Raw genomic sequence first — 115,343 nt, forward strand, 5'->3', positions numbered from 1 at the left:
TGGAGAAATCCATCAACCGACAACCACAAACCAACAACTAAAAACCTTAAGGTGGTTATTGCGGCGGGGCTCACCTCTTCCCATCCCGAACAGAGTAGTTAAGCCCGCCTGCGCAGATGGTACTGCAGTATTGTGGGAGAGTATGTCGTCGCCTTTCTTTGAAGAATCCTCATCATTCATTTGATGAGGATTTTTTGTTTTACAGATGTTTTGGATCCAGAACCAAAATATTTTCTGGAAATCTTTAGTATCTTAAATTCTCCTTGAATTCTCTAATCATAATATATGTATAACGTTCATGCAGAACGATCCTGCGGTTGAAACCGCAGGCAATATTTTACAGGATGTTATGATTTGTTTTTTACTATATTTTTTTATTGTCAATATCATTAATAAATTGAATTACACCATTCATAAAGACTTTCTGATCATCCCACATTGCTAAATGACTGCCGTTTGGGCAATATAAATAACGTCCTTTTTTGACTAATTTACTTTGTTCTTCCATTGCTTTTGGGTCCATTGTGTCATATTTTGCACCAATCATCAGAGTTGGAATTGTGATTTCATGTAAACGATTTTTAATATCCCATTTGGCTAATCTTCCGCTAATGCCAAATTCACTTGGTCCTTGCATCATAGTATAAATTTCTCCATTTAGATGTTTGCTGGCACGGTTTAATCCGTCTGGCCATTCTTGTAATCGGCATAGATGTTCTTTGTAAAAATTTGGGAGTAATAATTCCATATATCTTGGATTGCTAAAATCTTTTTTAGCTTCTAAAGCTCTTATTTTTGCTAAAATTTCGGGTTTCATTTGTTTTGCTAAAACTTCGTCAGCATATTTTCCGTACTCTGGAGCACTGGCCATCATGTTCGATACTAATAACCCTTTCATATTTTGCTGATATTTCAAGGCATACTCCATTGCAAGTATTCCTCCCCAGGAATTTCCCAGAACATAAAAATTTTCTTTGTCGGCATTAATTGCTTTACGTACTTGTTCCACTTCGTCTACAAATCTGTCAATTGTCCATAAACTGCTGTCTTTTGGCTGGTCACTGTAATAAGACCCTAATTGATCGTATTCGTAAAATTCGAAACCTTCCCGTTGAAAAAATGTTTCAAAGCATTCCATGTATTCATGTGTCATTGCCGGACCTCCATGCAATAGCAGAATTTTTATTTTTGGGTTATTGCCAAAGCGTTTTGTCCAAACTTTAAATTCTCCTGCAGGTGTTTTTATCGGTATCATTTTCACTCCTGCAGATTCAACATTACTTTGATCGTAAGTAAAATAATTGGAAAGATTAGTGTTGTTTTCTTTTTTACAAGATGCAATAAGGAGAATAATTGTTAATGCTAGAATATAACGCATGCGCTTATAATTTAATGGTTTAGACTAAGTTACAAATTATAGTGTATATGTTTTAAAAACTTTAAAAATTTCTTAAATAGATTTGAAGCCAAATTTTCTTGCAGTAAATTAGTGAGACTATACTTAAATAAACGAATTATGAAAAATCAAATATTTTTGGCCATAGCATTGTTCACCATAACAATCTCGGCTAGTGCACAGAAGAAAATAGAAGTCACAGAACTGCCAAAACCAGCACAGGAATTTTTAAAAAAACATTTTAGCCATACCACAGTTGTAAGTGCCAAAAAAGATGCAGAATATGGTGAAAAAGGTTTTGAAGTAAAATTAAAAGACGGAACAGAAGTAGAATTTTGGAAAGACGGATCTTATCGAGAAGTGGATGGTGGAGACAAACCAATTCCAACTGCTTTTATTCCGGATAATATCAAAGCTTATGCTGCCAAAAATCATCCAAACGAAAAAATAACGCATATAGACTATGGACACAAAGATTTGGATGTTGATTTAACAAACAAAATCGATTTAGAGTTTACAAAAGACGGTAAAATTCTAAAAGATAAAAAGAATGGTATAAAAGAAAAATAAATACTTTTATTTAACACCAGTTTTTACGAAAGAACATCTTGAGAGAAAATAGTTTATATTTACATTTCTATTTTTTATTTCATGGAAGAGAATAAACATGTAACAATTTATGATATTGCCGAGCGTTTAAATCTGGCAACATCAACTATTTCGCGCGCTTTAAAAGACCATCACACTATTAGTGATAAAACGATAAAGAAAGTGAAAAAAACTGCCGAAGAAATGGGTTTTGTTCCCAACACTTTAGCTGCGGGTTTACGCGGTAATAAAACCAGAACTATTGGTGTTTTAATTCCAACCGTTACACAGCCATTTTTATCGTCCTTAATCAGCGGAATTGAAATTACGGCTCAAAAATCGGATTATACCGTAATTATTATGCAGTCACATGACTCTTATGAAGAAGAAGTAAATATGGCTAAATCCTTATATAGCAATCGTGTAAGCGGTGTAATTTGTTCTTTGGCAATGGAAACCAGAGATACGGCACATTTTCATCAGTTTTCAAACAATAATATTCCGCTAGTATTTGTTGACAGGGTTCCTAAAGATTACAATACTTTTAGAGTTGTTATCGATAATTATACAGCAGGTTACAAAGCAACAAAACATCTTATTGAGCAAGGCTGCATTCGTATTGCACATTTAACTGCCGGTTCAGAATTAGGTAATCTGTACAATGAAAGGAAAAGAGGATATATAGAAGCTTTAAAAGATCATAATATTCCCGTAGAAGAAGAATTGATTATTAATTTGAATTCTGTAACCTACGAAGAAGGAGTAAAGGCCAGCAACGCTTTATTTGATCTAAAACCAATGCCGGACGGATTATTTGCTCCCGGAGATATTTTGGCCGTAAGTGCTGTGCAGACAGCTAAAAAAAGGGGTATTAAAGTCCCGGAAGAATTCAAAGTAATCGGTTTCAATAACGACCCCATTTCGCAAATTATAGATCCTAATTTGTCGACTATAACCCATCCTGCCGAAAAAATGGGAAAAGCAGCAGCAGAAATTATTATCAAAAATTTGAAATCATCTAAAAACGATGATGCAAAAGAAATTACATTCTTAAATACAGAAGTGCTGGCAAGAGAATCTTCTCAGAAATAAATTTAACGCAATTCTAATTATGGCATATCAATTCGTTTGTAATTTGGTAAGCTATTATATTCTTATTTTTTAGAATACAAATTATGAAAACAATTACAATTCCTGATGAAATGAATTTAGAAAAAGCACAGTTGGTGCATGTTGTGGATTACAATAGTTCTAAAGATGTTTCTAAACAACAGATTATACTAAATCAGAATATCATTAGTTTTCTTATTGAAGGAACGAAAGAAGTTATTTTCGATAATGCAGCATCATCTATAGATTCTTCTAAATTTATAATAATGAGATCCGGAAATTGTTTGATGACTGAAAAAAAGATTTCGGGAAATTCAAATTACAAAAGCATACTTTTATTTTTCTCTAATGATACAGTAAATAACTTCATTAGAAAAATGAAATTAGAGAGATATGAATCAATAGTGTCAAAATCTGTTTATGCTTTTGATTATGATGAGTTTATAAAACGTTTTGTAGACAGTTTAGTTGATATTTCCCAACTTTCGGTAACAGTTCAGGGAAAATTGCTTGAAGTGAAGTTTGAAGAAATAATGCTTTATCTAACTGATAAATATGGAACTGATTTTCTTTATTCTCTTGCGACAAACGGCGACCATACTGCACAAAAATTCATTCGTACTATAGAAAACAGCCATCTCAGCAAACTAACTGTAAAAGAATTAGCATTTTTGTGTAATATGAGTGTTTCAACTTTTAAAAGAGAATTTGAAAAATATTATTCAGAATCTCCTATGAAATGGTTTCAGAATAAACGACTCGAGCATGCGCATTATTTACTGAGTCAGGAAAAAAGCCCTTCCGAAGTTTATTTTGAAGCCGGTTACGAAAACTTTTCAAGCTTTAGCCAGGCTTATAAGTTAAAATACGGTGTTACGCCCAGAGATCACAAAAAAGTCTGAACTTTTAGCAACAGTTTTTGATCCTTTCTCTAAAATTTCTTTGGCATCGCCGAACTTAAATTTGCTTAAAATTTTAAAAAGTAGTAAAATGAAAAAGCTAAATTTAATTTTGGTGTTGTCACTAATTTTTACAACAACAATTTTTGCCCAAAAAACATTTACCTTAACCAGTAAGGATTTAGGTGGAGAAATCACTAAGATTCAGGAATTCAATGGATTTGGATGTTCGGGAGAAAATCAATCTCCAGAGTTGTCATGGAAAAATGCTCCAGAAGGAACAAAAAGTTTTGCCATCACGATGTACGATCCGGATGCGCCAACAGGAAGCGGATTCTGGCATTGGATAGTTGTTGATATCCCGGAAAATGTAAATGAATTGGTTACTAATGCTGGAACAAAAAGCAATTTAATTCCAAAAGGAGCTATTCAAAGCATTACAGATTACGGTATTAAAGGATTTGGAGGTCCTTGCCCGCCAGAAGGTCACGGATTTCATCAATATATAATTACTGTTTATGCATTAAAAACCGATAAATTGGGAACTAACGAAAATACAAATCCGGCTGTAGTTGGTTTTAATCTTTGGAATCAAACCTTGGCAAAGGCGAGTATTGTTGCCTATTACAAACGATAAAATCAAATTTATAATATCTAATTTCAGGATTTAGAGTCTGAATTCAACCCCGTTAAAGCAGGATAGTTTTTATAATTATCCTGCTTTTATTTGTTATAGAAATATATTTTAAGAAAAAAAGAGTGCTAAAATTTTTTTCTTAAACAACAATCCTATATTTTTACGCAACCGATTGCAATTGTTGTTTTATTTATAATAATGTATTTTTTAGATTAAAATTTTATCAAATAATATTATTAATCTGTAAAATGCTGATGCTGTAAAATGAAATTTTTAAGAATAAACTAATTAGTAAATGACTTCAGTAAAATTTGTATTCCTGTTTCTTTCGATTTCTTTTTCGGCTTTAGCGCAAAAGGATTATAAATTATGGCTTCAATATAACAGAATAACAAATTCAACAATTGCTTCAGAATATAAAAACAATATTCAGGGAATTGTTTCTTTGGGAAATTCCGAAACTTCAGGAATTGCTGTAAAAGAATTAGAAAACGGAATTGCTGGTATGCTGGGAAATAAGTTGGAAATTAAAGCAGAAATAAAAAGAGAAAATAATCTGATTATTGGTTCTCAACTTTCTTTAAACCCTGATTTACAAAAAGCGCTGCAAGCAGATTTTGATAAAATAAGCAACGAAGGTTTTATCATTAAATCAATTAGTTTTAAAAATAAAAAGCAGCTTGTCATTTCAGGAAAAAATGATGTGGCAGTTTTATACGGTGTTTTTAATTTTTTAAGATTGATGCAGACCAATAAATCAATCAAAAACTTAAGTATTGCCGATTCACCAAAAACAAATATCCGTATCTTAAATCATTGGGATAATCTGGATAGAACTGTCGAACGCGGTTACGCAGGTTTCTCTTTATGGAATTGGCAGAAATTGCCTGATTTTATCGATCAGCGCTATATTGATTACGCGAGAGCAAATGCATCAATTGGCATTAACGGAGCGGTTTTGACAAATGTAAATGCAAACGCATTAATCCTGACACCACAATATTTAGAAAAAGTAGAAGCTTTAACAAATGTTTTTAGACCTTACGGAATAAAAGTCTATTTAACGGCAAGATTTTCAGCACCAATCGAAATAGGAAATCTAAAAACTGCCGATCCAATAGATCCCGAAGTAATTAATTGGTGGAAAAATAAAGCTGCTGAAATTTACAAACGAATTCCTGATTTTGGAGGTTTTTTAGTGAAAGCCAATTCAGAAGGTCAGCCCGGCCCTCAAAATTACGGAAGAGATCACGTTGACGGCGCAAATATGCTGGCAGATGCAGTTGCTCCGTTTGGAGGCGTAATTATGTGGAGAGCATTTGTATATTCAGAACACGATGCAAACGATAGGGCAAAACAAGCTTATGCTGAGTTTCAGCCGTATGATGGAAAATTTAAAGAAAATGTAATCGTTCAGGTAAAAAACGGAGCCATCGATTTTCAGCCCAGAGAACCGTTTCATCCGTTATTTGGAGCGATGCCTAAAACGCCCTTAATGATGGAATTTCAAATCACGCAGGAATATTTAGGATTTAGCACCCATTTGGTTTTTCTTCCAAAATTATTTCAGGAAGTTTTAGAATCAGATACTTATCAAAAAGGAAAAGGTTCGACCGTAGCCAAAGTTATTGACGGCACTTTATATCAAAACAAACTAACCGGAATTGCCGGAGTATCAAACATTGGGAACGATTTAAACTGGACGGGACATCCTTTTGCACAGGCCAATTGGTATGGTTTCGGAAGATTGGCCTGGAATCCCTATTTAGATTCTGAAACAATTGCCGATGAATGGTTAAGATGTACATTTTCGAACGATGAAAATTTCATAAAACCAGTTAAAAATATGATGATAAATTCGCGTGAAGCGGTTGTCAATTATATGACACCGCTGGGTCTGCATCATATTATGGATACAGGACATCATTATGGACCTGGACCGTGGGTTTCTAATTTATCACGCCCTGAATGGAACCCGGTTTATTATCATAAAGCAGATAAAAATGGAATTGGTTTTGACAGATCAAAGTTAGGAACCAATGCTACTTCGCAATATGCGCCCAAAATAGAGAAACTTTTTGATACTGCAGAAACCTGCCCAGAGAAAGATTTATTATGGTTTCATCACGTTTCATGGGATTATAAACTAAAAAACGGACAAACACTTTGGAATGGTTTAGCATTGAAATATCAAGAAGGTGTAAATCAAGTCAAAGAAATGCAGAATGTTTGGAATCAAGCAGAAAAATATGTGGACAGCGAACGTTTCAACGAAGTTAAAATGTTACTAGAAATTCAGCAGAAAGAAGCAAAATGGTGGAGTGATGCCTGTTTATTGTATTTTCAGCAGTTTTCAGGAAAAGAACTTCCTGCAGGAGTAGAAAAACCAACACAAACTTTAGAGTATTTTAAATCATTAAAATTTCCATTTGCACCGGGAAATGGATAATAAATTGAGTATATGTAATGCGGATGACACGGATTTGCTATCGCGAAGACACGGAAAAAAACGGATTTTTTGAAGTAAAAAAATAAAAAAAATAAAAAAAATCCGTGTAAATCAGCGTTTTAGCGATAGCGAATCCGTGCCATCCGCGTACCAAAACAAAAATATATTAAAAAAATTATGAGTAAAAAAACAGCAATAGTAACCGGAGGAAATTCAGGTTTAGGATTTGCAACCGCAAAGAAATTATGTGACAACGGAATCAAAACCTACATCATAGGAAGAACAAAAGAAAAAACAGAAGAAGCCTGTAACCAAATTGGCGAAAATGCAATTCCGGTTTTATTTGACTTAAATGACATTGCCGGAATTCCCGCTATGATCGAAAGTATCACCAAAAATGGCTTAATTGATATTTTGGTCAACAATGCAGGAATCAATCTCAAAAAAGAATTTTCAGATGTAACCGATGAAGATTTTCTATCGGTAATTCATACCAATCTTTTAAGTGTTTTTGCCGTGAGCCGGGAAGTGGTAAAAAACATGAAAGAAAATGGAGGAGGAAGCATTATCAACATCAGTTCTATGGCTTCGCAGTACGGAATCCCAAAAGTAATTGCGTATTCGGCAAGTAAAGGTGCGATCGAATCTATGACGCGAGCAATGGCGGTAGAATTGGCTCCGTCTGGCATTCGTGTAAACTGTATTGCACCGGGATTTATTAAAACTAAAATGTCATCAACAGCTTTAGACAATGATCCTGAAAGAAAAAATAAAGTACTGGGAAGAACCCCAATGGGCTTTTTGGGAGAACCTTCGGACATTGCAGATGCCGTTTATTATTTCGCTTTAAGCGAATCAAAATATACAACAGGAACCGTTTTGCCAGTTGATGGCGGAAACAGTATTGGGTTTTAATTGTGAAAATGCCACAAAGTCGCTAAGTCACAAAGTTCTATTTTAAAAAACTTTGTGACTTAGCGACTTCGTGGCACAAAAAATAGTCAGTATGATAAAAATGCAGCAAACCATGCGATGGTTCGGGCCAAACGACAACGTAAGTTTAATCGATATTAAACAAGCCGGAGCAACAGGAATTGTAACCGCTTTGCACCAAATTCCCGTTGGCGATGTCTGGACAATTGCAGATATAAAAGAAAGACAGGAAATCATTCGAAATAACGGACTAAAATGGACTGTGGTGGAGAGTCTTCCGGTTCATGAAGAAATCAAAAGAGCTTCAGGAAATTATCTGCAATACATCGAAAATTATAAAATCAGTTTACAAAATCTGGCAGAATGCGGTATCAAAATCATCACCTACAATTTTATGCCAATTCTGGATTGGGTGCGAACGAATCATAATTTTATTAACGAAGATGGAAGTAAAGCCTTGCTATATAATCAGGATGCTTTTACCTATTTTGATGTTTTTCTTTTAAAAAGACAAGACGCGGAAAATGATTATTCTGAAGTTCAAAAACAAAATGCACTGCATTTTGGGAACAAACTTTCGGAACCTGAAAAAGCATTGTTATTTAAAAATGTTCTATTAGGATTGCCGGGAAGTACGATCAATTTTACGGCTGAACAGATTTTATCTTTATTAGATAATTATGCCAATATTGATAACGAAAAACTAAGAGAAAACCTGATTTATTTTTTATCAGAAGTTGTTCCAGTTGCAGAAGAAACAGGTTCAAAACTAGCCATTCATCCAGATGATCCGCCATTTTCGGTTTTAGGACTTCCGAGGATTGTTTCGACAGAAGCTGATTTAAAAGTCATTTTCAGTGCCGTTCCATCAACAGCAAATGGTTTATGTTATTGCACAGGCTCATTAGGAGCAAACCCAGATAATAATCTCGAGAAAATTATAGACGATTTTGGAGACCGAATTCACTTTTTACATCTTCGAAATACCATCCGCGAAAGCGAAACTATTTTCAGGGAATCAGAACATTTAAATGGTGATGCCAATATGGAAGTTATCGTAGAAAAATTATTATTGTTAATGAACAAAACAAAAATCAGCCTGCCAATGCGTCCCGATCATGGGTTTCTACATTCGGTTGACGAAACGAAAGAAACATACCCTGGATATTCTTTGACAGGAAGATTAAAAGGGCTTGCTGAATTGCGAGGTTTAGAAATAGGAATTGCTTATAAATTGAATTTGTAAAACGTTTCGTTTGTCATTCCGAGGAACGAGGAATCGCACCAGGAACTCCGCACAAAATATCGCCAATCTTTGTCGAATCCCGGGTGCGATTTCTCCTTACGTTGAAATGACAAAACTGGGGGTACTGTCGAGAATTTTGACCTGACAGGTTTTAAAAACCTGTCAGGTCTCTGTTGAGAGAAAATCATGTTTGTTTAAACAAGTGAAACGTCTTTTTACAAACAAAGAAAATCTATGATTCTATGTGTTTAAAATTTAAGCTGTTAAATATGTTTTTGTCGCTTTTCCTTCTCGGATTAAGCACAAAATCGTATGCCATAAATCCAGAGAAATACATAGTAAATCAGGCTTCCGCCGAAAATTTCCCTTTGGTTTCAAAAGGAAAAACGGCTTCAATTTTAATAAGCAAAACTGATTTTTCAGGCGTTTTAAAAGTAGCAGGACATCTAGAAAACGACATTTTTCAGGTTTCAGATTTACATCCAAAACGAATTAGTGCAATTTCAGAGGCTCGGGATTTTGTGGTCATTATTGGAACACTCGGAAAAAGCAAAATTATAGATCAATTAGCCAAAGAAGGAAAAATTAATGCAAACGAACTTCGCGGAAAATGGGAAAAATTTACCACACAAATTGTCGAGAATCCTTTTAAAGGAATTAAAAAAGCATTGGTAATTGCAGGCTCGGATAAAAGAGGAACGATTTACGGAATCTACGATTTATCCAATCAAATTGGCGTTTCGCCATGGTATTATTGGGCAGATGTTCCGATTAAAAAACAATCAGAATTACATGTTGTACCTGGAATTCATTCGCAGGGAGAACCAAAAGTAAAATACAGAGGGATTTTTATAAACGACGAAGCTCCCGCTTTATCCGGCTGGGCATTTGAAAAATATGGCGGATTCAATTCGAAATTCTATGATAAAGTTTTTGAATTGATTTTGCGAATGAAAGGCAATTATTTGTGGCCAGCAATGTGGGGCAGAATGTTTTATGTCGAAGATCCGCAGAATGCTGTTTTGGCCAACGAATACGGAATTGTTATGGGAACTTCGCATCACGAACCGTTAACAAGGGCACATGCAGAATGGGGTAAGTCAAACGGAAAATGGGATTTTAATACCAATTCAGAAGCTTTGATTAATTTCTGGAAAGACGGAATTAAAAGAATGGGAAACAACGAAACAATTGTGACTGTTGGAATGCGCGGTGACGGCGACGAACCTATGACCGAAGGAACTGCAATTGGGTTATTAGAAAATATCGTAAAAACCCAAAGAAATATCATTGCAGAAATTACTAATAAACCAGCCGAAGAAACGCCTCAAATGTGGGCGCTTTATAAAGAAGTTCAGGATTATTACGATAAGGGAATGACGGTTCCTGATGATATTACGCTTTTGTTGTGTGATGACAATTGGGGAAATATCAGAAAACTGCCGGAGCTCGATTCAAAACCAAGAAAAGGCGGTTACGGAATTTACTATCATTTTGATTACGTAGGCGGGCCGCGAAATTACAAATGGATCAACACGAACCAAATTGAACGTATCTGGGAACAAATGAATTTGGCTTATCAATACGGCGTTGATAAAATCTGGATTGTAAATGTTGGCGACATTAAACCCATGGAATTTCCAATAGAATTTTTCTTAGATATGGCGTGGAATCCAGAAAAGTTCAATGCCGGAAATTTAGATCAATATTATGTAAATTGGGCAAAAGAAAATTTTGGAGACCAAAATACAAATGATATTGCCGAAATTTTAAAATTATACACCAAATACAATTCCAGAAGAAAACCCGAATTGTTAGATTCAAAAACGTACAGCATCACGAATTATAATGAAGCGGAAAAAGTTGTCGAAGATTATAAAAAACTAGTTCAGAAAGCCAATTCAATAAACAAAAAATTACATCCAGAATATAAAGATGCTTTTTATCAATTGGTTTTGTTTCCTGTTTTAGCGAGTTCCAATTTAATTGAAATGTATGTCGCTGTGGCTAAAAATCAGTTGTATGCAAGTCAGGGAAGAGCTTCTGCCAATTTATATGCTGAAAAAGTAAAAGAATTATTTGGAAGAGATAGTCTGCTCACGAATTATTATCATACAAAATTGGCCAACGGAAAATGGAATCATATAATGTCGCAGACACACATTGGTTATGATAATTGGCAGCAGCCGGATAAAAATATAATTCCACAAACAAAAACAATCGAGCTTGCAATAAAAGAGGTGACAAAGATTGCTGCTGAGGATTTTCCAAAGTCTGAAACATCGATTAATAAAAATAGAGATTTATATCATGTTCGTGGTTTTGTTGAGGACAACGGTTACATTTCAATAGAAAGTAAAAATTATTCAAGAGCAATAAATTCAGATGCAGTAAAATGGACCACAATTCCAAATCTTGGAAGAACAGAATCCGGAGTAACTTTAAAGCCTTCGAATATTAAACCTATTGAAATTTCAGAACAATCGCCAAGATTAGAATACGATGTTCATTTTTTCAGCAAAGGGAATGTAAAAGTTCATGCGTATTTTTCGCCAACGATTAATTTTACGACTCGTGACGGTTTGAAATATGGAATTGCTTTTGATGAAGAAAAACCTCAAATAATCAATTTTAATGCAGATAATTCAGAGAAAAACTGGGCGGAATCTGTTGCAAATAATATCAAAATTATCACATCAGTGCATACAATTGAAAAGGCTGGAAATCATGTTTTAAAATTTTACGGAATTGATCCGGCTTTAGTGCTTCAGAAGATTGTAATTGAGACTGAAGAAGGTAAAATTTTGAAGTCGTATTTAGGGCCGCCGGAGAGTTTTAGAAAAGAGTAATTATTATAAGTTCTGTTTGTCATTTCTCAGGAACGAGAAATCTTCGCAAGTAACTCCGCAACGAGAATTCAATCTTTGTCGAGTTTCCTGCGGAAGATTTCTCCTTCGTCGAAATTGACAAAACTATAAACGCAGATTAGACCTGACGGGTTTTTAAAACCTATCAGGTCCCTGTTGACAAAATAACTATTAAACCCAAAATATATGAAATTTATTAACCCATGTTTACTGGCAGTCACAGCGGTTTTGTTTGTAAACTGTTCTGCTAAAAAAGGAGTCACTTCATTAAAAGATGTTTATAAAAAGGACTTTTACATTGGTACAGCTTTAAGTGCGGATCAAATTGAAGAAAAAGATGCAAAAGTTGATTCATTGATTAAGAAAGAGTTTAATGCTATAACAGCAGAAAACATCATGAAATCGATGTACACGCATCCGCAAAAAGACAAATATGATTTTGCTTTATCAGACAAATTTGTGGCGTACGGCGAGAAAAACAAAATGTTCATTCATGGACATACTTTGATATGGCACAGTCAATTAGCCCCTTGGATGGAAAAAATAGAAGATAGTACCGATATGAAAGCTTTTATGAGAGATCATATCACGACAATCGTTTCAAAATACAAAGGCAGAATCAATTCGTGGGATGTTGTAAATGAAGCTTTGAACGATGATGGAACTTTGCGACAATCTATTTTTTTTAAAACACTTGGTGAAAAATATCTTGTAGATGCTTTTAAACTGGCAGAAAAAGCCGATCCAAAAGTGGATTTGTACTACAACGATTATAATATTGAAGAACCGGCAAAACGAGCTGGAGCAATTGCTTTAATCAAAAAAATAAAAGCAGCAGGAGGAAAAGTTGACGGTGTTGGTATTCAGGGACATTGGAGACTGCAAAGCCCATCGATAGAAGAAATTGAAAAAAGTATTTTAGAATATTCAGCATTGGGAATTAAAGTTGCTTTTACAGAACTGGATATTACCGTTTTACCAAATCCGTGGGATTTAAAAGGCGCGGATGTAAATCAGAAATTTGAAGGAAGTGCCAAAATGAATCCGTATCCTGAAAAACTGCCTGATTCTGTTCAAACACAGCTGGTAGAACGTTATGCATCAATTTTTAAACTATTTTTAAAGCATAAAGACAAGATTAGTCGAGTAACTTTTTGGGGAGTTTATGATGGACAATCGTGGTTAAACGACTGGCCGATAAAAGGAAGAACCAATTATCCGCTTCCATTTGATAAAGATTTGAAACATAAACAAGCTTACGATAGTATTTTAAAGTTGAAGAAAACGAAAGAATAACGAGTTAAATCAGGTTTGGAATTAAAATATTATTAACAATCGGTTGTTTTTAAAAATATTCTTTAAATAAAGTAAAGTAAATTTGCATGATATGTTTTTTTGTATAATTTTACACAACCGATTGTTTTAAATAAAATTCAACACAATCTTGTCAATTTCGAGGAACGAGAAATCTTCGCAAGTAACTCCACAAGCTGGGTCAGCAAACGAAGATTTCTCGTTCCTCCTTGACAAAAAAGAACTAAGTTTAAAACAAAAAATTAACTAACCACAAACCACAAAATGAATAACACTTCACAAAAATTATCCATCAAAGAAAAAATTGGATACAGCTTAGGAGACTTGGCGGCCAATTTAGTTTTTCAAACTTTGATGACATATCTGGCTTATTTCTATACCGATATTTACGGATTATCGCCAACAGATTCTTCTATCATCATGTTGATTGTGGGTTTAGTTGCAGCTTTTATTTTCAATCCTATTATTGGCGTTTTAGCAGATAGAACCAGTACTAAATGGGGAAAATTCAGACCGTGGATTTTGGCAACCGCAATTCCGCTTGGAATAGTGGCATTATTAGCATTTTCAACTCCTGATTTTTCGTATAAAGGAAAAGTAATTTATGCTGTTGCAACTTATACTTTGTTGCTGCTTTTTTATGCAGGAAATAACCTGCCGTATTCCGCTTTAAGTGGTGTAATTACAGGCGATATGTCAGAGAGAAACAGTATGTCATCCTATCGTTTTGTGGCCGTTATGTTTGCACAGTTTTTTGTTCAGGTATTTATGCTCGGAATTATTAAAAGTGCCGGAAACGGAGATAAAGCAATTGGTATCGAAAAAGTAATGACCGTTTTAGCAATCATTGGAACGATTATGCTTTTAATCACCTTTTTGACTACAAAAGAAAGAATTATTCCGAAACCGGAACAAAAATCAAGTATAAAAGAAGATTTAAGCGATTTAGTAAAAAACAGACCGTGGGTAATTATGCTTTCGCTTACAACTTTGGTTTTTATTACACTGGCAATGAAAGGCGGTTCGTATGTGTATTATTTTGAAAACTATGTAGATAAAGGTCAATTAGCCGTTTTTATTCAGCCTATTTTAGATGCTTTATCGAATATTGGTTTGAATCATTTTGGTAAAGACTCTGTTTCGGCCGGATTCGGATTGTTTAATGCCGGCGGAATTATTTTTATGATTGTTGGAATTACATTTTCTAAAAACCTTGCAGATAAATATGGAAAGCGAAATATATTTGGTTTGTTTTTATTTATTTCAACGCTGTTTATTATCGCTTTTTATTTCTTTCCGCCAACATCAATTAGTCTGATATTTTTCTCTCAAATCTTGCACGGATTTTTCTACGGAATAACAATTCCAATTCTTTGGGCGATGATTGCTGATGTTGCCGATTATTCAGAATGGCTGAACAATCGCCGCGCCACAGCTATTATTTTCTCAGCAATGATGGTAGGCTTAAAAGCCGGATTGAGTATTGGCGGCGCATTGACAACATTATTTTTAGGATATTTTCACTATGCCCCAAATTCTGCAGTACAGACCGAAACTGCAATTAACGGAATCAAATTATTAGTCAGCATATTTCCTGCAATTCCATTTTTAATTGGAGCCGGATTATTGTTTTTCTATAAAATCAATAAACAAATGGAAGTGCAGATTGAAACCGAGTTAAAAGAAAGAAGAATTTAATTATTTAAAACCAAGATATTACTATGTCCGAAGATAGCATTGAACAAATTAATTTTGAGGAAATTAATGAATTGGCGATTTCAAAGCCTTTAGTTTCTCACATTTATACAGCCGATCCGTCGGCGCATGTATTTAATGGTAAAATTTATATTTATCCGTCGCATGATATCGATGCGGGAATTCCGTTTAATGATAATGGAGATCATTTTGGGATGGAAGATTATCACGTTTTTTCGATGGACAGCATTTCATCAAAAGCCGTAGATAATGGTATTGCATTGCATGTTGATGACGTTGCCTGGGCAGAAAAACAAATGTGGGCGCCAGATGCAGCACATAAAAACGGAAAGTATTATTTGTATTTTCCCGCAAAACGTGCCAGCGGAATTTTTCAAATAGGAGTAGCGATCAGCGATTCTCCTTCAGGGCCTTTTATACCTCAGCCAGATGCCATAAAAGGAAGTTACAGCATTGATCCTGCAGTTTTTGAAGACGAAGACGGCAAACATTATATTTATTTTGGCGGAATTTGGGGCGGGCAGCTTCAAAAATACAGAAACAATAAATACGATCAGGAAAATGAAGAACCAGATGGAAATGAACCTGCTTTAGGTCCAATTGTAGCTTTGCTTCGTGATGATATGCTGGAGTTTGCAGAAGACCCAAAAGAAATTAAAATTCTGGATGAAAACGGAGAAATTCTGTTGGCCGGAGATAATAGCCGTCGTTTTTTTGAAGCTTCGTGGGTTCATAAATATAACGGAAAATATTATTTTTCATACTCAACAGGAGATACGCATTTTATTTGTTATGCAGTTGGCGATAATCCGTATGGTCCGTTTACTTATCAGGGAAGAATTTTAAATCCGGTTGTGGGCTGGACTTCACATCATTCTATTTGCGAGGTTGAAAACGAATGGTATTTGTTTTATCACGATTCGAGTTTATCAAAAGGTGTGACGCATTTAAGAAGCATGAAAGTAACTAAAATTGATTATCTTGAAGATGGTTCGATTGTTACAATTGATCCTTATGGAATAAGAAGATTAATTGATTAAATTCTGATTAAAAAAATTTCACAAAAATTACAATCGGTTGTGTAATTTATGCTGGCTTTTGATATGTATTATTTGCGTGAGAGATAGCAGTGGAAAGCCCGGAGCCTGACGAAGGAAGTGCGAGGACCTGAAACGATCCCGAAGCTTGGGGACGACCAGAAGAGGCAAGCCCAAAGTATATAATTTGAATAAAATAAAAAGATAACAATTTAAATGTAAAAAGTATTTTTTTATAAAAGACAATTAACTATTTTAGCAAGCCATAACAGAACGGAACAGAACGGTATGCTGAATGAAGAACAAGAAAAATTTGTATTTGAAATAAATCATGAAAGTGATATTCCTAAATACCAGCAATTGGTAGATGGAATAACAAATGCCATTGCTGAAAATATATTGAAGAAAGGAGATTTGCTGCCTTCGGTAAATAGTATTTGTAAAACGAATCAGTTGTCGAGAGATACGGTTTTTAAAGCATATACGATTTTAAAAGACCAGAATACAATTGATTCTGTACCAAATAAAGGATATTACGTTTCGGGTAAAACTAGAAAAGTGCTTTTGGTTTTAGACACTTTTAAGGCATATAAAGAAGTTTTATATCATTCGTTTGTGAATAATCTGCCGGATAATGTGATTACTGATGTGCAGTTTCATCATTATAATATTGATGTTTTTAAAACGATCATCAATAACGGAATTGGGAAGTATTATAAATATGTGGTTATGAATTTTGATCACAAAGAAATTGCTTCGGCTTTGTCGTCAATTTCAAAAGATAAATTGCTTTTGATAGACTGGAATATTCAGGCAGATAAAAGTAATAATTATGTCTTTCAGGATTTTGGGAAAGCGTTTTATGAGTCTTTGACAGAAGCAGCTGATTTGTTTAAAAAGTACAAAAAGATACAATTTGTGTATCCTGATTTTACAAATCACCCGAAGGAAACGGTTGATTTTTTTAAGAAATTCTGTGCTGATTTTAATTTTGAATATGAGATTGTTACAGATTCTAAAAAGTTCAATATCGAAAAAGGAATTGCTTATATCAGTGTAAGCGACAGGATTTTGGGACACTTTTTAGAGCAGTGTAAAGAGAAAGATTTTGAACCAGGAAAAGACGTTGGGTTTTTGTCGTATAACGAAACGCCAATGAAGAAATTTATATACAAAGGAATTTCAGTTGTGTCAACTGATTTTATGGAATTAGGAACCAAAGCAGCGGCATTTATTACGCATGAAGAAGAAACTCAGTGTTATGTGCCGACAAAATTAATAATAAGAGAATCATTGTAAATTATGTATTATATCGGATATGATATTGGAAGTTCTTCGGTCAAGGCAGCCTTGGTAGAAGCAGAAACGGGTAAAAAAGTAATCGTTTTGAATGAACCGCAGAACGAAATGGAAATCTTGTCGATTCACCCAGATTGGGCAGAGCAAGATCCTGAAATTTGGTGGCAGTACATTTGTACGGCAACCAAAAGAGCAATTCGCGAAGCTAATATAGATGCATCTAAAATTCAGGGAATTGGTATTTCATACCAAATGCACGGATTGGTAATTGTGGATAAAGCCGGAAATGCGCTGCGAAACTCAATTATTTGGTGTGACAGTCGTGCGGTTGAAATTGGCAGCAAGGCTTTCGCCGAGATTGGAGAGCAAAAATGTATGGAACATTTACTGAATTCTCCGGGAAATTTTACGGCTTCGAAACTAAAATGGGTAAAAGAAAACGAGTCTGAAGTTTACAATAAAATTGATAAATACATGCTTCCGGGAGATTACATCGCTTTGAAATTGACAGGCGAAGTAACGACTACCAAAAATGGTTTGTCTGAAGGAATGCTTTGGGATTATAAAGAAAATAAAGTAGCTGACTGGCTTTTAGATTATTACGGAATTGACCAATCGCTGACACCAAAAATTGTAGAGAATTTTACGAACCAGGGAATTGTTACAGAGAAAGCTTCAAAAGAATCGGGGCTTCCTGCAGGAATTCCAATCGTTTACAGAGCAGGAGATCAGCCTAATAATGCTTTGTCATTAAATGTGCTTCGTCCAGGAGAAGTTGCAGCAACAGGTGGTACATCAGGCGTTTTTTATGCCGTTACAGAAACAAATTCAGGAAAAAGTACTCGTGTAAACAACTTCGTTCATGTAAATTATGCTGAATCAAATCCGAGAGTTGGAAAATTGCTGAACATAAACGGAGCAGGAATCCAATACAGATGGATGCGAAACAATATCGGAAATGAGTCTTATGAAGAAATGAATGAAAAAGCATCTCAGATAAATGTAGGTTCGCAAGGATTGGTTGTCATTCCGTTTGGAAATGGCGCTGAAAGAATGTTCAATAATAAAAACATTGGATCACATATTTTAAATCTGAATTTTAATATTCATACCAACGCGCATTTATTCAGAGCATCTTTGGAAGCAATTGCATTTTCTTTTGTTTACGGAATGGAATGCCTGAAAGATGATAATGCAACGATTAATGTAATTAGAGCCGGAAATGATAACCTTTTCCGTTCCGAAATTTTCTCTAATACAGTTGCCACATTAATTGGACATGAAATAGAAATTTACAATACGACCGGAGCAGTAGGAGCGGCAAGAGCAGTAGGCTTGACAGATGGTGACTTTGAAAAATTTGGTTCAGGAATTACAACAAACGATCACGTAATGACCTTTTTACCTTTAAAAAATAAAGAGGAATATGAAGCGGCTTACCAAAAATGGAAAAAAGAATTAGAATTAATATTAACAACTAAATAAAAAATCAAATGATAGTTTTAGGAGATAAAGAATACTACAAAGGTATTGGCCAAATTAAATTTGAAGGAAAAGAATCTGATAATCCGTTGGCATTTAAATATTACAATCCAGACCAGATTGTAGCTGGAAAAACAATGCGTGAGCATTTTAAATTTGCAATTGCATATTGGCATACATTCTGCGGGCAAGGAAGTGATCCATTCGGGCCAGGAACACAGCAATTTGCATGGGATCAGTCTTCAGATCCGTATCAGGCTGCAAAAGATAAAGCAGATGCTGCTTTTGAATTTATCAGTAAAATGGGATTCGATTATTTCTGTTTTCACGATTACGATTTGATTGCTGAAGGTGCAACTTTTGCAGAATCAGAAAAACGTTTAGCATTCATTACAGATTACTTAAAACAGAAAAAAGCAGAGTCTGGAATTAAATTGCTTTGGGGAACTTCAAACTGTTTCTCAAACCCAAGATTTATGAACGGTGCAGCTACAAATCCTGATTTTAATGTAGTGGCAAGAGCTGGAGGACAAGTAAAATTAGCTCTAGACGCAACAATTGCTTTAGGCGGTGAAAACTATGTATTCTGGGGTGGTAGAGAAGGTTATATGTCTTTACTAAACACAGATATGGGAAGAGAATTAGACCACATGGCGCAATTTTTAGCAATGTCCAGAGACTACGCAAGAGCGCAAGGTTTTAAAGGAACTTTCTTTATCGAGCCAAAACCAATGGAGCCATCAAAACACCAATACGATTTTGACTCAGCTACTGCAATTGGATTCTTAAAAAATTACGGTTTAGACAAAGATTTCAAAATCAACATTGAGGTAAACCACGCTACATTGGCACAGCACACTTTCCAACACGAATTAGAAGTTGCTGCAAAAGCTGGAATGTTAGGAAGTATCGATGCAAACAGAGGTGATTACCAAAACGGCTGGGATACGGACCAGTTCCCAAATAACATTCAGGAAACTACTGAGGCAATGTTAGTTTTCTTAAAAGCCGGAGGACTGCAAGGCGGAGGAGTTAATTTTGATGCTAAAATCAGAAGAAATTCAACAGATCTTGAAGATGTTTTCTTAGCTCATATTGGCGGTGCTGATACTTTTGCAAGAGCTTTATTGACTGCAGATAAAATTATCACTTCTTCTCCTTACGAAAAATTAAGAACAGAAAGATACAGCTCTTTTGATTCTGGAAAAGGAAAAGATTTCGAAAACGGAAAATTAAACCTTAAAGATTTATACGATATAGCAAACCAAAACGGAGAGTTAACGCTTCAAAGCGGTAAACAGGAATTGTTTGAAAATATCATTAACCAATATATTTAATATTTTATTTAAACACATAGAAACATAGATTTAAATTTTATCATAAGGTTGTTTAAATAAAATCTGGATTTTATCATATAGTCCCGATAGTTATTGGGATTTGTTTAAACAAGTGAAACGCCTTTATCGATAAAGAAAACTATGTATCTATGTGTTTAAAATTTATTAGTGAGAAACTATCTAAGAAATAAAATTAAATTTTAATGTGACAGCTTTAGAAAGTGGCAATTATTCAACAGCTGCCTCATCGATTTTTTTGATTATTTTTTGTGATATAAAATGAGAAATGTGTATTAAGATTATGACTTGTTTTTGAATGAAAATTGAAGAAAAATAGATTAGAAGGTTTAGTTACTATTTTTTGAAAATTGAAGTTTAAAAATAAAGTCAGTTTGATAAAATTATTAAGTGAGTTATTTTTTTATTGAAGGTTTTTTGAAGAGCAGAATCGGTCGAGATGCACATTTTCACTCACTAAAAGTTAGACGCACTGCTGTGCGTTTCTACACACAATCTTGTCATTTCGAGAAACGAGAAATCGCATAAGAAACTCTACAAAGATTGGTGATTTTACATGTCGAATTACTTGTGCGATTTCTCCTTTCAGTCGAAATGACAAACCTCACATACTCCATTAAAACAATTGCAGACCACACAATAACGACCAACTTTAAACACAAAAACTTATGAAATTTTTTATTGATACCGCTAATCTGGAAGACATTCGGGAAGCACAATCACTTGGTGTTCTCGATGGTGTAACCACTAATCCGTCTTTAATGGCAAAAGAAGGGATTACCGGAAAAGAAAATATCCTGAAACATTATTTAGACATTTGTAATATAGTCGATGGCGATGTTTCTGCTGAGGTAATCTCTACTGATTTTGAAGGAATGATAAGAGAAGGAGAAGAGCTGGCCGCTTTACATCCGCAGATTGTGGTGAAACTACCTATGATTGGCGATGGAGTAAAAGCTTGTAAATATTTTTCTTCTAAAGGGATAAAAACTAATGTAACGCTGGTGTTTTCTGCAGGTCAGGCTTTATTGGCCGCAAAATCCGGAGCAACATATGTTTCTCCATTTTTAGGAAGATTAGATGATGTTTCGACAGACGGAATGCACCTAATTGCTGAAATCAGAGAGATCTACGATAATTATGATTATCAAACACAAATATTATCAGCTTCGGTAAGACATACAATGCATATCGTAAATTGTGCCAAAGTTGGATCAGATGTAATGACCGGACCGCTTTCGGCAATTAAGGGATTATTAAAACATCCGCTTACTGACATTGGTTTAAAACAGTTTGTTGAAGATGCTAAAAAAAATGAATCTCTAAACTAGAAAAAACATACAACTGTTTAAAGCCCTTTTCGCTCTGAAAAGGGCTTTTTTTATGACTTTTCAACAACCGATTGCCTTTCTGAACTGTTTTTAAGTAAATAATTTTAGAGATGCGCTCGTATTCTGCTTTTCTTTAGAATATTAAGTTAAAATTTCAATTATCCTGTAATTTTAGTATTACTAAAACGATGTAGGGATATTAAAAATATCTTAAATTCTATATTTTATACATTTTTTAATATTTTGAATAAAACATCTTTTAATTCATAATCTTTTAAACTAACAAGTTTTAAAATATGAAGATAATACAATGTTTTAGGTGTATAAATAAACTATATGTTTTTTTAATCTAATATTTTTTTATAATTCTTAAAAAATATTAACGCAACCGATTGTGTGTTGTTGTTTTTTATATATATTTGTTTCAATAATGATTATAAGTTGTTTTATTCTAAAAATCAGCTTTTACATCAAACCAAAAAAATCAACTAACTAAACCATACTATTAACTAATTAAACTAATTATTTATGACTAACCTTTTAATTACTAAAAGCAAATCAAAATACTTTAAAAATTTAGGGTGCCTAATCCTGATGTTAGTATTTTCTGCTGCGGTAAATGCACAAACCACTGTGTCAGGAACTATTACTGATAGTAACGGACCAATACCGGGAGTAAATATTTTTGTAAAAGGAACTAAAATCAGTTCGGTTTCTAATTTTGACGGAACTTATACCATTAGCCCGGTTCCCGCAAATGCAATTTTATCTTTCAGCTTTATTGGTTATAAAGCAAAAGATGTAGCAGTAGCGAACAAAAGCAAAATAGATGTAATACTAGAAGAAGATGTAAACAGCTTAAAAGAAGTTGTAGTTGTAGGTTACGGTACCATGAAAAGATCAGACTTAACAGGTTCAATTTCATCTGTAACCAGTCAGGCTGTTGCACAATCTGTAACAACTTCGATTGAGCAGGTTTTGCAAGGACGTACGGCGGGTGTAAACGTACAGGCAAACAACGGTGCACCGGGAGCAAGTTCTTCTATTCGTATTCGTGGTATCAGTTCGTTAACCGGATCAAATGAGCCAATTTTTGTAATCGATGGCGTTATTATCGACAATACAACAAGTTCAGTAAACACTAATCCGCTTTCTATGATTAATCCGTCAGATATTGTTTCGATGGATGTTTTAAAAGATGCTTCTGCAACTGCAATTTACGGTTCAAGAGCAGCAAACGGAGTTATTATCGTAACCACAAAACGCGGTAAAAAAGGTGATCTTACTTTAAACTTTGACAGTTATGTAGGATGGCAGGAAATTCCGAAACACTTAGATTTATTAAACCTTAGAGAATACGGAACATTAAAAAATACACGTTCAGATTTAGGAATTGTACAGCGCGACAATACCTTTATTCGTCCTGATTTATTAGGCGAAGGAACAGACTGGCAGAAAGAATTGTTCAACACCGCTTTAATGCAGAGTTACAATTTATCAGCTTCAGGAGGATCAGAAAGTACAACTTACTCTTTAGGAATTGGTTATTTAGACCAGGAAGGTATCGCAATTGGTTCTTCGTTTGATCGTTTTAATTTAAGAGGAGTTGTCGATTCGCAGGTAAAAAGCTTTTTAAAAGTGGGAGTAAACTTTGCCCTGAGTCAATACAACCAAACAACAACTGTTACAGACGATGCTTTAATTATAACAGCTTTAAAACAAACACCAAACGTTGCGGTTCGTAATGCTGATGGAACATTTGATGGGCCTGATACTACAGAATTCGTTCAAAACAACCCAATAGGTTTAGCTTCTATAAAAGACAATCACAATAAAAATTACGCCATTAGAGCTAATACATATGCTGAAATTGGTTTTACAAAAGACCTTAAATTCAAAACACAATATTCATTAGATTATGGCTTTGCAAACAACTATACTTTTAATCCATCTTATACTTTTGGAGCATTGGTAAACGATGTGCGCGAAGGAACAAGAACAAAATCAAACAGTGCATTTTGGAGCTGGAACAATTTATTGACTTACAATAAAACTTTTGGCGTACATACAATTAATGCCATGTTAGGGCAGGAAATGCAGGAATCAAGCTGGGAAAACCTTTACGGATATCGTTCTGGTTACATCACAAACGGTGCTACAGATTTAAATGCCGGAGATGCTACAACAGCCAGAAACTCTAATGCAAGCAGTGTAAGTTCTATCAGCTCTTACTTCGGAAGATTGTTTTATTCTTTCAATGATAAATATTTACTGACTGCGACTTTAAGACGAGATGGATCTTCAAAATTTGCAGAAGAAAACCGCTGGGGATGGTTTCCGTCAGCCGCTTTGGCATGGAAAATTTCAAATGAAAATTTCTTAAAAGAAAATAAAACTATCAACAATTTAAAATTACGTTTAGGATGGGGAGCAGTTGGTAATCAAAGCGCGCCAAACTACGCTTATACTTCAATTTATGGATCTTCAGCAACAAACTGGGGAACAGGACAATTGGCAGGAAATACCGCAAACCCAGACATTAAATGGGAAACTACTTATTCAAGCAACTTAGGTTTAGACCTTGGTCTTTTTAATAACAGGGTAGAATTAGCTGCCGATGTGTATTACAAAAAAACAAACGACTTACTTCTTGAACTTCCATTGCCGGCTTATGTAGGAACAACTGGTCAGGGATCTACAAGACCGCCGACAGTAAATATTGGATCTCTTGAAAATAAAGGATTTGAGTTCAGTTTGAATACCATCAATATGGAGAGAAAAGATTTTATATGGAAATCAAATGTTGTTTTCTCTATGAACAGAAGCAAAGTTCTGGCACTTAATACAGAATCTGGCGTATTAAACAAAACAATTCAACAAGGTTCTGATGTTACAACAGTTACAAGAACGGCAGTTGGAGAAGCAATTGGACAATTTTACGGATATAAAGTGATTGGCCGATTTGAAAAAGCAACAGATTTCTATTATAAAGATAAAGACGGAGTGGTAAAACCAACTGCTTTACCAGAAGGAATGGCGATTGGGGAAAACGGTGTTTGGATTGGAGATTATATTTTTGAAGATGTAAATAAAGACGGAATCATCAATGAAAAAGACCGTGATTACATCGGAAATCCGGCCCCTGATTTCACTTTCGGAATCGGAAACATATTCTCATTCCAGGGATTTGATATCAACATTTTACTGACAGGTTCTTACGGAAATGATGTTGTAAACTACCAAAGACGCTGGCTGGAAAATCCTCGTGAAAACACTAATTTATTGAAATCAGCTTTAGGATATGCACAATTAGAATTAATTGATCCAAATGGCCCAAACGATTATCGTAATGTGCAGATTGTGGGCGGAGATCCTTATATGACCAGAATTGCGGCGTCGTCTGCATCATCAGCTTCAAACTACCGTTTTAGCAACCGCTTTGTAGAAGATGGTTCTTATGTGAGAATTAAAAATATTTCGATTGGGTATAATCTTCCTAAAAAATTATTTGCCAAATACGGAATCTCAAATGTAAAAATATACTCAAACGCCCAAAACGTTTTAACATTTACAAAATACAAAGGTTATGATCCCGAAGTTGGATCAATTAATCAGGATGCGCTTTTAAGCGGTATCGATAATGGCCGTTACCCTTCGCCAATTATTACTACGCTTGGATTAAACGTTAATTTCTAAAATTTGCAGACTATGAAAACAAAAAAAATATTTTACACGGTTCTTATGATCGCATTGCCATTTGTCTGGACTAGTTGCAGTGATCTTTTAGATGTTGAACCGGAAGATCAAATCACCAAAGAAAACTTTTATAAGTCAGAAGCAGATTTTCAATCGGCAACAGGCCCGCTTTACAACAGGGTTTGGTTTGACTTTAATGATAAATTCTACTACGGTTTAGGAGACGGACGTTCTAATAACTTATACGCTCCATTTTCTGATTATGTTTACCCGTTTACTGATTTATCTGAAACAGGATTAACAGGGCCATTGGTTTCGGCCTGGGGATCTTTATACAATGTTGTACAGCAGTCAAATAATGTTATTATCGGTATTTCCGGAAGTAAAGTAGATGAAAGCGTTAAAAACAAATATATTGCCGAAGCACGTTTTATGAGAGGAACCGCATATTGGTATTTAGCTTCTTTATGGGGAGATGTAATTATTTCTACAGATCCGAGAGAATTGGTTAAAAATCCAATTGTAAACAAAAATCCATTAAAAGATGTTTACGAATTTGCGATTCGCGATTTAGAATTTGCAGCAAAATATCTGCCTGAAACTGCAGGACAAGCCGGACGCTTAACAAAATACAGCGCCTTTGGAATGTTGTCTCGTGTTTACTTATCATTTTCGGGAGTAAGCGACAACCCAAACAGCGGATCAAGAAATCAGCAATATTTAGATTTAGCAAAAAAAGCAGCCGAAAAAGTAATCAATTCAGGCCCTTATAGTTTAATGACAAACTATGCAGATTTGTTTATGATCGATAACAACAACAATACAGAATCGATGTTTGCACTGCAATGGGTTCCAAACGGAGATTACGGAGTTAACAATACACAACAGGCTTATTTTGCTTTAGGTTCTGATATTACAGGAGATGATGCAGCCTGGGGTTACTGGACAAGAGCTTCTTACGATGTTTTAAAAGAATACGAATCTAAAGACCTTCGACGTAAATCGACCTGGATGGGCGATGATGATTTTTATCCTGAAATCAATAAATCAAACGGAGGTTATACAGTCGATCACGCAAAAGAATTCTTAACAGTAAAAAAAGGAGTTGTAGGCTCTACAAAAGATAATTCAAAAATTACCCGTATGAACTCAGCTTTAAATACTTATATGCTGCGTTTAGGAGAAGTGTATTTAAATTATGCCGAAGCAGCTTTAGGAAACAACGCTTCAACATCAGATGCTGTAGCTTTAGATGGCGTAAACAAACTTCGTGTTCGTGCAGGTCTTGACCTAAAAACAACTTTAACGTATGCAGATATCATTCATGAAAGAAGAGTTGAACTGGCAATGGAAGGGCAGTATTGGTACGATTTAGTTAGAAGAGCATATTACAAGCAGCAAGAAGTGGTAAATTATGTAACAGCACAAAACCGTGGTACAATTCAGCCAATTCTTTACGATACAGCAACAAATACAGTTTCTATAGATCCGTCAAGAAGCAGCAGTCCGCGTTCTATTGGCGTAATCGATGCAACAATTTTCCTTCTGCCTTATCCGGAATCAGAACTGGTACAAAATCCATTGTTGAGAGAAAATCCGGTTCCGTATCAATTTACAGAAGAAAAAATAACAGACTTGTTCTAGTATTTTGAAAAACAACAATCTAAAAAATATTAATATGAAATATATTTTAAATAAAAAGTATTGGGCTCCCATTGCACTGCTGGGAATAATGTTCTTTAGTACGCTATTTACTTCTTGTGATAATAACGATTCAGAGGGCGGAAAAATAACCATAACAAAAGTTTTTCTGGAAGATGTAAACTCAACTGTACCGGATAGAGAAGTTACTTTTGCCCGTTTAGGACAGGCTTTACGTATACAAGGCTCTGGTTTTACAGGTTTAAGAAAAGTCTATATAAATGGCTATTCGACTTATTTTAATGTCGTTTTTGTATCAGATAATTCGATGCTGGTAAATGTTTCTGCCGATACGCCAATTTTAGATGCCGATCCGTCAGTTAGAAATACAATTAGATTTGTAAACGATAATAACGAGACGACATTTTCATTTGAAATCCGCGCAGGAAAACCAGCCATTACAAACATTTCAAACACAATGCCTAATGCAGGAGAAACTATTACTGTTTATGGAACGGGTTTAACAGAAGTAAGCAAAGTTGTTTTTCCGGGCAATATCGAAGTAACATCAGGAATAACTTCTGATGAAGATGGCGAATTTTTTACCGTTGTTGTACCAAATGGGGTTTCAGAAAATGGAGGTTCATTATTTGTTCAGAGTTCAAACGGAGGCGTTTATTCTCCGGCCTATTTCAACTTCAAAAAAGGCATTTTACTAAATTTTGACGGAAAAGGACAGCATGGCTATTGGGGAACTTCAACGAGCATGATCCAGCCGGGAGATTTAGAATCATTAGCTTTAGGAACAGGAAATCTTTCACAAGGAAAATATGTACCGCACCGCCCGGCAAGAATTGCTTCTTTTGAAGCTGCCAAAAACCGCTGCTCAGAAGTTTGGACAGCAGGAAACGGCGTCGATAACTGGAGAACACAATTAACACCATATATTCCGGCAAGCACACCGCTTGACAAAGTAGCATTACAATTTGATGTATATGTTCCGGATGCCTGGAAAGATTCAGGTTTCTTAAAAATATGCATGGCCAATAATTTTAATGGAGGAGAATGGACAGGAGCTGTCTATAATTATGTTCCGTGGATTGTTGACGGAAAATCGGTTGCTTTTCAAACCACAGGATGGACAACAGTTACAATTCCGCTAAATAAATTTTATGCATGGTCTAAAGAAGCATTTACTTTCGAAACAGTTTTAGCATATCGTGAAGCTGCAACGTACCAAAATTTCGGTTTTTACTTTGAAAATTCTGATATAAAACTTTCAAATGTTACAGGAACTGCAAGTGAAGTAGAATTTGCTTCAAAACCAACTTCAGTAAAAGTGTACACAGACAACTGGAGAATTGTATCGTTAGATACTCCGGTTTACAATGATTTTGCTAACTAAAAAAACACCAAAATGAAATATAAATATATATTAACGGTAATTGCTTCATCCTTAATGCTTCTGGCATCTTGTGATGATAATTTAATGGAATGGGAAAAAGACCCTGAGCATGGAGAGGTAACAGGAGCAGAACTTCCGCTGGCATTAGTCGAAAAAATAAGCCGATATGAACCGCTTAAAACCTACACTGATTTTGTTTTAGGAAACGGAATTGGTACCGATTTATACATGAGCGACGAAACTTACCGTAAAATTGTAAACGAAAACTTTGATGAGGTTACGCCGGGCTATGCTATGAAACACGGTGCAATGGTAAACTCAAAAGGAGAAATAAACTTTACTACGATCGACGCTTTTATTGCAGAAACCAAAAAAGCAGGATTAAAAGTTTTCGGACATACTCTGGTTTGGCATTCGAACCAAAATGCAAGTTATTTAAACAGTATTATTGCACCAACCGTAATTCCGGGGTCAAGCGGAACTAATACATTAGATGTAGCCGGTTTAAAAAACGGAACATTTACAAACTGGGCGAGAAATAATCCCGGAAAAGGAATTTCTATTGTGGCAAATGAAGGTTTAACAAGTACTTCACAAGCCATAAAATTAGAGTCGAGCGCAACATCTTCTGCAGCCTATAATCTGCAGTTGACATCTCCAAATGTATCCATTGTAAGCGGTCATAATTATGAAATTTCTTTCTACATTAAATCAGATGTAACTGGAAAAGGACGTATTTCTTTCAATAACTCATTAACAAACCAATATCCATACAAAGACTGGTTCAGTACAGGCGGATCGTGGACAGAAGCTTTTGCAACGACATCAACATGGCAGCAAGTTAAAATTAAATTAGCTCCAGGGGATTTCGTTGGCGGAAGTACTAATTTTAAGTTCAATATCGATTTGGGATATCTGCCAAATGTGACGTATTTAATTGATGTAAATACATTAGCGGTTGTAGACCTTGACGCGGCACAAACAGTTACAAATCTGGTAACAAATGGTGATTTTAATGCAGGTATCAGCGGATGGTCAAAATACAATGGCGCAGCAGATGCTTTAAGTGCAGCAGGTGCAGCAGATGCGTATGAAGGAAACGGAGCGATGAAAGTCGTAAACGCAGTATCTGATGCAGCAAATCAATGGAAAACACAGATTCATGCTAATTTTACCTCAACCTTAACATCTGGAAAAGCATATACAATTTCATTTATGATTCGTTCTGAAGCAGCTGGCTCTGTAAGATGTTCAACAACAGGAACAACGGCACATTATCAGGGAGATCAGGCAACATCACCAACATGGAAATTAATAGAATGGAAATTTACCGGAAACGGAACTGAAACAGGTTTAAACTTTGATTTAGGAGGAACTGCCGGAACTTATTACATAGACAATGTTTCAGTAACGGATGGATCATCAGGCGGAGGACCAACAGCACCAATTACGATCGATAAAACCGATGCCGAGAAAACAAAAATCATTGGCGATGCAATGGCCGACTGGATTTCTAAAATGATGACACACTACAAAACAAGCGTTTTTGCCTGGGATGTGGTAAATGAACCAATGAAAGAAGACGGAACATTAAGAAATGGAACAGAAGGTGATACCGCAGCCGATTATTTCTCATGGATAAAATACTTAGGAAAAGACTATGCCGTAACAGCCTTTAAACTGGCACGTCAATACGGAAATGCAACAGATAAGCTTTTCATTAATGATTATAATTTAGAATCAAGATTAGACAAATGTGACGGATTGATTGATTATGTTGAATATATCGAAAGTCAGGGCGGAAAAGTCGACGGAATTGGAACGCAGATGCACATTGGTCTAACTACAGATAAAGATAAAATTGCTCAGATGTTCCAAAAACTTGCAGCTACAGGAAAATTGATTAAAATTTCTGAGTTAGATGTTCGATTAGGAACAAATGCTCCAACCGTTGCACAGCAGGCATCGCAGGCCGAAATGTATCAATATGTAGTGGATATGTATAAAAAATACATTCCTGCAGCGCAGCAATACGGTATTACAATTTGGGGAGTTTCTGATAACTCCAAAGAGCATGAATTCTGGCTTCCGGACGAATCACCAAATCTTTGGGATGCAAATTACGTTCGTAAACACGCCTATAAAGGAACTGCTGATGGTCTTGCAGGAAAAGATGTAAGTAAAGATTTTTCAGGAGAGTTGGTTAAGTAAGTTTAGTGTAGTCTTAATCCATAATATGAATCTGTAAAAGGATTTGTATTATGGATTATTTGTTTTTTAATTTAAAAGAATCAGAATGTTTACGTTTCCAAAAAATACAATTGTTATTCTGTTTTTGGCTTTTTTACAATTCGGATATTCTCAGGAAAAAATACCGCATCTTCAAAAAAAAGGAAATAAAACACAGTTCATCGTTAACAACAAACCTTTCATTATTCGGGGTGGAGAATTAGGTAATTCTTCGGCAACCAGTATGGAAAGCATGGAGCCAATTTGGCAAAAATTGACAGATATGAACCTCAACACAGTTTTAACGCCAATTTATTGGGAACTGATAGAAAAGGAAGAAGGCAAATTTGATTTTTCGTTAGTTGATGAATTGATTTTAAGAGCCCGAAAAGAAAATCTAAAACTCGTTTTTCTTTGGTTTGGATCGTGGAAAAACAGTATGTCAAGCCACGCGCCGGAATGGGTAAAACTGAATCAGAAGAAATATCCAAGAATAAAAGACGACAAAAATAAAAGCCATGAAATTCTAACGCCTTTTAGCGAAGAAAACCTTCAGGCAGATTTAAAAGCTTTCCAGAAACTAATGTCTCATATTAAAGATTTTGACCAAAAAGAGCAAACCGTAATTATGGTTCAGGTCGAAAACGAAATCGGAATGCTGCCAACTGCCAGAGATTATCATCCATTAGCAAATGAAGCTTTCAAAAAAGAAGTTCCAAAAGAATTCATCCAATATCTGCAGAAAAATAAAGAAAAATTAGTTCCTGAATTCTCAGCAATCTGGAAGAAAAACGGATTTAAAGCAACAGGAAACTGGGAAGAAATATTCGGAAAAAGTCTTCAGACAGATGAAATTTTTATGGCCTGGTATTTTTCAAAATTCACCAATACCATTGCCAAAGCCGGAAAAGATGCATACCCAATTCCGATGTTTGTAAACGCAGCCTTAAACGCGCCAGAAAAAAAACCGGGAGAATATCCAAGCGCAGGACCGTTGCCGCACGTAATGGATGTTTGGAAAGCAGCCGGAAACGCCATAGATTTTCTTTCACCAGACTTTTATAATCCGTTATTCAAACAATGGAATGATTTGTTTACACGACAAGGCAATCCGTTATTTATTCCCGAACATCGTTTTGATGAAACTGCTCCGTTTAAAGGTTTATACGCAATTGGACATTATGAAGCCATTGGTTTTTCACCTTTTTCGATAGAATCTGTTACCGATGCCAAAAAAGAACCGCTAGGAAAAATTTATGATTTAGTACAGCAGTTAACACCAGTTATTGAAGCCAATAAAGGACAAGGAAAAATTGACGGCGTTCTATTAGACAAAATAAATAATTCACAGATTATTACTTTAGGGAACTACGAATTTACCTTTAAACACGATTACACCCTAAATTGGTCAGACGGCGCAAAAGCAGATATCTGGCCGACATCAAGCGCGATAATTATAGAAATCGCACCCGATGAATTTTACATCGCAGGTTCAGGAATTGTGGTAACTTTTAAACCTTTAAAAAATAAAACTGCAAACGCCGGAATACTAAAAACAGACCAGGGAAAATTTGAAAACGAAAAATGGAGAACCATCAGACATTTCAACGGAGACCAAACCCATCAGGGAAGACACCTGAGAATTTCAGCAGGAGATTATGAAATTCAAAAAATAAAACTATACATTTATGAGTAGTTTTTTGTCACGAATTTCACGAATTTCACGAATTAACACGAATTATTTTTAAACAAATAAAAAAATCTGCCTAATCTGCGTGAAAATTTTTAGCCACAGATTAACACAGATTAAAATGATTTTTTAAAATTAATCCGTGTTAATCCTTATAATCTGTGGCAAAAAAACAACCAGTGTAAATCTGTACAATCGGTGTCATCCGTGGTCAATTAACATAAACAAGATCAATGAAAAAAATAATACTAGCAATACTTATAGTTTTCAATGCCAATGCTCAAATAAAACTTCCAAGACTTATAAGCGACAGAATGATTTTGCAGCGCGATACAAAAGTCAATATCTGGGGCTGGGCGTCACCAAAAGAAAAAATCGAACTCAATTTCAACCACAAAACATACAAAACCATTACATCCGAAGACGGAAAATGGCTGATTCAGCTTCCATCACAAAATGCGGGCGGTCCTTACGAAATGACCTTAAAAGCATCCAACATAATCACCCTGAAAAATATACTTTTTGGTGACGTTTGGGTTTGTTCCGGTCAATCAAATATGCAGCTTTCAATGGAACGGCTTAAATATAAATATCAGGATTATATCGCTAAAGCGGAGAATCCAAATATCAGACAATTTTTAGTTCCCAATCAATATTTTTTTGAAAGAGAAAATACCGATTTTTCCTCAGGAGAATGGATCGCAGCAAACCCAAACAGCGTTTTGAAATTCTCCGGAGTTGCTTATTTTTTTGCTTTAGAAATCTATGAAAAATACAAAATCCCAATTGGAATAATCAATTCCTCTTTAGGCGGTTCTCCTGCAGAAGCCTGGATCAGTGAAGAAAACATTAAAAAATTTCCCGATTATTATCAGGAGTATTTAAGATTTAAAGATGGAAGCCTCGAAAAAAAAATCGACGAAAATGACGATAAAGTAAGTTCAGAATGGGACAAATTATTAGACGAAACAGATCCCGGACTAAAAAACAAATGGACAGCTGAAATCGATAATTCCGATTGGAAAACTATGAATATTCCCGGTTATTGGGCAGACGGTGAACTCGGAAATATAAACGGTTCCGTTTGGTTTAAAAAAGAATTTACGCTGGAAAAAATAAAAGAAAATCAGGCGAAAATTATTTTAGGAAGAATTGTCGATGCCGATTCAGTTTTTGTAAACGGACATTTTGTTGGCACAACTTCCTATCAATATCCGCCAAGAATTTATTCTTTTGATGCCAATATTTTAAAAGAAGGAAAAAACGAAATTACCGTTCGCGTAATCAGTAATTCGGGCAAAGGCGGTTTTGTACCCGATAAGCCTTATGAGTTAATCATTGGCAGCCAAACCATTGATTTAAAAGGAATTTGGAAATACAAATTAGGATCAAAAATGTTACCGCTTCCGGAGCAGACTTTCGTCAGATTAAAACCAGTCGGACTTTATAATGCCATGATTGCGCCTCTAAAAAATTACGCCATAAAAGGCGTACTTTGGTATCAGGGAGAATCGAGTACCCAAAAGCCATCAGAATATCTGGCTTTAATGGAAACTTTAATTGCCAATTGGCGTGCGCAATGGAAACAGGAAAAACTGCCTTTTTTACTCGTTCAGCTTACCAATTATATGGAAACAAAATCAGAACCGGTCGAAAGTAACTGGGCTGCTTTAAGGCAGCAGCAATTAAATACTCTAAAAATTCCAAATACCGGAATGGCTGTAACTATCGATTTAGGCGAATGGAACGATATTCATCCTTTAAACAAATACGATGTTGGGAAAAGATTATCGCTTCAGGCAAGAAAACTGGTTTATGGCGAGAAAAATTTAGTTGCTTCCGGGCCGCTTTTTAAATCAATAAAAAAAGAAGGAAACAAGTTAATTCTAAGTTTTTCAGATGTTGGAAACGGATTGCAAATAAAACACGGGAATGAATTAAAAGAATTTGCAATCGCCGGAAATGATGGAAAATTTATTTGGGCAAAAGCTGTTATCGATGGTGATAAAGTTATTGTTAGTAGTGATTTAGTCGCGAATCCCGTAAAAGTAAGATATGCCTGGGCAGATAATCCAGTAAAAGCGAATTTATACAATAAAGAAAATTTGCCAGCGTCGCCTTTTGAAGCAGATATTAAATAATTTTATATCCCGAATGAATAATACTTTGCGTATAAGAGACGCACTGCAGTACGTCTCTACGGATGCTTTGTATTGATAGTATTGTTATTTTACATCCATTCTTCACTGTAGAGACGCACTGCAGTGCGTCTACACAACGTATATCGCGAACAAATATCAACAACTGAAAATGTAATTTTCGTTTAAAAGTAATTCAGCATGTTTTACGAACAATATTAATCAACTCATTCTGGTTCAGATTTTGAAGTATTTGAATTAATAATTTTCTATTATAAAACCAGACAATCCTTATCTTAATTCAAATTAATTAGCTTAGGTCCAAATTCTTCGTAGAAAATATTTTCCTGATTTACGTTTAAATTAATAAGTGCTTCATATTGGACTTTTATAAACATTTCTGGTCCGCAGATATAATATCGGGCTTCTTCTAATAAAATAGAATCTTTGCATTTATGAAGGTCAACGCGACCGTGAATTATTTCATTTGAAATCGTGTTTTCAGGTGTAACAGCATCATAAAAAGTAAAGGTTTCTAAGTTATTTGCCTCATTTTTTAAAGCAGAAATCTGATCTTTGAAAGCATGAACAGATTCGTTTCTGCAGCCGTGAATCCAGATTGTTTTTTTATTTTGAAACGAATTTAAATTTGTTTCCAGCATACTTAACATCGGCGTAAGCCCAACTCCTCCGCTTATTAATACTAAAGGATTTTCAGAATCTTTTTCTAAATGAAATAATCCTGCGGGAGAAGAAATCGAAATAATATCGCCCTCAGATTTAGAATGCATCGTATTAGAAACCAGTCCATTTGGATTTGATGAAATTCCGGTTTCTTTTTTTACCGAAATTCTGTAATATTCGGGATTGAAATTACTTGATAAACTATATTGTCTTGGCTGTAAAAGATTCAATTCAGGCACAAAAACCTGAACGCTGATAAACTGTCCAGGATGGAAATTGGTAATTTCTTTTCCGTCTTCGGGATAAAGATAAAACGATTTAATTTCAGTCGATTCTTCGACAATTTTTTTAATTACGAATTTTCTCCAGCCATTCCAGCTTCCGGGTTTCGCGATATTTTCTTTATATAAATCTTTTTCAAGATCAATCATAATTTCTGCAAGTTCATGAAAAGCAGCCGTCCATGCTTCAAGAATTTCTGTTGTAGCGGCTTCTCCGGCAACTTCTCCAATAGAAGCAATGAGGTGTGTTCCTACTATTTTATATTGTTCCGGCTGAATATTAAGGCTTCGGTGTTTGGTCCCAATTCCCTTCAATACGCCAATTAAAACTGACGGATCTTCTATATTTTCGGCGTAAGCCAGAACTGCATTTGCCAAAGCAGATCTTTGTTTTCCGTTTGCCTGATTTCCCATATTAAACATATTTCGTAATTCAGGATGATGTTTAAACATTCTGGAATAAAAATAATTGGTCAGGTCTTCGCCGCTTGCACGTAAAATAGGAATCGTAGCTTTAATAAGCTCTTTTTGAAGTGGATTCATTTTAAATAATTTGATTAGGATTTAAAATTGAAATTCTAAGAAATAAAGGATCTTAGAATTGATATCCGCAAATTTAATCCTGCAGGATTGCTTCATTTTATGATTCAAATCATAAAGGGGAAGTTTTTTGTTTCAAGTTTCAGGTTTCAAGTTGAGACTAAATTATTTTTTTGACAGAATATATATTCTCATTTTATTCCGTAGAGACGCACAGCAGTGCGTCTCTACGATGTACTTTGTGTTGATTTTTATTTTTTTAATCACCTCCAGCTTTAGCTGGAGGAAAAAAAGTTATTAAAAAATGGCTTTAGCCAAAAGTTTAAAATTGGACTAAAGTCTTTCATGTTTTCATATCCTAAACCTCCAGCTAAAGCTGGAGGCAATTCATTTTTTAGAGAATTAAATATTCTCATTTTATTCCGTAGAGATGCACAGCAGTACGTCTAGGCAACGTATATAACTTTGTGCATAAGACGCACAGCAGTGCGTCTCTACGATGTACTTTGTGTTGATTTTTATTTTTTTAATCACCTCCAGCTTTAGCTGGAGGAAAAAAAGTTATTAAAAAATGGCTTTAGCCAAAAGTTTAAAATTGGACTAAAGTCTTTCATGTTTTCATATCAAACCTCCAGCTAAAGCAGGAGGCAATTCATTTTTTAGAGAATTAAATATTCTCATTTTATTCCGCAGAGATGCACTGCTGTGCGTCTACGCAACGAATATTACTTTGCGCATAAGACGCACAGCAGTGCATCTCTACGATGTACTTTGTGTTGAATTTTATTTTTTTTAATTGCCTCCAGCTTTAGCTGGAGGAAAAAAAGTTATTAAAAAATGGCTTTAGCCAAAAGTTTAAAATTGGACTAAAGTCTTTCATGTTTTCATATCAAACCTCCAGCTAAAGCAGGAGACAATTCATTTTTTAGAGAATTAAATATTCTCATTTTATTACGTAGAGACGTACAGGAGTTGCGTCTACGCAACGTATATAACTTTGCACATAAGACGCACTGCTGTGCGTCTCTACGATATACTTTGTTTTTGTTTTACAATTAATAATCAACAATTAACAATTCAAATCCGTTGTTGGTCGAAATTCTGCATCGCCAAATTTCAATTTATTGTACATTTATGTTTTATAGACTATTTTAAAGTAAATCAGCAATGAAAAATATTTTTCTTTCCTTATGTCTTTTGGGCGTGATTTCTAACAGTATAAGTCAGGAATTGGCGAATGTCCCAAAACCTTTTGGACCGCTTCCTACGCAAAAACAAATTGACTGGCAGGAAATGGAATTTTATGCTTTCGTGCATTTTTCATTAAATACATTTACCAATAAAGAATGGGGTTACGGCGATGAGTCTCCGGAATTGTTTAACCCGACAAATCTTGATGTTCGTCAATGGGCACGTATCGTGAAAGCGGCCGGGATGAAAGGAATTATTCTGGTTGCGAAACATCACGACGGATTTTGTTTGTGGCCATCGGCGTATACAGAACGTTCTGTGAAAAATTCTCCGTGGAAAAACGGAAAAGGCGATTTGGTTAAAGAACTGGCAGCAGCCTGTAAAGAATACGATTTAAAATTAGGACTATATCTTTCGCCTTGGGACAGAAACCGTGCAGATTATGGCAAACCGGAATATATTACCTATTTTAGAAATCAGCTGAAAGAATTACTGACAAATTACGGGGATGTTTTCGAAATGTGGTTTGATGGTGCCAATGGAGGTGATGGATATTATGGAGGTGCAAATGAAACCCGAAAAATCAATACGCTTGAATATTATAATTGGGATGAAACTTATAAATTAATTTATAAAATCGCACCTAAAACTTTGGTTTGGGGAGTTGGCCCTTCTGAAGCCAGATGGATTGGAAATGAAGAAGGCCGGGCCGGAAAAACAAATTGGTCTCTTCTTCGTCAAAAAGATGAATTGGCTGGAAAGGTTCATTATACTGAATTTATGTCGGGGCATGAAGATGGAGAAAAATGGGTTCCGGGCGAAGCTGATGTTTCGATTAGACCAGGATGGTTTTATCATTCGGTTGAAGATGATAAAGTACGTTCGCTGGATGAAATGGTCGATATTTATTATGAATCAATTGGACGAAATGCGACTTTATTATTGAATCTTCCGGTTGATAAAAGAGGTTTGGTTCACGAAAATGACGAAGCGAGATTAAAGGAATTAGTTGCAACCATTAAAGCCGATTTTAAAACGGAATTATTATCCAAAACAAAAATTTCTGCGGATAATGTTAGAGGGAATAGTTTAGAATTTGCAGCAAAAAACGTTTCTGATGGAAATAAAAATTCGTATTGGGCAACCGACGATAATGTAAAAACAGCTTCCATTACTTTTGAATTTGACAAGCCTACGGCTATAAACCGGATTTTGCTTCAGGAATATATTTCACTTGGACAGCGTGTAAAAGCGTTTAATGTTGAAGTTAAAGTTGATGGAAACTGGAAAACCGCTGCAAATGAAACCACTATTGGTTACAAAAGAATTTTAAGAATCGACCGAGTTAAAGCATCGGCATTAAGAATCAATATTACCGATTCAAAAGCAAACATTGTAATTTCGAATATTCAGGCTTACAATGCGCCCACTTTTGTGCGTATGCCGGAAATTCAGCGTGATAAAAATGGCGATGTAACCATAAAATCTGAAGATGGAAATCCTGTTTATTATTCGCTTGACGGAAAAAATCCAACGAAAAAAAGCACTTTATATAAAGGGGTGTTTAAATACAACAAAGCGGTTACTATAAAAGCGGCTGCTATTGATGCTGCAGAAAATATCAGCAGTGCTGTAAAAACGGCAAAATACGGTGCATCTAAAGAAAACTGGAAAATTGTAACGGCTTCAAGCGGCGATTTAAGTTCTGCAAACCGAATTATCGACGGAAATCCAAATACGGATTGGAGTTTTGGAAATGAAACCAATAAACTACCGCAGGAAATAACCATCGATATGGGAAGCCTTTTATACTTAAACGGTTTTACGTATATACCGCAGCAAGTGGGTAATAATCTTAATTTAATTTCAAATTATGAGTTCTATACAAGTATTGATAATGTGAACTGGACATTGCAGTCTGAAGGTGAATTTTCGAATATTAAACACAACCCAATCGAGCAGGTTAAGACTTTCAAAAAGACCAAAGCCAGATACATTCGTTTCGTTGCCAAGTCAGCGGTGGCGAAGGGATCAACTGTTTCTATTGCAGAAATAAACGTGATCGAAACATTATAATTGCCTTTTGAATTGTAATCTTTTTGCTTAAAGTTTCAAATTTTGTCCTATAGCGAAGCTTATAGGTTATTAGTCGAATTTTTGATTATTTACATTATGTAATATTTAATTTTATACTAAATAATTACAACTACAGGCAAATGATTAAAGAAAGTATAAATTTCAAAGAAGCAGGAAAGTTTGAAGAAACGCGTTTTGAAAAGATACATAATGTAATTTTCGATTCGTCTAAAGAAGCATCTATTTTAGTAGCTCAGGAAATAGCCAATATAATTCAGAGAAAAGAAGAATTAAACGAACCTTGTATTTTAGGTTTGGCAACAGGATCTTCACCCATAAAAGTATATGAAGAATTAGTTCGTCTTCATAAAGAAGAAGGTTTAAGTTTTGAAAACGTAGTAACTTTCAACTTAGACGAATATTATCCAATGGATAAAAAAGATATTCAGAGTTACTGGTATTTCATGCATGAACATCTTTTTAACCATGTTAATATTCTGCCTCAAAACATCAATATTCCCGACGGAAACATCAGCAATGAAGACCTTCAGCAATATTGTATTGATTATGAAATGAAAATTAAAGCTTACGGCGGATTAGATTTTCAGCTTTTAGGAATTGGAAGAACGGGACATATCGGGTTTAATGAGCCGGGTTCTCACGTAAATTCAGGAACCAGAAGCATTACCTTAGATCACTTAACGCGTGTTGATGCGGCATCATCATTTTTAGGAATTGATAATGTGCCTAGAAAAGCAATTACAATGGGAATTGGTACAGTAAAACATGCTAAAAGAATTGTACTTCTTGGATGGGGGATCAGCAAAGCAGAAATTATAAAGAAAACAATCGAAGGTGAAATTTCATCCCGGGTTCCGGCAACATATTTACAGCAGCACAACAACACAACTTTTGTTTTAGATACCGAAGCTTCGTCAGAATTAACGCGAGTAAAAACGCCTTGGTTAGTAAAATCTGTAATCTGGACAGACGAATTAAAGCTGAAAGCAGTGGCTTGGTTAAGCGAATTGACTAAAAAACCTTTCTTGAAACTGACTGACAAAGATTATAACGATAACGGAATGTCTAGTGTTTTAAGCGAAGAAGGAACTGCATACAATTTGAATATTAAAATGTTCAATAAAATGCAGCAGACTATTACGGGCTGGCCAGGCGGGAAACCAAATGCCGATGATACATACAGACCGGAACGTGCTGCTCCGGAAAGAAAAAGAATTATCATTTTTAGTCCGCACCCTGATGATGATGTTATCTCAATGGGAGGAACTTTTGATCGATTGGTGGAGCAGGGACATGATGTTCATATTGCATATCAGACTTCTGGAAATATTGCGGTTTCAAATCAGGAAGCTTTAAAATTTGCTGAAATTACAAAAGCATTAAATGCTGATTCTGCTGAAGCTGAAAAGATTATTGACTTTTTGAAAAACAAAAAAAGTAATGATATCGATTCGCTGGAAGTTAGAAAATTAAAAGGCTTGATTAGAAGAAGCGAATCTCTTGCAGCAACACGTTATTTAGGCCTTCCGGATTCTAATGTAAATTTCCTTGATCTTCCTTTTTATGAAACAGGAACAGTAAAGAAAAATAATCTTGGCGAAGCTGATATTGAAATTATGTGTAATATCATCGAAAGAATAAAACCTCATCAAATATATGCAGCCGGAGATTTAGCAGATCCGCACGGAACACACAAAGTCTGCCTCGATAGTTTATTTGAAGCTTTGAAACGATTGAAACACAAAAGTTTTATGGATGACTGCTGGGTTTGGCTGTACAGAGGTGCTTGGCATGAGTGGGAAACGTACCAAATTGAAATGGCGGTTCCAATGAGTCCGGATCAGGTGCTGAAAAAACGTCACGCGATTTTCTATCACCAGTCTCAAAAAGATGGTGTAATGTTTCAGGGAGATGACAGCAGAGAATTCTGGATTAGAGCAGAAGACAGAAACAGATTAACTGCAGAAAAATATCACGCTTTAGGTTTGGCAGATTACTCTGCAATTGAGGCCTTTAAGAGGTATTTTTTCTAAGAAAATCTTTAAAATATAATAGACTATTTCATGTGGTTTATTTGGTTAGTTACCAAGTTTTGAAATGCAGCCGTGGTTGGCTGCATTTTTTTTATGCTTGTTTTTGAGATTTAACCACAAAGTTTTTTTTTACCGCAAAGAGCGCTAAGGTTTACGCAATCCCGATAGCTATCGGGAGCAAAGTTTTTTTTTCTCATTTTTTGTCACCCTGAGCGAAGTCGAAGGGCGCAAAGAAGCTCCGCATTTTATGTCATTTCTGAAATGACAAACCTCAACTAAAACGAAAAAACCTTTGTCAAAATTTCAAATTTTGATAAAGGTCTCGTTATATAAAAAAGGTCTTCGACTACGCTCAGACTGACAATCGATTAAATTGAAGAATTTAAAATTCTCTGTTTTACATGATCGATATACGATCTTCCAATAACGTATCTAAGTCCTTCAATTTCAATGCTGTTTCCTTCAACAGCGTCAATTTTGTCAATTGCGATGGTGTATGAACGGTGAATTCTCAGGAAGTTTTTTTCCGGCAGTAAATCCGTGAAGTCAGATAATGTGCTGTGTATGATGTATTTCCCTGTTAAGGTGTTTATTTTTAGATAGTCTTTCAGGCTTTCGATAACCAAAATTTCGTTGAAGAAAATCTTCTTCATTCTCTTTTTATCGATTTTAACAAAAATAAAAGGACTGTCTGCGTTATTCTCTTGTGGAGAATTGGTTTTATTTTCCAATCTTTTGCTGACTTTGTTCAGCGTTTTCATTAGTCTCGGAAACTCGATTGGTTTTACAAGATAGTCTAAAACGTCCAGCTCATAAGTCTCAATTGCAAACTGGCTGTAAGCACTTGTAATTACCAGTAAAGGCGGATTTTCAAGACTTTTTATAAAATTAATTCCGTCTAAAACCGGCATGTTAATATCCAGAAAAATAACATCAACCCTATTATTTTTCAAAAAGTTTAGGCCCTCAATCGGATTACTGAAAGTATCTATTACCTCAAAATTTTCAAGTGGCTCTAAATAGTTTTTTATAACATTGATTGCCAATGGTTCATCGTCGATAATCAAACATTTTATTTTCATTTCTATAATCTTATGTTATTTGAGCGAAATAATTTAGCAGGTAAACTTTATATTATATACGAGGAAAAGCTGTATTAGGTTACTTTAATAACAAGCTTTACAACAAAAATATTCTTTTTATTTTTAAATGAAAGCTTATAGTCACTTTTATTATAACCTAATTCCAGTCTTTTTTTAACATTTTCAATCCCTATGCCACTTGACTTGTTAAAATTATCCTGATGTTGTGTAATTTCTGGCGTTGGATTTGAAATTGTAAAATGCAGAAAATCTTCTTTTACTTTAAAGTCAATGTTGATTCTAACCTTTCCTGTATTTTTGTTCACGCCATGTTTAAAGGCATTTTCAACAAAAGTCAATAAAATTACCGGAGAAATCTCCTTATCGTGAATATCCCCGGAAACTTCCATGTTAACTTCCAGGCGTTCGTCGTTTCTAATTCGTTCCAGATCAAGATAATTCTGAATACAGAGAATCTCGTTTTCTAAACTTTGTTTTTTTCCCTGCGTATCATAAAGCATATAACGCATTAATTCTGAAAGTTTTAAAACAATCTTTGGTGTTTTGTTTGATTTTTCTACAGATAAAGAATAGATATTATTTAAAGTATTGAAGAAAAAATGCGGTGAGATTTGCGATTTGAGAAAAAGCAGTTCTGTTTCTAATTGTGATTTTTCAAGATCGGTAACTCTTTTTTGTTCTTTTAAAAAGTCTAAAGTGATTTTAATCGCCGTCACAAAAGTCATTACATAAAGCTCTCCCATCATCATATCTATCGTGTAATTGAGCGTTAGTTTATCAATTGTCTGCGGACCTTCCGGCCATACATTATGCGTGATTAGCATATAAGTAAGATTGAACTTTATAAGTACCATGATAAAGATGGCTGATAAAACGGCAAGTATATAAAGTACATACTTTTTTCGGTACACCAGATAAGGCATAAAAATCAGGATATTCAAATAACACAGCGTCATGTGAATTGGGAAACCCAGTAAATTGGTTTTTATCGAATACCAATAATCATTAAAATAGCTTCCCCATCTAAAAGTATTAAATAAGAAATAAGTCAGCCAAAAAACCACATGATAATACAATGGGATACGATATAATTTGTTAGAATTGAAATTCATAATATGATATGTTTTTTGTCTTTTTTTGATGTTTATCTAAGTTTATGTGTTATCCGTCTAAATAAGTTTTAATAAAAAAACAGTTTATTTAAATTTAAAGTTAAATTAAGGTTGTTTTATATGAAGAAATTTCTCGTGCCTGCTTTATTTGTAATTCTGGTTACAAGTTGTAAAATAAAATCATACAAAAATAATAATCAAGAAAATATTTTTGTAAATCACGTTGATCCTTTTATTGGGACTGGCGGACACGGTCATACATATCCGGGAGCAACGGTTCCTTTTGGGATGTTACAAGTAAGCCCGGATAACGGAATCTCAAGCTGGGACTGGTGTTCAGGCTATCATTATTCAGATTCTATTGTGTCTGGTTTTAGTCATTTGCACTTAAGCGGAACGGGAATTGGCGATTTGGCAGACATCTTATTTATGCCGACAAACAAAAAAGTCGATTTAACATTAAAAACAACTTCAAGAGATCAATCACCTTATAAATCATTTTACAGTCATGTTAACGAAAAAGCAGCACCGGGTTCTTACCAGGTTTTTCTTAAGGATCCTAAAATCAATGTAGAATTAACTTCTTCACAAAGAACAGCTTATCATAAGTATACATTTGCCAAAAATGACAAACAATCAGTAGTTGTCGATTTAGGATTTGCCATAAATTGGGACAAAACCTTAAAAACCGGAATTACAATTGAAGACCAATACACTATAAGCGGTTACCGATACAGTACAGGCTGGGCAAAAAACCAAAAAGTATTTTTTGTGGCTAAGTTTTCAAAACCTATTTCAGAATCAGTTTTAACGGCTGATAAAGAAATAGTTAATTCTAAAAAAGCAGAAGCAGCAAATACATCAGCACAATTATTTTTTGATCCGAAGAACTCAGATGAATTATTTATAAAAGTAGCGTTATCATCTGTAAGTACGGCCAATGCCAAAGAAAATTTAGATGGAGAAAATGCAGCTTTTGACAATATAAAATCAGAAGCCTCTTCGATTTGGAATAACGAATTAAGTAAAATTAAAGTTGAAACACCGGTAGATTCATTAAAAACAATGTTTTATACTGCGATGTATCACACACAAGTTGCCCCTGTAACCTATAGTGATAAAAATGGACAGTTTAGAAAAGAGGACGATCAAATTGTTACGGCAAAAGATTATACTGCTTATTCAACTTTATCACTATGGGATACTTTTAGAGCCGAAAACCCTTTATTGACTTTATTGGCTCCAGATAAAACTTCAGACATTATAAACTCAATGTTAACTTATTACGATACGAAAAAAATATTACCAGTTTGGACTTTATATGCGAACGAAACGAACACAATGACAGGTTATCACTCCATTCCTGTAATTGTTGATGCTTATTTGAAAGGTATAAAAGGTTTTGATGCCGAAAAAGCATTCGAAGCCATGAAAACTACCATGAAGCAGGACGAACGTGGTTTAAATTTCTATAAAAAATACGGATATATACCTTATAATTTATTAGACGAATCGGTTACGATTACTTTGGAATATGCTTACGACGATTGGTGTGTCGCACAAATGGCGAAAGCTTTGGGTAAAAATGACGATTATCAATTTTTCTTAAAACGTTCTCAGGCCTATCAATATTTATTTGACCCGAAAACAGGGTTTATGAGAGGAAAATCTGAAGACGGAAAATCATGGAACGAACCTTTTGATCCAAAACATTCCAATCATAGGGAACACACAGATTATACCGAAGGAAATGCCTGGCAGCATAGTTGGTTTGTACCACAAAATGTTGATAATTTAATTTCGCTGCACGGCGGCAATGAAATTTTTACCAAACGTTTAGAGCAGTTGTTTACCGAAAGTTCAGAAATTACAGGAAACAATGTTTCGGCAGATATTTCGGGATTAATTGGGCAGTATGCACACGGAAACGAGCCAAGCCATCATATTGCATATATGTTCAACCACGCAGGTCAGCCCTGGAGAACACAATATTGGGTGCGCCATATTTTAGATACACAATACAATACAACACCAAATGGTTTAAGCGGAAACGAAGACTGCGGGCAAATGTCCGCTTGGTATGTTTTCAGCTCAATGGGATTATACCCAATGAACCCGGCTTCTGGAGAATACGAAATTGGAAGCCCGATTTTCGAAAAAGCAACCATTAATCTTGAAAAAGGAAAAACGTTTGTAATTGAAGCAGAAAATGTTTCAGACAAAAATTTTTATATACAGTCAGCTGTTTTAAACGGAGTTGAATTCAATCAAACAGCAATCACACATCAGCAGATTTTAAAAGGAGGGGTTTTACATTTTGTAATGGGGGCACAGCCAAATAAAAACTGGGGAGTAAAAAAATAAACAGAGACAAAAGACGAAACTAACCTAACTAATAAATAATTTAATGGATATTATTGACGTATCGATAATCGTAGCTTATATTTTACTCTCGGTAAGTATAGGGATTTGGATTTCAAGAAAAGCAAAAAAAGGATTAGATGATTATTTTCTTGGCGGAAAAACAATCAAATGGTATTTCTTAGGTCTAAGTAATGGATCTGGAATGTTTGATGTTTCCGGAACTTCCTGGATGATTGGGGTACTTTTTCTATACGGCGTAAAAAGTTTTATGTTCATGTGGCTTTGGCCAATCTGGAATCAGATTTTTGTTATGATGTTCCTTGCAGTCTGGATCAGGAGATCAAAAGTAATGACAGGTTCTGAATGGATTTTAACCCGTTTTGGTAGTGACAGAGCCGGAAAAGCATCGCATATTATTGTGGCTATTTTTGCCATTATTTCTACAATTGGTTTCATCGCTTATTTCTTCGAAGGAATCGGAAAATTTGTAACCATTATTCTTCCGTGGGATTTAACGCTTCATTATGGCGACTTGATTTTATTAACATCAGAGCGTTCTTATGCATTAATCATCATCTTTTTAACTACGATTTATACCGTTAAGGGAGGAATGTTTTCTGTAGTGGCTACAGAGGTTGTACAATATTTAATTATGATTATAGCCGGCGTTTTAATTGCCGGATATGCTTTTATCAATTATACTGATATTCAGATTAATTCGGTTATTACCGAAGAATGGAAAAATGTTTTCTTCGGTTGGCAGTTTGAAACCCAATGGAGCGATAAATTCCAAACCTTCAATAACTTAATTGACTCTGAAGGTTATAAAATGTTTGGTGCCTTTATTGGAATGACCTTGTTCAAAGGTTTCTTTGCAAGTGTTGCCGGACCAACGCCGAGTTATGATTTACAAAGAGTTCTTTCGACTAAATCAGTAAAAGAAGCGGCGTATATGAGCGGTTTCACCAATTTAATTTTGTTCATCCCAAGATATTTATTAATCACAGGAATTGTGGTAATTGCTTTGGTAAACTTAGCACCGGAATTAAATGCAAATGCAGGATTAACAGGAGCCGATCTGGAATTATTAATGCCAAAAGTCGTAAATTTATATATCCCGGTTGGAATTAAAGGAATTTTACTGGCAGGTTTATTAGCCGCTTTCATGTCTGGATTTTCAGCGTTTGTAAATGCTGGACCGGCCTATATTGTAAACGATATTTATAAAAAATACTTTAAGCCGGTTGCGACAAACGAACATTATATTAAAGTAAGTCAGATTTCATCTTTTTTAGTGGTTGGTTTAGGAGTTTTTATGGGATTCTTTGCAGATTCAATCAATTCCTTAACGCTTTGGATTACAAGTGCTTTATACGGAGGTTATGTAGCAGCGAATTTCCTAAAATGGATTTGGTGGCGTTTTAACGGCTGGGGTTATTTCTGGGGAATGTTCGCCGGATTAATCATAGCTTCTCTGCAATTTGTTTTAGGTCAAAGCAAAGGAAGTTTAACCGAGGGATCATTTTTATATGATTTAGCACAAGTGCAGGCTATTTACCTTTTCCCGCTGATATTTGGTTTCTCTATTTTAGGATGTATTTTAGGAACGTTCTTAAGCAAACCAACAGATATGGAAGTTTTAAAATCGTTTTATACTAACGTAAGACCTTGGGGATTCTGGAACCCGGTTTATAAAGTATTAAAAGCAGAAGATCTGGCTTTCGAAAAAAATAATGATTTCTGGAGAGATATGCTGAATTGCGCCATAGGAATTGTGTGGCAGTCAAGCATGATTTTACTTCCGATATTCTTCATCATCAGAGATTATCCAAAAGCAATTACGGCTTTGATTGTGTTTTTAGTAACGACTACGATATTAAAATTCACATGGTTGGATAAGGTTAGAAAAATTGAAGATTAAGAAAAAAGATTAAAGATAGAGTTTGTCATCCTTGACGAAGGAAGGATCACACACATAACTCGACAAAGATTATCGATTTAGATTGCGGAGTTTCTAGTGTGATCCTTCCTTCGTCAGGATGACAAACAAAAAAATAAAAACAATAAAAAACAAAAAAATGAGCAGTATTCCTTGGCAAGACAGACCCGAAAACAGTAACGATGTAATGTGGAGATATTCTGAAAATCCAATTATCGACAGATATGCAATACCATCATCAAACAGTATTTTTAATAGTGCTGTAGTTCCTTTTGGAGATGGTTATGCGGGAGTTTTCAGATGTGATAATAAAGCGGTTCAAATGAATATTTTTGCCGGCTTTAGTAAAAATGGAATCGATTGGGACATTAACCACGAACCAATCGTAATGCAGTCAGGTAATACTGACATGATTGAATCTGCTTATAAATACGATCCGCGTGTGGTTTTCATCGAAGACCGTTACTGGATTACCTGGTGTAATGGTTACAATGGACCAACAATTGGTATTGGATATACTTTTGATTTTAAAGAGTTTTTTCAATGCGAAAATGCCTTTTTACCATTCAACAGAAACGGAGTATTATTTCCGCAAAAAATAAACGGAAAATACGCGATGTTAAGCCGTCCAAGTGATAATGGACATACGCCTTTTGGAGATATCTGGATCAGCTACAGCCCGGATATGAAATACTGGGGAGAACACCGTTTGGTAATGAAACCAAGTCCTTTTGAGCAAAGCGCATGGCAGTGTACAAAAGTAGGAGCTGGACCAATTCCTATTTTAACAAACGAAGGCTGGCTGATGATCTATCACGGAGTTATCAATACCTGCAATGGTTTCCGTTATGCAATGGGATCAGCGCTTTTAGATGTAGATTCACCAGACAAAGTAAAATACAGAACACAGCCTTATTTATTAGGGCCAGCAGAGATTTATGAAATGGTAGGAGATGTGCCTAACGTTGTTTTTCCATGTGCCGCTTTACACGATACTGAGGAAGATAAACTGGCTGTTTATTATGGTGCAGCAGATACAGCCGTAGCCATTGCATTTGGTAAATTAAGTGAAGTGATTCAGTTTACAAAAGATAATAGTTTATAGAAAAAAACATGCGTTTAAAATTTCAATGGTTAACAGTTGTTCTAGTTTCTTTTTCGGCTGTGGGTTTTGCACAGTCAAAAAAAAATACGATTATTCCTAAAACATACACAGCGGCAAAAACGACAAGTCCAATCACAATCGATGGAGACGAATCTGACGTTTCATGGAGCAAAGCAGACTGGACAGATCTTTTTGAAGATATAGAAAATGATGTAAAGCCTAAATATGCAACAAAAGTTAAAATGCTGTGGGACGAAACCAATTTTTATATATTAGCAAAGATTGATGAGCCGCACGTTTGGGCAAATTTAAAGCAACGTGACACTATTATTTTTTACAACAATGACTTTGAAGTTTTTATAGATCCCGACAGCGACACTTTTAACTATTACGAATTAGAAATAAACGCCTTGAACACTGCTTGGGATCTATTCTTATCAAAACCTTACAGAGAAAACGATAATGTTGTTTTAAACGACTGGAACATTCCGGGTTTAAAATCAGCAGTTAAAATTCACGGAACACTTAATAATCCAACCGATATTGATCAGGGCTGGGTTTTAGAAATGGCGATTCCGTGGGCATCTTACAAAACATCTTATTTCGATCAAAACGTGCCTGCAGATAAATTCTGGAGAGTCAATTTCTCAAGGGTAAACTGGCAGCATTCAATTGTTGACGGTAAATACGAACGCAAAAAAGATGCTGAAGGAAAATTTCTGCCAGAGTACAACTGGGTTTGGTCGCCAATGGGTGTAATTAATATGCATGAACCTGAAAAATGGGGTTATGTTTATTTTTCTACTAAAGAAACAAAAGATAACTTTACAATTCCGCAGGACGAAAAAGTAAAATGGGAACTTTACAATTTATACAGAGCTCAAAAAGAGTATTTTCAAAAGAATAAAGTTTGGGCAAAATCGCTGTCGAATCTAACAAAAGAAACTATCAGTGTTGATAATAAAATTTTAAAGCCTATCTTAGAAAACCATTCTGCAGGATATAATATTTCAGTAAAAAGTCCTTTTTCAAATCAAACATTTGTTATAAAGCAGGACGGGAAAATAATAACAAAGTAAACCACTATGAAACTACCAAAACTATTACTTTTTTTACTGGCATTCAGCATTTTTTCTTGTGCCAAAAAAGAAGAAACCACATTTAAATTTGGGGTCTGGACAACCGCAGACGCCAAAAAATCAGATGCAGACTACACAAAAGAATTCAAAAAATATAAAGACGGCGGTATTGACGAAGTATTAATTAATACCACAACAGATCCTAAACTTTTAAAAAGATTAGTACCCCTTGCCACTAAAGAAGGCCTAAAAGTTCACGCCTGGATTATGGCCATGAACAGACCCGGAGATTCTGTTGCATTACAGCATCCGGAATGGTATCAGGTAAGCAAAGAAGGTAAATCCTGCTTCGATAACCGCCCTTATGTTGATTATTATCAATGGTTATGCCCAACCAGAAAAGAATCAAGAGAACATGTTTTACATTTAGTTGAAGAACTGGCAAAAGTTGATGGAATCGAAAGTGTTCATTTAGATTATATTCGTTTCCCGGACATCTTTTTACCAATTAGTTTATTACCAAAATACAACTTAGTTCAGGATGTAGAATTACCTCAATTTGATTTTTGTTATTGTGACGAATGTGTAAAAGCATTTGAAAAAATCCACCATAAAAATCCAAAAGAAAGCCACAACACTTCTATCGATATGGAGTGGAAAAACTTCAGATTAAATGCAATACAAGCCGTTGTAAACGATGCTTACGCAATTGCGCACAAACACAACAAACAATTAACCGCAGCTGTATTTCCTTATCCGGAAATGGCAGACCATATGGTGCGCCAGCGCTGGGACAAATGGAATATTGACGAAGTATATCCAATGATTTACCACAGTTTTTACAATGAAGAAATTGACTGGGTAGGTTATGCCACAAAACAAGGTGCTGCAGATTTAGAAGGTAAGAAAACGAAAATCAATACAGGAATTTATATTCCGGGATTGAAAAACGATAAAGAACTAAAAGAAGCTATTTTGTTAGCAAAAGAAAATGGAGCAGCCGGTGTTTCATTTTTTGACGGAAATGCATTGTCAGAAAGCAATTTAAAGACAATCAAAGAAACAAAAGCAAGTTTAAAGTAATATTTTTTAAATACATAGAAACATAATATAGATAATTCAACTTTGTCAAAGTTTTAAACTTTGACAAAGTTCATCCGGTATAATTATGTTTGTTAATGCAAGTGAAACGCTTTTTATTCGGTTTCAAAAACTATGTCCCTATGTGTTTAAATAAAACTAAAAGTAAACAGCATGTCAAATAGAAGAGACTTTATCAAAAAAGCAGCTTTAGGCGCAGCAGCCGTAAGTTCTGTCGGTTTTAGCGGATTTGCGAAAGAGAAAGAAAATGAAAAAGAAGGCGTATTAGAATTTCCTTCAAAAAAAGTAAAAAAGCCGGTTGTTATTTCGACATGGAATCACGGCTTGCCTGCAAATCAGGAAACCTGGAAAGAATTAAAAGCCGGAAAATCAGCCTTAGATGCAATTGAAGCCGGAATGAAAATTCCCGAAGCAGATCCAAATGTTCGCAGCGTTGGTTATGGAGGATATCCGGACCGCGAAGGAAAAGTAACTCTTGATGCCTGTATTATGGATCACAACAGTAATTGTGGTTCGGTTTGTTTTTTACAAAATATTATGCATCCAATTTCTGTAGCAAAAAGAGTATTACAAAATACACCGCACGTAATGCTTGCCGGACAAGGCGCATTGCAGTTTGCTCTATCAGAAGGATTTAAAGAAGAAAATTTACTAACTCCGGAATCAGAAAGAGACTGGAAAAAGTGGCTGGAAGATTCTAAATACAAACCAGTAATTAATATAGAAAATCACGATACCATAAGTATGTTAATGTTAGATCAGGATGGTAATCTTGCGGGTGGCTGCACAACAAGCGGCGCTGCCTGGAAAATGCATGGCCGCGTCGGTGACTCCCCAATCATTGGCGCTGGTCTTTTTCTGGATAACGAAGTAGGAGCTGCGGCAGCAACCGGTTTGGGCGAAGCTGTAATAAGAACAGCTGGAAGTGCAATGGTTGTCGAATTAATGCGTCAGGGAAAATCACCTTTTGATGCCTGTAAAGAAATTACAGAACGTATTTACAACAAACACAAAAACCACAAAGACATGGAATACCTGCAGGTTGGTTTTATCGCCTTAAATAAAAATGGCGAACATGCAGGTTACAGCCTTAGATCTGGCTTTAATTATGCTGTTTCTGATGACGAAAAAGGCCACAGAATGGAAGATGCTAAATTTAAAATGTCCTGGGATAAATAATTATCACGTTTAGAACTTTGACAAAGTTTAACGACACAGTTTTGTCATCCTGAGGAACGAAGGATCACACAAGTAGATCGACAAAGATTGGCGAGTTGCTTTGAGGAATTCCTAGTGTGATCCTTCGTTCCTCAGGATGACAAACAAAAACCAAAAAACAAAGAATGAAAAAATTACTAGTCCTATTAACCCTAATCATTTCAATTTTCTCGGCTCGTGCGCAGAAAGTTTACACAGAAAGTGATATCCATATCATTCCAAAACCAAGTCAGACTCTTATTAAAACAGGTGTTTTTGAATTTACAAAAGATACAAAGTTTGTAGTAAACGGTGATTTCCAAAAAGATGCTGCAAATGCTTTGGCTTCTAAATTTGAAGTTGCTGCAGGATGGAAACCAGAAACGATAACAAAAGCTCCAATAAGCAATTTTGTTCAGTTTAAAGTAGATCCGAACTTAAAAAATGAAGCTTACGTTTTAGATGTTAATCCGACAAGTATTGTTATTTCTGCAAAAGGAAATGTTGGTTTTTTATATGGTTTAGAAAGTGTTAGACAATTACTTCCTGAAGCTATTGAAAGTAAATATGCAATCACTTCTGCAAAATGGCAGATTCCAAGTTTAACGATTAATGATGAACCGCGTTTTAAGTGGAGAGGTTTAATGCTGGATTTATCACGTCATTTCTTTGATAAGAATTATATTCTGGCTACAATTGATCGTTTGGCAATGCACAAAATGAACGTTTTGCATTTGCATTTAGTTGATGATCAAGGCTGGAGAATTGAAATAAAAAAATATCCAAAACTAACAGAAGTCGGCGCTTGGAGAGTAGATCAGGAAAATACAAGCTGGAACGCCAGATTGACTACAAATCCTGACGAAAAAGGAACTTACGGTGGATTTTTTACACAAGAAGAATTAAAAGAAATTGTAAAATACGCAGCTACAAAAGGAATCGAAATTATTCCAGAAATCGAAATGCCGGCTCACGTAAGTTCTGCAATTGCAGCTTATCCAGAATTGGCTTGTTTCAATCAGAGAATTGGAGTTCCTTCTGGTGGATTATGGCCAATTACAGATATTTATTGTGCTGGAAAAGAATCTACATTTGAGTTTTTACAAAATGTAATTGATGAAGTAATCACAATTTTTCCTTCAAAATACATTCATATTGGCGGCGACGAAGCTACGAAAACCAATTGGGCAAAATGTCCGAATTGCCAGAAAAGAATTAAAGATGAACATTTAAAAAGCGTAGAAGAATTACAAAGTTATTTTGTAAAACGCATGGAAAAATACATCAACTCAAAAGGTAAAAAAGTTATCGGTTGGGATGAAATTTTAGAAGGTGGTTTAGCTCCAGATGCAACTGTGATGAGCTGGAGAGGAATGAAAGGCGGAATTGAAGCAGCAGATCAAGGTCATGACGTAATTATGACACCTGAAACTCCTTGTTATTTCAATTTTTACCAAGGTCCTCAAAACGAAGAACCTTTAGCTTTTGATGCTTATAATCCGTTAAGCGAAGTGTACAAATTTGATCCTGTAGTTTCAACAATGACGCCTCAGGAAGCTGCACACGTATTGGGCGGACAGGCTAATTTATGGGCAGAACATTTAGCATTGCCAAAAGATTCTGAGTATATGATTTTTCCAAGATTGGCAGCTTTATCAGAAACATTATGGAGTCCGAAAGAAAAACGCAATTGGAATGATTTTACATCAAGATTATTCTCAATGTTCAAACGTTACGATTATCAGGGTTTAAATTATGCGAAGAGTGCTTATTTGGTTACCGCTTCTTCAACGGCTGATTTGGCTAATAAACAAATTAAAGTCGAGTTGAAAAATGAATTCCCTAATCCAGATATCCGCTATGTTTTTGGAAACCAAAGCATTGATTATCATGCTATAAAATATACTACTCCAATTGAAATTAAAGAAACTACAGTTTTAAAAGCTTCTTTGTTTCAAGACGAAAAACCAGTTGGAAAAACATTTACAGATACTATAGTTTTCCATAAGGGATTTGCGAAAAAAGTGAAATACTTAACGCCTTTTAATGATAATTATAAAGGGGATGCCAATACTATGGTAAACAGTATTAGAGGAAGCAAAAATTTCCATGACGGGCAATGGCAGGCTTGGCTGGTTAATGATATGGAATTGGTAATTGATCTTGAAAAAACAGAAAGCATTGAACAAGTTACAGTTGGAGCTTTAGAAAGTCAAGGTGCTGGAGTTAATTTCCCGATTCAATTGAAAGTATTGATTTCTACTGATGGAATTAAATATACGCAAGTTGGGAAAATAACACGTGCGTATGCAGTAAATCCAGTTCCGGAATTGAAAGATTTCAAAATCAATTTCCAAAAGCAAAATGCACGTTTTGTAAAAGTAATTGGCGGTAACCTGAAGAAAAGCCCGAAAGGAGAAAGCTCTTGGTTGTTTGTGGATGAAATTTTGGTGAATTAAATATTTTTAAACACATAGATACATAGATTTTTTTTTAAACTTGGTAAAAAAGTTTAGAAAGAAACTAGTTTCCAACACATAGCTTAATGCGAAATGCTTGTGACAGCTTTGTCAAAGTTTGTCACTTCGATAAAGTAAAATTATTAAAGAATAACTCTCTGTAGTATTTGATTATCAAGGTTGTTTACTACTTTAAGATTGCAGTTTTTTAAGTTTATAAATGTATAATCTGAAAAAAAATGAATAAGATATTATTTAAGCTCGGGATATTATTGATTTGCTTGATGCCGTTTTTTAATACGGCGCAAACCAAAGGATTTTCTATATCTAATGGAGAATTTCAAAAAGATGGGAAAATTATAAAAATACATTCGGGAGAAATGCACTATGAACGTATTCCTAAAGAGTATTGGAGACATAGGCTGCAAATGCTTAAAGCTATGGGATTGAACACCGTAGCAACTTATGTGTTTTGGAATTATCATGAAATTGAGCCAGGTGTATGGGATTTTAAAACGGAAAATAGAGATTTGGCAGAGTTTTTACGTATTGCTAAAAGTGAAGGATTATATGTAATTCTTAGACCAGGCCCGTATGCTTGTGGTGAATGGGAATTTGGAGGATATCCTTGGTGGCTGCAAAACAATCCAGATTTAGTAATTCGTACCAATAACAAAGCATTTTTAGAAGCTTGCAAAAAGTATCTGGAAAATTTGTATGCAGTAGTAAAAGGAAATTTTGCTAATCAAGGAGGGCCAATTATTATGGTTCAGGCAGAAAATGAATTTGGTTCTTATGTTTCTCAAAGAACCGATATTAGTGCTGAGGATCATAAAGCATACAAAACTGCAATTTACAATATGCTTAAAGAAACTGGGTTTCCAGAGCCTTTTTTTACTTCTGACGGTACTTGGCTGTTTGAAGGCGGTGCTGTTGAAGGCGTGTTGCCAACTGCAAATGGGGAAACAAATATAGATAATTTAAAAAAACAGGTTGATAAATACCACAAAGGGCAAGGGCCTTACATGGTTGCAGAGTTTTATTCTGGATGGCTGGATCATTGGGCAGAACCATTTATTAAAATTGGATCTGAAGAGATTGCAAGTCAAACTAAAAAGTATCTTGATGCAGGTGTTTCTTTTAATTATTATATGGTGCACGGCGGTACTAATTTCGGATTTACTTCTGGAGCAAATTATAATGAAGAAAGTGATATTCAGCCGGATATTACAAGTTATGATTATGATGCGCCTATTAGCGAAGCAGGTTGGGCAACACCAAAATTCATGGCTATACGTGAAGTAATGCAAAAGTATTCTAAAACAAAATTAGCACCGATTCCAGAGAAAATACCAGTTACAAAATATCCTAATCAGCTTATCAAATCCAGTATGGATGTTTTAAGTTGGATCAAAAAAGAAAAAGCTGTTGTAAATGACCAGCCCTTAACATTTGAAAAGTTAGGTCAGGGAAATGGATATGTTTTATATCGTAAACGATTTACGCAGCCAATTTCAGGCAAATTAAAAATAGAGGGATTGAGAGACTTTGCTGCAGTTTATGTAAATGGAGTTAAGGTGGGTGAATTGAATAGAGTTTTCAAAAATTACGAGTTGACCGTTTCTATTCCGTTTAACGGTATTTTAGAAATTCTAGTTGAAAATATGGGGCGTATTAATTACGGAGCCGAAATAGTACATAATACTAAAGGAATTATTTCTCCAGTTTACATTAATGAATATGAAATTAGCGGTGGATGGGAAATGTATAAAATGCCAATGAATGAAGTGCCAGTTCTTAAAAATGAAACGGTAAAAGCTGGAAGACCAGTTTTATATGAATCTACAGTAAAAATAGATAAACCAGCCGATACTTTTCTTGATATGTCTGCTTGGGGAAAGGGAATTGTATTTGTTAATGGCCACAATCTTGGACGCTACTGGAAAGTAGGACCGCAACAAACGCTTTATGTACCGGGCTGTTGGTTGAAAGCGGGCGAGAATAAGTTTGTTGTACTAGAGCAACTTAATGAAAGTAACAAAACAGAATTAATTTTTGCAGATCAACCGATACTTGAAAAATTAAATTGAGATTACCTATTAAACAAGAAAACAAAAAATAATAAACCTAATAAACAGATTAAAGATGAAAAGAGGAATATTCATAATCGCCCTTTTATTTTCAGCTCAAATATTCGCTCAGGCGATTTATGAAGATGAAAGATACGTACCGGAAACAGATCCTGCAGTATTGAAAAATTTAGAAGTTTGGCAGGGCAAAAAATTTGGATTATTAATGCACTGGGGAACGTACAGCCAATGGGGAATTGTTGAATCATGGTCAATATGCCCGGAAGATTATGGATGGTGCGAACGTAAAAAAGGAAGTAATCCGGCCAATTATAACCAATATGTACAAGATTATGAAGGCTTGAAAAAGACTTTTAATCCAACGAAATTTGATCCGGCAAAATGGGCAAAAGCAGCAAAAGCAGCGGGAATGAAATACATGGTTTTTACCACCAAACACCATGACGGATTTAATATGTATGACACTAAATATTCTGATTATAAAGTAACAGATGCAGCTTGTCCTTTCAGTACTAATCCAAAAGCAGATATTTTAAAAGAAGTTTTTACTGCTTTTAGAAACGAAAATATTTCAACCGGAGCGTATTTCTCTAAACCAGACTGGCATAACGAAAATTACTGGGATCCGTATTTTCCTCCTTTCGACAGAAACGTAAACTACGATCCGTCGTTATATCCTGAAAAATGGCAGAAATATGTTGATTTTACACACAACCAAATTTTAGAAATTCTTTCAAATTATGGTAAAGTAGATATTTTATGGCTTGATGGGGGATGGGTTAGAAAAAGAGATCAGCAAAACTTAAAAGAAAACTACGACGAGAAATTTGCTGAAAACGAATCTAAAAACGGTTTCATTAAACACAGAGTTGTAGATCAGGATCCTAAAATGGATGAATTGGTGGTAAAAGCACGCCAAAAACAGCCAGGATTAATTGTAGTTGACAGAGCGGTTCACGGAAAAAACCAAAATTACTTAACTCCAGAAGGTCGTGTTCCTGCAAAAACACTGCCTTATCCTTGGGAATCTTGTATTACTTCTGGAGGTGGATGGTCTTATACTCCAGATGCAAAATACATGACTGGAAGACAAGGAATTCATATGCTGGTTGATATTGTAGCAAAAGGCGGAAACTTATTATTAAACGTTGCGCCAAGCCCGGAAGGAGAATGGCAGCAAGGTGCTTATGATTTATTGCAGGCTTATGCAGACTGGATGAAAGTAAACAGTTCAGCGATTTATGATACTAAACCAATTGAGCCTTTTAAAGAAGATAATATTTGTTTTACACAAAACAAAGACGGAAATGTATTCGCATTTTATTTAGCAAAAGACGGAGAAGATAAAATTCCTGCTGTAGTTACTGTAAAATCTATCAGCCCTAAAAAAGGAACAAAAATTACAATGTTAGGTTCTAAAACTTCTCTAAAATGGACAAAAGAAGGACAAGGATTTAAAGTTGTAATTCCGGAAAGTTTAAGAAATAATTTACCTGCAAAAGAAGCCTGGACTTTAAAAATTGAAGCTATTAACAGATAAAAATATGTTTTCAATATCAAAAATAATATCGAAAACAGCATGTAGTTTTTACATGCTGTTTTTTAGCATCACAAATTTTGCACAACAACCGGCAGATTATGTGAATCCGTTTATTGGAACTTCCAACTTTGGAGCCGCTTTTCCGGGGCCGATTGCGCCGCGCGGTATGGCAAGTATAAGTCCGTTTAATGTTGCCGGGGCTAAAAATACTCCAATGGAAAAAGACAGTCAGTGGCTTTCGAATCCATATGTAAATGAAAACACCTTTTTAACCGGATTTAGTCAGGTTAATTTAAGTGGTGTGGGTTGTCCGGAGTTGGGCGTTATTTTATTGATGCCAACAACTGGAAATGTAGAAATCGATCATTTAAAATATGGATCGACGTATTCTAATGAAGTGGCAAAAGCCGGATATTACAGCGTTGACCTCAAGAAATATAAAGTTAAAGGAGAATTTACAGCTTCAAAACGAGTAGGAGTAAGCAGATTTTCTTTCCCGAAAGGGCAGTCCAACATTTTAATAAATCTTGGTTTAGGATTAACAAATGAAGAAGGCTCGATGATCAAAGTCGTTTCTTCGACAGAAATTGAAGGAATGCGTTCTGTTGGTTCGTTTTGTTATAATAGCCCTGAGGATGCATATCCGGTTTATTTTGTGGCTAAGTTTTCGAAACCTGCTGAAAAATTCGGCGTTTGGAAAAAACCTTCCAAATACAACGGTGTTGAAGCACAATGGATGGGATATAACGGTAAGGCGAGAATAATGAAAAATACGATCAAAACAGTAGTTGGCGATAGTATTGGAAGTTATTTTACCTATAAATTCGACAAACAAGAAACCGTTGAAGTTAAAATTGGAATTTCATATGTAAGTATCGAAAATGCCAGAGAAAATTTAGAAAAAGAAACCGAAAATAAATCGTTTGATGCTGTTTATAAAGATACTTATAACGAATGGAACGAAGAACTTTCGAAGATTTTAGTTGAAGGCGGTTCAGAAGATGATAAAACGATTTTTTACACGGCTTTGTATCATACGTTAATTCATCCAAATACTCTAAATGATTTCAACGGAGAGTATCCGCAGATAAAAAGAAGCAAAATTGGTAAAACCGATGGTACCCGTTATACCGTATTTTCATTATGGGACACGTACCGAAATATGCATCCTTTAACATCTTTAGTTTATCCTAAGCAGCAGTCTGATATGATAAAAAGCATGTTGAAAATGTATGATGAAAACGGCTGGCTGCCAAAATGGGAATTAAATTCTACAGAAACATTTACAATGGTAGGAGATCCGGCAAGTATAGTTATTGTAGATGCCTGCTTAAAGGGGATTCAGGATTTTGATGTCTACAAAGCATACTACGCCATGCTAAAAGGTGCAGACCAGATTGAAAATAATCCGCTGCGTCCGGGGCTTAAAGAATATATAGAAAAAGGGTATTTATCAACTAATTATCCAGGACCTGTTTCGACAACGCAGGAATATAATACTTCAGATTATGCGATTTCTCTTTTAGCGAAAGCTTTGGGTGAAAAAGAAGATTATAAGCGTTTTGCTAAACGTTCATTATCCTATCGAAAATTATTTGACAAAGATTTAAAATTACTGCGGCCAAGAACTGCTAACGGAAAATGGTATGAACCTTTTGATCCTGAAGCAGGGGCTAATTTTCAGACAAATGCAGGGTTTATTGAAGGCAATGCCTGGCAGTATGCTTTTATGGTGCCGCATGATATCAGGGGATTGATAAAATTAATGGGCGGTGATAAGCCTTTTTCAGATCAATTGCAAAAAGTATTTGATACCAAACAATTTGATATGGCAAACGAGCCGGATATTGCTTATCCCTATTTATTCAATTATATAAAAGGAGAGGAATGGAAGAGTCAGGAAATGGTCAAAAAACTGGTACAGGAATATTTTCAAAACAAACCAAAAGGACTGCCGGGAAATGATGATACCGGAACAATGTCGGCTTGGTTAGTATATTCAATGATGGGGTTTTATCCAATATCTCCCGGCGACCCAATTTATACGATCACAACACCAATGTTCGATAAAGTAACGATCAAATTAGATTCAAGATATTATAAAAAAGAAAATATTGTCATTGAAAAAGAAGTCAATACTGACGGAAAAATCAAAGCAATGGAATTAAACGGAAAGCCACTGAACAGTTATTTTATTTCACACGATGATTTTGTGAATGGAGGAACACTGAAAGTGATTCAAAATTAAAACCGCACAACTATGTTACAGCTAAAAATCAAAAAAACAGCCATTATTTTTGTAATGGCTGTAGGTTTTTTTAACCAAACCTATGCACAGAAAAAATACCCGTATCAAGACGCAAAACTACCAGTAGAAGATAGGGTAAAAGACTTGTTAAGCCGTATGTCGCTTGAAGAAAAAGTACGCCAGATGGATATGTACAAAGGTGAATTTTTTAAAGAAAAGGAAGATTTCTCTAAATCAAAATCAGATGCTAAAATTGGAAATTTGGGAATTGGAGCGATTCATGACATTTATCCGCGTTCGGCAAAAATGATTAATGACCTTCAAAGCGAAGTAATTAAAAAGAATAAATGGGGAATTCCTGCGCTGATTATGTGCGAGATGCTTCATGGTTATTTAGATGACGGAAGTACTGCTTTCCCAATGAATATTGGTCTTGGAGCAACCTGGGATGTTAACGTAATGGACAAAGTGGGAAAAGTAATTGCTATGGAAGCAAGAGCACACGGAGTTCATTTTGGTCTTGGCCCAAACTTAGACCTTGGTCGTGAACCACGCTGGGGACGTGTTGCTGAAACTTTTGGTGAAGATGCTTATTTAAACAGCGAAATTGGTCTGGCGATGATCAAAGGAATGCAGGGTGATGATTTAAAATCAGATCGTTCGATTATTGCAGAACCTAAGCATTTTGCTGTTCACGGTATTCCGCAGGCAGGAGGAAATTCTTCTCCAATCTTGGTAGGAGAACGTTCGGCCAGAGAAGACCATCTTCCTTCGTTTGAAAAAGCATTTAGAAAAGGCGGAGCATTGGGAACTATGTGCGCGTATTCTGAATTAGACGGAATTCCTTGTGCCGAAAATCATTGGCTGTTAACAGATGTTTTGAGAAACGAATGGGGTTTTAAAGGAATTGTAGTTTCAGATTTAGGAGCTATTAAATATTTGCAGACGACACATTATGTAACAAGTTCTCCAAAAGAAAGTATAAAAGAAGCGATTGCGGCGGGAGTTGATATGCAGTTTTATGACTTTACAAATGAATTTTGGCAAAACACCATTATAGAATTGGTAAACGAAAAGAAATTGACAATGGCACAGATTGACCGCGCTGCCGGAGGAGTTTTAAGATTGAAATTCTTATTAGGATTATTTGAAAATCCATATACAGATAAAAACCTCATTAAAGAACGTTTTCATACTAAAGAAAATCAGGATGTGGCCTTAGAAGCTGCACATAAATCTATCATTTTGTTAAAAAATGAGAATAATTTATTACCTTTAAATAAAGACATTAAAACAGTTGCTGTTATCGGGCCAAATGCAAATGCTTCAAGACTAGGAGGATATGCGGTTAAGAACAAAGTTGGAACAACTGTTTTAGAAGGAGTACAGCAAATTGTGGGAAAAAACGCAAATGTACTTTATGAAGAAGGTGTGCCTTTGATTGTAAAAGGACAGATTATTCCGTCGAAATATTTATTTACTCCAGATGAATCTCAAAACGGATTAAAAGGGGAATATTTCAATAACAGAAATGTTGAAGGAACTCCGGCATTGACACGTATTGACAGCCAATTAGAGTTTGACTGGCCCTGGTCTCCTGGTGATGGTGTTACAGATGATGATTTCTCAATTAGATGGACGGGTTACATAAAATCAGATAAAGCATTTGACGGCTGGTTAGGTTTAAGTTCTGATGACGGAATCAGAATGTGGATTGACGATCAATTGGTAATCGACAACTGGACAAAAGGTGCGACAAGCATGGTTACAACTCCAAAAAATATAGAAGCAGGAAAAAAATACAAAGTCCGCATTGAAATGTGGGAAGGAGGCTGGGGAGCCAGAGCCCACTTACGCTGGAATTTAGAAAAAGTAAACTTACAGCCTGCAATTGATGCTGCTAAAAAAGCAGATGTTGTAATTGTAGTTTTAGGAGAATCAAACGAATTGGTTGAAGAAAACAGAGATGTTGCTTCTTTAGACTTATATGGAATGCAGCAGGAATTGATTGAAGAAATTCAAAAAACAGGAACTCCTGTGGTTTGCGTATTGTTAAACGGTCGTCCGCTTTCGACAAACTGGATTGCTGAAAATATTCCGGCAGTGGTTGAAGGCTGGTTTCCGGGAGAATTAGGAGGAAGAGCGGTTGCTGATGTTTTATTTGGAGATTACAATCCAGGAGGAAGACTTCCTATAACAGTTCCCAAATCTGTTGGGCAGTTACCTATATATTACAACCAAAAACGATCTGCGATTCACAGATACGTGGCAGAGAGTGAACATCCATTATACACTTTTGGCTATGGATTAAGTTATACGAAATTTGAATACTCAAATCTTAAAATCAATACTACTGAAATTAAAACTGACGGAGAATTGAAAGTTTCAGTTGACGTTAAAAACGTTGGAAGCAGGGACGGAGATGAAGTTGTACAATTATATATTAAAGATGTTTACAGCAGTACTACAACTCCAGAAAAAACCTTAAAAGGATTCAAAAGACTAAATGTTAAAAAAGGTGAAACGAAAAACGTTGAATTTATACTTACACCTGATGAATTATCTCTTTGGAACAGAGAAATGAAGCGAGTTGTTGAACCAGGAGATTTTGAAGTAATGGTTGGAGGAAATTCTACAGATTTATTAAAAACGAATTTCAAAGTTTTGAACTAAAATCTGTAAAATGAATAATATGTTTAACGTTTAAGATAATTAAAAAAGAATGCTGTTAAAAAAACTATAAATTGATTCGATTAATTCGATTAGAGATCAGTAAAATAAGGAGGATTAAGATTACAATTTAAAACGTTTTCGCACCCTAAAATGATAAATGTATTCCCAACACCTTTTCAAACTTGTCATTTGTCGAAATTATATCCTGTTAACAAAATGTATTCTTAAGTTTAACATGTTATTAACTCAAAAAACAACTAAATATGATCAAGAACGTACTAAAATTACTGTTTGTGATATGCTTATTTGGATTTCAAAATCTAGAGGCACAAACAACAGTAAAAGGAACGATAACAGATGCTCAAAGCGGAATTCCGATCCCTGGAGCAAATGTTGTGGTTAAGGGAACAAAAACAAGTACATCATCAGATTTTGATGGTAAGTACTCTATTACTGTTCCAAATCAATCTGCAGTTTTGGTTTTCTCTTATGTTGGTTCAGCTTCAAAAGAAGTAGCCGTAGGAAACCAAACTACTATTAATGCCACTTTAGGTGCTGCTACACAACAATTAGGTGAGGTAGTAGTAACTGCTCTTGGTATTAAAAGAGAGAAAAAAGCAATTACTTACTCAGCTCAAAATGTTTCTGTAGATGAACTTTCAGAGGCAAGATCATTAAACGTTGCTAATTCACTTTCTGGTAAGGTGGCAGGTCTTAACTACTCTACGACTTCAAATGGTGTTGGTTCTTCTTCAAGAATTACATTAAGAGGTAACAGATCTCTTAACGGAAATAACCAGCCATTATATGTAGTAGATGGTGTGCCTATTAGTAACGGTACAACGACAACTAACCCTGATATTGATACAGGAGGAACTACACAGCCAGATGGTATTTCAAACATCAACCCGGAGGATATTGCTTCGATGACAGTTTTGAAAGGACCTTCGGCAGCAGCTCTTTACGGATCAAGAGCGAGTAATGGTGTTATCGTAATTACTACAAAATCTGGAAAAGCAGGAAAAACATCTGTTTCGGTATCGTCTAACTTCATGGCTTCATCTGCTTATAATTTGATGAACCTGCAAAATGAGTATGGTCAGGGAACAAATGGAGTTTACAATCCAACTTCTACATCAAGCTGGGGAGGAAGATTAGACGGAAGCCAGGTTTCAAACTGGCAGTTAGTTCGTAACCCAAATTATACAGGGCCGGCTACACAAAGTTATTCTCCACAGCCTAACAACGTTATTGATTTTTACAAAACGGGTTACAATTTAGCTAATACTTTAACTGTTGTAACAGGTAACGAAAAAGCTCAGGGGTATTTCTCTTATACTAACACCCGTGCTGAAGGTATCGTTGGCGGAAACAAATTAGACAGACACAATCTTAACTTAAGATTGACCAGCAAAATCTCTGATAAATTATCATTGGATGTAAAAACTAACTACATCTTTCAGGATATTGATAATTTATTGAGAACAGGTGAAGAATCTATCGGAACATCTGCTTATTTATTACCTCGTAGTATCGCTTATAACGATTATAAAAATTTCGAATATTTTGATGGTGCAGGACAAAGACAATTAAATTATTTTGTTGACGAAACTGGATCTCCAGGAGGAAACCCATTCTGGTCTGCATTACGTGATGACGCTCGTACAGATAAAAGAAACAGATTTATTGGTTTAGCATCTCTTAAATACGAATTTACAAAAACGTTAAGTTTACAGGGTAGAGCTGGTTTAGACCAAATGACAAACAAAAACGAAAGAAACAGATATGCAACTGTTGCATTCAATAATAACTTAGGTTCATACAGCGAATCTTATGAAACTGTAAGTGAATTGAATATTGATGCTTTACTTTCTTACAATGAAAAATTTGGAGATTTTTCTGTTGGACTTAATGCTGGTGCCAGTTCATTGCAGCAAAACAGTTCAGCTTTAACTTCTGGAGGAGTTTTAAGTAAAAGAAACTATTTTGCTCTAGGTAATGTTTCAACAGTTACATCTACTTCTACAGCTTCAGAAAAAAGAATTAACTCAGTTTACGGGTTTGGTCAAATTGGTTTCAGAAACTATTTATTCCTGGATTTAACAGCAAGAAATGACTGGTCTTCTACTTTACCAAATGATTATTTTTACCCTTCTGCAGGTCTTTCAGCTGTTATCTCTGACATGGTCAAATTACCTGAAGTAATTAGTTTTGCAAAAGTAAGAGCTTCATACGCAAAAGTAGGTAATGATACTGATCCTTACCAAACACAGCAAAGATTCTCTTATATTGGAGGAAATGGCGGTATGTTATACGGACAAAGTACAAAAGCTAATCCAAACTTAAAACCAGAGTTATCTTCTTCTACAGAGTTTGGTGCTGATGTTAGATTCTTCAATAATCGTTTAGGTTTAGATTTTACTTATTTCAATTCATTAACGAATAATCAAATTTTCTACATCAATACTCCTGAGTCTTCTGGGTATTCAAGAGCAATCGTAAATGGTGGGGATATTGGTAATAAAGGTATCGAGCTTACCCTTACTGCAACTCCTATCCAAACAGAGAACTTTACTTGGGATGTTACTGCAAACTATGCTTCTTATAAATCAAAAATTAAATCTATTGCAGATGGAAGAGAAGAGTTAGTTCTGGGAGAAGGGCGTTTAGTAAGAAGTAAAGTTGTTGTAGGCGGCGAATACGGAGATTTATATATTAAAGGTTTTCAAAGAGATCCAAACGGAAATATTATTGTAAATAGTGCAGGTATTCCATTAGCAACAAACGGTTTTGATGTTCGCGCCGGTAACTTTAACCCGGACTGGACAGGAGGTATTAAAAATAACTTTAAATACAAAGATTTCTCTTTAAGCTTCTTAGTTGATTTTAGAATTGGCGGCGAGGTTATTTCATACACTCAGGCCAGACAAGCTGGTTTAGGGGTTAGCGATATTACTTTAGCAGGAAGAAGCGGTGGAATTGTTGTTGATGGTGTTGTTTCTAACGGAAACGGAACTTATTCTCCAAATACTACAAGTATTACTGCAGAGCAATACTGGACAGCTATTGGACAAAGAACTCCTATTGCAGAGCCATTTATTTATGATGCAACAAACATTAGATTAAGAGAGCTTGTTTTGGGTTATGCTTTACCAAAACGTTTATTAGGTGATTCAGGATTTACAAGTATTGATTTTTCATTGGTAGGAAGAAATTTATTCTTCTTCGTGAACAAAGCTAAATATTTTGATCCAGAGGCAGGAGCAGGAACAGGAAACCTGCAAGGTATAGAATCTTTCAACATTCCTTCAACGAGAGATTATGGAGTTAATGTTAAATTTGGATTTTAATTAAATAAAGAGATATCATGAAATATAGTTTTAAAATAAAAACGTTAGGAGTTGCATTAATGGCAGTTTCGATTTTATCAAGCTGTACCGGCGACTTTGATGAAATAAACAAAGATCCTAATTCATTAACTGAAGATCAGTTAGATGCTACGTTAGCGGGGCCTTCATTTGCATCGGCGCTTTATGCGGGTATTCATAACGGTTCTTACTCATCGCCTGGTGTTGATGATCAGGGAACATGGGGTATTGCTACAGGTATTTTATCTTCTACTTTTGTTCAATACTTAGATTGTAGATATGGTACAGAGAGAAATGCATTCGTAAACGGTTACGAAGGCCGTGGATGGTTAAGATTTTACACCGTTGCAGTTCCGGCTTTAAACAATGCTATTAAAGCATCTGAAGGAAACGCTGAAGCTTTGGCAGTTCTTAAAATCTGGAAAGTTTTCATGTACAATCAAATGGTTGATGCTTACGGGCCAATTCCTTATACTGAAGCAGGAAACGGAAAAGAGAAAGTAGCTTATGACAGTGTAGAATTTATCTACACAGACTTTTTCAAATTATTGAACGAAGCAAATGCGACATTATCTTCTACTTCTGCAACAACTGTGGCTTCACTTCAGTCAAGCGACAGAGTGTATGCAGGAAGTGTAGCCAATTGGAGAGTTTTTGGTAACAGTTTAAGACTTCGTTTAGCTTTGAGAATTTCTGATAAAGAACCTGCAAAAGCAAAAACAGAAGCAGAAGCAGCTGTAGCTGCAGGTGTAATGCAGACAAACGCTCAAAGTGCTTATTTCAAAGCGAGCAACATTACTCCAAACAATTTAAATATGATTGTAAACAGCTGGGGTTATGTGATGACCGCTTCTATGGAAAGTATTTTGGTTGGATATAATGACCCGCGTTTATCAAAATGGTTTGCTCCAATCGATACAGGAGTTTACAGAGGTCAGCCTATTGGAGGTTTGCAAGATCAATTTGGAACAACTAAATTTTCAGCTTTCAATAATGATGTTTTGGGTAACGGATCTGCAGGAAATCTTAGTGAATCTAAAAATATTGAAATCTTCATGGCTTCTGAAAATTATTTGAGCAGAGCTGAAGGAGCTTTAAATGGATGGAATATGGGCGGAACAGCACAAAGTTTATACGAAACTGGTATTAGATTGTCTTTACAGCAATGGGGAATTGTTGACAATACAGCAATTAACGCTTACATTGCAGGGTCGACTTTACCAACTTTACCAAACGTTCTTACAGTTTATCCAAATTTAGATTTATTAGATATCCCGGTTAAATTACCTGTGGCTTGGTCTTCAACAGAAGCGAATCAGCGTACACAAATTGCAGTTCAGAAATATTTAGCAATTTTCCCTGAATCTTGGGAATCTTGGGCTGATTTACGCAGAAGTGATGCAAAAGTTATTTATCCGCCGCTTAATACCGACAATAATGACCCTGGAGTTGGAAAAAGCTTAATGAAACGTATCATTTATGTTACAAACGAATACTCTTCAAACAGAGAAGCTGTTGAAGATGGAATTTCGAAACTTGGTGGTCCTGATTCTGGAGGAACTAAACTTTGGTGGGATACAAAATAATTATTTGGTTGAGTAAAGAGACACACAATCTTTACTTAAAATGACAAAAGGAGAGGAAACTCTCCTTTTGTTTTATATAAAAGTTAGATTATGAATTTAAAAAAATATGGGTCAATAGTTTTATTAGTTTCTGTTTTTTTTGCTTGTAAATCAATTAAAAACGAACCCAAAGCAGTTAACATTATTCAAAATTATATAGCAGCAAATCCGGTTACAACAGCTAGTCACGCTTCAACATTAGTTGAATTAGAGCCTAACACACTTTTAGCAGCCTGGTTTGGTGGAAAATACGAAGGCGCAAAAGATGTCAGTATTTATATTTCATCTTACAAAGAACAAAAATGGTCGGCACCTAAAAAACTTATCGAACCATTAATTAAAGATGGCGACACGCTGCCTTGCTGGAATCCGGTTTTGTTTAAAAGTAAAAGTCAAAATTTATACTTATTTTATAAAATAGGGAAAAATCCGAGAGAATGGTTTGGTGCCATGATTGTTTCAAAAGATGACGGAAAAACGTGGAGTAATCCAAAATATCTTCCAAAAGGAATTTTAGGACCAATTCGGAATAAACCAATTGAAACAACTCCCGGAATTATTTTATGCGGAAGCAGCACCGAAAGTATTGACGATAATAAATGGCGTGTTTTTATTGAAACTTATGCAGAAGCGACAGACAGCTGGACGATTACGAATATTAATGACAAGAAAAACTTTGATATTATACAGCCGACTTTTTTAGTTCACTCTGATAAAGAAATTCAAATTTTATCCCGAAGCCGACATAATAAATTAATTTCATCATGGTCTGAAGATAACGGAAAAACATGGCAGAAAACAGACAGCATTAATGTTGTAAACTCAAATTCCGGAGTTGATGCCGTAACTTTGTCTAATAAATCTTTTTTATTGGTGAATAATCCACTAAAGATGGGAAAAGACTGGTTTAACGGTAGAAATGTTTTAGATGTAGAATATTCTAAAGATGGCATAAACTGGAACAAATTATTTGATTTAGAAAACCAGCCGGAAGGGGAATTCAGTTATCCGGCCATTATTCAGACTTCAGATAAAAAGATTCATATTTTGTATACTTATAATCGAAAGTTTATCAAGCATACAACATTTGATTTGAAATAAAATTTAAAAACAGAACTATGCAAAAACACTGTCTCGCTTTAGACTTAAATAACCACCCAGATTTAATTGCGGAATATATCGATTACCATAAAAATGTTTGGCCTGAAATTCAGAAAAGTATCAAAGATTCTGGAATTATCAATTTAGAGATTTACAATGTTGGCGATCGTTTGTTTATGATTATAGAGGCCAATGATGATTTCTCATTCGAAGAAAAAGCAAAATTAGACGCCGAAAATCCGAAAGTACAGGAATGGGAAACGCTAATGTGGAAATTCCAAAAAGCCTTACCACAAGCCAAATCTGGAGAAAAATGGGTTTTAATGGATAAAATTTTTGAACTTAAATAAAATTTATGGCACACGGATGACACGGATTCGCTTCGCGAAAAGGCTGATTAAAACGGATTTTTATTTATAGATTTTAAAAATAAATCTGTGTCCATCCGTGTCTTCGCGAAGCGAATCCGTCTCATCCGTGTGCCAATTTTTAGACAATTATAATTATGAAATTTTTGCAAAAGGTCAACTTTGTTTACGGTTTGTTACTTTTTAGTTGTATTGTAAATGCTCAAAAAAGCTACTTAGCACAGACATTTTATAAACATGATAAATATCTTTCTTCAGATAAATTAGAAGGTCGTTTCGTTGGAACAAAAGGAAATAACGACGCAGCTTTATACATTAAAAAATATTTTAAAAAGTATGGTTTAAAGGAATTTAATAACAACTATTATCAGCCTTTTAAAGTATTTGTAAAAGAAGGAATCAACAAAGCAAAATCAGACAGTGTTTCGACCCAAAATGTTTTAGGATATATTGAAGGATCTGACGAAAAACTCAAAAATGAATTTATCGTTATTGGCGCGCATTATGATCATTGGGGCTGGGGCGGAAGCGGTTCCGGAAGCAAAAAGAAAGATACCATTGCCATTCATAACGGAGCAGATGATAATGCATCTGGAGTTTCGGCTTTGTTATGTATTTTGGAAGAAGTTTCGAAGTTGAAAATCAAACCTAAAAGGAGTATTATTTTCATTTCTTTCAGCGGAGAAGAGGAAGGTTTATTGGGTTCAAAATATTTCATAAATCATTTACCGATCAAAAAAGAAGCCGTAAAAGTAATGCTGAATATGGATATGGTAGGAAGATTAAATACCGAAAGACAAATCTATATGGGCGGAGCAGGAACTTTTCCAAACGGAGTCGACCTAATGAAAAAACTAGGCCAAAACAGCGGACTAAACCCAGTTGTATTCGCCGGCGATGTTGGCGGATCTGATCATGTTTCTTTTTACAAAGCTTCGATTTCTGCAGTAGGTTTCCACACAGGCGGACATCCGCAATATCATACTCCTGAAGATGATATTGATTTAATTAATTTTGAAGGTGGTGCTTTGGTGAGTAAGTATATTTATAATGCTTTGGTAAGTATTGCGAATTATGATGAGGAATTGGATTTTATAAAACAGGATTAATATAAATTAAAAAGCAGCTTTTGTTATGAAGCGGCTTTTTGTTTATTGACTTTGATTACGTTCATGAGTGGGAAGCTTGCGTCAGCAGGGTATTTAACTTACTGAAACTAAAAAGAGCAAAATCTAATGACTTTGCTCTTTGCTTTTATAATGGTTGAAATAAAAGAATTTTTTATGTCGAAAAAGTCAACCCCTTAGCTTTAAAACTAGTAAACAAAACTTGTTTAGCTGTACTTATAGTCTCTTCAGTGCGATAAATACTGCACCAAAATTTAATTTGTATTTTAAATTTTCCATCAGAAATAGAATTGTAATAAATCTGAGATGGTTTGGTGTTATTTACTAAAGGAAGACTTTCAAGCGAACTTAAAATAGTTGCATTTATATTTTCGGGAGTTGCATCGCCGCTAATTTCGATAGCAATATCAACCAATTTAAAGTTATCGGTATACGTCCAGTTGGTGATGTTTTGAGACAATAAATTACCATTCGGAATAATAATTTCGGCACCATTTGGGGCATTGATTTTGGTTGTTCTTAATCCCATTGATTTTACTCTTCCAGATTCAGAACTGATATCGATAACGTCTCCAATTTGAATAGGTTTATCGAAAATTAAAATAATACCCGAAACGAAATTGTTTACTACATTTTGAAGTCCAAGACCAACACCAACCCCTAATGCTCCTAAAAGAATACTCAATTTATCTAGAGGCATTCCAGAAGCTGCAACGGCCAAAAGATAACCCACAATCAAAACAATGAGTCTTGTAATTAATAATTTAGAATGCTGTCTTTTGTTAATGTTTTCCTCGTTTTCATCTTCAATTTCTCCAAAAAAATAAGCAACATAATTCTGTAGTAAATGTGCAGCCCAGATAATAATGAAAAATAAAACAATATTTCCTAAAGTAAAAGTTATGCTTCCAATGGTATTTGGACGACTAAGTAAAGTGCCAACAGAAGAACGTAATGACTCCCAAATGTTTAAATTGGAAGCAATTACCACCAGCCACATATAACTGATTACGATAATAAATGGTTTTTTAAGTGTATCCGATAAATTTTCGTAATCAAAAATCTTTTCAATTCCGCGTTTTATTCTTGTTGTATAAATCTGTAAAAGGATTATTTCCAGAATTATTTTTAAAAGAACACTTAAGGCAACAATCTGCGTAAGCGAAATAAATGCTGTTAGGCTCAACATATTTGATAGCGAAACTCTTCCGAAAATATTATAAAGTATTGATAACCCATTTAATCCGATAAAAATAATGCTGGCCCATTTAAAAAATCCTTTGATATACAATTGATCTTTTAAACTCTTAATTTGAACTAAACCATATCGAATTCCCAAGATATTTATGATGATAAAAAAGCAACGCTGAAACATTCCAACTTCAATGAAAAGATCCAGGAAACAGAGAGCAAAAAACAATCCGAAAAGCAATAGCCAGTTTCGCATCGATTTTCCAGACCAATCATTCTTAAATAAAATTGTAAGTACCCCTAGTGAACCTAACTGAAGTAGTTCTAAAAATAGGGCAGGAGCGTATAAGTTTGTAACTATAGCAATGTTTAAGCCTATAACAATTACAGGTAAAATAATGCCTCTGTTTAAATATTTAAAATTAAAAAGAGAAAGATTTTCGGCATGACCGTTAGATTTTAAATATTTCAAATTACGAGAAATATACCATGCTAAAAGTCCCATGAAGAAACATAATGTAAGTAACCCGCCGGCTTTATAGCTTAAATAATAAGCAGCAACATTTTCTTCAATTATAACTTTTGCTTTAATGTTGTGAGACACCACTTTTTTTGCTGTAGAATTGGTACTCCATAACGATGGATATTCTTTTTTAAGAATGCTTATTCCAGATTTTTCGAGTTTTGTCTCTACAGTTGTTAATGCATTAGAAACTGCTATTTTGTGTTCTACTGTCAGCCTTTTTTTGATATTTAAAATTTCCTGATTTTTCGTCATCAGGCTGTCTGTTTTTAGATAACTTTTTTTAAGACTGGCTAATTCTGTTTTAAATTGTTTTCTGCGAATGGTATCTTTTATAAGTGTAAATAAAGTTTTGTCTTTACGTAGATCAAGAATTTTATTTTTAATTTTTTCAAGATTTGCATTGCGGTGATCTATCGCTTTATTTTGTTCATTTAATTCCTGTTCGATTTCTTTTAAAACAATGCGGTACATTTGCTGATTTCGCACATTTGGATTAGCACCTTTAAGGCTTGCCAATATTAAATCGAGTTTACTTTCTGTTCTTTTAATTTCCCCAAACAAATGAAAAGTGTTTCCTTCAAATTCGGCATCATTTGCAGCCGATTGCAAAACATCTCCGGCTTTTTCAATTGACATTAAGTAGTCACTATCTGTTGCGGTTTCTTCAAATAATTTAGACTTGTTTTCTGTTTTTGAAACTGCATTCTGTGAGTAAGAAAATGATACAGAAAATAGTATCATTAGTAAGGCGGATAAATAAGAATTTCTTTTTGAAATCATAATTAATTTGGTGATTTAAGGTCTCCAAATTTAATTGTTTTTTGGATAGGAATGGTTTTGTAAATGGGAAATATCAGAAAAGAAAGATCTGTCAGCTATAAAGAAAAATGTCCTTGAATGTTAAAAAATATTCAAGGACATTTTCTTAAGAATGAAAAGGGATTTACTGTATTTTATTTTTTAAAAAGCAAAAGATATCCCATTTTCTGAATTATACAGTTTACTAATATCATCTTGATTTAATACTCTATTCTTCCAAATAACAAGTTCCTCAACATATCAACATGTCTTAAAGTTGGAGATAAAACCCAGATACTAGTACCGATTTTTGTTATGCTTGATCCTGCTGGAAATTTGGTTAATGTCGCAGCACCAAAAGGCGTTAAATGTATTTGCCATTCAACATCTGTAGAATTATTTCTTTTATTAATAATCCAGTTCCCCGTCGATGAAAAATTAACTGCATAAAACCAAAAGGAAATAGAAAAAGGAATATCTGCTCCATTTCCTGATGTGAAACTAAAGTTTACATTATTTGGTATATCAACATATGCTATATTTGATGAAGGAAAATTTATTGCACTTCCTATTTTTTCCGGTTACATATATTTGTATTTGTAGCAATTCCATTTGGGGATAGGCCAGTTGATTTTGTAACGTCTCCATTAAATTTATAATACGCTGCCAAATTATTTGCTAACTTCTATTTTTATCAAATACGGTATTTTGTAATAAGCTTCCCATAATTATACCCCTAATAATAATACACTGTTTGTATTACCTCTTTTTGTGAAAGTAAAAATTTGTTTTTCAGTTGTTACAGAAGGCGTTCCAAATAACCATGTATGAGGTGCTGTAATTGCCCATGTTACATTTACCCCGGGTAATGTAATACCGTTAAAAATAAAACTGTCAATTAACGAAGATGGAACTGTAATTGTGCAGCTTGTTGTGAAAAGTATTGTTTTTCCATGCCAAGAAGCGGGAATATCTTGACTTGTACTTATTTCTAATTGACTGTATATATCATCTATTGTAGCTAAAGTATACGAACCATTAGATTTTGAAGGCAGTTTCAACTCAATATTAGTTGTAGATGAATTATCAGAAGTTAGTACCGTGGAATAAATTGATCCTTTTGCAAAAACAATTTGATTAGGAGTAATTCTAGTCGCTATCGTGTTTGAACTAATTGATTCATCCGTAACAGAAATAGCAGAAGGCTGTATGTATGTTTTCATCTGTGTAGAAGGAACTAAAACGTTAATACCTTGATAGTCCATATTAACTACAGAACTGAATGGCGAGCCAATAAACTGCATACTTGTATTGGTGGCAGAATTTCCATTCTCTAATACAGATTGTAGGTTTTGTGTTTCTTGAGCAGCATCGCTAAATTGCAATTCACCGCTTTCATTAGTTACTAAAATTTTATTTGGTTGATTTTTTTCTAAATCGGCTACTTTTATTCTGTTATATTTTGTGCTCATTTTTGTTTTTATTTATTGTGATTAGATAGATTTCTTAAAATTTGCATGGAGGATATGATGCTTAAAGAAATTTAACATAGTTTATATTCCTCCATCTGTTATTGCCCAATTGTTTGGTACTCCTGTTAAAATTGCTTTTCCTGCAGAAGCTGCTGTAGTATATTTTGCTGTTCCGAAAGTAATTGTTAAAGAAGGTTTTACAGATTGGGAACTCCAGCCATTATAAATCGCATCTAAATTTGATACTGAAAAATTAGCAGGAGTCTTTCCTGTCATAAACCCTGTAAAATTTGTTACATTTGAAACGTTCCACATTCCGATATCTTGATTAAAAGGAATACTGTTTTGAAACATTGCAGACATGTTTGTAACAGCACTTACATTCCAATTTGAGATTGGCTGGTTGAAAGGACAGTTTCCAAACATATTCTGCATGTTCAAAGTTCCTGTCGTTTTCAATGACCAATTATTTATTGTATTTGATCCTCCATTATTAAATTGTGAATAATAAAACATATATCCAAAATCACTTACGTTTTGGACATTGAATCCACCGATATCTTGATTGAATGCTGTTCCACTAAACATTTGATTCATGGTTGTTGCTTTTGAAGTATCCCAATTAAATGGCATACCCCCATTATTAAATGAAGTTGCATTTTGGAAGACACCTTGCATATTACTAACATTTGATACATTCCAACTGCCAATATTTTGATTAAAATTAACAGCAAGAGCAAACATAAATTGCATAGTTGTTACATTTCCGGTATTCCATGAGTTTATGCTTGAACTTCCACCATTGTTAAATGCGCTGGCTGTTACAGTATTAAACATGGATAAACAATTTTGGACATTACTCATGTTCCAGTTTCCAATATCTTGATTAAATACTAATGCATTTTGAAACATTTGCTGACAAGTTGTATTTGCAATAGTATTCCAATTTCCAATAGGCTGATTAAAAGATGATGCATTTTGAAACATGCTGTTCATTGTTATTGTTCCAGTAGTTTTTAATAACCAGTTATTTATTGTGTTTGACTCTCCATTATTGAATTTTGTTGCTGATGAAAACATACTCGAAAATGAGGTATTATTTGATACATTCCAATTTCCAATATTTTGATTAAACACACTTGCACCACTAAACATTGATGACATATTTGTAACTAAAGAAGTATTCCAGTTTCCTATTGGCTGATTGAATTTAGGACATGCAGAAAACATACTATTCATTACAATTGTGTTTGTAGTATTTAAAACCCAATTATTTATAGTTGGACTTCCACCATTATTGAATGCCATACATGAAACAAATGTGTTGGAAAATATAGTAACTTTTGTAACATTCCATGTGCCGATATCTTGATTAAAATTAATAGCAGACTGAAACATTAAGTTCATATTAGTGACATTTGAGGTATTCCATGACCCAATTGGTTGATTAAATGCAGTAGCATTTTGAAACATTTGGGACATTGAAGTCACATTCTCTGTATTCCAATTGTCTATAGGCTGATTAAAAGTAGCACATCCCTGAAATGTAGCACTCATGTTTGTAACGTTGGAAGTATTCCAATTGTTTAAATTTTGGTTGAAATTTATACAACTTGAAAAAGCAGCCGATAAATTGTTAAATGAAAATGTATTCCATTCATTTATCCTTCCCACTGTTGTCAGTGATGTACATCCTGTAAAAGCATTTTGAAAACTAGTTGTTCCAGTTAAGTCTAGTATGTCTGAAACTTCTGATAAGACTAAATTGGCGCATCCTTGGAAATATACTCCCTGATTTGTTCCTAGTTTTAATTTACCCCAACGAGAAACAGATAATATTTTTAATCTGTCTCCTGTATTATTAAACTGCCAGCCTGTGCAAATTCCGGTTATTTTAATTGTATAATCTCCTGCAATAGTATATGTATGAGTAGTTTGTGCTTGATTCCAAGAAGTTATATTATTGCTTGTTCCATCACCCCAGTCTACTATAAAATTATAAGTCCCGGATGATAATAAAGGTAGTTTTACCTGTGTAGAACTACTTGAACCTGTAGAAGTGTTTGAAGTTCTCCAGGTAGAGACGAAAGAATTTTTAGTTCTTCCAAAAATAGTATTTTGTATTAGTGAACCCATTTTATTTTATTTTAAAAACATTTTTAATCCTTAAATTTGATTGATAATAGTTTAATTCCAAATCCGGCATTATAAATCCTATTTTAAATTTAAAAATCTGTTTAGGTTAAATTTATCTATGCCGAATTTGAAAATCTTAAAGATTTAAAAGAAGAAAAATGTTTTAGTTTTTACTTAAATCCAATTTTAATTTAAGGATTTGGATTTTCTCCTTCTTTATAATTATGAGTTAAAATTCCATTTGCGAAATAGGTATGAAATGGATTTAATGTCAAAGGAAAGATTCTTCTCTTCTCTAAATTAATAGTAACTGCTGTAACCGGAATAATTTCATTATTAATGCCATAAAGGTTATCACCAGCCTGAATATCTCCTAAAGGAATAAATCTCCAAGAGCCATTACGTTGAATGAGCTGTAAGTGAGTTGGAGTAGCTTCCAATAATCCGTCGTTGACAATTATTGTTTTATAAGCATCTTTTTGCGTTAATTTAGTGATTGGTGATGTGATTCTTTTTTCTGATAAAGAATTAGAAGACCATTTGTATAATTCATTAGCATTATTGGTATCAATGAGTGTTTCAATCTCAGCAGAAAGAAGCAGTTGATCGAGATGCAATTCTTCAATAGCTTTTTTAGAACCATCTGGAAGTGTAATCAACGTGCCTTCGACAAAACAGCCGCCTCCTGATCCTCCAGTTGAATTATCACCAGTTGTCTGATAAGTTTCATTACTAGGGACAGAAAGATCTCCGGCTGTATTTCTTGTTGAAACTTTATAATAATAAGTAGTATTAGGACTTAATGCATTATCTGAATACGTTGTTATATCTGCAGTATTTATTGACATGTGCGGTGACCACGTACCACCAGAATCTACTTTTCGATATAGCTGATATCCGGTAATTCCGATATTATTATGCGGTACAGACCATGATAAATCTATCGTCATTCCATCAGATGAAAGACTACTTGTAATAGCAGGAATATTAATTACACAAGTCCCTAAATTATTTGCATAAATTTGAACATTTTCTTCCAGCCAGGCAATGGCTTGGTTATTTGCATCAATAACACTGATATTAGATACAAACTGGTTTGCATAAGCAGTAAGAGTAATTTCTGTACCAGCTTCTCCGGCAGAGCAGTTATTTTTTGTTACAGTTTTAGTTTGTTCTGTATTATAATATCTTGTATCAGGAGGACAGCTTATTGTATCTAAAATGGGTGCGATGTAATCTGGATCGGTTGTCACATTTGGTTTTATATCTCCAGTCGAAGTACCATCGTCTTTATAGTATCTTTCTAATAAAGTAAAAGATTTATATCCTGTATTTGCCATATTTTAATAAGTTATTATAACCTTTGCGGTTGAGAGATTATTAGAATAATTAATGTAACCAATATGAGCAACATCGTTTATTGGCAGATTTTTTCCTTGTATAGAAATATTTTTTGAAAAGTTTAATTGCTGGATTTGCTCGCCATTATTATTTATAATGTCTTTCCCTACTTTTTCCATTGTACCACCATGGAAAGTGGTAATTTCTACATCAATATTCCCTGTGGCTTTAGAACTCCACCAAACGGCAGCCATTCTTACCTGAATATTATTTAAATTGGAATAAACTTCTTTTACTTTTTTGAAATTTATTAAGCATGTTTCTGTGCCCGTTAAATCTGTAATATCACCGCCCCACATGATATAAGAATCCTGTGCAGCTGCATTTAAAGGAAGTTCGTTTTTTAGTCCGTAGCCTACCCACTGATTGTCTAAAGTATCAATACCAGTATTTACAAAACCAGTAAAAGTATCTAAATCACTTCCGGCTCCTAATGCCCATCTGTACTTAATCACCATATAATCGAAAGGTTGTAAAGTAGTTGGCGGTTCAATTACACAAGATGGATTTGCTCCACGCCATGCCGTTTCTCTAATACTACAGATACCAGTATTATTAGCATAAGCCTGAGCATTTGCATTAAGCCATGATTCAGCCTGTTCATTTGCATCAGTTATACTTACAGTTGACACAAATTTATTTGCACTAGCGGTTAAAGTAACCAGATTTCCTGTTGTTCCTTTAGAACAATCATTTTTTTTAACTGCTAATGTTTTTTCTGTATTATAATAAACCTCTGTACCCTCTATAGGAGTATAATTTTCTAAATAATTAAAAGGTTTATATGTTGTATTTTCTTCCATACATTATGTTTTAGTTAATAATAATGTTGTCTTTTGTTTTCTAAAAACCATTAGAAAGTCATTGAATAATTGTTTTTATTATGATGGCTGTGCAGGCCAGACAATAGATGTTAAGTCATCGAGACCAGTTAAATCCCTTAATGCCTGTCTGTAATTTCTCCATTCTGTTTTTTTCTCTTCTGAAAGAGGCGAATCATCTAATTGTGTCCAGTCACTACTAATCAGCAGTGCATTTCTGGCTGTTCTTAGATTTTCTAAAATACTATCCTCACTCTGTACGAAAGCAGAATAAGTATGTTTACCATTAATTACCTTATAATTTTTAGATAATGCCTGCTGCCATTCTTCTGCAGTTAATTCAATATTTGGCTGTGGGATATTCTCATGGATTCCTTCAACATAAAAGCCTGTGTATTCTCCATCTTTGTTGTATGTTCCTTTATACATGATTTTTTTATTTTAAATTTTTAGATTAACGCCCAATTGCAAACATGTAACCATAGTTACCGTCAATAATAGCCTGATATGATGTTTTTGAAAGATTAGCGACATGGTTAAAACCTTTATTTCCAGAGGAGTCTCTTATAGTAGATAATACCACGCTAAAAGCCCCTACCGGCCATGCAAGAGGAAAACTGTAGCTTACACTTCCAGATGTTAGATATGCCCATTGTAATATTAACCCATTACTAAGTTTTTGGTAGCCGCTGGTTGTTAACATATCAAAACCAGAATGTCCTGCATCATAATCAGATGCTGTAGAAGTAGAAACAGAGCCATCTGCCATAAGATATTGATTAGAGGTTCCGCCAGTCTTTACGAAGCTTTGGCTCTCAGTCACTTCTGTAAAAGTTTTATTTCCTGCAATGGTTTGATCTGTCGTTAAATCAACATATTTTGAATTTAATTGCTGATCAGTTATCGATATTGAGCTTGCAAACCAATAATCTACTTCAATATTACGATCGCTTATTGTTTCAGAAAACGTAATAACATTGGTGCCATCAACTATTGCATAATCTTTATCTTCTCCTTCTCTAAGTAGCTGTCCGTTTTTATAAATTTTCACGCTGTATCTTAGAGGTTTGTTTTGCAGTATAATAGTATCACTGTTAAAAACATCGGCACTAAAATTTTCTTTATACGGAATGGACGATTTTCCAAACATTGAATCAGAATCTCCTAATTCTGGATTCATATTCTGATACCAATAATTTATTTCGATATTTCTGTTTGTAATTTCTCCAGAGAAACTAATTTCGGCAGTATTATAGTTTAATGCATAATCTTCATTTTCTTCTAAAAGCTGTCCGTTTTTAAATATTTTAACGCTGTTTTCAACAGGAGGATTTTCTAACTGGATTAATGTGCCGGTAAAATCATCTCGATATTCTTTATAAGGAAAATAACAGTTTCCTGAAATAATTCCTGAATTTTGAAAAACAGATCTTAAAAGTGCGGGAGTAATATAATGTTCGTTAGATGTACCAGTTTCAACCATTTGAAAATCGGCTTTGTCATCTTGTTTATGAACGAAATTGTCAAAAATTTCGACGAAGTCAGCATGTGACGGAATATCTCCATTATTGAATTTGCTGTGAAAGTCATTTCTGCTTGTTGCCATGTTATTTAATTTTATTTCTTGCTTTAAATGTTTGTTTAATAAAACCTGAGTCAAATACCAATGAGGTTAGTCATTGGTATTTATGGGTTTAAAGAGTTAGAATTTTTTCTTCGCTGCTGAACATTCCTGAAGAGTTTTCAGAAATTACTTTAAAGTGATGATAGATTCTTTCTCCATCTTCATTTTTAATAACTAATTCATCTGTTGCCAGTTTAGTTTCCTGCAGAGGCAAATTCACATTAATCTCATTAGATGCTATTTCATGAATTTTCTCCCAGTTGCCTTGATTATTCATTTTATATAAATGATATTTACCATTGTGAACTGTTTTTTTCCAGCTAAAAATTACTGGCTTTAAGATTTCTCCGTTTGTTCCGGTTTCAACTCCCGAAGCTTCTAATACTGGAGATTCTGGCGAAACATTATCCGCAATAATAGTTGCCGTAATTTTTGATGGCTGCGAAGGCGCATAATCAATATTAACGATTGGGTTTAATAAAGTTGAACTCGGATCTGCATATTCAATTTCTTTTGAAACGGTAACTCGGTAAAAAAGACCATCTCCAAAAGGAACAGATTCAAGATCTTCAAATTCATCATACACAGTCCAGACATTATCAAATTCATTAGACAAAGTTTCTTCATCAATTAAAACTTCTTTAACCGGAGTCATGGTTCTTATCGATTGTGCTTCCTGCATCGATTTAGCACGATAGATATTAATTTTCTTAACGTTGAATTCCGGCTGATAAGCATTTAATTCGAATTGAATAGCAGGCTTAATTCCTAAAACCTGATTTTCAAGAATTGGCATAATTCTCTTAATTTCCGGCATTTTAGGCGGAGTTGAAGAAACTAATTTTACAGGTCCTAAAAGATCACTAAATTCACTGAAATTCATCTTAATATCCATTTCACGAACCGCATAGAAATAAATACTCTGCGAATTTCCATCAAGATTAAAATCGGTAAACTGTGTTATATTGTCAGTTTTACTTACGATTTTCATCATTGGGGCAATGTCGAAATTAGTGTCAGTTGGTTTTAAGGTATGACCATTTTTATCTTTAATAGTTTGCTTTTTATTGGTTGGAGTATATTCCTGACCTTTAATATGCTCATAAATAATAGGTACTTCAGTTAAAGGAACAAAAGCGGACTGAATGGCTTGTTCGATAAAATAAACAGCCAGCATATCTGATTCAAGCTCATCACCTTTAGGAATTAAAATTTGATTTAATGAAGTTAAACTCTCAATTTCTAAAGCTTCGATTACAGGTTTTTGTGTCTCATTATGCCATTTGATAAAGTCATTAATTAGGTTTATTAATTCGTCATTATCAGGTAAAGGAAAACCAAAGCCTTCAGGATTGTTTTCCGGAAAAATTTTATAAAGACCGTCTGTTTCAAGTTGATTAAAGTTTAAAAAGTTTTTCCATCTTTCTTTAAAATTAACTTCATCGTTTCCGCCAAGTTTTTTTAGTTCTTCCCGAATCGTATTTATAGTTTCTCTTTTGTACAAAACATTAAAGAAATTCTCTTCATTGGCTCTGTAATGCAATGCACCATAAGGTTTGCGGTCTTTTTTATATTTTGTTGTAAAAGTGAAAGTCGAACGATTATAAAAATCTGGCCTTGTAGCATAATAACTATCACATTTTATTTCTTCAGGCTTTATCGGTTTTTCAATTTTAACCGCATACATCGGACTAGGAATACTAATCTTTGATCTGTATTCAAAAGCTGGTCTTACAGCACGCGTACTGATTCCGAAAATAGAGTAGTGCGTACTTTCATTTTCTCTTGGCTGAATGTTTTCCTGAGTAATTCCTGATGCCGAATCTGCGTATAGATATACTTTGTAACTAGGATAATAGTTTACGTCTTGCTGTCCGATAATGATTTCATTATAGTTATCAGCCATTGTTTGATTTACATAATCTCCTAATTTAAAATCGGTATCATTAATATATAAAACCAAATCTCCTGTTTCGCCAATATTTTCTGTTCTAAAAACTTTAAATTCTTTTCGTGATTCTACGTGAATTGTACTTCCTTCTTTTACAGCACTTTTTCTAAACAAACGGACAATACCATTAGACCATTCTACAGAATTTTCGTTTTCTGAATTGAACTGAGGATGTTGAGGTAAATGAAAACCTGTGAAAGTTATTTTATATAATCCTAAGTGTTTATCTGTACTTAACGGAATGAGATCTTCATTTTCATCTAATTTATATGTTCCATCTGCATTCATTTCATAAGTTTTTTCTAAAACTCTTTCAATTACAGCAGGTTTCCAGATTCCTCTTGTTTTTTCCAGTTGTAAATCGTTTGTGTTTTCACTTTTTGGCTGAATAACTTCACGATGGATTTCATTAAAATAAGCAGGATATTCAACTTTAAAATCAATTTCTGGATTATGCCAATTTGAAGCCGTCTGCATATTTTGTACAAGAGTACACAATTTGTTTTCTGGTATCTGAATTGATTTAATCTGATCAGAATCTATTGTCGCATCTCCATCTGAATGAACACTGTCGCTGACTTCTTTTTTCAGGACTTCGATTAATGCATAATCAAATACTACATCAGCACCTACTGTTTTAGTGAAAACTTCAATATTTTTAACAACATAATTTTGATCCCCAATAGTCAGGATTCCTCCATCATATTTTGTCTGATTATCATTGGTTAATGATATTTTGATTTCCTGACCACTGCTAAGAACTTTGTATTCTTTAATTGTAATAATTGAAGTAAGATTATCAGATGTATTATTTTCAATATCTGTAATTGTTGCATATTCTACATCTGGAAGCCCATCTTTGTAATACAGTTTAAAATGATCTGAAAATATTTCTTCACTATCAGGATAAATACTGTTTATGTCTTCTTCAGCTGTTTGTGCAGACATATCTGAGGGAACAGTATAATTTACCAATTCCTGAGCAGAGTAATAATCGAACAGGATTCTAACTAATGTTTTATCCGTTCCTGTAATTTTGCCCAGACGTTCTTGTTCAGACGCCGAAGTAAACATTAACGGGCTTTCTTCTGTAATTAAAAGCGAGTTGATATTACCTGGCGGCATTAAATTGTTTGCCGGTTTAATATCTGATTCAATACTTATTTGTCTTCCTGTTGTTGCTCTGGAGAAAATATTAATACCATATCCCTGATAGATATAAGTTTTTTTCCCTATTTCTTCCTGACGGATATTTATAATTGATTTTCCAGATTCGGGAATGATAATTGGAACAGATTCATAATTCGATTCCCCAAGATTTTTATTGACATTTTTGTATTCTAAATCATGCGATAATTCAGGTTTTACCCAATTTTCATGCAGCTCTTTAACTTTGTAATCAACTCCTGCATAAAGTGGAAAAGTAAAAGTACTTCCGTCATACTCTAAAGTAGATTTAAAGAAATCTCTATAGTCTTTACTAATGTCATAATCCATGACATCATCCATAAATAAACTTACATATCTTTTCTTTCCATCAAAACTGTAACCTTCGGGACCTGTAATTTTTGTAGTCTGACTTTCATCAGAATTCATATTTAAACCTGGAACAATTTTATTCAATTGTACAGGAAGTGACTGACGTTCTGTATTTAAAGATGTTGGAATACTCATAGAAAGATGCTGTCTTTCATTTGCTCCCGTGCCATCTAAATCGCCCAAAGTGGTATATTCTGTTAGATAAACAAATTCTCCTGATAAAACTTCGTTATCAATATCAATGCATCCCAAACCTAACATACGCGCAATATGATAGTCATTTGCAGCAATGTTTAAGAGATCCAGATAAGATATTTGTGTGAATCTTTCATCCTCCAATTGTTCCTCTGTTGGAGTTTTTCCGGCGTCAAGATCTCCAAAATTGATTATCTCTGATGCAGTTGGATTATCAGCTTCTTTACTTAAATCAAGATATTGGCTTACAATTTGTTTAATGTTTTTGTCACTGTTATCTGTTCCAGCGGCTGGTCTGTTCCATTTATCTTTATAATTAGCAATATTTGCATAATCATCATCATTATATTTTAGCCATTTTCCATGAACTGCATTTAGTTTTGGTTCTAATTGTTCAAAAACTTTAGTGTCATTATCACTTAATGCATATTTTCCTTTTAAAGTCCAGTCTCCGTTTGTATTAGCTTGTGTGATAAAATCTGAATAAAACTCAAAACTTATTGAATTTAAAAGACAGTTATTAGCTTTAAATCGGATGCTTCTTCCATTCTCAGCAACTAAACGAATATTGTCTGCTTGAGATGAAGAATATGTTTTACGATTCGAAACTCTTTTTGCAGCTGTAAAACTGTTTTCAGCAACTGATAATGTTTCTAATCTTACATTACGGGAATCATTTGCAGATGAAAAATTTAATTCAGCAGCAAAAAACAACTCAGATTTATTTTCAATTTCGATCAGATTATTTCCATAAGCCTCAATAAAATCAGCAGGATTAACCAATGGATCTATCGCAAGTTTAACCGATCTGTATTTTGTCTTATTATGAAAAGTAACATAAATTGATCGTGTTGAATTGGAAGTTTTATAAATCCATAATCCTTTTTGATTATCAACAACATTTGGTTCCTGACTTAAATCCAGAACATGGTTTTTCTTTACGTAAGGAGCTCTGTAAACTTTTACGAAGTCATCTGGTTTATTAAAATTAGATATCGGACCAGTATATAAATCTCCTTTTGGAAGATGTTTTTCGCCTAATTTGCCGGTAAGCATCCAGCGAAGGTGAATACCTTTTGTACTGTCAACTCCTCTCGAACCTGCAGCTGCGATTTGTAAATAAGTTGACTGCAGATTTGTTTTTGTCGGATCAATATCAATTACAGCAGATTCTTTACCAACATTAAAGTTAATGCTGAAGCCAAAAGGGTTTTTAATGCTGCTTAAAAAGATTGGAGCTGAAGAATTTCCAAGAGCTAATGGTTTTCCTTCAATTCGAATTGCAGCTTCAATTTGTGCCGATCCGGGAATTGTAACTGCACTTTGAAGTTTAAAAATTAAACCATTTAAACTGCTTTCATCATGAATTCTCGTTCCGGCGCTTAAAGTAAGAGGGACACGGCTTTTGTTTCGAAGTACTAAACTTCCGGCTTCCAGCTTTACTTTTACACCTTTCTTTAAAACCGGATAAACAATTTTATTTTCAATAATACTTACATTCGGAATACAGCCTGTTTGTGCAGTAGATAAATCAGTAATCAGTTTGTTTAATTCTACTCCTAAAGTGCTGAAATCAGAAACTCTAAGATAATCAGATTCTAGAGCCGAAGTTCTGCTGTCTTTTAATTTTGGCGTTCTGCCCAAAAAGGTATTTAATGGAGTTGTTAACTCGTTTGCGTTGCCGATTCCGCTTGTAACACCATAAACAAAAACCTGAGATTTAAGATTTAAATCAGAAAACAAACCTTTTAATAATTCAGAGTTGTTTACCTGAAGACCATCAGTTACAACAAAAACAATATCAGGAGTAACAGCCAGATTCTTAGCCGCATTTAAACCAGAAGCCCAATAATCAGATTGAATGTAGGCTCTTCCGTTACCAAACAAATTAATCCAGTTTAAAAAATCCTGTGGGTTATCTGCAATTCTTTTCTGGATAACATTATCGGATCTAACAGCAGTATCGCTGTTAGACATTCCGATTAATGAAAGTGTGATGTTGCTTTGAGCCTGAGAATTGATAAATGAAGTCAGCCCGTCTCTAATTTGCTGCGCTTCATTGGTGTTAATCGAACCAGATTCGTCAACAACGATTGCTATATATTTTTCGCAGCCAGAGAGCTGGCTTTCCTGAAGATTTATAGAACTCATTTTTTTCTTGTTTTTAAAGATTTGTATTTTCTAATTCTGATAATTGAACTTCTATGTTTTGCTTGTCAATAGATTCGGTTAATGCTGTTCCTCCATTTTTCCACATTCTGTAATCAAACTGAATGTTTAAATTTTCCTTTGGAATTATTTTGCCACTATGCATAACCAAAACCTGTGAATAATCTTTTGAATGCAATACTTTATATCCAGCTTTAGGACTTCCTAATTCATCAACTACTGCAATTGAATCTTTGATTTCTTCTAAAGGCATTTTTGGTATATTAAATGGCTCTGGATTACGCACTAAAAGAGCAATTGTATTACCAGTATTGATATCAATAATTTTATTAACCTCCGTATTTTGTGCCGGATCAAGAGGAGATATTTTTAAGATTCCTTCAATTGCACGGTCAAATGAATGTTGATATTTTGATGCCATTGAATCACTTAAGTCGTTTTGTTCGTTAGTAATTACATCATGTAAAGCATCAATTTGATCCTGAATCAGATTAAGTTTAATATCATATAAAGCTCTGTGTGATTGGTCTTCACTTAAATAATAACTTTGAATTTGCTCTTCAAAATCTTTATAGCGCGAAGTCTGGAAACCGAATTGGTGTACCAATACGTTTTTGCTTGTGCTGGTAGTTCCATGCTGCGCATCATCAAAAAAGTTATTTACTAAAACGGTATAAAGTTTTGAAGGTTTTAAATCAATTAATTCTACCTCGTATCTATATGATTTTGGTTTTATAGGTTCGCCCCATTCTAAACTACATCTCATCGCTGATTTATCAGTAAGAATATTGTTTATCAATTGAATACCCAATGGAATCCTAGGATCGTTATCGTCTTTCCACTCGAGAATTTCCTCATTTGGTTTTGGATATGCGATCGCTTCATTTTTAAACGGATATTCGATAAGCAAATCAGTCAGCGGATCTTTAATAAAAAGATTTAACTTTCCTTTTATTTCAGGTACGGTTTCAGTATATGGTCCCCAATTTTTAAACATGTGATACGCATAAGGATTTGTAAAAAACAAGGATACTTTACATTGTTGATTTCCATAAAAAGCAGGTTTCGATTGCAATAAACTTCCATCAGCATTTGGGTAAGAACGGTTATAATCTAAGTATTGTCTTAATGAAGTTAATGGCGATTTCGACAATTCTGTTAGTTCATTTTTAACTGGCGGCTGTTCACCTTCAGGAGTTACCGGATCTGGAACTGGATAATGTCCTACTGGTCCTAAAGTTTTAAATCCGTAATAGTATTTAAATTCAGTTGTATCTTTGTCATCCACTTTATCAGTTAAAGTAAAGTCTAAACAATAGGTTGTATTAGGTCTCCAGATAGGCTGAACAGTATTTTCAACTGCAGATTTCATTGCTTCTCTATCTTCTTCAACAGCTTCTATCTGCGGAATAGTTGTGTTATGGAAATAACTTTCTTTACTCAGCCATTCAATACTTTGAATTGAAGTTGTATAATCCAATTCAGGATCTTCTTCAGCATTTCCGTTAGCACAAATTGTCTCATTAACCGAAATTAATTTTGAGTTTTTTGGAGCTCTCATATAATTTACTTTTTCAACCAATGCAGTTGTTATCAAACTTGTCATTTCAGTTGTTAAAGCTGATGCAGAGGTAGTTATGGTAACTGTTTGTTCAGGATATAAAGAACAATTATCAAACTGATCAGTAAACAATGAAAAATAAACACCTTTTTCTTTTGGTTTAGAGGAAAGCATCAGAATTTCATTTTCAGAAGGTTCATTTTGAAGATGGATAATCGATGCATTTTCTACATTGCTTCCTCTTTTAATTAATCTTGTAAGTGCTAATGCCGAACTGAATACAAATAAATGCTGTTTGTTATAAGCTATAATCGAATTATCTGCAAGAGTACTGTTTGATAAATAAATTGGAGAATTAAAAACCGTATCTTGTTTTACAATATCTAATGAATTTCCTGTAATTTGAGCTAAACCAAATTTTTCATCTGAGAACTTAACGGTAACTAAAACTTTTCCGTTTGCAATAACAGCATCAATAATTTCAGAAACTGAAGGATCAGAAAGCACTTTTGTATCCATTACAGAAATTGCATTTGTACTGGTGTTAAGATTAAAATGAATAATCTTTTTGTCTTTAGTAACTAAACTAAATTCAGCAGCATTATGCTGTAGAACTTTAATTGCAGTTCCATTGATTGTCGCACGCTGAACAAGAGCACGATCAGTTCCGTTAACCCAGTTAATTTGTGTTTCAGTTTCTAATGCATTAACCCAAAGCAATTCGTTATTTGCAAGAGGCAGTACTTTGTTAAATCCTAAAGAATAACTGTTTAAATATTGTACTCCCGAACTTAAATTCAATTCATCATCAAGTTCAGTAACAGCCATCGCATCAATAGGAGATTCACAGCCAATAATAAGATCAAAATCAATAATAGCATCTCCAATTCCTTTGCATTGTTTAGCATTCAGTGCCTGTGTTACCAGTAAAGTATCATTTACAATCTGCATCGAAGTCACAACGCCATTCAATAAGCGTTCCCTTAAAATATCTCCTTTTGAGTCAACTTGCAAAAGAACTGTTGTATCGACTTTTGGATGGAAAGTGATAATGTAAGTATCGTTGAATTTAATTATTTTATCAAATGCATAAATGTTTTTTCCTTTATATCCGTAATAATTTGTAAAGGTTAGTTTGCCAGGTGTTTCTGCAGATGGATTATCATTTCCTGCATTGATTTTTAATGCAGCTAATTCAGCTAATAATGAATTATATTTATCAATATCAGTTGGTAATGTAATCGTAGTTTCATCAGTTTGATTGACATAAGTTGTCTCAAATAATGAAGCAATTTCATTTCTGATTTCTTTTATACGCTTTGCATTTGCTGCAACAGGAGTAATAACAATTTTATTTATTTTAGTTTTTTTAATAGCATCACTTTCAACATCAAATAATGTTATATCATTTAGTAATTCGGCTTTAGTGTAAGTCAGTTCTTCAAAAGCTGCTGATTCTTTTGTTTTTCTTATTTCAACAGGTGCATAGGTAGTTAGTTTATCACCTTCTTTTTCAATAATTGAGGTATAGGCTTTTATGGTAACTTCTTTGGCTTGTGTCGTAAGTTTTAAAACGGGTTCTATTGCAGATTCCGGGAAAATAATTTCTAAATCATTATAATTTTGAAATGATAATGATTTACTATAATTATGCGGGTTTCTTTCGCCTGAAATAGCCATAAAATCACCAGCTTCAATTTTATTGTTTTCTAAAATTTCAGGAAGCTCTCCAATCAATTTAAAAAACAAGCCGTTAATCTTATCTGCTTCATATTGGGATGGTACATAATAGCGCTGTCCAATTTGTTTATTAAGGAAATCGGTATGTTCAGGTTCAAGTTCTTGAGAAACACAGAATAATTTAGATGAGGTGATTCCAAATTGCTCCGGAACGTGCCATCCAGGTTCAGCTGCACTTAAGAATGAAAACGGGTTCGTTCCTAATACACGAATACTATCATATTGATCAATTGCTTTCTGCCATTGTGCCCAAGGTAAATTGCTTAAATCTTCAGTTGCATCTATATTTTTTACAGCTTCAAATGGGTGATAATCTTCCCATGCTGAACCATTCCATGATTTTATATCAATAGATTTAATTGCATATTGATGTTTAACCTGACGTGGCTTCTTAGCTGTTTTAGGATTATCGTCTTTTGGGGGCATAAAATCGGTATAGTTTTTTGCATCTCCGGTATAACCTCCAATTTTTTGAGACAATTCAGGATTTGGTAATACTCCTTTAGCCATTTTAATATCGATGTACGTATCTAAAGGGATTATTTGTGTAATAAGATCTGCTTTAGGCATTCCATTAGAAAACTTACTAGGATCATAGTCATTATCATCTGTTGATTTGAAATAATCAAGTGCAAAAGCTTGATTGGTAAGCATGTGAACTCCTTTTACATTTTCTAAAGTTCTGTTGTCAACTCCATCACCAAATGTTCCTTTTGGCAGCGGGCTGTAAGGTGTACGATCAACAACTCTGTTAATATCCCATTGAATTTCGACTACAAAGTTTTTACGGACTCTTATAAAACCAATTTTTACACGAACACTCAACTCCAGTTTAGCATAAATTAAGAATGGTTTAAATGATTCTACAGAGAAAATAGTATCTAAAACAATCTCGACATTAATGATCCAAAGTTTAATTTGAATACCTCCGCCGGCTGTAATATATCCACCCATTTGCGGACGCTTGAACGAAATTTTCCCTCCCAATTCTAAGTAAGCCCATAATCTTACTCTAGCAGGACCAAAGCTTTTATCTAAATTGAAATCTAATCTGGCACCGGCTTCAATTCCCTGAGCCGAAAGCATAATAAAGGCTTTAGCACTAAATAAGGTTAATATATCGGCTTGGATAGGATTCTCTTTAGTTCCAATGTTTACATACCAAGGCTTTTGATTTTTAAAGAAGAATCCGGCTTCTAATAAAGCATGAAGTCTAAAAATTTCACCGCTGTCTTTTGGAATACTAAAATCTGCTCCGGCTGCCAGTTCTAATGAATCATCACCAAATGCTACCATCGCAAAGAATGGAGGATTACTAGGATCATCTTCAATAAGTCCTAATCGCCCGGCAACAACATTTAATCCTGCTTCGATATAAAACAGAGTAGGCAGAGACAATAAAAGCATAGCTCTTAAAGACAATACATGTCCGCCGTCTGCAACAGTTCCAAAAGTAGCTCCGGCTCCAATAGAGAACGGAGAATTGTATTGCATAGAATCTGGCGGTCCGCTGAATTTTCTAATATTAATACCTGGTTTTGGAGCTTTGTAAAACTCATACCAAGAATTATCTTTTTTCAATCCTGCGGCTTCTTTTGTTGCAACATATCTAAAACCTAGCAAACCTCTAAAAGCAGAAATAGCAAGAAATCCGAGAGGAATAGGAGTAGGCAGTTCGATATGAGCATCAATTAAGAAAGCTGGATATTTTGGCATAAAACGCATTCCAACACCACCAGAGATTTTTGCTTTTGGCAGTTTTAAACCAACTTCACCAATAAATTCCGGTGATTTTCCAGGCTCAGGAAGCGAAATCATACCATTAATGATTGCCATTGCAGAAGCTTCAGTAGCTGTTCCCGGAATAATTAAATCGACTTCAATAGTCTGGATTCTTAGGAAAGATTTTGCTTTACGATCGTCTTCATCATTGCCATCCGTAGGATAATAAAATTTCACACCTTCTCCACGAGCGTCAACTCCAAGCGGATTTATACTGATGGCTCCGTCAAAGCCCCAGAAATTATATTTACGGCCGTTAATTTGGGTTGAGCCAAAACTAATATTGGTAACCGCCATTTGTACAGGCCCAAGATTTACAGAAAGACTGATAGGAATAGGAATTGATCCTCCTTCAACTTCAATATTTCCATCGCTGTAAATACGAAGCTTTTCAACATCAAAGCCCTGACCTTTCATAAGATTTCCAATTAAAGAACCTTGAGGAAAAGAAACATGACATGAAGTTCCTATATAAAAGTCATCATCTTGTTTTCCTAGTTCGAAACTGTTGAAATCAAATTGTACGAGATCAAATAAGTTTGCTGTCGGTTTATTTTCTTTAGGGAAAGAAGCGGTAAGATTGAAGTCGCCATCATCTTGTAAGTGACCTTCAAGATCTATTTTAAAAGCATCGTTGCCCTTTTTGAATTTTTCAATTTCTAAGGCACCCTTGATATTAGAGCCAATTACTTTGTTTTGTTTAAATGAAATATCAAACTTATTGAAACCAATTTTGAAGCCTTTGTTTGACGAGCCAATTGTTTTCCAAAGTGTATTATCATACAACTCCAATAAAAAGTTCTGATAATCTTTAGCCTCTGTAAAAATATATGTTGTAGAAGGTTCAATAGAGGAAACTACTGAAGAAAGTGTTGTTAATGATAAAGGATAATCAAAAGCATAAGGAGTTTTTTTAGTATTTAATTCTTGTAAAAAAACAAGTAAAGAAGCATAATCAGCAATTTCTTTTTTATTTGCCACACCACTTTGATCTTTTTCGAACATCGTGATTGGGTAATTAAAATTGAATTTGTCATTGAAATAATTGAAAGCACCATTTGCGCTTGGAACTGTCTCCAAATAAATATTTCCCGAAAGACCTCCAGAACCTACTAATAAATCTGAGGCACCAATTTTTAATGTTGGAGTTGTATCTAGTGGATTTTCTTCAATGTTGTTAAACCATGTTGAAGGTAGAGTAACTGAAACGGCACGCGCATAAACTCCGACGAAATCATTTGGACGTCCGTCTGCATCAGCTTCCGGAATGTTGGTTTTCTTGCTTAAGTCGACTTTTAAAGTATCTAATTGAAGAATTAAACCCGTATTGCCAATCATGGCATATTCAGGTTTTAATGATCCTCCTAATTCTAGTTGATAGCCAATTCCTTCTTCAGTATCAGCATACAATTGTGCCTGACCAAATACAAACATTGATTTTGTTGTTGGATCCGGAAGAGCCTCACCTTTATCTGTAACAGGTTTTAAAATATTTTGAGGAAACTCAATACCGGCACTTAAAGCTAAAGTTGCTTTTGCCTTTGGTGTAATAATTCTTTTAATATGAGCTTCGATACCATCTGGAACAATAATGTTGTAGAATTCCTGTAGTTTTTGTTTTGTTGCGCTTAAATCTGATTTTAAGATATAAGTTGCAAATAATAATAGCGAAACAGATTCTGTAATTGCCGGATTGTTTTTAATAAGCGTGATTACAGCATTAATGGATTGTTCAGTTCCTTCTGGAAATTCTAATTTTTGTTCTTCGGTAAGCCCTTTAAGGATATTAATATCTTCTAAAAGCGTTTCATATTTTGTTTTTCCTTCTTCAGCTTCAACAAAAATGTTCAGGATGTGAGCAATGACTTGTTCTTCGCTGATGCGGAAAACTTGTAATCCTACCGAATAAAAATCTTTTATTGAAAAAGAAAAATTGCTTGAACTGAATGTTTTAAGGAAAGCTAAAATTTCCCACTGATATTCTAATGTAATTGGGAATGACGAAATAGACGAATCGCCGTCAAGGTCTGGATTAAGTACAAGACCTAAACCAAACGGTAACGGAATAGCAAGTTTTTCGCTTGTTACAATATCAAGACTGTAAAAAGCCGAGTCGCCGCGATATCCTTTTGAATATTGTAAGTTTTTGTAATGAATTTTATTGAAAATGTCATTTAAGCCATTTTCTACAAAGGATAAAAACTCCGGTAAGTCATCTACGGTAATTACCTCAGATAGTCTAGGATAATACCTTGCCGTAGGAATTGGAGTTGCTGGAATTGGATTAGTTGGCATATTCTAATTTGTTTTTGACTTTAATTTTCGTTCGTGTTTTTGCATGATTAAATTCTTGTTTTGACAAACCAAATTGAGCATTCAAATAATGAATCGATTATTTGATGATCAGGTTTATTGTATTTTTTGATTTAGATAATGCCTCGAAAAAAGCAGCTGAAAAATTGTTTTTTTTTGCAGTATTTTCCTTTTGATAGTGTAAAGATCAGCCTAAAAAAGAGGTTTAAAAAACAGCTGCTTAGTGGTTGAACATTGATGTTCTGGGGCTTTACAGAGTTGTAAAGAGAGTGGATATAGATAGGTTAAGTTTTGTAGAAAGAGGGCGGTAAACTTACATTCTTATTCTCTCTATTAAAGTTGAGGTTATTGCTGTATAAACTCTTATTGCTTGATTTTTTCCATTTGCATTTGTAGCATCGGCAAACTCGGTGCGTCTTCTACAAAAAATTTGCGCAGATACGCCATTTAAGTTTTTTGGACTTGCCGGATTTGCACTATCCCATGCATATAAACCGTTGAACAAACCAACATTTGAATCCCATGCGGCATAAGTACCAGTAAGCATTGCAGTAGTTCCTGTTACATTAAGATTATCTATCAAAACTAATTCGCTTATTGTGCCCGGACCCCAATATGAAGAAGACAGAAGAGCATTAGTGAATTTTATAACAATTTGAAATTTGCTTACTGTTGGTGCTATAGTTCCGCCGCCTGCAACTACATCACCAGCGCTTCCCATCATTGATAATTTTGCCAAAATAGTATTAGACAAACTACCAGCATTGAATGTACCCAATAGTGTGTCAGTTACTGTGTTTGTTGTAATATAAGGTGATGGAGTGTCTAAAGTCTTTTGTCCACCATTCAATATGATTTTAATGTAACTTCCGTCATCTTCTGTAAGCATATATCTTACGCCACTTCTTGTTGTCCAGAGTTTACCAGAACTGTCACGTTCAATAGCCCCATTTTGTGCTGTATTTGTAAAAGTACCAGTAGGTAAAATTAAAGGAGGGTAATTTATAGTACCAGATGCCAATGTAACTTTATTGGTAAAATTCCAAGCTCCGGAAATAGTTTGAGCCTGAGACTTAACCCATGTCCACCAGTTGAATAATTTCAATCGGCTTATTACTTTTATATCTTCTGTTATAGTTGATGCTATTTGCGTTTCTACATCTGTTGCTAGTGATGCTGTAAGCTTTGTGTTTTCTAAAGTTTTTCCCATTTCAGCAGTCAAAGCTTTCGTTGTTCCTCCTGTTGTAAGATCATTCACTAAAGAAGGCGGAGACACATTGATATTATCAATCATATCTTTTAATACTTTTCCTTGTCTGGCATCTAATGCTTTACCTTCGGTTGTGCAATCAAGTGCGTTGTATTTTTCGGTTTGAAGATCCTTTACATCATTAAACTCCAATTCACCTTTTTCGTTGGTTATTAAAATTTTGTTAGACTTATTTGTTTCTAAATCTGCCACTTTGATTCTGTTGTGATTTGTACTCATTTTTAATTAATTATTACGGGGTTTTAAAATTTATAGGCGTTTATTAAGGCTTATGGGGGTTACCGTAATTTATTCTGGTTGATTTGTGCTTTTAGAGAGGATGTTTTTTGACCTCTTTTAGCATGTTTTCAGCCAAAATGGATTGTTTTAAAATTGTGTTAGTGGCGTCACAATAGTTTTATTTTACATAGTTTGTAAAATATTTGGGTAATGATTGGTTTTTAGAAAAGCCAATAAAAGGTTAGGAAACTTAATTTTTAAGTTCCGGATTGGGTTTTAAAATATGTTTTTTGGGTTTGTTAGATTATCATTTTCTTTGAAGGAAGAATGATGTTTTTAAGAGAGCTCAAAGACTTTTTTGTCTTTGAGCTTTTTAGACTTTGTGTTCACGAGTGGGGTGCTCGTGCTAGCGATAGGCAGGGTTTTTTATCAGATCATTTTTTCAAAAAATCTCTCCATGCTTCGACAATTACCTTAAAATCAGTTGTAGGAAGAACAAAATCTGGGGTAATATTATTGTTTTGTTCCCATGCTTCTAAATCTTGATATATTTTAGTTTCGTTTCTGTATATTTCAGCAAAATATAAACTCTGAGTTTGTCCTCCTCCTTTATATGCTTCACCAGAAAGGACTTTGTTTATGTTACCTATTAACAGCCTCTCCGCTTCTTCAACGTAATAATGATCATTAATATACGCTGATAACCATGTATTAATTGTAAATATTTGTTTACCGAACCCAGGTCTATTTGTAAGTTGTACTTTGTAGGGCTTTAATGCACTCATATGTTTATATTTATTAATAAAATTATCTTTTTGGCCATAAGGTCTTAATACTTGTTGTTTGATCTATCAAATTTGAATTACCATTTATACAAATAATTACTGTTTTTCCATCACTCATAAGACCTCGATATTGATTTCCAATACCATTATGAACTTTATTTGTATAAGCAACGGAAATATTTTCAATTAGCTCTTGTTTTGACCAGTGTCTCGGAAACATATCATTATCAATTAAATTTCCTAGACCATCTCTTTTAGGAATCCAAACTCCACTTGTATTTTTAATTGATACGTTCGCTGTAAAATAACCTCTGGAATCTGAGGCATCTACAATATTATCAATTCTTCCGAAATTATTAGAGCTAACATTTCCTTCAATGTGATGCCATCCCCCAGCTGGCGCGAGCGTCCCGCTCGTGAACACACAGCATATCAATTAATATCAATTTCTAAAACTGTCTGATCATTATCACCATAATTTCTTGCTGAACTGTATTTCCAGTCCACAGGATTAGTAACAAAGCCTGTTTGAACTGGATTAAAATGAATATAGTTTAGTTTTTGCTCAAAAACTGTTAGAGACCAAATTTCAATAGGTTTATTGTTTTGCTGCCAAAATTGCCTGAATTTTACATTGCTGTTTTTCTTTCCTGCTCTTTCAAACATCCAAAGCATCCATTCTTTTCTGCTTTCTTGCGGATTTTCTTCAATTGTTTTGAGCATTTTTCTAGAGGTAAAACCTTTAAAATCTCTTATAAGACCAGAAGGGTCTCCATTTTCAGATCTAAAAATTAAATGAATATGACTTGGCATAATACAATAGCCATAAATTTCCATTCCTTTATTTTTTCTGCAGTAATCTAATGATTCTACGATATTCCCAAAATACTCTTCTCTTGTAAAAACATCTATCCAGTAAACTGTAGCAAAACTTATAAAGTATGCTCCAGTTTTGTCTCCAAATTTGTACTTTCTGCTCATTTATTGTTTTTTGAGCTAATGTAAGAAATACTTTGTGTTCACGAGCGGGACGCTCGCGCCAGCAGGGGACATTCGTACCAGCGGAGCTAAAATCATTTTTTAATCTAAATTATATTTAGATACCATTTTTTGATAATACTTATCATCGGTTAACTTTCCACCTCCAATTTGATTACCATTAAGGTCATATTCATAAAAAGCTAAACTAGTTTCTCCAACAGTTAAAGTTGCCCTAATAAGTTGTCCATTTTGATTGTATTCATTATCCCAGCCCAAATGGCTTCCGTTTTTATACTCTTTTTCAAATGCTACAGTCCCATCGAGGTTTCTATCTAATACCAAATATCCAGTATAGAAACCCCCATTATGTAATATCATACGATAACCGTCATCGTCCCATCCACCATATTGTACCTGAGTATCATCTAATCTTAATTTTTCGGATTGTTTTAAGCTCATATTTTTTTATTATTAATTTGACATTATCATTTTAAAATCTTTAGTGATAAAGAAGCAGTCAGCACATCTTGGCATTATTGCTATTGTGCTGTAATTTTTGTTATACCCAAGAATATCATTAATAATATCATTCGTTATAATTAATCCTTTTTCATTTTGTAATCGCCATAATAATTCATTTAGAGCCCTTACTTCTGCATGGGTTCCAGGAATATGCCCCCCAGCTGGCGCGAGCGCCCCGCTCGTGAACACACAGCATATCAATTAATATCAATTTCTAAAACTGTCTGATCATTATCACCATAATTTCTTGCTAAACTGTATTTCCAGTCCACAGGATTAGTAACAAAGCCTGTTTGAACAGGATTGTTATGAATATAGTTTAGTTTCTGCTCAAAAACTGTTAGAGACCAAATTTCAATAGGCTTATTATTTTGCTGCCAAAATTGCCTTAATTTTACATTGCTGTTTTTCTTTCCTGCTCTTTCAAACATCCAAAGCATCCATTCTTTTCTACTTTCTTGAGAATTTTCTTCAATTGTTTTGAGCATTTTTCTAGAAGTAAAACCCTTAAAATCTCTTATTAGACCAGAAGGATCTCCCTTTTCAGATCTAAAAATTAAATGAATATGACTTGGCATAATACAATATCCATAGATCTCCATTCCTTTGTTCTTTCTGCAGTAATCTAATGATTCTACGATACTCCCAAAATACTCTTCTCTTGTAAAAACATCTATCCAGTAAACTGTAGCAAAACTTATAAAGTAAGCTCCAGTTTTATCCCCAAATTTGTATTTTCTGCTCATTTATTTTTTTGAGCTAATGTAAGAAATACTTTGCGTTCACGAGCGGGACGCTCGCGCCAGCGGGGGGGGGACACTCGAACAAGAGCGCGTGATGATCTTGTTACAGACAGAAGGATTAATTTACATACACTATTAAGGGTTGGTTTACTGTCAAAGAATATTGTAAAGCAATTTTCAGACGATTCATATAATGTGCTAAATTTTCTCCATTCCCATCAAAATATTCATTTTCATCTATTCCATTAAATTTTAGAAAATCAACACTGCTGTAATACATGTTAATAAAACTAGATTTGCCTCCATATTGTTTTAATAAATCTTGTGTCTCATTGTTTAATGCAGGAATTAAATCATTTTCTAAGAAAATGATCGAATCTTGTACTTCTGAAGGGATAAAATGTACTTCTCTATTCTTTGATTCTAAGTTTTCCAATGGCAATTCATATTCAACTCTATATTTCCATTCAGATATAGTAGCTTCAAATAGTTTTTTTGCTTTGCTAGGATTAAGTTTAGCAGCATAATACATACATAATGAAAATGTGCCAAAATCGAAATGTTCATCTTCTTCATTGTATTCAAAAAAGATTGATCTTATTTTCCCCATAATTAAAATTTATTTTTTATTGATTGATATGAACTTTCTATTAATATATCTTTTGTTGTATTGAAGGTTTCAGGATGTATTTTTTGAAAATCACTTACCGGATCATAAGACGCTTTAATTTTTGATCTGAAAACAGTCGGTGATTCTATAATTTCTTTCCCGCTTCTTAAATCAATATATAATATTTTTGCTTCAACCGCATCATTTTTTATTGTATTACTTAATTTTTTTAAGTGATCATTATTTATTATATAATTTTTTAATTCTAAACCATCATCTGGTAAATCTCTTATTATTTGAGTTAATTTAATATTGTCCTTTTTAAAACGATGATAATCAACATCTAATTTCATACTAATTATTTTGTCAATTTCATTGTTATTTTTAATTAAAAGACCGTCAATTTCTTGAACCATACCGCTAATTCTCTTCCCATTTTTGTTATAAAGTACAATATCAACACTTAAATATACATTTTCCCCCAGCTGGCGCGAGCGTCCCGCTCGTGAACACACAGCATATCAATTAATATCGATTTCTAAAACTGTCTGATCATTATCACCATAATTTCTTGCTGAACTGTATTTCCAGTCCACAGGATTAGTAACAAAGCCTGTTTGAACTGGATTGTTATGAATATAGTTTAGTTTTTGCTCAAAAACTGTTAGAGACCAAATTTCAATAGGCTTATTATTTTGCTGCCAAAATTGCCTTAATTTTACATTGCTGTTTTTCTTTCCTGCTCTTTCAAACATCCAAAGCATCCATTCTTTCCACTTTCTTGAGGATTTTCTTCAATTGTTTTGAGCATTTTTCTAGAGGTAAAACCCTTAAAATCTCTTATTATACCAGAAGGATCTCCATTTTCAGATCTAAAAATTAAATGAATATGACTTGGCATAATACAATATCCATAGATCTCCATTCCTTTGTTTTTTCTGCAGTAATCTAATGATTCTACGATATTCCCAAAATACTCTTCTCTTGTAAAAACATCTATCCAGTAAACTGTAGCAAAACTTATAAAGTATGCTCCAGTTTTGTCTCCAAATTTGTATTTTCTGCTCATTTATTATTTTTGAGATAATGTAAGAAATATTTTATATTCAAGAGCGGTACGCCCACGCCAGCGGAGGATTTTTTTGGAATGTATTTTTCTCTTTTGAGAAATTTTAGTTTTAAAAACAACCCAAAGATTTTTTGCCTTTGAGTTGTTTTATGCTTTTAGTGTAAATTTATTTCAGGCTAGGGTACCAGACAATTTTGCTTTCACGAGTAGTACACTCGTAAAAGCGGGAACTGAGTTATATGCAAAAAATTAATAACCTTTTTTCTGTTTGAACTCTTCCCACAATTGATTTGTTTTTTCTTGATTAGGAATTCCTCCACTACCACTTCTTTGACATTGTTCGTCTATATAGTCTAAAAAATCATAATCTAATGATGGTAATCTAAAATCTGTTTGCCTCCTAACGTCAAATTTAGAGTCTATTGTAATTTTAGTTGGTTCTGATTTATCTACATAATGTCCTGTAATGTATAATATTTTTATAGCATCATAAGGATTGGGTAAATTTTTAAATTTATCAAATACAGAATTGTTTTTGAAAATGTCCCAACAGAACAATGCATGAATTAAACCGGCATCAAGACTTCGGGCACTTGACAAATTAAATGTATCGCCATTTTGAGGAGTATTACTTCTAAAATCATTTAAAGAAATTACATTTTTCAACAAATCTGGAGCCACTATTCCAACAATATTTAATAAATCATGTTGTCTACTAATTTTATTTACCCAATCATCGGTAAAACCAATAGAATGATTCCATTCAGTCATTTTTGATAAAAAATCTTTAAACAATAATATTCCAGCAGTATCTGATTCTGTTTTTCTTCCTTTAATTTGCCTTTTAAATTCTTTAAGTTTATCTTGAAAATTTTCCATTTTTTTATTCTAGTTTATAAAAAGTTATTAGCTGATTTAAAATGTCATCCAAATTATCTAAATTTTGAGTTGGTAAAGGAGGTATATTTACTTGCAATCTTCCTAAAGTAGTATAAGGTGCAAAATCGTACATTAGTCCTGTTTTATTAACACTAAGATAATGAGCTCCCACATCATAACTTAAAGCATTGTCCCCATTAATAAAGCTTCTCAGGGGCATGTGTTTTTGCATAAGACCCGCTTCTATATATTCATGGGCAATTAACCATCTAAATTCTCCTTTTCTTACATCACTTATTTCAGCATAAGGAGTATTAACAAAATGATTCCAAAGATCACTATCACCAAATGTGTCACCAATAGTTTCAAATCGTTGTAATCTACCTAAACTTAAAGTTCCATCGTCTTTAAGTATGAGATATTCGTTTTTAAATAAATGATTTTTAGCTTTTTGAATGATATGTTCTGGATATCCACAGTTGTTGGCTATAATTGCTACATCATCGGTTCTATTTGCAATGATATTTGCTTTATTTAACTCTGCAAGCGTTTCTGATGTTGCATCGGTAGCTGTCATTGCATATCTTATTCCGTTGTGTAAATACCCTTCTGTAATTTCCTTATTATAAAGAATAGAAATTAGTTCATAGCGCCCCTCTTTTAAATATTTTTCTAATTTAATATTTTTTATCCATATCTCTGAATTTTGTATAATTTCTTGTTTTGTCGCAAATGTTGAGCCAATCCAACGTGATTGTAAGGCATTTATTTCCCTTTCACTTAAGTTAAGAAATTTCGACCTAAATGCTAATCGTTCAAAATCAGATAATTCACTAAGAGCGTTTTTTAAACCTGGAAATTTAAAAAATAGCACGTCAGCTTTTGTATTTATAATAATATCAACAACTTCAGGTGTTTTCCTTATAGAATACAATTCCTTTTTAATTCTTTTGATAGCTTCATTTAATGCTTCTATTTCTTTTGGTAACATTTTTGATAAAGCTGTAGAATCTTTTAGTATGGCCTCGCCTGTACCGACTAATCTTAATGCTTTCTCTCTGGAATATGTTTTTAATATTCCCGAGCCAGCAATCCCATTAGCACCCAACGAAGCTATTGATGATAAAATTGTCATATCGTCAATTATTTTTCGGGCCATTACTATTCCATAAGTTTCTACTAAGTAATTATGGAATTCAGTATCTTGGGACAAGTACACAGCAGTGTCACTAGTTATCATTGCTACGCCTAATAACGTGCGTGCAAAATTTAGACTTCTTAAAGCTGCTGCTAATTCACCAATTCCAAATATTAACGAAATAACAAATAGAGTTGCATTAAATACATCTTCTGCTTTTTTTGTTCTTTCTTTTTCTAATACATATTCAACTAAACCTGCGTAAGTATAAAAATGTTCACCAACATAACTTGGGTCCAAACTTAAATCTATGAATGAGGGATTATTAAAAAAATGAATCGAAACTAAGTCAAAATGATTTAAGTTAAAGGTTTGTTCTTGTAAATCAACAGGTACTTCTTTATATCCTGTAATTACATCAACTCCAGAAGAAGATGTTGTAGTATATTGTTCAATTAATTCAGTTTTAAGCCAAACACTTTCTTTAATCTTAATTTGCTTTTCAGTTGAGCTTACAATTTTATATTTAATTCTTTCTTGAACAGGGCCTTTTTCTGGTTGTTTTTCTCTCCAAAAAAATTGAGCTCTAGTCGTTTTTTTTAATTCTTCTATAGAAACTGAGGAAGGAATATTTTGGTCAACAATATTATTTTTCAATAACACTATTCGCTCTAGTTGTTTTGCAAATTTTGTAAAATTATCTGTACCGCCATAGTCATCCATTCTGTAGAATAACATCTTGTAAAGGGGTATTTTTTTTGTGTCTAATAATACTCCTTGATGATCTTTGTATTCTGATTCTATAACGCTTTCAGAAACAAGTTTTTCTAGGAAAGAATTAGCATCCGACGCATTGGTAAATGATTCAAGTATATGAATTGCTAAATCTTCTTTATGAACAAATCCAATAGAAAAATTGACCCAATACCAATTCATCAACAATCTTTTTTCAACTAAAATCTTTAGAATACTAATTCTTTGATCAACAGTTAATAATGTTAACATGTTATGTCGATACATTACATCTATAGCTATAAACAGCTTTTCTTCATGACCCAATTTACTAATCTCGGTTTGATATTTTTTTAGCATTTTGAGCCATAATTCAAGACCTTTTTTATACTCTAAAAGTTCTGCTCTTGAGAGTTGATTTTCTGTGGTATGAAACGTAAATTTTGTAGTGTCAACCCCTGTTAGGTTAAAATTTAAAAATGCCTCTGTTGTTTTTTCATCTGCATTTTTTAGTAATGACGCAATTTCTCCAATAAGCCTAATATCGCTTTGGTCGGTGTCGAGAAATTTTTCGTTTTTATAAGTATCAAAAAAGTCTTTTGCATGAGTACCATTTGTAAATACATCACATAATTGACCACTTGGCAATGCATTGGGAGCTAATTGAGGACTAGTAGGCACTGTATATGGATTTGTATAATTCCATGTATGATAGTTATAACATAATCCAGATGAATCTCTTAATAATCCAAAAATAGTATCATTATATTGGGCACGTGTAAGTTTTTCATACTTTTTAAAAACAAAATTCTCCCATAATTTTTTGTCTACACCATTATATTTATCTCCTTCTTTTTGAACCTCTTTTACTTTAATTTTTTCAAAATAAGATTCATCAACATAGTCCAAGAATTCATTTGATTTAAATTCAAAAAGAGCTATATTTTTTTGGCCTTCATATATAAATGAAGTCACTTTGCCTTGTCTATTAAATTTAATATTTGCTATACCACCAAAATTTGAAGCCTTTACTATCAAATTATTGGCTAATACTACTGCATAATCTTCCATAATCATATAGTAATTTGTTCATTAATTAAGTTATCTCCTTCAATACCTGTTGAAATAATTGGCATATATTCGCTATAATCTTTGCTGAAGTAATATTTCCGATCAAGTGAATAAACAAAAACAGGATTTTCAAGTTCAGACAATACTGTTTCACCATCAGCATTTTCAGCTACAATCGCGACTTTGTATTTTTGGTATTTTATATGCTCTGAAGAAATCAACTCATTTCCATCTTCAAATAAATCAATCAAAAGCAAACGAGGATTTTTTGTGTCATCCATTATTAATGCTTTAATAGCATCATTTTCAGTTTTAGTTAATCCCAAAATAATTTTATTAGGGGTAGATCTATCCAGCGTTTTTAATTCCAGTCCTGTAATAGTTTGAGTGCTGTCTGTAAACAGTTTTAAATTATAGTAATAAGGATCTGGTAATTGATACGTTTTACTTTTTGTAACTGCACTGCTTGCAGAAGCTGTTGTTTTTGTATCTGGCGTTGTGCTTCCAGTTGCAGATACGGCATTGTTCATGACATCTACTGCTTCTGTAAGATAGGTAACGCGTTCAATAAAAGGGTTTTCTTCAATTCCGGTTTCAATAACATCGTTTACCGTAAGAGTTTGTACTATTGAAATTCCTTGCTGTTTTTTGTCGTAAAACTCATTGATAAGATTTAGTTTTTCAGAAGTCATTCTCGAATAATTATCATCGCCGTTTAATTTTAATAATGGTTCAGCCTTAATTAAACTAAACACATCATCAAAAAAGTTAGCCTGTCCAATTACAACAACTGGATCTCCATTTTCATCAAGTACTTCATCTGCTTTATAAGTGTTAACTTTCCCCTGATATAGCAAAATATTAAGTGTTGCAATATTTTTCCCTTGATAAGCAGGAGTTGTAAGTTGAATTGCTGTCGTTAAATCTGCATAGTTTCCTTCTTCATCTGGCGGTAATAGCAAACCATCTGCATTAATGAAATTATCTTTTTGTGCATTGGCAACTTTTGCAATCTGTCCGTAAAAAGCAGTATTGTTATTGTTATCGGTTGTAAATTGCAGATAAAGGTTATTTGTGGTAACAGTATTAGCTTGTTCTTGTTTATCAATTAAAACCGGCCAGCCATCAGTTCCATAAGTTATAGTTGTCATTGGGACAATTCCTTCTGAATTCGCTAATAAACCTGTTTTAAGATTTTCAGGACCATCGCCAATTTTGTAGTTTCCGTAAAAATCATAACTGCGTGTACGATCGCTCTGAATATAGATATACCAATAGTTTTTAGTGAAAAAATTATTGATAACACTATTGAAAATTTCTACACCTTTTTTAGTTGTTTGAGTTCCTGCGCTTACAATATCTACAGAATATTGAGGAACAAACAAACCATAAAAAGAAGCAATATCAATAAATTGAATACTTTGCTCGCGCAATAATTTTTGTTGATACGTAGTACCTTCTGTAATTGAAATAGAAGCAAAAGCTTTACGAGCATATTCTAAATCAAACTTAAATTCGGCATTGTCAAAATTATGTTTGTAATCACCGTAATTTAAAACAACGTCAATTCCGCATTCTCCCTGTGTAAATTTCCCCAACGATTTTCCCATATCAATCATAGGAAGTTCGAAGTCGTCTGTTTCGTCGAAAGTATTATCGGCGTTAACAAATTCAGATTCTTTAAAAAAGAAACTAGAAAGTGGAATTGCTAATTCTGTTGCTTCCTCTTCCTCAGTTGGATTGTCTTTATAACCAATGTATTTAGCAGTAAAATCTGGTTTTTGAATAGGATTGTTTTGAGCATCTTTACGATTATCGTGAAAAGCATCAAAATCATCATTTATTTTATTGATAAAATCAGACGTTTGATCTGTTTTCTGAATTATTTTAGGATTAGAACCTATTGTAAAAAAATCACTTCTTTGCAGTCCTCTGTAAATGAAATATTTGATATTTAATCCAGGAAATGGCTGTTTGTAAGGACGAAGAATAAGATTTACTTTATCAGGACTGCCAGTTTGAGGCTGCGCTAAAACAACTCCTTTGCAGATTGCATAAGCCTTTTTGGGAGAAACTAATGAAAATTTGGACGTCAGGTTAAACTCGGTACTCGATTGAGGACCAAAAGCTTGCTCGCGGCTTTGCGTAAAGCCTCCTGACTCCACGAAAAAATGAGACTGTGAAGACATATTTAAATGAATTATTTAAAAGTTAATTTTAAACCATCAAAGGCTTATAGATTTTGTAGACGAATCTTAGAAGTAAAAAGACCAGAGCAATAAGAAGAACTCTGCCCATCCAAATCTGCACTTTCTGCCAAAAAGTTAAGTAATTGACAAACTTGGTAATCGTAATTGTTTTTTCCTGAACATCTTTTACCTGTTTTGATTTCCAGAAAGCGTAGAGTTCCTGTTCTTTTAAGTCACAGTCAACGCTGAGTTTATTGTTATCAAGTCGAACCCTTGGGCTTTTTAATGTACGCCCTGGTTCGGCCTGAATAACATTTTTAAGGACTACTTTTCCGTTAATACAGTCAAGTAATGCGTTAAAAGAGCTGCTGTCTCTGGCAATTTTAAAAACTGTATCGTGCAGCGTTTCTGTAATAGTAATAGTTTGAACTTTGTTTTCGTTTTCAATAGGTTTCGGACTTCGGCATGAAATCACGATCAGAATAATGAAAAGAGAAAAAACAAAGCATTTTAGTTTTTTAGTCATAATTAAGGTTGGTTTATAAATTTAGTTTTGCAGACGTAAAAAGCCTTTTACGCTTTTTATATCACGTTTTCTTCTGGCTACTTTATAGCCTTCACGGCCGCCGGCATCATTGGTATTTCCTTCAATAGTGTAAATAGTGGTTCCAGTTACTTTTTCGACGAAACCTGTATGGCCTGCGCCGTTGTTAAAATCCATAATGAAAACATCTCCGGGCTGAGGTGTTTTTTTTACCAACAGTGGTCTCGAATTATATTGATCCAGAACTCCGGCCGTTTTCTTTAAAGGGTTTTTTGTATTAATCTGCAGCGCTGCTTTTTGTGTACACCAGTAAACAAAAGCCATACACCAGGCATATCCTTTTGAAAGGCCGACGCTTCGTAAATAAATTTCGACTTCGGGGCCGGAGTTGCTGTTTCTGGGAATTTCTTCGACACCAATTTGTGCCGTGGCGATTTCTAAGGTTTTTTGGGTTAGTGTCATGAATTTTTTCCGTTTAACTGTTTAAATTTTTGTAACTCATCAACCAGCTGCTGGTTAATAAGCATAAGTTCTTTGTGTTGTACTTCCATTTTTTTTATGGTATCTGTGGCGGCGGTCAGGCGAGCGGTAATGTCATCAAGAAGATCACGGTAATATTTTACGGCACTTACAGCGTTGTCAAGTTCGGCGGCGCGGTCTTCGGCCAATGATTTTCGCATAGAGAAAAACCAGGTTATAAAAGCGGCAAAAAATGCCGTAAGAGATGGGTATAGAAACTGTTCCATTGAATGTATTAATGTTGAAATATTTAATAAATGTGATTTGGGAAAAACAACATCAGAATGTTGTTTTTTTGGAGAAGGTGCAATCTTAATTTTTGCAGTTAGATTTCTGCCGTCCTTTCCTTTTGTGATTGCAAAGATTGGGTAAAAAAAGCCCTAAAAAAAACGAATGCAAGGTGTGTGAACATTAGTATTCTAGGGCTTTACATAGTTGTACAGAAAGCGAACATAGCTCATTTTTACGAGAGTAAATGGCTCATCTTTGCACCATAAAAACAATGTTTTTTAGGAGCTCAAAAGATTTCGCTTTTCTTTTATAATAGTTAAGAAGATTTTTCCTGATTGCTCATAAGTTCTTCGATTTTTTTTAATTCTGAAGTAATAGGCGTACAAAGAATTTCATACAAAGTAGTTCGTGAAATTGGGTAAACAGGATAAACATATTTACGCCATACTACCGTAGTAGGAATATCTTCTGTCTTGTGTTTTTGATACAATTCTTTAACAAGTTTGTAGCGCAATAATTTATTTTTTTGAATTCCGAGGCTTCTGTTTGAGGATATAGGCATGATAATGATGTTTATTGAGTGATAGAAAATGAAGAAAGATTTTTTGAAAAGAGAAGAATTATTAAAATGAAGATGTAATCATGATTAAGAATTATTTGAATACGATATAACGACATAAAGATTTACAGCAGCCAAACCATTTAATCTTTTTAAGTAATGGTTTTTCTACTTCAAATGCCATTTTTTTTGAACCTCGTTCTGAGGTGCTATTTGTTAAAGATTATTTTTTAACAATTGAGGTCTGTACTCTTCCTATCATGATCTCGTTCCGCAGCTCTAAAGACTGGGAACTTTACAGAAAGAATGGTTTTTGGCTGCTTTTTTGGGTAAAAACCGCCCATCTTCGGTTCCTGTTTTCCTTCAGAAAGAAGCGAAAAACAGGAACCATTTTTTTATGTTTACTTAAGTTTTTATAATGTAGATTTTGAGGGATTTATTCAGCCTTTGTAGGTGGCTGTTGTGTGTTTTTTAAATCTCGGATTTTTAATTACGATGCTTTCATATTGATTAAAAGCCTGACGTTCTTTATTGGATAAATCATTTTTGCAATTCCAGTTTCCAAGTCCGTCTTTAAAAATGGTATGTTCATTAACCTTGTAACTTTCGTGGTCAGTAATTGGCTTTATTTTTACGCTCATTTAAGTATTGTTTAAAAATTATTTTGATTCTGAAATAAAACCATTCACGGAATAAAAGAATTGGTTTTAAATTGGTTGCAATAAGCAGAAGAGCTAAAAGTGCCGACGCGTAAATATCATTATTAGGCTGCATGACTTTGTTCGTTTTGCTGGTTAAAGAAATTAAAAGCATATCCCTGTAAAAAATCTACAGATGACATAGACAACGGAATATTGGTTTTTACACCATTTTCATCAATTCTGTTCGCCTCAATAAACCAGCTTGAGCGAATTGGTTTAAATGAAGAAGCAATAATTTCAACACCATCTGTAAATTCTTCATTATTAAATTCTTTCGTTAATTTTTGAAGTTCCAAAACGCGCGAACCTTTTAAATTTCCTTTAGCATCTTTTTTTAATAAATTGAAAACAATTTTTACTAACGATGCTGTTTCTTTACTCGTAGAAAGTGAAGAAATGTAATTCTGTACTTTTTCAATACCAATTGTTACCGTATCGTCCCAGCCTTCATTAATGCGATATCCAATCGTGATTTCTTCTTTATCATTAGAAAAAGTATGCGACATTTGTTTCTCTTTAAAACCATAAACCTGATTCTTTAAATCCAGAATAGTTTCAAACAATTGAAAAGTTTCTGTTTTTGCATTTCGCATCATTTCAGAAGTTTCGTGTAATCTCGAAAGCGCTTTCGGAATAGTTTCGGCTACCAGCTTTTTATAAGCATCTCGTTCTTCATTCTTTTTATTTTCAATTCGGTTTAGGGCCTCTTTTAATTGCTGTGCAGAAAATTGAGATAAATCCATAGATGGGTTGATTGTGTTTGTTAATGCAGTGTTCATAATAATTGGCTTTTAGTTTTTATAATAATTTTAGTTATGCAATAAGAATTTCTTCTTTAAACGGATCACCGTAATACGGTTTAAAATTATAGTGATCGGCAAGTCTTAATACTTCTTTTAATTTGTTTTCTATTGCTTGTGAAACGGGACGGGGAGAAGCGGTTTCATCGTCCAGAATATGCATCCATTGAAAACGTTCCTGATTAATGCAGATTCTTTCTCCGGGCGTAAAAGATTTTGATCTTTCAGAACAATATTGAAGTGCCAGATACAATTGTGCAATTCTTATTTCGATTTGATTTCTACTCATGATTTTTATTTAATAAGGTTCGTAATTTTTTGATGTCAGATTCTATTAAGTTTCTCTCGGGACTATTTGGATTTTCAATCAGCCAATTTTCCAGTTCCTGAATTTTTTCCTTGATTTGATTTGTTTCCATTTTTATGATTTAAGTAATGATGAATAAGGTTTTTTAAATTTTAATGATTAATATTACTAGTCATTCGTAGTTTTATTCTGATTTAGTGTAGTGTTTTTGTTTTTCCTTTTCAATGTTTTGAATATGATATAATTATATGATAATCAATTATTTATTTGTTTTTTTTATTTCGAGTGTAGTTTCTATGCCGCATAAATTTGTATGTGTTTGTCTTGTTTTTAAAATTTATTTTTCTTTACTTTGCAAATATAATGTAAAATAATACATCAAAACAAATTTTTAACGTAAAAAAATACATCTTTTTATGGGGTCGACTGAAAGAATAAGAGAATATCTTGATTATAAAGGGATTACTAAATATAAGTTCTGTAATGATTTAGGCTTTTCTAATAAGTTTTTAGATAATAGCAGCAATATGGGAACGGATAAAGCGTGTAAAATTTTACACCACTACCCAGAGATAAATTCAGAATGGCTTTTAACAGGAAACGGAGCCATGATAAAAGAGGATAACACTAATATTGTAATTATGAATAATGACCGAAAAACAATCGATTCACTGCATGTGAGCCAGGAAATACCATTATATGATTTAGAGGCTGTAGCAGGTTTAAGGGAATTATTTAGCAGTGGAAAGCCGCAAAGAGTTTTGGATACTATAAAAATTCCAAATCTGCCGAAATGCGATGGAGCCATTTCTGTAACCGGAGATAGTATGTATCCGTTATTAAAATCCGGAGATATAATTTTATATAAGGAAACAGAATTTGATAATATTTTTTTTGGAGAAATGTATCTTTTAAGCGTCAAATTAAATGACTGGGAAGAATATATTACGGTAAAATATGTTCAGAAATCAGAGCAGGGATCAGAGTTTGTAAAATTGGTAAGCCAGAATTCGCATCATCAGCCAAAAGATATACATATTTCAAAAATATCAGCATTGGCACTTATAAAAGCCAGTATTCGTATTAATACGATGATGTAATAAGGTTGTGAAATTTATTCTTTAGAAGTTTGATTTTTTAGTTTAGATGTGAAATCTAAACTTTAGGGTATAAAAAAAATTAGTCTTTGAATATTCTAATATTTAAAGGCTTTTTTTGTTTTATTATCACTGGGTAAATGTTTAAAGAAGATTGAATATAAAGCAAAAAAACTCAATAAAAATTGAGGTTTTAAATTCTTGCAGAGAAAGAGGGAATAGGATTTTTTTTAATCACTATATATCAATGTTTTAAATTGGGGTAACCGATTTTACTCCCTTTTAATCGTAAATAATTCATTATTTTTTTTGTGGCAGGATTGTCGTTTTTCCTGTCAGCGATTGAAGCCTTAAATAGTTCATCTTGGGTTGTGATGATGTTCTCTATTGCCGAACTCGCTTGTGCTTCCTGCAAGTTGATTGTATATATAAATAATGTTGGATTGGGCAAATTTGTGATTGCTCCTTTTAATTCTGATAAAGCTCTACTTGCTGCAATTGTTTTTTTAGAATAACTGTGTTTTCTATTTCTGCTTGTGGTGGCAATAAGGGTAAATCATTATATGGAATTGCTGAATTGTATTTATTATTACTCATTTTTCAAAGATTTTGAACGAGGGCAATTTTTACCTTTGTTTTGTTTTCAAGGTCAAATATGATAAAAAATCTTCCTTATTTTATTTTCAAGGGCAAATTCTGCCTTCGTTTATTTTTCTCAGAATTAAATTTATATTTTTAATTACAGAACTATCTGCAAGTAGTCAGACATATTGTGTTGTTAAAACTGGCTCCAATATTTTTTGCTTTAACATTACCGTATTCCTGAAGTGATTTTTTTAGCTTTTTAGCATTCATTTTTTTGCTTTGGATTTCACTTTTGATGCTGCTTCTTTTGGGTTTTTGGCTAATTGGTCGAGATTGTTTAACAGGTCTGCCAATAAAAATTCGGGTGTTGCTTTTGGAAGGAAATGAGGTTTTACCCTAAATGAAAACATCATACACCCAGATTGAAATCCTCATGATGTTTATGGTTGTAAACCGTTTTGCTGTTGTTCTTTTTCCATTTTTCTCGTTTATGATTTGTTTTAGAAATAATTTTTTCCATGCTGCGAATTTCAAATCCTGAAGTTAATAAGTTAGACTTTTTATCAAAAAAGGGATCAATTACTGGGATTAAATTTTCTTTAAGAAATGTTCAGGGAAGCATCTAATTCAAAATCTGATTCAATAATTTTTAATTTACATTTATCTAAATTTTGAATTATTTTGTTCCAATTTTGATGAAATTTATCGAATTCTAATGGATTTGTTATTAGTATAAAATGATTCCTAATTTTAACTAAATCATCTGTTTCTGGAAAGCAGACTAAGCCAATTGGTGTGTAATCATTATTTATTTCAGTTTGGTTTTCTTCTAATTGATTACTATAAACAGCTTTTTCAAAGTGGGAAGCATGAACAATAGTTTGACCTGATAGTTTTAATTTATTTAATATCTTATAAGAACCATGGTAAGGTGTTATAAAGACTCTTAAAGTATGAAAATGTTAGCTAAAGTATCATTGCAATTCGATTACATTTAATCTCATATATCATGGTATCGATTATTTTGCCCTATTTGAAAATTTCAGTTTTATGTCGTCATATGCCAACCCAATCAATAAAATAGTTCCAACAATTCCCAATACATATAGTTTAACTATGGAATAGAAGATTCCTCCAAAAATTCCGCCCAAAAAAAAGAAGCTAATAATTGTCAAGCGTAATTTTATTGATGAATAAAGTTTTTGTTTTTGATCTTTTAATTTGTAAAAAAAAAGTTGTGAAAGTTCAATTCCTAAATCTGTAAATAACCCGGTTAAGTGAGTGGTGCGAACAGTTGCATTAGAAATTTTCGTTACGAGTGAATTTTGTAACCCCATTGCAAATAACAATAAGAACGCCAAAATATTAGGAGATTCGGAAATTAATTGCTGCCCAAATATTGCTACAGTAAATAGAATGATACTTTCAATAATTACAGGAACTGAATAGATTTGCCTATTATTTCTTTTAGACATAATTTCAACTAAGACACTTGATGTAAATGAGCCTAAGAAAAAAAAGAAAATGTATAAAAAGTAGATAAATCCTTGCCACATATTAAATTTAAAAACTTCATCCACAAAAAAAGCAAAATGCCCAGTTACGTTTGTTGTTAAACGCTGAACAGCTATAAAACTTGCAACATTAACAACACCAGCAACAAATGATAACAATGAAGCAATCCCTAAGTCATGCTTTAAAGTTCTTTTTTCGCCGATGTGCCTAAACATATTATAACTGTTTTTGTTTGAATTTCTGTTTAAAGATACTTATTTCTCTGCTAAATTAATTAATTCAAGTTGTTAGTTTAATAAATAAATTGGCTCTAAAAAAGTTTAATCCCTATGGGCAATGTCATTAAGTTAAGCTTTTAGAAAATAAAATTATTGCAAATCAAATCCGTGTTTATCAGCGTTTTTACGAAGTAAATCTGTTTTATCCGCGTCACAATTAGACGCTGATTTTACTGATTCGCTAAAGCGAAAACGCTGATAAAAACTGATTTTTCTAATTACTTTCTTAATTAAACTGTTAAGTAATTTTATAGATTTCTTCTTAACTTAATGACATTGCCCGTAGGGACTACACTTTATTAACTAGCGGCTTGAATTAATTATTTCTTATCAAATAGGCTTTACCCATAATTTTAATTAACTGCTATAATCTACAGAATATCCTTTTGGCAATCCGTAGGTTTCTACGAATTCCATAAATTCTATTTGGTAATATTTTTTAGTATTCGATTTCCGCCGTTAAGTTTTTTTATTTCAACCTTATATATTATAATAAATAAGTTTTGAAGTGAATTGTGGTTTTATTTCTTTGAAAAAATGGATTTCGTCTAAGTCTGACCTGAACTTGTTTTTAGTAACAATTCGTTTGACTGTATTTATTGACTTTAAAATAATGTCAATTGCATTTTCACATTTTTTTATTTGATTGTCAATCTCTAAATCAATAAAATTGAGTTGCTCATTTAGCTTTGCCAGCTGTGATATAAACTTAATGTTATTATTCAAAATTGAGAATTATAAAAAAAATGATGATAAATCTCTTCATCATCATTTTTTAATTAGTAGGTTATATGGTTAGAAATAGTTTCTGATATTATGTATGAAAGCATTATCCATTTATCAATTGATCATCAAGGGGCACTTCTCACTGATTAACCACAATCAATAACAATAGTTAGTAGTAGATCGAAAAATATTATTTTCCGGCACTTTCATAAACTTCTTTTACCACTAATGATGCTGAGACTATTTTTGGCCAGCCGGCATAAAATGCAAGTTGTGTTAAAACTTCGTCCATTTCTTCTCTGGTTATACCGTGCTGCACGGCTCTACCCATGTACAGCCCAAGAAATTGTATATCGCCAGCTGCAATCATAGCACATACGGTTGCCAGGCTTCTGCTTCTTGATGATAAACCTGAACGAAGCCAAACTTCGCCATACAACAATTCATTGGTATATTTAGCAAAGCCTTTTGATATTGGTGCAATATTCTGTTGGATAAATCCAAGTCTGTTTTCATCACCAGGTAATGCTTCATCTTTATTTAGCCTCAATGGGTCTGTAGATGGCAGTTCAGCTTGCCAAATATTATTGTTCTCAAATAATTCTTTTGCAACACCTACTGCTGAAATTGCATTTGGCCAACCTGAATAAAAAGCAAGATGAGTGATTATTTCTGAAAGTTCACCCGGCGTAACTCCATTGTCTAAAGCTTTTGCAAAGTAATGAGGCATACCAACAGTATGATTACGGGCTATTAAGCTGGATACAGTAACTATACAGCGGTCGTGTTTAGATAAACCCGGTCTTTCCCATACTTCAGCAGTTAAGGTATCAACAGAATATTTGCTTAGTGATGGCGATACGCTGCCAACAAAGTCGGCAGTTAGACCTGGCTTAGGAGCTGTATTTTCATCGTTATTAATTTTTAGGGCTTTTGCAATTGCTAAACCTACACTTGCAGCTGATTGTGGGTTTTGACCTGTAATTAATCTGCCATGAACAGCAATGTTATTATTCCAGTTAGGAGAATGTTTATAATCTGCTCCATGCTTTATTAAAACATCTTCTAATAAGAATGGAACCACATTCGTTGATTGTACTTCTTCTTCTTCACCATTTGTAAATGCCGCTACGCTTTTACCAGCGATTAAATAAGAACCATCGCTCAATTT

76 protein-coding genes, 1 rRNA gene and 1 pseudogene (1 of these 78 running past the window's edge) are annotated in these 115,343 nt (G+C 34.1%); 41 read left to right on the top strand and 37 right to left on the bottom strand.

Features of this window, described 5'->3' with window-relative positions:
• Positions 1 to 47: 47 nt before the first annotated feature.
• Positions 48 to 157: ribosomal RNA gene (gene rrf / locus LUU93_RS10530) — 5S ribosomal RNA — on the top strand.
• A 207-nt stretch (positions 158 to 364) separates the two neighbouring features.
• Here rrf and LUU93_RS10535 read toward each other — a convergent pair.
• Entirely contained in the window at positions 365 to 1,378 is a 1,014-nt protein-coding gene (locus tag LUU93_RS10535) for a proline-specific peptidase family protein (RefSeq protein WP_232680981.1), read from the bottom strand.
• A 138-nt stretch (positions 1,379 to 1,516) separates the two neighbouring features.
• Between LUU93_RS10535 and LUU93_RS10540 the strand changes: the two genes are divergently transcribed.
• The 21 genes from LUU93_RS10540 to LUU93_RS10640 all read left to right on the top strand — a co-directional run bounded on the left by LUU93_RS10540 (position 1,517) and on the right by LUU93_RS10640 (position 34,461).
• Positions 1,517 to 1,966, top strand: a complete 450-nt coding sequence (locus tag LUU93_RS10540) for a PepSY-like domain-containing protein (RefSeq protein ID WP_232680982.1) — start codon at positions 1,517 to 1,519, stop codon at positions 1,964 to 1,966.
• An 81-nt stretch (positions 1,967 to 2,047) separates the two neighbouring features.
• Entirely contained in the window at positions 2,048 to 3,076 is a 1,029-nt protein-coding gene (locus LUU93_RS10545) for a LacI family DNA-binding transcriptional regulator (protein WP_232680984.1), read from the top strand.
• 83 nt (positions 3,077 to 3,159) lie between these two features.
• On the top strand, positions 3,160 to 3,996 hold the full coding sequence (locus LUU93_RS10550; protein WP_232680985.1) for a helix-turn-helix domain-containing protein: 837 nt from the start codon (positions 3,160 to 3,162) through the stop codon (positions 3,994 to 3,996).
• Between the two features lie 88 nt (positions 3,997 to 4,084).
• Positions 4,085 to 4,630, top strand: a complete 546-nt coding sequence (locus LUU93_RS10555) for a YbhB/YbcL family Raf kinase inhibitor-like protein (protein ID WP_232680987.1) — start codon at positions 4,085 to 4,087, stop codon at positions 4,628 to 4,630.
• A 295-nt stretch (positions 4,631 to 4,925) separates the two neighbouring features.
• A complete protein-coding gene (locus tag LUU93_RS10560; protein ID WP_232680988.1) occupies positions 4,926 to 7,079 on the top strand; it encodes an alpha-glucuronidase family glycosyl hydrolase in 2,154 nt (717 codons plus the stop codon).
• Positions 7,080 to 7,256: 177 nt separating this feature from the next.
• Complete coding sequence (locus tag LUU93_RS10565; RefSeq protein WP_232680989.1) at positions 7,257 to 7,994, top strand: SDR family NAD(P)-dependent oxidoreductase; 738 nt, start codon at positions 7,257 to 7,259, stop codon at positions 7,992 to 7,994.
• A 100-nt stretch (positions 7,995 to 8,094) separates the two neighbouring features.
• Positions 8,095 to 9,258: a mannonate dehydratase gene (gene uxuA, locus LUU93_RS10570; protein ID WP_232681259.1), complete on the top strand. Its 1,164-nt coding sequence runs from the start codon at positions 8,095 to 8,097 to the stop codon at positions 9,256 to 9,258.
• Between the two features lie 269 nt (positions 9,259 to 9,527).
• Positions 9,528 to 12,107 carry a glycosyl hydrolase 115 family protein gene (locus LUU93_RS10575; protein ID WP_232680991.1) on the top strand — a complete coding sequence of 860 codons (2,580 nt, stop codon included), beginning with the start codon at positions 9,528 to 9,530 and terminating at the stop codon, positions 12,105 to 12,107.
• A 204-nt stretch (positions 12,108 to 12,311) separates the two neighbouring features.
• Entirely contained in the window at positions 12,312 to 13,421 is a 1,110-nt protein-coding gene (locus LUU93_RS10580) for an endo-1,4-beta-xylanase (RefSeq protein ID WP_232680992.1), read from the top strand.
• Positions 13,422 to 13,703: 282 nt separating this feature from the next.
• Positions 13,704 to 15,137: an MFS transporter gene (locus tag LUU93_RS10585; protein ID WP_232680994.1), complete on the top strand. Its 1,434-nt coding sequence runs from the start codon at positions 13,704 to 13,706 to the stop codon at positions 15,135 to 15,137.
• 23 nt (positions 15,138 to 15,160) lie between these two features.
• Positions 15,161 to 16,195, top strand: coding sequence for a glycoside hydrolase family 43 protein (locus tag LUU93_RS10590; protein ID WP_232680996.1), 1,035 nt, complete (start codon positions 15,161 to 15,163; stop codon positions 16,193 to 16,195).
• A gap of 285 nt (positions 16,196 to 16,480) precedes the next feature.
• A complete protein-coding gene (locus LUU93_RS10595; RefSeq protein ID WP_232680998.1) occupies positions 16,481 to 17,491 on the top strand; it encodes a GntR family transcriptional regulator in 1,011 nt (336 codons plus the stop codon).
• A gap of 3 nt (positions 17,492 to 17,494) precedes the next feature.
• Entirely contained in the window at positions 17,495 to 18,976 is a 1,482-nt protein-coding gene (locus tag LUU93_RS10600; protein ID WP_232681000.1) for a xylulokinase, read from the top strand.
• Positions 18,977 to 18,984: 8 nt separating this feature from the next.
• Complete coding sequence (gene xylA / locus LUU93_RS10605) at positions 18,985 to 20,310, top strand: xylose isomerase (RefSeq protein ID WP_232681002.1); 1,326 nt, start codon at positions 18,985 to 18,987, stop codon at positions 20,308 to 20,310.
• Between the two features lie 686 nt (positions 20,311 to 20,996).
• Positions 20,997 to 21,659, top strand: coding sequence for a fructose-6-phosphate aldolase (fsa, locus tag LUU93_RS10610; protein ID WP_232681003.1), 663 nt, complete (start codon positions 20,997 to 20,999; stop codon positions 21,657 to 21,659).
• 528 nt (positions 21,660 to 22,187) lie between these two features.
• Positions 22,188 to 25,355, top strand: coding sequence for a SusC/RagA family TonB-linked outer membrane protein (locus LUU93_RS10615; protein ID WP_232681006.1), 3,168 nt, complete (start codon positions 22,188 to 22,190; stop codon positions 25,353 to 25,355).
• 12 nt (positions 25,356 to 25,367) lie between these two features.
• Positions 25,368 to 26,999 carry a RagB/SusD family nutrient uptake outer membrane protein gene (locus LUU93_RS10620; RefSeq protein WP_232681008.1) on the top strand — a complete coding sequence of 544 codons (1,632 nt, stop codon included), beginning with the start codon at positions 25,368 to 25,370 and terminating at the stop codon, positions 26,997 to 26,999.
• A gap of 34 nt (positions 27,000 to 27,033) precedes the next feature.
• The gene (locus tag LUU93_RS10625) at positions 27,034 to 28,401 is read left to right on the top strand and encodes a glycan-binding surface protein (protein ID WP_232681010.1); all 1,368 of its coding nucleotides are present in this window, start codon (positions 27,034 to 27,036) and stop codon (positions 28,399 to 28,401) included.
• A gap of 12 nt (positions 28,402 to 28,413) precedes the next feature.
• Positions 28,414 to 30,612: an endo-1,4-beta-xylanase gene (locus tag LUU93_RS10630; RefSeq protein WP_232681013.1), complete on the top strand. Its 2,199-nt coding sequence runs from the start codon at positions 28,414 to 28,416 to the stop codon at positions 30,610 to 30,612.
• A gap of 85 nt (positions 30,613 to 30,697) precedes the next feature.
• Entirely contained in the window at positions 30,698 to 32,326 is a 1,629-nt protein-coding gene (locus LUU93_RS10635) for a GH35 family beta-galactosidase (RefSeq protein WP_232681015.1), read from the top strand.
• Between the two features lie 227 nt (positions 32,327 to 32,553).
• On the top strand, positions 32,554 to 34,461 hold the full coding sequence (locus tag LUU93_RS10640; RefSeq protein WP_232681016.1) for a sialate O-acetylesterase: 1,908 nt from the start codon (positions 32,554 to 32,556) through the stop codon (positions 34,459 to 34,461).
• Positions 34,462 to 34,754: 293 nt separating this feature from the next.
• Here LUU93_RS10640 and hmpA read toward each other — a convergent pair whose 3' ends face one another.
• Positions 34,755 to 35,966 carry an NO-inducible flavohemoprotein gene (gene hmpA / locus LUU93_RS10645; RefSeq protein WP_232681018.1) on the bottom strand — a complete coding sequence of 404 codons (1,212 nt, stop codon included), beginning with the start codon at positions 35,964 to 35,966 and terminating at the stop codon, positions 34,755 to 34,757.
• Positions 35,967 to 37,130: 1,164 nt separating this feature from the next.
• On the opposite strand from hmpA, the gene LUU93_RS10650 reads away from it, so the two are divergent.
• Positions 37,131 to 39,230, top strand: a complete 2,100-nt coding sequence (locus LUU93_RS10650) for an alpha-L-fucosidase (protein ID WP_232681021.1) — start codon at positions 37,131 to 37,133, stop codon at positions 39,228 to 39,230.
• 140 nt (positions 39,231 to 39,370) lie between these two features.
• Complete coding sequence (gene nagB / locus LUU93_RS10655) at positions 39,371 to 41,284, top strand: glucosamine-6-phosphate deaminase (RefSeq protein ID WP_232681022.1); 1,914 nt, start codon at positions 39,371 to 39,373, stop codon at positions 41,282 to 41,284.
• Between the two features lie 368 nt (positions 41,285 to 41,652).
• On the opposite strand, the gene LUU93_RS10660 is transcribed toward nagB, so the two are convergent.
• Both LUU93_RS10660 and LUU93_RS10665 read right to left on the bottom strand, forming a co-directional pair.
• Positions 41,653 to 42,366, bottom strand: coding sequence for a LytR/AlgR family response regulator transcription factor (locus LUU93_RS10660; RefSeq protein ID WP_232681025.1), 714 nt, complete (start codon positions 42,364 to 42,366; stop codon positions 41,653 to 41,655).
• 74 nt (positions 42,367 to 42,440) lie between these two features.
• On the bottom strand, positions 42,441 to 43,499 hold the full coding sequence (locus LUU93_RS10665; protein WP_232681026.1) for a sensor histidine kinase: 1,059 nt from the start codon (positions 43,497 to 43,499) through the stop codon (positions 42,441 to 42,443).
• A gap of 120 nt (positions 43,500 to 43,619) precedes the next feature.
• Here LUU93_RS10665 and LUU93_RS10670 point away from each other — a divergent pair, with 120 nt between their 5' ends.
• From LUU93_RS10670 to LUU93_RS10745, 16 genes are all read left to right on the top strand, one after another.
• On the top strand, positions 43,620 to 45,863 hold the full coding sequence (locus LUU93_RS10670) for a GH92 family glycosyl hydrolase (RefSeq protein ID WP_232681027.1): 2,244 nt from the start codon (positions 43,620 to 43,622) through the stop codon (positions 45,861 to 45,863).
• Positions 45,864 to 45,906: 43 nt separating this feature from the next.
• Entirely contained in the window at positions 45,907 to 47,784 is a 1,878-nt protein-coding gene (locus LUU93_RS10675; RefSeq protein WP_232681029.1) for a sodium:solute symporter family protein, read from the top strand.
• A gap of 157 nt (positions 47,785 to 47,941) precedes the next feature.
• The gene (locus tag LUU93_RS10680) at positions 47,942 to 48,907 is read left to right on the top strand and encodes a glycoside hydrolase family 130 protein (RefSeq protein ID WP_056203439.1); all 966 of its coding nucleotides are present in this window, start codon (positions 47,942 to 47,944) and stop codon (positions 48,905 to 48,907) included.
• A gap of 8 nt (positions 48,908 to 48,915) precedes the next feature.
• Entirely contained in the window at positions 48,916 to 49,986 is a 1,071-nt protein-coding gene (locus LUU93_RS10685) for a carbohydrate-binding family 9-like protein (RefSeq protein WP_232681032.1), read from the top strand.
• A gap of 6 nt (positions 49,987 to 49,992) precedes the next feature.
• Positions 49,993 to 51,069 carry a putative glycoside hydrolase gene (locus tag LUU93_RS10690; protein ID WP_232681033.1) on the top strand — a complete coding sequence of 359 codons (1,077 nt, stop codon included), beginning with the start codon at positions 49,993 to 49,995 and terminating at the stop codon, positions 51,067 to 51,069.
• Positions 51,070 to 51,240: 171 nt separating this feature from the next.
• On the top strand, positions 51,241 to 52,266 hold the full coding sequence (locus LUU93_RS10695; RefSeq protein ID WP_232681035.1) for an isoaspartyl peptidase/L-asparaginase family protein: 1,026 nt from the start codon (positions 51,241 to 51,243) through the stop codon (positions 52,264 to 52,266).
• Positions 52,267 to 52,430: 164 nt separating this feature from the next.
• The gene (locus LUU93_RS10700; RefSeq protein WP_232681037.1) at positions 52,431 to 54,743 is read left to right on the top strand and encodes a beta-N-acetylhexosaminidase; all 2,313 of its coding nucleotides are present in this window, start codon (positions 52,431 to 52,433) and stop codon (positions 54,741 to 54,743) included.
• Positions 54,744 to 54,982: 239 nt separating this feature from the next.
• Positions 54,983 to 56,833, top strand: coding sequence for a beta-galactosidase (locus LUU93_RS10705; RefSeq protein WP_232681039.1), 1,851 nt, complete (start codon positions 54,983 to 54,985; stop codon positions 56,831 to 56,833).
• Between the two features lie 55 nt (positions 56,834 to 56,888).
• Positions 56,889 to 58,373 carry an alpha-L-fucosidase gene (locus tag LUU93_RS10710; RefSeq protein WP_232681041.1) on the top strand — a complete coding sequence of 495 codons (1,485 nt, stop codon included), beginning with the start codon at positions 56,889 to 56,891 and terminating at the stop codon, positions 58,371 to 58,373.
• A 4-nt stretch (positions 58,374 to 58,377) separates the two neighbouring features.
• Positions 58,378 to 60,621, top strand: a complete 2,244-nt coding sequence (locus LUU93_RS10715) for a GH92 family glycosyl hydrolase (protein WP_232681042.1) — start codon at positions 58,378 to 58,380, stop codon at positions 60,619 to 60,621.
• A 12-nt stretch (positions 60,622 to 60,633) separates the two neighbouring features.
• On the top strand, positions 60,634 to 63,294 hold the full coding sequence (locus tag LUU93_RS10720) for a glycoside hydrolase family 3 protein (RefSeq protein WP_232681044.1): 2,661 nt from the start codon (positions 60,634 to 60,636) through the stop codon (positions 63,292 to 63,294).
• 263 nt (positions 63,295 to 63,557) lie between these two features.
• On the top strand, positions 63,558 to 66,644 hold the full coding sequence (locus LUU93_RS10725; RefSeq protein ID WP_232681047.1) for a SusC/RagA family TonB-linked outer membrane protein: 3,087 nt from the start codon (positions 63,558 to 63,560) through the stop codon (positions 66,642 to 66,644).
• Between the two features lie 17 nt (positions 66,645 to 66,661).
• Positions 66,662 to 68,248, top strand: coding sequence for a SusD/RagB family nutrient-binding outer membrane lipoprotein (locus LUU93_RS10730; protein ID WP_232681049.1), 1,587 nt, complete (start codon positions 66,662 to 66,664; stop codon positions 68,246 to 68,248).
• Between the two features lie 90 nt (positions 68,249 to 68,338).
• Positions 68,339 to 69,388, top strand: coding sequence for a sialidase family protein (locus LUU93_RS10735; protein ID WP_232681050.1), 1,050 nt, complete (start codon positions 68,339 to 68,341; stop codon positions 69,386 to 69,388).
• 17 nt (positions 69,389 to 69,405) lie between these two features.
• Positions 69,406 to 69,738 carry an L-rhamnose mutarotase gene (locus LUU93_RS10740; RefSeq protein WP_232681052.1) on the top strand — a complete coding sequence of 111 codons (333 nt, stop codon included), beginning with the start codon at positions 69,406 to 69,408 and terminating at the stop codon, positions 69,736 to 69,738.
• Positions 69,739 to 69,893: 155 nt separating this feature from the next.
• Positions 69,894 to 70,865: a M20/M25/M40 family metallo-hydrolase gene (locus LUU93_RS10745; protein WP_232681055.1), complete on the top strand. Its 972-nt coding sequence runs from the start codon at positions 69,894 to 69,896 to the stop codon at positions 70,863 to 70,865.
• Between the two features lie 172 nt (positions 70,866 to 71,037).
• On the opposite strand, the gene LUU93_RS10750 is transcribed toward LUU93_RS10745, so the two are convergent.
• The 29 genes and pseudogenes from LUU93_RS10750 to LUU93_RS10890 form a co-directional block, all read right to left on the bottom strand.
• Positions 71,038 to 73,341, bottom strand: coding sequence for a mechanosensitive ion channel family protein (locus LUU93_RS10750; RefSeq protein WP_232681056.1), 2,304 nt, complete (start codon positions 73,339 to 73,341; stop codon positions 71,038 to 71,040).
• A gap of 785 nt (positions 73,342 to 74,126) precedes the next feature.
• A complete protein-coding gene (locus LUU93_RS10755; protein ID WP_232681059.1) occupies positions 74,127 to 74,870 on the bottom strand; it encodes a hypothetical protein in 744 nt (247 codons plus the stop codon).
• An 81-nt stretch (positions 74,871 to 74,951) separates the two neighbouring features.
• Complete coding sequence (locus LUU93_RS10760; protein ID WP_232681061.1) at positions 74,952 to 77,006, bottom strand: BspA family leucine-rich repeat surface protein; 2,055 nt, start codon at positions 77,004 to 77,006, stop codon at positions 74,952 to 74,954.
• 191 nt (positions 77,007 to 77,197) lie between these two features.
• Complete coding sequence (locus tag LUU93_RS10765) at positions 77,198 to 78,346, bottom strand: DUF5977 domain-containing protein (RefSeq protein WP_232681063.1); 1,149 nt, start codon at positions 78,344 to 78,346, stop codon at positions 77,198 to 77,200.
• A gap of 3 nt (positions 78,347 to 78,349) precedes the next feature.
• A complete protein-coding gene (locus LUU93_RS10770) occupies positions 78,350 to 79,210 on the bottom strand; it encodes a DUF5977 domain-containing protein (protein WP_232681065.1) in 861 nt (286 codons plus the stop codon).
• Positions 79,211 to 79,288: 78 nt separating this feature from the next.
• Positions 79,289 to 79,657 (bottom strand): tail fiber assembly protein, encoded by a 369-nt coding sequence (locus LUU93_RS10775; protein ID WP_232681066.1) that lies wholly within the window; start codon positions 79,655 to 79,657, stop codon positions 79,289 to 79,291.
• A 25-nt stretch (positions 79,658 to 79,682) separates the two neighbouring features.
• Entirely contained in the window at positions 79,683 to 80,834 is a 1,152-nt protein-coding gene (locus LUU93_RS10780; protein ID WP_232681068.1) for a gp53-like domain-containing protein, read from the bottom strand.
• 88 nt (positions 80,835 to 80,922) lie between these two features.
• Positions 80,923 to 86,688 (bottom strand): hypothetical protein, encoded by a 5,766-nt coding sequence (locus LUU93_RS10785; protein ID WP_232681070.1) that lies wholly within the window; start codon positions 86,686 to 86,688, stop codon positions 80,923 to 80,925.
• A gap of 13 nt (positions 86,689 to 86,701) precedes the next feature.
• The gene (locus LUU93_RS10790; RefSeq protein ID WP_232681071.1) at positions 86,702 to 94,084 is read right to left on the bottom strand and encodes a hypothetical protein; all 7,383 of its coding nucleotides are present in this window, start codon (positions 94,082 to 94,084) and stop codon (positions 86,702 to 86,704) included.
• 331 nt (positions 94,085 to 94,415) lie between these two features.
• Positions 94,416 to 95,591: a hypothetical protein gene (locus tag LUU93_RS10795; RefSeq protein ID WP_232681072.1), complete on the bottom strand. Its 1,176-nt coding sequence runs from the start codon at positions 95,589 to 95,591 to the stop codon at positions 94,416 to 94,418.
• Between the two features lie 434 nt (positions 95,592 to 96,025).
• Complete coding sequence (locus LUU93_RS10800) at positions 96,026 to 96,376, bottom strand: hypothetical protein (RefSeq protein WP_232681073.1); 351 nt, start codon at positions 96,374 to 96,376, stop codon at positions 96,026 to 96,028.
• Between the two features lie 22 nt (positions 96,377 to 96,398).
• Positions 96,399 to 96,800 carry an EndoU domain-containing protein gene (locus tag LUU93_RS10805; RefSeq protein WP_232681074.1) on the bottom strand — a complete coding sequence of 134 codons (402 nt, stop codon included), beginning with the start codon at positions 96,798 to 96,800 and terminating at the stop codon, positions 96,399 to 96,401.
• A gap of 8 nt (positions 96,801 to 96,808) precedes the next feature.
• A complete protein-coding gene (locus LUU93_RS10810) occupies positions 96,809 to 97,357 on the bottom strand; it encodes an REP-associated tyrosine transposase (RefSeq protein ID WP_232681075.1) in 549 nt (182 codons plus the stop codon).
• 99 nt (positions 97,358 to 97,456) lie between these two features.
• A complete protein-coding gene (locus LUU93_RS10815; protein ID WP_232681076.1) occupies positions 97,457 to 97,816 on the bottom strand; it encodes a hypothetical protein in 360 nt (119 codons plus the stop codon).
• A gap of 260 nt (positions 97,817 to 98,076) precedes the next feature.
• Positions 98,077 to 98,625, bottom strand: a complete 549-nt coding sequence (locus LUU93_RS10820) for an REP-associated tyrosine transposase (RefSeq protein ID WP_232681078.1) — start codon at positions 98,623 to 98,625, stop codon at positions 98,077 to 98,079.
• Positions 98,626 to 98,740: 115 nt separating this feature from the next.
• Positions 98,741 to 99,232: a hypothetical protein gene (locus tag LUU93_RS10825; RefSeq protein ID WP_232681080.1), complete on the bottom strand. Its 492-nt coding sequence runs from the start codon at positions 99,230 to 99,232 to the stop codon at positions 98,741 to 98,743.
• Positions 99,233 to 99,234: 2 nt separating this feature from the next.
• On the bottom strand, positions 99,235 to 99,747 hold the full coding sequence (locus LUU93_RS10830) for a hypothetical protein (RefSeq protein WP_232681081.1): 513 nt from the start codon (positions 99,745 to 99,747) through the stop codon (positions 99,235 to 99,237).
• A gap of 6 nt (positions 99,748 to 99,753) precedes the next feature.
• Positions 99,754 to 100,301, bottom strand: a pseudogene (locus tag LUU93_RS10835) (REP-associated tyrosine transposase).
• A gap of 249 nt (positions 100,302 to 100,550) precedes the next feature.
• A complete protein-coding gene (locus LUU93_RS10840) occupies positions 100,551 to 101,180 on the bottom strand; it encodes a hypothetical protein (protein WP_232681083.1) in 630 nt (209 codons plus the stop codon).
• 4 nt (positions 101,181 to 101,184) lie between these two features.
• Positions 101,185 to 104,121, bottom strand: a complete 2,937-nt coding sequence (locus LUU93_RS10845; protein ID WP_232681085.1) for a ligand-binding sensor domain-containing protein — start codon at positions 104,119 to 104,121, stop codon at positions 101,185 to 101,187.
• Positions 104,122 to 104,123: 2 nt separating this feature from the next.
• Entirely contained in the window at positions 104,124 to 106,310 is a 2,187-nt protein-coding gene (locus tag LUU93_RS10850) for a hypothetical protein (protein ID WP_232681091.1), read from the bottom strand.
• Positions 106,311 to 106,338: 28 nt separating this feature from the next.
• Complete coding sequence (locus tag LUU93_RS10855) at positions 106,339 to 106,836, bottom strand: hypothetical protein (RefSeq protein WP_232681094.1); 498 nt, start codon at positions 106,834 to 106,836, stop codon at positions 106,339 to 106,341.
• A 21-nt stretch (positions 106,837 to 106,857) separates the two neighbouring features.
• Positions 106,858 to 107,316: a CHAP domain-containing protein gene (locus LUU93_RS10860; protein ID WP_232681097.1), complete on the bottom strand. Its 459-nt coding sequence runs from the start codon at positions 107,314 to 107,316 to the stop codon at positions 106,858 to 106,860.
• The gene (locus LUU93_RS10865; RefSeq protein ID WP_091290755.1) at positions 107,313 to 107,600 is read right to left on the bottom strand and encodes a methyl-accepting chemotaxis protein; all 288 of its coding nucleotides are present in this window, start codon (positions 107,598 to 107,600) and stop codon (positions 107,313 to 107,315) included. Before LUU93_RS10865 ends, LUU93_RS10860 begins: the two co-directional genes overlap by 4 nt.
• 320 nt (positions 107,601 to 107,920) lie before the next feature.
• Positions 107,921 to 108,166, bottom strand: coding sequence for a hypothetical protein (locus tag LUU93_RS10870; RefSeq protein WP_053471137.1), 246 nt, complete (start codon positions 108,164 to 108,166; stop codon positions 107,921 to 107,923).
• Positions 108,167 to 108,603: 437 nt separating this feature from the next.
• Positions 108,604 to 108,804, bottom strand: a complete 201-nt coding sequence (locus LUU93_RS10875; RefSeq protein ID WP_053471136.1) for a hypothetical protein — start codon at positions 108,802 to 108,804, stop codon at positions 108,604 to 108,606.
• Positions 108,805 to 108,926: 122 nt separating this feature from the next.
• Positions 108,927 to 109,643: a DUF3164 family protein gene (locus tag LUU93_RS10880; RefSeq protein ID WP_083598141.1), complete on the bottom strand. Its 717-nt coding sequence runs from the start codon at positions 109,641 to 109,643 to the stop codon at positions 108,927 to 108,929.
• A 34-nt stretch (positions 109,644 to 109,677) separates the two neighbouring features.
• Positions 109,678 to 109,953, bottom strand: coding sequence for a hypothetical protein (locus LUU93_RS10885; protein WP_232681102.1), 276 nt, complete (start codon positions 109,951 to 109,953; stop codon positions 109,678 to 109,680).
• Positions 109,946 to 110,083: a hypothetical protein gene (locus LUU93_RS10890; RefSeq protein ID WP_157849152.1), complete on the bottom strand. Its 138-nt coding sequence runs from the start codon at positions 110,081 to 110,083 to the stop codon at positions 109,946 to 109,948. Before LUU93_RS10890 ends, LUU93_RS10885 begins: the two co-directional genes overlap by 8 nt.
• Positions 110,084 to 110,387: 304 nt before the next feature.
• On the opposite strand from LUU93_RS10890, the gene LUU93_RS10895 reads away from it, so the two are divergent.
• A complete protein-coding gene (locus LUU93_RS10895; protein ID WP_232681103.1) occupies positions 110,388 to 111,071 on the top strand; it encodes a S24 family peptidase in 684 nt (227 codons plus the stop codon).
• A 241-nt stretch (positions 111,072 to 111,312) separates the two neighbouring features.
• On the opposite strand, the gene LUU93_RS10900 is transcribed toward LUU93_RS10895, so the two are convergent.
• The 4 genes from LUU93_RS10900 to LUU93_RS10910 form a co-directional block, all read right to left on the bottom strand.
• On the bottom strand, positions 111,313 to 111,519 hold the full coding sequence (locus tag LUU93_RS10900; protein WP_232681106.1) for a Fic/DOC family N-terminal domain-containing protein: 207 nt from the start codon (positions 111,517 to 111,519) through the stop codon (positions 111,313 to 111,315).
• Positions 111,520 to 111,536: 17 nt separating this feature from the next.
• A complete protein-coding gene (locus LUU93_RS21705) occupies positions 111,537 to 111,665 on the bottom strand; it encodes a hypothetical protein (protein WP_255669456.1) in 129 nt (42 codons plus the stop codon).
• Positions 111,666 to 112,672: 1,007 nt separating this feature from the next.
• Positions 112,673 to 113,383, bottom strand: coding sequence for a YoaK family protein (locus LUU93_RS10905; protein WP_232681107.1), 711 nt, complete (start codon positions 113,381 to 113,383; stop codon positions 112,673 to 112,675).
• Between the two features lie 979 nt (positions 113,384 to 114,362).
• Positions 114,363 to 115,343: the 3' portion of a carboxymuconolactone decarboxylase family protein gene (locus LUU93_RS10910; protein ID WP_232681108.1), read on the bottom strand. Its footprint extends 438 nt past the window's final position; 981 of the gene's 1,419 nt are visible here — the last part of the coding sequence; its start codon lies beyond the right edge, outside the window; its stop codon occupies positions 114,363 to 114,365.

It is taken from the genome of Flavobacterium soyae (assembly GCF_021245985.1).
Classification (GTDB): Bacteria; Bacteroidota; Bacteroidia; order Flavobacteriales; family Flavobacteriaceae; genus Flavobacterium; species Flavobacterium soyae.

Excerpts from the sequence above, each read along its gene's own strand:
- LUU93_RS10535 (WP_232680981.1), bottom strand. The coding sequence starts at position 1,378 with ATGCGTTATATTCTAGCATTAACAATTATTCTCCTTATTGCATCTTGT.
- LUU93_RS10540 (WP_232680982.1), top strand. The coding sequence starts at position 1,517 with ATGAAAAATCAAATATTTTTGGCCATAGCATTGTTCACCATAACAATC.
- LUU93_RS10545 (WP_232680984.1), top strand. The coding sequence starts at position 2,048 with ATGGAAGAGAATAAACATGTAACAATTTATGATATTGCCGAGCGTTTA.
- LUU93_RS10550 (WP_232680985.1), top strand. The coding sequence starts at position 3,160 with ATGAAAACAATTACAATTCCTGATGAAATGAATTTAGAAAAAGCACAG.
- LUU93_RS10555 (WP_232680987.1), top strand. The coding sequence starts at position 4,085 with ATGAAAAAGCTAAATTTAATTTTGGTGTTGTCACTAATTTTTACAACA.
- LUU93_RS10560 (WP_232680988.1), top strand. The coding sequence starts at position 4,926 with ATGACTTCAGTAAAATTTGTATTCCTGTTTCTTTCGATTTCTTTTTCG.
- LUU93_RS10565 (WP_232680989.1), top strand. The coding sequence starts at position 7,257 with ATGAGTAAAAAAACAGCAATAGTAACCGGAGGAAATTCAGGTTTAGGA.
- uxuA (WP_232681259.1), top strand. The coding sequence starts at position 8,095 with ATGCAGCAAACCATGCGATGGTTCGGGCCAAACGACAACGTAAGTTTA.
- LUU93_RS10575 (WP_232680991.1), top strand. The coding sequence starts at position 9,528 with ATGTTTTTGTCGCTTTTCCTTCTCGGATTAAGCACAAAATCGTATGCC.
- LUU93_RS10580 (WP_232680992.1), top strand. The coding sequence starts at position 12,312 with ATGAAATTTATTAACCCATGTTTACTGGCAGTCACAGCGGTTTTGTTT.
- LUU93_RS10585 (WP_232680994.1), top strand. The coding sequence starts at position 13,704 with ATGAATAACACTTCACAAAAATTATCCATCAAAGAAAAAATTGGATAC.
- LUU93_RS10590 (WP_232680996.1), top strand. The coding sequence starts at position 15,161 with ATGTCCGAAGATAGCATTGAACAAATTAATTTTGAGGAAATTAATGAA.
- LUU93_RS10595 (WP_232680998.1), top strand. The coding sequence starts at position 16,481 with ATGCTGAATGAAGAACAAGAAAAATTTGTATTTGAAATAAATCATGAA.
- LUU93_RS10600 (WP_232681000.1), top strand. The coding sequence starts at position 17,495 with ATGTATTATATCGGATATGATATTGGAAGTTCTTCGGTCAAGGCAGCC.
- xylA (WP_232681002.1), top strand. The coding sequence starts at position 18,985 with ATGATAGTTTTAGGAGATAAAGAATACTACAAAGGTATTGGCCAAATT.
- fsa (WP_232681003.1), top strand. The coding sequence starts at position 20,997 with ATGAAATTTTTTATTGATACCGCTAATCTGGAAGACATTCGGGAAGCA.
- LUU93_RS10615 (WP_232681006.1), top strand. The coding sequence starts at position 22,188 with ATGACTAACCTTTTAATTACTAAAAGCAAATCAAAATACTTTAAAAAT.
- LUU93_RS10620 (WP_232681008.1), top strand. The coding sequence starts at position 25,368 with ATGAAAACAAAAAAAATATTTTACACGGTTCTTATGATCGCATTGCCA.
- LUU93_RS10625 (WP_232681010.1), top strand. The coding sequence starts at position 27,034 with ATGAAATATATTTTAAATAAAAAGTATTGGGCTCCCATTGCACTGCTG.
- LUU93_RS10630 (WP_232681013.1), top strand. The coding sequence starts at position 28,414 with ATGAAATATAAATATATATTAACGGTAATTGCTTCATCCTTAATGCTT.
- LUU93_RS10635 (WP_232681015.1), top strand. The coding sequence starts at position 30,698 with ATGTTTACGTTTCCAAAAAATACAATTGTTATTCTGTTTTTGGCTTTT.
- LUU93_RS10640 (WP_232681016.1), top strand. The coding sequence starts at position 32,554 with ATGAAAAAAATAATACTAGCAATACTTATAGTTTTCAATGCCAATGCT.
- hmpA (WP_232681018.1), bottom strand. The coding sequence starts at position 35,966 with ATGAATCCACTTCAAAAAGAGCTTATTAAAGCTACGATTCCTATTTTA.
- LUU93_RS10650 (WP_232681021.1), top strand. The coding sequence starts at position 37,131 with ATGAAAAATATTTTTCTTTCCTTATGTCTTTTGGGCGTGATTTCTAAC.
- nagB (WP_232681022.1), top strand. The coding sequence starts at position 39,371 with ATGATTAAAGAAAGTATAAATTTCAAAGAAGCAGGAAAGTTTGAAGAA.
- LUU93_RS10660 (WP_232681025.1), bottom strand. The coding sequence starts at position 42,366 with ATGAAAATAAAATGTTTGATTATCGACGATGAACCATTGGCAATCAAT.
- LUU93_RS10665 (WP_232681026.1), bottom strand. The coding sequence starts at position 43,499 with ATGAATTTCAATTCTAACAAATTATATCGTATCCCATTGTATTATCAT.
- LUU93_RS10670 (WP_232681027.1), top strand. The coding sequence starts at position 43,620 with ATGAAGAAATTTCTCGTGCCTGCTTTATTTGTAATTCTGGTTACAAGT.
- LUU93_RS10675 (WP_232681029.1), top strand. The coding sequence starts at position 45,907 with ATGGATATTATTGACGTATCGATAATCGTAGCTTATATTTTACTCTCG.
- LUU93_RS10680 (WP_056203439.1), top strand. The coding sequence starts at position 47,942 with ATGAGCAGTATTCCTTGGCAAGACAGACCCGAAAACAGTAACGATGTA.
- LUU93_RS10685 (WP_232681032.1), top strand. The coding sequence starts at position 48,916 with ATGCGTTTAAAATTTCAATGGTTAACAGTTGTTCTAGTTTCTTTTTCG.
- LUU93_RS10690 (WP_232681033.1), top strand. The coding sequence starts at position 49,993 with ATGAAACTACCAAAACTATTACTTTTTTTACTGGCATTCAGCATTTTT.
- LUU93_RS10695 (WP_232681035.1), top strand. The coding sequence starts at position 51,241 with ATGTCAAATAGAAGAGACTTTATCAAAAAAGCAGCTTTAGGCGCAGCA.
- LUU93_RS10700 (WP_232681037.1), top strand. The coding sequence starts at position 52,431 with ATGAAAAAATTACTAGTCCTATTAACCCTAATCATTTCAATTTTCTCG.
- LUU93_RS10705 (WP_232681039.1), top strand. The coding sequence starts at position 54,983 with ATGAATAAGATATTATTTAAGCTCGGGATATTATTGATTTGCTTGATG.
- LUU93_RS10710 (WP_232681041.1), top strand. The coding sequence starts at position 56,889 with ATGAAAAGAGGAATATTCATAATCGCCCTTTTATTTTCAGCTCAAATA.
- LUU93_RS10715 (WP_232681042.1), top strand. The coding sequence starts at position 58,378 with ATGTTTTCAATATCAAAAATAATATCGAAAACAGCATGTAGTTTTTAC.
- LUU93_RS10720 (WP_232681044.1), top strand. The coding sequence starts at position 60,634 with ATGTTACAGCTAAAAATCAAAAAAACAGCCATTATTTTTGTAATGGCT.
- LUU93_RS10725 (WP_232681047.1), top strand. The coding sequence starts at position 63,558 with ATGATCAAGAACGTACTAAAATTACTGTTTGTGATATGCTTATTTGGA.
- LUU93_RS10730 (WP_232681049.1), top strand. The coding sequence starts at position 66,662 with ATGAAATATAGTTTTAAAATAAAAACGTTAGGAGTTGCATTAATGGCA.
- LUU93_RS10735 (WP_232681050.1), top strand. The coding sequence starts at position 68,339 with ATGAATTTAAAAAAATATGGGTCAATAGTTTTATTAGTTTCTGTTTTT.
- LUU93_RS10740 (WP_232681052.1), top strand. The coding sequence starts at position 69,406 with ATGCAAAAACACTGTCTCGCTTTAGACTTAAATAACCACCCAGATTTA.
- LUU93_RS10745 (WP_232681055.1), top strand. The coding sequence starts at position 69,894 with ATGAAATTTTTGCAAAAGGTCAACTTTGTTTACGGTTTGTTACTTTTT.
- LUU93_RS10750 (WP_232681056.1), bottom strand. The coding sequence starts at position 73,341 with ATGATACTATTTTCTGTATCATTTTCTTACTCACAGAATGCAGTTTCA.
- LUU93_RS10755 (WP_232681059.1), bottom strand. The coding sequence starts at position 74,870 with ATGAGCACAAAATATAACAGAATAAAAGTAGCCGATTTAGAAAAAAAT.
- LUU93_RS10760 (WP_232681061.1), bottom strand. The coding sequence starts at position 77,006 with ATGGGTTCACTAATACAAAATACTATTTTTGGAAGAACTAAAAATTCT.
- LUU93_RS10765 (WP_232681063.1), bottom strand. The coding sequence starts at position 78,346 with ATGGCAAATACAGGATATAAATCTTTTACTTTATTAGAAAGATACTAT.
- LUU93_RS10770 (WP_232681065.1), bottom strand. The coding sequence starts at position 79,210 with ATGGAAGAAAATACAACATATAAACCTTTTAATTATTTAGAAAATTAT.
- LUU93_RS10775 (WP_232681066.1), bottom strand. The coding sequence starts at position 79,657 with ATGTATAAAGGAACATACAACAAAGATGGAGAATACACAGGCTTTTAT.
- LUU93_RS10780 (WP_232681068.1), bottom strand. The coding sequence starts at position 80,834 with ATGGCAACAAGCAGAAATGACTTTCACAGCAAATTCAATAATGGAGAT.
- LUU93_RS10785 (WP_232681070.1), bottom strand. The coding sequence starts at position 86,688 with ATGAGTTCTATAAATCTTCAGGAAAGCCAGCTCTCTGGCTGCGAAAAA.
- LUU93_RS10790 (WP_232681071.1), bottom strand. The coding sequence starts at position 94,084 with ATGCCAACTAATCCAATTCCAGCAACTCCAATTCCTACGGCAAGGTAT.
- LUU93_RS10795 (WP_232681072.1), bottom strand. The coding sequence starts at position 95,591 with ATGAGTACAAATCACAACAGAATCAAAGTGGCAGATTTAGAAACAAAT.
- LUU93_RS10800 (WP_232681073.1), bottom strand. The coding sequence starts at position 96,376 with ATGAGTGCATTAAAGCCCTACAAAGTACAACTTACAAATAGACCTGGG.
- LUU93_RS10810 (WP_232681075.1), bottom strand. The coding sequence starts at position 97,357 with ATGAGCAGAAAGTACAAATTTGGAGACAAAACTGGAGCATACTTTATA.
- LUU93_RS10815 (WP_232681076.1), bottom strand. The coding sequence starts at position 97,816 with ATGAGCTTAAAACAATCCGAAAAATTAAGATTAGATGATACTCAGGTA.
- LUU93_RS10820 (WP_232681078.1), bottom strand. The coding sequence starts at position 98,625 with ATGAGCAGAAAATACAAATTTGGGGATAAAACTGGAGCTTACTTTATA.
- LUU93_RS10825 (WP_232681080.1), bottom strand. The coding sequence starts at position 99,232 with ATGGGGAAAATAAGATCAATCTTTTTTGAATACAATGAAGAAGATGAA.
- LUU93_RS10840 (WP_232681083.1), bottom strand. The coding sequence starts at position 101,180 with ATGGAAAATTTTCAAGATAAACTTAAAGAATTTAAAAGGCAAATTAAA.
- LUU93_RS10845 (WP_232681085.1), bottom strand. The coding sequence starts at position 104,121 with ATGGAAGATTATGCAGTAGTATTAGCCAATAATTTGATAGTAAAGGCT.
- LUU93_RS10850 (WP_232681091.1), bottom strand. The coding sequence starts at position 106,310 with ATGTCTTCACAGTCTCATTTTTTCGTGGAGTCAGGAGGCTTTACGCAA.
- LUU93_RS10855 (WP_232681094.1), bottom strand. The coding sequence starts at position 106,836 with ATGACTAAAAAACTAAAATGCTTTGTTTTTTCTCTTTTCATTATTCTG.
- LUU93_RS10860 (WP_232681097.1), bottom strand. The coding sequence starts at position 107,316 with ATGACACTAACCCAAAAAACCTTAGAAATCGCCACGGCACAAATTGGT.
- LUU93_RS10865 (WP_091290755.1), bottom strand. The coding sequence starts at position 107,600 with ATGGAACAGTTTCTATACCCATCTCTTACGGCATTTTTTGCCGCTTTT.
- LUU93_RS10870 (WP_053471137.1), bottom strand. The coding sequence starts at position 108,166 with ATGCCTATATCCTCAAACAGAAGCCTCGGAATTCAAAAAAATAAATTA.
- LUU93_RS10875 (WP_053471136.1), bottom strand. The coding sequence starts at position 108,804 with ATGAGCGTAAAAATAAAGCCAATTACTGACCACGAAAGTTACAAGGTT.
- LUU93_RS10880 (WP_083598141.1), bottom strand. The coding sequence starts at position 109,643 with ATGAACACTGCATTAACAAACACAATCAACCCATCTATGGATTTATCT.
- LUU93_RS10885 (WP_232681102.1), bottom strand. The coding sequence starts at position 109,953 with ATGAGTAGAAATCAAATCGAAATAAGAATTGCACAATTGTATCTGGCA.
- LUU93_RS10890 (WP_157849152.1), bottom strand. The coding sequence starts at position 110,083 with ATGGAAACAAATCAAATCAAGGAAAAAATTCAGGAACTGGAAAATTGG.
- LUU93_RS10895 (WP_232681103.1), top strand. The coding sequence starts at position 110,388 with ATGGGGTCGACTGAAAGAATAAGAGAATATCTTGATTATAAAGGGATT.
- LUU93_RS21705 (WP_255669456.1), bottom strand. The coding sequence starts at position 111,665 with ATGAGTAATAATAAATACAATTCAGCAATTCCATATAATGATTTACCC.
- LUU93_RS10905 (WP_232681107.1), bottom strand. The coding sequence starts at position 113,383 with ATGTTTAGGCACATCGGCGAAAAAAGAACTTTAAAGCATGACTTAGGG.